Source organism: Prevotella sp. LMAG:51 (assembly GCF_008680225.1).
GTDB classification, from domain to species: Bacteria; Bacteroidota; Bacteroidia; order Bacteroidales; family Bacteroidaceae; genus Prevotella; species Prevotella pectinovora.
The window spans coordinates 1-115,343 of sequence record NZ_NALQ01000004.1; the positions used below are offsets into that span (position 1 = coordinate 1).

Consider the following 115,343-nt stretch of genomic DNA (forward strand, 5'->3'; position numbering starts at 1 on the left):
GTAGTTGATTTGATAGGCTTTGGTTGCACTATAAGCAGGAGCCATTGGCTCACCTCGTAGCCATCCTATTGATGTGATTGCTACGAGGTGACCAAAACCTTGCTGTTCGAAGATGTGGTAAAGCGTATCAATGACAAACGTCCATCCTTTAACGTTAGTATCAATCGCAGGACATTCCAAAGCATAGTCAAGTGAAGGATTGAGGTCACCCGTACCAGAGCATACGATGGCGAGGTCAATGTGTTTCAGCTTTGCACAAAGTGTGTGGATAGCCTGCTCGATTTCTTCTTGTTTAGTGATGTCAGCCGTAGAAGTGAAAGTGTTGTCGGGGTGTTGCTTGTACTGTTCATCCAGCAAATTTGCACGTCGACCAACAATGCCGATGCAGTTACCATCAACAGCGTACTTTTCAAAAAGTGCCCTTCCTATGCCTGAAGTTGCTCCAATGATAATGATATTCATTGCGTTAAATTCCGATTTGACTTATTTCTCTTTTGTAAAGCGAGCTATTTCCTCGCTTGAATTAGTTTGATACCAAATCATTTCAGAACCAGTCAGTTTGTGAATATCAACTTCAAGGTAGATTTTGGATTCTCCATTGTAAGTTCTTCCTGTGAATATATTCATGTGCCCAGTTTCTCCAACCCTATAATTAAGGTCTATTGTTGTCCAACCTTCATCGGCCCATGCAGAAACTAGCTGCTCGATGCGACCAGAATACCAGTTCTCGGGATAGAAAGTATATATTACCGTCTCTCCGTCCATGAGACCACTTCGTATAGCTTTTCTCCATTTACCTTCAAGTTTGCTTGCATCAAACTTATAGTCATCATCGCTGCTGCAAGAGGCGAGGGAGAAAGCAGCAAGCATCATAAAGGCGATTCTCCAAATCTTCTTTGTTTTCATTTGTTTCGTTACTATATCTTGATTTGCATTTTAATGATAATATTTCTTGGTCGTATCTTGAAGGAATACAAAGATTCTGAGAGGGTGCCGAAGGTGGTGTAGCAATAGTCTGTCTCGTTAAGGAGATTGGTGGCGGCAAGAGAGATGTCAATGCGTTTGGAAAGGAGCCAGCGGACAGAGGCATCGAGGAAAATGATGCTGGCGGTCTGGTCGGTGGAAAAGCGCGTGTAGTAATGCTCTGCGCCGAAAGCAATATGCCATTGGTCAGTAGGCAGGAGTGTAACGGAGAGGTTCTGGCGCAGTGCACTGTGGATGGCCTTTACTGCATCGACCTTGTATTGGTTGTTAGTGTAAGTCAGTCGATAGTCAGAGGAGAGCCAGCGCGTGAATTTGCCAGAGAATTTGGGCGCAAGGGTGATGAAGGTGGAGGTGTAAGGCTGTTCCACATTCTGCCGCATCATCCTGGCGCTGGAGTGCCCAAAAGACGCATCGATGCCTACGGTGATTTTGGCTGACCAAAGACCTTTGCTGATGCCGCCATTGAGTTGGGTAATGGAGAAATTGTTCCCACAAGTGACAAAAGCAGTAAGAACATGATCGCTGGTGAACAGTTGGTTTTGCATCAGGGGCTGATAGTCCTGTTCATATTTGATAGAAAGATTGCCAAAGAGCGAGGTGATGGGGTTTCGATAACGCAGTCTGACGGAAGCCGAACGTTGCTGCATGCTTTCTGCGGATGGTGTCTGAAAGGTTAGGTTTCGGAAGTCAGACATAATGACGGTTTGCGTATAACTGCTTGGCGCGACTGGCTGGAGACTGTAATTGAGATAAGCAGAGAGCTCGGTCTTGGCCGTGAGTTGGTGGCGAACATAGACCATTGGCGAAATGGACATAAAGTGTTTTTCCGTAGAGGTATCGGCCAGTAGGTCTGCCACATGATAATAATAGTAGCTAATGGGCAGTGAGAACGTAAGCCACCAGCGATGGTGCTGATAACGGGCTTCGGGCGAGGCGTAAGTTTTGAGGACGGTGAAGTTTCGATGGCCATCTAAAGGATAGTCGGGCAGCATGAGACCACTGAGTCTGCTCTGGAAATGGTGCAGATTGAGGTCGATGCCGCCACGGGCGTAGAACGACCAACGACGGAGTAGCCAGCCATAACGGGCTTCAGTAACAGAGCGGAAGTCGTCAGTAGTGAGGTCTTGCAGAATGTTATCGGCAGTAAGCGAATGGGGTCGATGGGCATAGCGGTTGTGCGACGAGATGGTCAGTAGGTGGCTGTCGATTCGGCGAACCAGTTGTAAATCGTTGGTGATGTCAAAGGATGGGAGGTCGGACTGTTGCTGTAGTGTTTGCGTACCGCTGACGGCAGACGTAGCATGATTCCACAGGGCATCCACGCTCAGATTGTCTTTCAGATAGTTATTGTGCCGATTCAGTTGCAGTGACCATTCGCCGTTTAGCAGGTGTTCGTGGCTACGCATAGTGTTCTGCTCTAAGAACGAGGGTATATTCTTGTCGAAATAACGAGTAGTGCAGGAATTGGTGAAGTCCAAACGGTCAGCTTGATAGGTAGCATTCAGCTTGACATCAAGACCATCGGCTACATGACGGGAATTGCTCGACTGTGCCAGAAATGAAAGATTGTCACGGGTGCGCAGTTCGTCAAGCGGCGCAGAGGTGGTGCCGATGGCGATATAGTCAGGCCACGGATTGTCATTATAGCCACTGCCCGGGAGTGTGTTGTCAGTATGCCGCTGACTCTGACTGTTGGGATTCCATCCCGTATCGTTCAGTCGCAACGTTTCCATGTTCTGCCATTTCCTGGCAATGCGCATGGCAAACACGGATGCATCGTAGAGCAGAGGTTTAGCACCCATGCCGCCATTCAGGATGCCAATCCAGCGGGCGCGGGCGGCTTCTTTCAGTTTGATGTTCAGTCCGGCTTGCTGTGAGAACTCCAGTCCTTCAAGCACCTTCACGGGCTGGTGGTTCTCCATAATCTCTACGCTGGCTACGTCGTCAGGAGAAATGTTATTGGTGGCCACGCCGTAGCGGTCGTTCACAAAGTCAGAACCGTCGATATAGAACTTGTTGATAGGCTCGCCGTTGTACTTGATAGCTCCGTCCTCTGCCACCTCCACGCCTGGCAAGCGACGTAGCACGTCGGCTATGTTGCGGTCTTGTTTTTGCGCCCACTTGCTCATGGAATAGACCAGTGTGTCGCTTCTTTGGATAATGTCGGGAGCCTTGATGATAACGTCTTTCAGTTGTGTGGCCTCCGGCTTCATCTTGATGTGCATAGGGCTTTCAGAAACATCTACGACGATACTACGATAGCCCATAGACTGCACACGGATTTGTCGTGCCTCACCCTTTAAGGAGAAACGCCCATCATTGGTGGTAAAAGTGTAGCTTTTCCCATCGACGGCCTGCACGATGGCACCAGCCACAGGCTCGCCACTTTCCTCGTCGGTCACAGAGCCAACAAGTGCCTTCACCTGTCCGTAGCAGAGGGGCAGGTGAAGGTACACGTACAACAATAGGATGGCGAGTCGTTTCATAAGATATTACTTCCAGTCGCGTTCGATGTAGTCGTATTGCAAGGTTCGTGGTTGAGTGATGTCAGTGCGAGGCTGGCCGTCGGCACCCTTCACTTGCACGTTGACACCATTTACGTTCATCATATATGCGAAGGGATCGGTGTCAAACCTTAACTTGGTGGCATAGAATTTTGGGCGAGTAGTTTTGTTGAACGGCACTTCGGGTATGGTGATGGCTCGGTCGGCCTTGGAGTTTATGCCCACACAGGTAAACTCATACTGATGCCCCTCGTCATAGACTTGCATGATGAACCCCGGCAGGCCACCAAACTTCCACGGTCCATCGGCAACGGGAACTGAGTCAGTATAAAATGCCGTCCACCGTCGACCACGGAAGTCACACACGGCACTCTTGCATTCATAGCCCAATATCTCACACGTCTCGTCGGTCAGCGTCCATTCCTGCGTGGGAATGTCCTCTTCGTATAAGAACCAGTCCGTGGAAACCTTGTCGATGACGGTGAAGCGCCCCTGCGGATAGTTCTTGAAGATGCTAAACGTCTCGCCGCCTATGTAACTGTCTGGGTTAGCCCGGATTTGTTCAGCTGTTGAGACGCGAATAAGTGAATCAATCTGCATGGCTCGGAAACTCGTGAACTTCGACATACCATAAGTCACTTGCAGTGTCATTCGGTCAGTCTCTGTCTGACTCACATCGGTTGTGTCAGTCAAGTACTTGTAGTCATACATAAACTCCATCACTGCCTTGCCGATTTCTTTCTGCTCAACGGGTGTAGCAGTGTTAATTCCTGAGGCTTTGCCTGCCTTGATTACATACACTTCCTTCCTGTGCTCTACTTCTTGTGCCATCATTGTGCTGACAAGGGCAAAGGCGAGGGCGATAAATAATACTCTTTTCTTCATTTTATTTACGTTTTGATGTGAAATCGGGTGCAAAGATAGGGCTATTATACCCCGTAAAAGAAAATAATTATTACTGAATTATTACTGTTTGGCATTTTTCGGATTCTTTCGGGCGCGGGTTCATAATAAATATGTACTTTTGCAGCATGGAAAGTAGATTTAAGCTCATATATGGCCTGACCATCTGTGCTATCGTAGCCTACAGCATCGTGCAGGGCTACTGGCTTTACAGCCGTTACCAATTGTCGCTTGAAGAATACAAAAGTGAACTGTACAGTATGATTATTGCCTGTGCTGAAGAAGAATTAGCAATCAGGAAATCATTGCCACATTCTCCAAGGTTCTACGCTAACCGTTTTAGGAAAACATACGAAATAAAGGGGGACGATGCTGTTGAGACATGGAGGTATGAAGTCTTTGCACTTGATACGCTACATTATATTCCCAAAGAATCAGATGCCAATGCATATCTATTGGATTATATAGCCAACCTCCATGATAGCGTTCCTACGGAACTGCCCAAAGGCTTGGAATACTTTGTTTTTACTTGTGACAGCAAGGACAACAAAGAAATGGGAACAAGCCAATTGATTGAAGCACTCAACCGATTCACCGTTGACCATCAACATCCATTCCAAAAGGAAAGGCTCGACAGCATCCTGAAGTCACGAGATATAGCTGCTCAAAGCATTATAACCACGAAAGCCGACACGATGATCTGGCAACCGTCCATGCAAACAAAGGGTTCCATTTGGCAACCCGTAATGCAAGTGTCTTATCCTTACGACATCTTCGAGGGACAAGAGGTAGTGGTGACAACAGCCATCAGTATTTCACCCGTCATCCGCAAGATGGCTTATACGTTGCTGATAACCATATTACTCTCGTTCTTCCTTATCTTCTGTCTGGTTTATCAGATACTGACCATCCGCAAGCAACGGCACATCGAGGCCATTAGGCAGGAATTCCTACACACGATGATTCATGAACTGAAACGGCCTATTTCGACACTGAAGATGTGTGTGTCGTTCATGGGCAATGAAAGGATGATGCAGGACGCAGAGAGCAAGCAACGCATACTATCCAGTTCGCATCATGAACTGGATAACCTGACTTCGTATTTCTCGAAACTGAGGGATATCACACTGAGCGACACGACTGAAATACCATTAGTGAAGTCCGACTTCTCTCTGCGTGAGCTGATAGAGGAATGTCGGGACAAGCAGAACATTCCTGCGGGCAAGGATGTGAAGATGGAAATCGTAGGTGATAGTAATTTGAAGATAAGAGCTGACCGTATGCATCTGGCTAATATCGTCTGCAACCTGCTGGAGAATGCCGTCAAATACTCCGTAGAAGCGGTGACCATCAGGATTGACTATAGGATGTGTGAAGACGGAATGTTACAAATCACGGTGGCAGACAATGGCTTCGGTATCGTAAAAGCAGATCAGCGATATGTGTTCGACAAGTTCTACCGCAGCGAAACGGTTAAGGACAAGTCCATTCCTGGCATCGGACTTGGACTGAGTTATGTGAAGTTGCTGGTAGAAGCACATGGAGGTACGATTACGTTTGAGAGCACTGAGGGCCAGGGTACAACATTCACCATTATAATACCACAGACGGATGGAAAAGATTAGGATTCTGCTCGTTGACGATGACCGCCAGAACTCCGAGTTCCTGCGGAAGTTCTTAGAGGTGGAGGGCTACGAAGTAAGTTACGCCGAGAATGGGGGCAAAGGTTGGGAGACGTTTTCTGCCATCCGACCCGATTTGGTGTTACTCGACGTTAATATGCCAGTGATGAATGGCTTTGAGTTGGCACAGCTTATTCGCGAGCAAGACCGCGACGTGCTGATCTTCTTCCTTACCGACCGGACGGAAAAGGCCGACCGCCTAAAAGGGTTCGACCTGAAAGGTAATGACTACATACCCAAGCCGTTCTATCCCGAAGAACTCATCGCAAAGATTAAAGAACGATTCGAACACCGCCAACCCACACTTCCATCACGTATCACCATCGGCCAGACTATCTTTGACAGCAATCTCTCAACGATTGAATATGCCGGAACGGTGCAGCATCTCTCTGCCCGCCAATCGGAGATTTTTACCATCTTAGCCCAGCATATCGGCCAGACCGTAGAGCGTTCATATCTGTTGGAACATGTTTGGGGGAACGACAGTTATGCCAACTCCCTCGCCCTCAACGTTCAGATAACCTATATCCGCAAGATGCTCGACCCTGACACTTCCATCTCCATCGTTTCACTAAAGAAACGTGGGTATAGGTTGGAGGTGATAGAAGTATGAAGTCAAGAGTCAAGGGGCTTTCTTCATATCTGCTGTGATGATTATCATTAGTTTTTTGTGAAAAGTTGATAGATCAAACGGATATCTCGCCATGAAATCATCAAATGACATATTTGATTCTATGGCAACTTCTCTACTGATAGGAGGTAAACTATACAATTTGTAGAATAGCTCAAAATAGTGTTCAAAACCATATTTACAAAATAGGTTCTTGTACTTTATCAAGGTAATGAAGGACATCACAATTAATGGACGGTTCGTATTTGGTGTGTTACTTTCACCTAAATTTACCAATGACTCCTGATACCATTTGTTTGCTATTCTTGTAAAACCTCTATGAACATATTTATAGTCAGAAAGGATCAATACTGGATATATTTTCTTATCACTTTTGGTATTGTGATATTTAAATTTATCTTGTCTGATATCAGATAAATGACCAGTCAGTTGGGTTATACCAATCCTACCGTCTTTATCTTCTGAGAAATAGGTTTTGATACCATCCTCATATCGCCATCTTTTCTTATAAAGTTTATTACTATATATGTCAATGAGCGTATCGAAGTCATGTTTTTCAGTTTCATCACCTCCAATTCTTACATCTTTACACTCGAAAATTATATAGGAGTTCATACTTTCAAGCAGATAATCAGGCGGTCCCAGTTCTCCAGACTTATGTTTGTAATTCTTACGAAGAAACTCTTCTGACATCAATTTGTACATTTGGGGGGATATCGAGTTTTCAAGAAGTCTGTCAAACATTACTTTTTCAGAGAAATTATCTGTAAACAGACTTGGCACTCTTTTTTGCATGTTTTCGCTAATTGGCAACTCTTTGAATTCAAAATATAATGAATTGTAAAGACGATCAACCATGAACTCCCAACTAAATAAATAATAGTCACCATTCGGCATTTTTATCAAAGGACGCTCTCTAAATGCTTTATAATCTGTATTACCACTTCTGTCCATCGGTCCAGCAGAATAGAACTGAATATTGTCAGAGTAACTTCTTGATATTGATTCTAGGATGCCGAAGCTAATTAAAGAATCCGAATCATTTCTCAAATCTGCAGGAATCCAGCCAGCCTTATAATTTAACATAGATATTAATCCAAAAATAGAACGAATATACTCATTCCATGATTTTACACCATGTTTCCTCAAGAAAGCTTCATAGATGAGATGATACTTGGTTACACTTTCGAGATATTGAAAGAACTCAACTGCCATATACAATTGCATGATACTCCGATCTTTCCTGAAATATTCATCTTGCCCATGCATGTTGTTGTTTAATACTGAGAGAAGAAAGAGCATATTTTCAATTATCATATCTTTTTCATTGATATGGTAATCGGTTGCCTTTTCGTTCATTAGAAGAATAAGTTTAAAAAGAAATAGTTCTGCCTCTTCGTTTGATATTTCATCTGCCTTGATTTTATTAAAAGGGAATGCAAACGCATATCTTAACAGTTGAATAGGAGTTTCTGCTGTTGCCCAAAATATTTGTACGCTATGGGGATTTTTTTTGAAATATTTATTCAATAATCCCTTAACAATCTGACGGTTGTTTAAACTGGAAGTCGCAAAGAAACGATTCAACTTTTCTAATTCTGCATTACCATACAAATTATTTATTGTACCAGCAATCTTTATTGCCATTTCTCTTGGAATGTAGGCTAAAAGCTCATTGAACGTTGGTTTGTGTTCTGATCCAAATAGCACATTATATTCTAAAATCTGAACAAGATGGGAATAATGTTTGTGTTTATTTGCTTTACTTTGGGCAGAATAATGTACTTTTCTATGTGAAGAAGACCGACCACGATGTCTTCTTCTCCTTGTTTTATAGACTTTTCTAGTCACATAACGTTGGTGCCTAATTTGCTTATATTTTTTTCTCTTTCTTCTAGACATATAATCTTTCTATTGTTCTTGATTTGCAACTAATAATATATTTTGTAAATTATTGATACGCTCATCTATTCTCTCTCTATCATTACCATCAAAAATAATTCTAAATTTGTTTAATACAGATAATAGATGTTCTCCAAGTTCTAGACTAACTGCAAATCTGTCTGCATTCATCTCTCGAATTTTACCATTGTATTCATTTTTTTCTGTTTCATCATAATAATGTCCAAGTTCATGAGCAATGCAAGAGAATCGCTCTTCATCTGTCAATTTTATCTCATTACATCTTGCTTCATTATAGTATATATAATTACCGTTTATTGATACATATTCGTCTGGATTAAATATGCCAGACATAAAATCATCTGGCAATATAACACGAAAAGAGTCATTTTTATCTCTCAAGATGATAGAATTACTTTCCCTATTAATAAAGTCTTGGAACAATTGAATATTATGTGCATTAGTAAATGAAATCATGACTTAAAGATTTATTATATGTTTGTTATTTGATAATATTATTAGGATTGTCTAAGTGTATTACGGAGGGTTTGACCAATCCTGACAACTCGCTCGCATCTTCCAGCGTCTTGCCACGCTCCATCCCATGCAACTCCCCATGCTCCATGCAGTACTCCCGCAGGAACTCCAAATCGAGTCCCTCCTTATAGGTGTTGAATTGCTTATTTGGTTGGTGGGTCATAATGATATTGTTGTAAATCATCTTCATATTCTTATTGTTGGCCATTTAGTATTTCGGCCTAATCTTTACTTTCCTCTTGCTAAATCATAAAGATATTGGCCGTCATCTTCCATTTCTCCTGATTTTGTTCCATCAGGAAAATACAATGTACCATCTTTATAGTAGGGACGTGATGCTTTTATTTTTTCATTAAAGATTTCATCAATGTCATCATTTGTTGCATAATTCAACTCTACATTCGTTCCACGTTCACGTTCCATATCAAGACTAATGCAAAATCCCCAAATCAGAAGTTTTTCTCCAAGCACAGAAAGAATATACTTGTTTGAACCATTAGCATCAAGTGTATGTAATATCAAAGCTCCTGTTGAATATAGTAACTCCGTATCACCACTCACATCATAAAAAGGCTCCTTGTAATGTGGAAGTTCTTTCAAATCAACATACGGAATTCTTTCAAGCATAGAACAAAGACGGAAGAAATCTTCAATACTAATGAATTCATTTATTTTGGCAATTGTCAATCTCGCTAATATTGTCTCTTTGTTGATATTATCCAGCCTATCAACCATCCCCATAATTACATTTCCAGAGAAATCTTCTGCCTTTTCTTGGATTTCTTGGCAGAACTTATGTCTCTCTTCGGGAGTGGTGTCAATAAGTTCATACAAGTAACAAGTATATTTACGAAAGAACTCGCTCTCTTTATAGTCGGTAATTGCTTGCATCTCTGATTCTGCGGCACCTACAACGTCTCCTGTCACAAGCTTAAGAAGTGCGAAGATTTGGTCCTTTATTGGTATCTTCTTTGCATCTTTTATATCCTGTAGCGATACACTGTTTAGCGACTGCTCTACTATTTTTGATAATGATTCTGTTGTCATATTGTAGTTCCTTTCTCTTACACCATAATGTCATTCATAATTCATTTGATTTTAGAAAGTAATTCCATAAAATTGTTTTTGACTTCATTCTCAGTAATTTGCATGTTAATTTGCGCTTCCTTAATATCCACTTTGTTATTAAATGGTGCGTCTGATTCTGTAAGTATTCTACTTCGTGGGATTTCCTTGATAATTGTACGACCATTTTTTGATATCGTCATAGCCTCGTTAATAGAGAAATAATAACCTTTTGAAATGATAGAAGGTATTAAGTCAATAGGGCCAGAATACCAGTGGAAAATTACATTATTAATATTGTACTCACACAAAAGATCGAACAGCTCCTTCTCAGCCTTCCTTGAATGAACGCTAATTATTTTCTTCCTGCCTTCTAACTTTTCCAGCAACTTCCTCAACGTGGAGATTTGATCTTCTTTAGTTGATAATCCTTCTTTTGAGAAATCTAATCCAATTTCTCCAATATAGGATGTTTGGTCAAGAAGACTATCAAACAAAGGTAACTCATTTTTATTTTCTGATGCCAACAATGGGTGCAATCCCAAAGCTAATCGGATATGTTTATATCTTTTCACGTGTGGAAGCCCCATTTCAAAATGCGATGGCAGGTTGGTCATACCAATCACGATGTCACCTGCCTGTTCCTTCTGCCTAATGTAGGCTTCTGGTTGAGACATCATATCAAAATGACAATGCGTGTCAATAATCATATGCCAGCAAGACGTTTTATTTGGGCATTGCCATATTTACCGACCCATGCCTTTACTTGGTTGTAAGAATTCAATAAGAATGTGGTATATTCTTCTAATTCCTGTTTCTCATACACTCCATTAGCAATGAGTTCACCCTCTATGGTATCCCTGTTATATCGTTTCCTCAAGAAATAGAGCAAGGCTTTAAAGTCTCTGCTTTTTCTAATTTCTGGATTTGAAAGCCCGATTTCATTAACATTAAATACATTTACACCAACTGGTTCCTTCTTTCCCCAGCCCACAGCATCCAGAGCAACACGTCTGTAGATACAAGGCAGGCAGAAACCACAATGAAGAATAGGTTTACCATTCTTATCCCTCCTTCGCTTCCACGATTTTTTATGTGACCTTTTAGCACAAGAACATGAATCTTTATACAGCACCGCCAAAGCAGCCTTCTTTGCAGAGTCTTCACAACAATCCATCATCATATCTGCTTTAGACTTCAACTGATAAGGATTCTCCAACTTGTTGTTAATACCCATAAGAGCAAGTGCCTCTTGTAGTCTCTTCAAAAACACAGGATGTGTTGTTCTCGTACTGCAAGCACTTCGTCGTCCTTGGTCAAGAGGGATATTGAGTGAGATTGTCCCGTTCTCAGGGATAATCAGCGGCATCTGCGGATTAATGGCATGAGCACAATATATTCCAGCCCCAATGAATAAGATGGAGCGTGCCCTAAAAGTTCCTTCGCATACTGCCCTTTGGCTAATCCATCCTTGGTTGTTAATACCAGCATTGACTAATAGTTGCTCATACTTACCCGTATGGATCTGGTGTTTCTTGCAGTCATCCAATATTCTTACTTGGTCTGACCACTCCTTGCCAAGTTCTTTGTGTGACACCAGAAGTATCTTTTTATCTGGTTCTAACAAAGCACAGCCATCCACAAAACCAATCAATGAATCTAGCCCTCCTGAGAATAGTGAGACTCGTCCATATACCGAACGGTCAACTAAAAGCAGTTCTTGATCAATCAAATAGGGTTCAGCCTGCTTGAAGTTCAACTCCCAATCATCTCCTGTCAGGAAATTCAAAGCCGAAGTCAGCGTCTCTTTTGAATTATTCATTTCAGAAAGATGAAGCACCGGCACCGACAATCTCATCCTTCTGCACCATCCTTCTTCCGAATATAGCGCCCTGCTTATAACACGGTCTGCATTATAGACAGATAGTGAGAAAACTAGGAAATCAAACGCAATGGAACTCGTATCCTGTGCTATACTCCTTAGCTCATCAAAACCGAATTTCAGTTTTACAGAGTATTGTGTTCCTTCAAGTCCTGTGAACGAAAGAATATAATGTCCAAACTCTCTTGTCGTTGCGGCAGGCTCGTATTTAATAGTGATGTTTACTGCTTCCATATATCTAATATTTTAGCAGTGAGTGATTCAACATATCGTTTCCCCTCTTCCGAAAAAAGGTTAATGTGTTTCATTTCGTCAGACAATCGTTTGTCAAGTTTACTATGAAGCCACCTTCTTATCTGTCCGGCCACTTTGTCTGGGTCTTGGGCTTTATCAAAGATGTGGCTCTGAAACAAAGAACCTTGAAACTCGATAATGTAATTGACCTCAAAATCAATAATCCAAGCATCAATAGTATCCTTATTTGCTTGTTTTATGATTTCCTCTGCATCTGTCAAGTTTTCACACGACTTAAAAATCTCCGATAGCAGTTTTCGTTGAGCAGCATTGGCAGCTTCAGAATCAAAGTCAGCATCCGTATCAACCGACGACAATCCACACAAGAAATTGATCAGTTCTCTTGGTGATTGCGGAACCTCAACTCCAACCGTGTTGGCAAGTTCTATGGCTTGCGACAGGCCATTGTCTCGAACGTCAGAAAAGAAGCCCAGCATATTCGTTGCTGCAGAAGCTCCAGCTCTTCCAAATGAACGACGTCCTTTTGACCCACCCCCACGGCTATCGCGGGATGAGCTTCCACCTCCGCCACTGCCTCGTGTACTGGTTCCTCCGCTACTGCTGCCTGATGTTGTGGTTCCAATGTATATCCCATCACTACCAAGTGCCTGATAGAACTTCAGCATAAAGTTCTCCAGCTTGGCATCATTCTCCAAGTCATTCAACAACCCCGTCATCGCTCTTTTAGCAGAAGACCACTGCGGAGTTTTTTTCAAAGTCAATCCCTGTGATGTTCCCATTACTTCATTGCATTTTTTAGTGGCTGACTCAAATTAAGACCATCAATATATGCTTTACAAGCAGCGTCATTGCTCTTTCTCTTCAAGAAATCGCTGTACTCTGGTCCTAGTTTTCCAGTATCAACTCCCTCAAAAAGGTCTTTGACATCTAGTACTGTTTGAAATATCTTATTGTCTTTATCTACATCAACAAACCTTCGCACGACTTCACTCTCGGGGTTTGCCATCAATTCTTGGTTTAACAACATCACCAACATACAAAACTCATCTTTGGTAAACCTATTCGTCTCGTTCCAAATCTTCTCGCTCAATGCTTTATCGGTTTGGCTCATTTTGAGCCTGTCATAAACGCCCTGTACCAGAGCTGATACTTTGCTTTCAATTGGTGTTGCCACCTGTAATGCTTCTCGTGAAATCCAGAAATAGTTTCTGAGATTCTTCTGGGCTAATGATGGTTTTGTGGATAGCCATCGCTTTCCTTCCGGCGTGTTCCACAAATCTTTCCATCCGTTTTCTTTCACTTCGCCAGCCTCGGCTTGTTCCTCCACTTTCTTCATACCCTTTATGAATCCTGTGTCCTTCTGTTTGGAATACAGATCATCAATGTATTGCCTTAGTTGGCTATTATACTCCAATACCATGAGCTTGACCAACATTTCAGGGGCTATCTCCCTGAATCCTGCAACACCAGCCATTCTTCGTCTCATATCAAATGTGTTGAGGAATCGTTTAAGTTGGCGTGGATTGCCGTTCAGGAAACTGGCCATAATGGGAATAATAGAGAGATAGCCACTGGTCGTACTAAAATTCACTTCGGGGTTATCTTTTTCAATCTTGTCCAAACCATACTTGCTGTGTTTGTCTTTCTCTCGGAACTTCAGGTACTTCTTGTGTATAGTTGGGAACAAGTTTTCGTTCTCCATCTTACTGCAAAGTAGCAGCGTTACGTAGGTTTCCTGTTCTGAATATGACAGTTTGGGAAGCTTATAGGGTAGTTGAATCAGTTTCTCCAGATAATCAGAATACGGGCTTGATATTGTTGTTTGTTGTAGTGGTGTCTTGTATTGCTCGTGGATAGCATGTTCTATAATTCTTTGGTCTGCACCTATAACAAATGCCGTCTTATCAACATTCACAAACAATTTTACAGCCTCAAGACATTGAATAATACGCTTTGGCGAACATCTGTCCAGGTCGTCAACATACACAACAACTGAACGGTAGTCGCCGTCTGCAATAATTTGGGTAAAATCTTCTCTGAATCGCTTAATGAAGAGCGATGAGTTAGCCTCCTTTACCTCATCCAGTAGCAGGTCTTGGTCTTCCTTGCTTATTTCTTTCCACTCCTCTTTATTTGGCAGCAGCTCTTGTATCTCTTTGGGAATAATCTTCCGAGCTAAATTTTTGAGAACAACTACGCCCAACTTGAGGTATTTGATTTTTGAGAGGCATGCATCTGCTTTTTCAAAAACATCTCTGTGGTCTTCAATATCTTTTATTACGTCACTCAGTATGGTTTCTATCAACGTGAGTTTAGTATCTTCATAATCCTCAAACTGCCAGCTGTTGAACATGATTTGAAGCACTCTGGCATTCTTCTTCGCTGCACCCCCTACCTTGTTTGCCTCCTCAGTTTCAGTTCTCCATTTCTCAATGGATTCCTGCATTAAAAGCATAAGGGAACTCTTTCCAGACCCCCAATCGCCAAACACACCAATAGAAATTGGAAGCATTTTAGGGTCAAGAACTACGTCACGTAGCAAATCTGCATGTACCTGATAACCTAGCAGGTCATCTTTTGTCTCATTGTCTGCCCACATATCTTCTAATCTCCTTTATTTCTTTATTAACAATAATTCCGGGTGCTCCAGTTCTTCCACTAACTTGTCAACCATCGTGCAAGGCTTATGGGTTGCATAGTCGATGCCAGTGTATAATGCACGTAGCTGCTGGGCAAAGCGCTTAGCCAGATCCTCGCGGCCATACTGCTGGAGTAGGCTGTATATATCAGGGTTGCCTTTCCGATACTTAAAGGTTTCGTCACCCATTCTGTTTCTAAAAACTTCTTCGAGTTTCTCAATATAGGCAGAGCGGCTGATGCCTGTATCAAGGTATTCAAAGTGCAGGTAGTACCATAGTTCAAAGGCTTCGTTCGTCCATGCACTGTGGAAGCCCAACTTATGGGCTTTTTTGATGGCTTCGTTGAAGTCTTCGAAGTCATCCTTATCAAAAACGACCCACACGCGGTCAAAAGTCATGGCATTCTTCCGCTCCAGTTCCACTTTGATTTCCTGCGTTCTATCCACCAGAGCAACTGTTGCCCGGCCTTCGCCCTCAATCGTCACCTCGCGAACGGCTGAGATGCAATTATTGATAAGAGCCTCGAAGTAGTGCGGCTCTGTCTTCGTACCTTCACAGACTATGAGAAAACGCACTAGTTTTTCGCGAATGTTCTCCTTGCGTTTCTTGGCAGCCTTGGCTTCTTTGCGTTCCCGCCTCAGCTTTGCGATTTCTTCTTTTCTTGAATATCCCATAGCATCACTTTATTTTCCAATGAAAGGTATGGCACCATAGCGGCCCCGGATATAGTCACGCTTGATATCACGGTCATTACGAACCTTCTTCCCGTCTTCATCCTTGAACTCCACAAGCGAGTAGATGTCGGTAGACTCCACTTTGTCCTTCTCTGCAAACCAAATTTGGTCACGACGAACAATCTCCAAATCGAGTAGATTTGTGTCATGTGTAGCAAAGATAAGCTGTGCTCCATGCCTGTTTTTCTCTGGATCCATAAACAGGAGTACAATGTTTCGCGTCAGTAGTGGGTGCAGTTTTGCATCCAGTTCATCCACAATCAGCGTCTTGCCCTCGTTCAAAGTATCAAAAATAGGCCCAGAAATCTCTATCACTTTCTTTGTTCCCTCTGACTCCATCTGGTTCTTGTGAAAATTACGCTCACCTATCACAAGTCCATTCTCATCATAGACATTATGAGTAGTTATCGGTTCGACGAAACTACCCGTGGCTATGTCTTTTTCCAATTGTGACCTTATCGACTTGGGAGCACTATCCAATGCCTCCTTAGGAATATCTACTTTCTTAACGGAGAAACGAGTAAAGCCCAGTTGCAGAGTCTTGAAGAACTCTTGAGCCTGATCTGCTCCGTTCAAATGTTCCAAAAACATTCTGAGCGTAAAGGCTTCGTAGCCTTCGCTGTCTATTCCAGATAGCACATTGCATTCACCGAACCACCCCATTATCGAGTTGGACTTCTCACCCTTCAGTTGGGCAACAAGTGACAGGAAGAGACGATTCGAGTTGGTTAAATCCTCCTTTCCCTGACCTTCTGGGAATCTTTTCGCTGACACTTCAATGATGTCTCGTGAGCGCATGAATAGTTCGTATTCTTTCTCGCCAAACCGTTTCTCATACAACCACTCAGATATGATGTCAGTTTTGTCGTATTCGTAACCGTAGCGATAAAGCACCCCACCTTTTATAAACTGTATCTCAAACAAAGTAGGTTGTGAGTCAGAGTTTTCATCCAATGCAAAAGGATCGTAAGGTAGCGCATCACCCTCATTCAAACGCACAGAACGTCTGACCATGCTTCGCATAGTAGATATGGCCTGAATGAAATTACTCTTGCCACCAGAATTCGCACCATAAAAAATTGCCAGCGGAAGTAAACTATACTTACCTTCGCTGATTACAGACTCTTTGTGCTCTTTTATTGAACTCGCCTCCATACTAAAGGTACGTTCCCTTTTGAAAGAGCGATAATTCTTAACTGTGAAATTAACTAGCATATCTCAATATTTTTGTGCAAAGATACAATTATTTTTCGATACAGGTTGTAAAATATGAGAAAAAATCTCAAAATTCAAGCGTATTTAACAAAATTACATATTTAAAATGGTCAAAAATGCGAAAAAATACACGTTTTTGTGTTTTGATTGACTATTCCTAAAATTAGTTGACAGAATTGGATGCGATTAACTAATTAGGTTTACTACTTTTATTCAGTTCTCTGTTTTACTTTACAAGTTCTGTTAGTTGAACTGATTTGTTTTACAAGATTTCATCAGTAAACTGATTTGCTTTACTACCTTCTCGCATTCCAATTGCAAAGTTAATGATTATTCCTTTGATTAGTGCAAGAAATAAAAATATTTCGTAATTTTGCTGTCAGAAGCCGAAGAGGAAGCGAGCTCTGCTGAGGAGCAACTCGCCAGCAATAGGTTTCTGCATCACACTGAAATAGTGGTATGGGCGTTGTCTTTCGGGGCAGCGCCCATTATTTTAGGAGATGCTGTATGGCTAAGAAAAACCTATCAGCTGCCTGTGGCAGCAGGTCTGTTCCATGGATTGCACCAACACCTTTTTTGTTCTCCAACTTCTGTATGTACCGTTTCGGGAGTCTTGTATCCAATGCTCATATGCGGACGTTCTGTATTATAGAAACGTATGATACGAGTCAGTTCTTCCTTACAATTCTCTATTGACGGTATGCTCATCTTGTAGAGCCATTCTGTTTTGATGATGCCATTGGCGCGTTCTGCAATGGCATTTTCGAGAGGATCACCGCTTTGGGTCATGCTTATCATTATATTTGTGCCTTTAGCTCCTTAACGTATGCAGCACTACAGTACTGGCTTCCTCTATCAGAATGATGGATGAGACGGGATGCTGTTTCATCGTCAATTGTTGCCAGTGCCATACGCAGTGCCTCCAATGGGTATATGGTTTCCAAGGTCGGTCCTACTGCCCATCCCACAATCTTATGAGAATAGGCATCCGTGATAAGCGACAAGTAACACACACCCTCAGTTGTTTCTATGTACGTTATGTCACTGACCCATATTTCGTTAGGTCGCATGGGAACCACATCCTTTATCAAGTTGTCATACTTGTGGTAATGATGACTGGAGTCAGTTGTCTTGTAGTGACGACGTCTTTTCAACTGCACCATCAATCCATTGGCACGGAGCAATTCTATGAACGCATCTCGTCCAGGCATACGATCAGTGGATTCAAACAAGCGTTTGACGATGAGGTATAGTTTGGCACAACCAAGTCCAGGGTTAGCCTTACGGTATTCTCTGGCCTTCTCCACTATCATGGTTTCTAAGGCATTATCGACAAAGTCATTGTCTGGATCTTCACGGTTGTAGAACGACTGTCTGCTATAACCAAACAGCCTGCAAAGGGTATTCATCGATGCTGGTGAAGACTCTTCGCGGAGCAGACTTACTGTTTGGTGCCAGATTTTTTTCTTATTGGAATATTGAATCGTTCTTCTGCAAGGTTAATCATTGTGTCGTAGGCATGGGCACGTAGTTTCTCTAGTTCTGCCTCTTTTCTTGCTTTCTTGAGCTCTGCTTTCAATTCTCTGATCTGCTCGTCTTTACTTTTGTTTGCCATAGTGTCATCGTTGTTCTCCTGCAAAGATACTAAACGATTTTCAGAAAGATAACGACCTACCCAAGAAAACAGCACCTGAATGTTGGAAATATGATGTTTCTCAACTAATTCCTCAGGCGTATTCTCGCCTTTAAGGAAATCAAGTGCAGCAAGTACTCGATCTTCTTCATCATGAATGTAGCGAGTGGATTCTACCCATACCCATTCATACTGACCTGTCGCTTCATTTAGGACACGATCTCTTTCACGTTTTACTTTTGTTCTCATACACTTTTGTTTTAGGCATCCAAAAGTGTCAAGTTTTTTTAGGGTAAGTCAGGGGACCCATCTTCTGTTCCGAGAAAACCTTATCGAGCACAAGTGTGTGAATGGTATGGCAGAAACTAATCAGTATGTTGCCACGTCACATCTCAAGAATGAGATACTTGCAGATTTCAGTCCTCTCGACCATTCCGATAAACATGTACCGCAGATGGATGGAGTCAAGTCTTATAAAGATATCACCGCCAAGGCTCTCTTTTATAATAAGGAAGAAGGAGAACAGGTTGAACGTCTTCGCGGCATACTTTCACAGGAACAGTTGCCAATCATACAAGAACGCCTTAAGAGCAAAGGCATGAGAACTGGTGTGTGTGTGCTCCTTCACGGTCAGCCTGGCACAGGCAAGACAGCCACCGTTTATGAATTAGCGCGTCAGACCAGACGTGACATCATACAGGTTCAGGTGACTGACTTCAAGGACAAGCATGTTGGTGAGAGTGAGGCTAAGCTGAAGAAGATATTCTCAGATTACCGTCAATGCTGCAAAAACAGCGAAGTAACACCAATCCTTCTGCTTAACGAGGGCGATGCCATACTTGGAAAGCGCATAGAGAATGTGGAACATGGCACAGAACAAATGATGAATGCTCTTCAGAACATTCTGCTTGAAGAGATGGAGACAATACAAGGCATCATGATTGTGACTACGAACCTCATCACTAACCTCGACAAAGCTTTTGAGCGTCGTTTCATCTTCAAGGTGAAGTTTGAGAAACCTGGCACGGAAGTTAAGGCTCATATCTGGCAATCTATGTTGGAAAACCTTGATGTGAAGGAAGCGATGTCGCTGGCACATGAGTTTGATGTAACAGGTGGCGAGATTGAAAACATAGCCCGTAAGGCTACAATGGAATACATCCTTACAGGTAAGGAAAGCGACATTGACACCATACGCAAGTTCACCAAGCAGGAAAAACTTGAGTCAAACCGTAGGCCCATAGTGGGATTCTCAACAAATAATAGCTAATAAACATGGATGAAAGTAAAAGACAGTATATATTATCCAACCCACCACTTAATGAAAACAAGACAATTCACGATATAGTTTATGAGGTACTCAAACAAACAGATTAACAACAACATTCGCAGAGTTCTGGAAGATGGCAAGAACAATGATGACGCTCTTGATCTTTTCCTCATGATGAATATGATGAACGATCTTGGGACAGAGCGCTCCTTTGTTAAGAAAGGACCTTCACCATCAGACATTCACATGAACCTTATCGGTAACAAAGTCATAGACAAGGATGACTTCAAACTCAAGATGGCAAGTGGGACAAAATTCTTAACCCAGAGACTTATTGTCAAGCTATCGCCCAACTGTACACTCTTTGCAGAGAGCAATCGCTCTTCCTTGCAAGTCACCATTAACGAGAAGAACTTGACTACCGTGTATCTCAAGTCATACAATGCAGAAGACATAGCATTGTGGATGATACGCCAGAAACTAAATATAGACAGGTATATGGAAGGTTGGAATGACGTCCTGAACAAAGCATGCAAGAAAGCCAAAGGCAACCGTATGGCACTCCTCGCTATTAGAGCCATATTCACGGATGCAATGGAGGACTATACCGACATCAAGTATGAAATCATTGAGCAGAAACGCAGGGCACGAATAAGGGTGACTCTACCTAAAGGCCGTCTCGGAGTATTTCTTGATGCATGGTGGGGCTCCTACAAGGAGAAACTACCGCCTCAAATAGAAAGTCTGAAGATTCTTATCGAAGCACACAGAAAAAATATCCTTACAAATTTCTGTTCGCCCAAATCCAAACAACTAACAAGAACCTGTTGGCGGAATTAATTTAGTGCATACTTAATTCTGCCAATGGGCTTGTCGTTAATGAAGTTTACGTATTGCAGAATGGTAAGTGCACTAATTTTGCCAATGATTCTGGCAAACAAACCATTCGTTATTTTCGCGTAGTTCCTGATGACCAGGAACTGGTCTGTAAGTTGAGAGAATATTGTCTCAATCCTCTTTCTTGCCTTTGCAAACGGAATGAATGTTGGTTTCCAGTCCTTTTGGTTGAGCCGATACGGACACTCCAGTCTTATGTGTGCGGTTTCGAACAAGTCAAGCTGTACGTCAGCTCCAATATACCCTTTGTCACCATAGATGCTACAGTCGTGATAAGTATGTTTTACATCCTTCATATAATGGAGATCAGCTACACTTGCCTTTGACAGATCATAGGAATGGATAACTCCACTTAACCCACAGAGAGCGTGTAACTTATAACCAAAATAATACGTATTCTGCGAAGCACAGAAGCCGAAGTCGGGAGCTTGCGAGAAATTGCCGGTACGCCCCATCTTGCAACGTTTTCCTCTTGCAACCCTACAAACCTCTATCGGCTTGGAGTCAACAAAGAACTGTTCCTCTCCGCCATCCATTTCCATGGCAATCCTCTTGCGCAGTTCCTCACACAGGCCTGACGTTTTCTTCCTGCGGTCATTGAACTGTCTCCTTGATATGAGATTGGGAATGCTGTCCTTGTACTCTTGCAATTTATAGTCGAACAACCACTTCTCACTATCAATGCTCTCGGTCTCTGCCGTCAGGGATAGCGCCACCACTTCCAAATCCGAAAACTTGGGAACAGGACCACGACGTGGAACATTACCCGATTCATTGACGAGATTTTCAGAGAATTGCTTGCATATCTCAAGTATTTTGACGAATTTTGTATAAAGGTTGTACATACGATGGTTCGAACTTAATGTTTTGGTCACTACTAAGTTACTAAAAATCAGCGATATGTACAACTTTTTACTCATATTTATCAACTTAAATTAATTCCGCCAACGGGTAACAAGAATATAAAACGAATAAAAACAACATATTATGGCAGTAACAATTAGCACAAACGAGCTCAAGGAGACATTGGATCTCACCCCTTCGACGCAGAACATCATGCTCGTAGGCAAGCATGGCATTGGCAAGTCTGAAATCCTCACCAGCTATTTTCAGAGTCAGGGAATGAAGGTGGTTGCACTCTTCCTAGGTCAGATGAGTGACCCGGGCGACATCATCGGCCTTCCCTCCAAGGTAGAAGCGAAAGACGCAAATGGAAATGTGACAGCGCAGACCGACTTCACTCCTCCGTATTGGTTTCCTATTGACGGCAAGCCAATCGTTCTCTTTCTTGATGAGCTGAACCGTGCCCGTCCTGAAATTCTTCAGACGGTGATGGACTTGACGCTGAACCGTAAACTGGCAGGCAAAGTTCTTCCAGAGGGAAGCCGTGTCATTGCCGCAGTCAACGATGGCGATGAGTACCAGCTTACCGACCTTGACCCTGCGCTCGTGAGCCGTTTCAATATCTATGAGTTTCGTCCAACTGTAGAGGAATGGCTAAACTGGGCTGTGGGTGCAGGTCTTGACGATCGTGTCATCAACTTCATTCAGGACAATCCAACGTGGCTCGATGGTGACAGCGGTGACAAGAAACGAGACTATCAGGGACTTGACAAGAGTGCTGACCGTCGGGCGTGGAAGAAGGTATCTGACCTCATGAAGAAGGTAGATACAATCAAAGATATTCACAAGCGCGTTATAGCAGGCATTGTAGGCGCGGGAGCCGCCGCAGCCTTCATCCGTAGTGCTCAGCAACGTAATGTCATTACTGGTAAGGACTTGCTGCTGAAGTACGACAAAACCATGAAGACTGTGGAGAAATATCAGTTACATGAGTTTGCCATCCTCAACGAGTCTGTATTCCGTTTCCTTCAGAATGCTAAACTTGACGAGCGTGAGAAGACGCTTGCAGCCAAGAACCTAGGTCAGTATATCGACTTCCTCCGTGTGAACAAGAAGAAGGAGGCACTTGCCAACTTCACGAGCATCTTTGAGAAAGGCACCTATGAGCAGGCAATAGTCTTTATGGTTGTCAATGCCACCGAGGTTTATGATATGCTCAATGAGTTTGTCGAAAAACTCTGATTCCCTCCTTTTCATTAAACCCATTTCAAACAATCCATCGAATGGTAGAACGAATATCCAAGATAACTGAACGCTGGTTTCTCAGCGAAGAGGCACTTTTCTCTGTTTTCTGCACCCATCGTGTTGCAGAAAACAGTGGAATGGAATGCCATGTGCGTGTGGGTAAAGGTGTCATTGAGGTGAATCCCGACTTGTGTGCAGACATTACAGACAAGGAACTTGAGGAACGTCTGCGCATTGAAGTCATCCGTATTTTGCTTAAACACCCTTATGACCGTCAGCCTGATGGCTGTTGCATCACAGCGAGAGCATTAGGAAGCAATTGTGTCATTGGTGATTCCTACCGCCTTCAGAAGATAGAAATAGATAAACCGTCAGACTTCAAATTGCCCTCAAACGGACACTATGAGTTCTATGCCCGCTGCATACAGAAGATTCTTCAGAAATTAGGCGGGCAAGGACAAAAAGAGGATGACTCCGAAGAAAACTCTCAACCACAAGGCGAATGCAATGATGGAGGGTTTGGTAAAGAATATACTGACATGGCCAAGAACTGGCAACAAGATGAGTTGATGGCAGCACAAGTCAACGAAGTCATCCGCGATGTCAAGTCCTGGGGCTCTTTGCCTGGTGGACTTGTCGAAGAGATTGTTGCAAGCACCAAGGCTCGTGTTGACTATCGCAAGATTCTGGCAGGTTTCCGTGCAAGCATACTTTCGCAAAAGCGCAAGCTTACCCGTATGCGTCCCAACCGCCGTTCTGGTTTCGATGCTATGGGAAGCCGCTATGACTTCACCACAAGCATGATTATCGGTGTTGACTGCAGCGGGAGTATCTCGAAGGCAGACCTTCAGAATTTTTACTCCACCATCAACCGATTCTTCCAATATGGCATACAGCAGATTGATGTGGTGCAGTTTGATACAGAACTTGGCGAGGTGCAGACTCTTGTCAAAGCTTCTGAGAATATCAAGGTGACAGGCCGTGGTGGTACTTGGTTCCAACCGTTTATCGATTTTGTTGCGCAGCATTCAGAGTACGACGGAGCACTTATCTACACCGATGGTTATGCACCGCAGCCCACAATCCCTGCAACCATGCACACCCCTCTATGCTGGGTGCTTCGCTCCGAGCAGGAACTTAAGGAGCATGAGCAATGGATGAAACAAAGTGGAAGAGTTTGTGTAATCGAAAATATAAGCTGACGAAACACACATGAACTCAGTTATCCATAGGGAATACTCCTGTTCTTGATACCGAGTACTGAGTCAATTGTTTCCATCGCTAATCACAAATAAGATTTACTGCTCGTAAAGAAAACATAAAAGCCGTTGAAAACCTACAAATAATCACTATATGATTAAGGAATTTTCTGATAATGTCCAGCGTCTGTTCAATGACATTGTTACCGACAAAACGAAAGAACACTCACATACTGCCAAGGAACTGCTCGCTGTCCTTCGTTGCAAGGTTACGCAACCGATAAAGATCATGGAAGAGGTTTCGTGTGTGTGCCTAATATATTATAACGTGTCGGTAATACTGCCTGATAATCTTTCGGAGATGAACATAGCCTACAACAGTGAATATCAGATGACATTCAACAAAATATCCTCTTGCGACCTTCATCAGTTATCTGAGTTTATTCTTGCTCTGGAGCGTGACATCCCGAAGTGGAAACACATATGGGTGGCTGATGACAAACTCAAGAAGGAACAGGCAAAGATTGGCGAACGTGTGAAGTCCGCTATGCTTCAGTTCCGCTCAGACTGGATGTCGGTATGGGCGAAAGACGATGAGAAGATGATTGAGAAGTTCCGCATCAAGTATTACAACCTCAAGGCTTGCAAGATGGTTCTGGAAAACGACAATCCTTTCTGGGAGAACAAGACGACTGAGGTAGAGATACTTGACGAATGCCGGACGCTGCATATCGACCCTCCAATGGAACTGTGGTACACCGAGTTCAGTGACTTTGTTGACGAATGCAAACAGATACGCGATGAGCGTGACCGCCAAAGAGAGGAAGCAAAGCGCAAAGAGGAAAAGATGCGTCATCTTATCCGTATCAAGCAACTGAAGTTTGAAGCCATCATCAAGTCGGTTGAATTTCATCAGGATTTCGAGGTAGAAGTAGAATCGCATCTTCATCAAAGACATATCAGTTTCTTCATCAACAGACAGGCTGTGCCATCCATGAATGGATACTTTCTGATGCGGTTCAAAATCAGCGGTGCAAGTACCGTTTGTAGAGTGTATTTCAATGATGTAGACAGATGCGCACCCGCAATCATCAACACCATTAACCGTATCAACGATATGATACCGGAACTGCGTAACACACTTGTCGATGATGGACAGCAGTACTTTCTGACGGGTGACAATTATTCCATGGGACAACTCCTCAATGACGATAATTCCGGCGAGCCATTCTCCGTAGTGCAGTATTCATACAAGAAAAAACGTGTAATATGTTGCCCGCTACTTCCATCCAATCGTGTCGTCATGAGAATCAACGCTGCCATCCGTGAACTCTATTGCACCACATTCAATTCCGAAAAGAGAGCAGATGATGTAGATTACCCTGTAAATAAGCTCATAATCTGACAAGAGTCATTGTTATACGTATGTCACAATCGCCTTTCTCCCTATAATTATATTAATTTGCACTTTGAAAATCAATCTTATTCATTTGTTATCAATGGAAGAACAGAAAGACTACATTGCTGAAGCAAAGCGTATTGCGGAAGACATTAAGGCAACAGAAGAACACATTCTGGAGTTAGACCGTGAGGAGAAATTCCAGAAGAAACATGTGGAAGATTTGAAGGTGCAGTACAAAGAGGTCTTCATTAAGGCGAACATTGACCGTCTCACCGCTTTTAAGGAAGAATGCAAGAAACGTGGTGACAAAGCGAGCGAACAACTGCAACTGCTGCAAAACGAGAAACATGTGTTGCGCCTCCAGCTTAAGAATGAAATAGACGGTCGTACCTTCAATGACAAGGTGCAGGAGATTTCAAAAAAGTGTAAGAAAATCCGTGAGTTGTACGATACATACTACAACAATTCCATAGCAGATATGGTAGGTATTACCAGTTATGATAGCAACATTATCCGCGAGTTCATCTTTGGTTCTTGGCAAGACAATGCTGAATCAAAGAAAGAGATGACTATCGAAAACGTGTTTAATCATAGACTTGAGATACTTGCCAACCCAACTGAGTTCGCTCAGAAGATAACACATTTCAGTGCTGGTGGTCTTGGTGCTTGTGTTTATAACAAGGATGTGACCGTAGCAGAACTCGTACGCTGTTGGGAATTCGATGAGTTCAAGTTTGTTTGTCCTGAATCTGGAGAAACAGCCTTCATCTACCAGTTTGCCGGTCATGTTAGTGCTGGTGGGTATTGGGAACTGAGCGCCTACTGTCCTGCGAGTGGCAAGCATCAGCATTATGGAAGTAGGGATGCAAATCCAGTCCATGTCCACTGGTCGACACTAAAAAGTATAGCAGACCCTGTAAGTAGGCAAATAAAGAACATCAAGACAACAATTGAGTCAGGCAAATAACGAAGAACAGAATGGAAAAAGAAATCATCATATCAGCAGAAAGCTACAAGGGTAAAATAAAGTTAGACTATGTGCCTTGTATTGACCGATAAAAAACCGAAAAAATCGTCTTTCGAAGTTACAAAAAATAGAAAAATGAGCCAAATTTTGATAAAGAAGGGGGTGTGTCAAAATTCACACCCTCTTTTAAAATATCACAAAGCCCGAACTTTCACAAGCTCGGGCTTTGCTATTCCATATTTTTTTTGTACCTTTATGGAAAGAAATTTCTAATATGTCAAAGGTACAATTTATTCCCAATCTAAGCAAGGAAATCCTGCTTTTTCCTTCAAGAATCGACGAAGATATCGCCGATGACGCTCCAGTACGCATTATCGACAAGGTGCTTGACAAGATTGATATCAGCAACATATTGAAACTTTATCATGTAAAAGGGCGTAATGCATTCTATCCCCGTATGATGCTCAAGGTGATCATCTACGCCTACATGAACAATATTTATTCTTGTCGCCGCATAGAGGAATTGCTAAAACGCGATATCCACTTTATTTGGCTTGCAGGCTACAACAAGCCTGACTTCATCACCATCAACCGCTTCCGCAACCGTGTGAAAGACGAGATTTCAAACGTGTTCACACAGTTGGTTCTTCTGTTGGCAGAGAAAGGTTTTATCACACTTGATGTGGAGTATGTCGACGGCACGAAGATAGAGTCCAAGGCCAACAAGTACACCTTTGTCTGGCGCAAGAACGTGGAACGCAATATAGACAAGCTCAAGCGTCAGCTTGCCGTGCTCCTGTCTCAGGTAGACGACGCTATAGCCCAGGACAATGCAATCAAGACCGAGTCAATCGAGATAACCCCAGCCATTATCTGCGAGATAACATCACGTCTGAAAGAGGAGTTATCGAAAGAGGCGCCACAGGCAAAAGAGGCGAAGAAAGCACTGCGTGAGAAAAAGAAGCAGATAAAGGAGATAGAGAAAAAGGCGGTCTCTCTTGCAGATTATGAACAGAAGAAGGAAACGCTCGGCAAGAGAAACTCCTTCAGCAAGACGGACCCCGATGCCACCTTCATGCGCATGAAGGAGGATGCGATGAACAATGGACAGACCAAACCTGGATACAATCTGCAGATAGGCACCGAGAATCAGTTCATTCTCAACTACGCCTTGTTCCCCAATCCCACAGACACTCTGACATACATTCCATTCATGTACTCCTTTGCTGCACGCTATGGACATCTGGCAAGTACTGAGGTTGCTGACTCTGGCTACGGTTCTGAGGAAAACTACCGCTTTATGGAGGAGAACGGTATCGAGACCTACGTCAAATACAACATGTTCCACAAGGAGCAGCGTATGCACTATGCTCCAAGTCCATTTCATCAGGACAGCTTCTTCTACAATGCCGAACAAGACTATTATGTATGCCCGATGGGGCAGCACATGGAACGCATTGGCACCAAGCTCGACAAGACAGCAAATGGATACCAGACGGAAAGCGTAAGGTACAGAGCCCAAAACTGCGAAGGATGCCCGCTTAGAGGATCTTGTTTCAAGGCTAAAGGCAACAGAGTCATAGAAGTCAATCACCGCTTGAAGGAATACAAGCGCAAAGCATCAGAAAGGCTGACATCTGAGGATGGAATAAAGCATCGAGGTCGTAGGTGCATCGAACCAGAGGCGGTCTTTGGGCAGATGAAGGCTGACTACGGCTACAAACGATTCAGACATTTTGGAAAAGACAAGGTCGAAATGGACTTTGCCTTCTTTGCCATTGCCTTCAATCTGAAGAAAATGTGTAGAAAGTTGAAAAAGGCGGTATAATGGGCCTGTGTTTGCCATATTTTCTGTTTCGTAGAGTGTCTGGATGGCAATTTTAAGACAATGGGGCACCATATAACAAAAATAAATAAAAAACTTTGGTTTTGCTCTCGCTAAACGATATACAAAAGGAGGGTGAACCATAAATGACCATAGTCAATTATGACACACCCTCCTTAAATGATGGATTGTGAAAAGAAAACAGTAAATTTGCAGAATAAAAATCCCATTTTCCCATCAAACTGATTTATGGCAATATACTATCACGGTTCTTCCGTCCTATTCAAATCCTTCGACCTCAGTCACGCTCTTGAGGGTGATGGTAAGGTGAAGTTCGGCTATGGAGTTTACCTCACTTCCCGCTACGAAAGGGCTGCTCATTATGCCTTTAACAAGAAAAGACCAGAAAATAAAGATTACTACGTCTACACAGTAGAAGGACCCGATAAAACCGAGTACAATTGTCTTTGGCAAAGTCCATCATGTCCAGTGTCCGAGTCTATCGTAAGTCGGGTTAAGGAAAAACTGGGAGAAGACATCCCAGTGGAGGCTATAGCTGAAGGAAAATACTTCAGAAAGTATGTAGCCAATAGACTGGTTGGTGTACAGGAATCGATTAAGAAGATGTTCGGCAGTGCTCCTTATATTGGTGAAATTGCTTTGGCGAACCTCCTTGACAGTATCGGGGTTGATATGATGGCACAGCCTTTTATTTGGAAGCCACCTTTTGAAAATATAGACTTGGCAATAGTCAATGAGAAAAAGGTCAAGATTCTAAAGATTGAGAAAATCGAGCTTGATGCAAAGAAGCATCTTGTTCCTGGGTCGGAAACGCTCGTTAAACTTGAATAAGTGTCGATATACGTATATGCAAATTGCTTTTATCTTGGCAATTACGTACCTTTGCACCCACTAAAACAGTTCGACACATGAGTAAATCTAGTATCTGCCAATTCATTGAGAAGTACTATCCGCAGTACTATTCCATTGAGACGTATCCTGCATCAGAGTGCGTACGAATCCACAAGATTACTGAACCTTGGGGTATCTTTTCCAACTTTTTCCACACGCCAATCACTGTAGAAGGTGTTACCTTCGAAACCTCTGAGCGTCTCTATCAGACCATGAAGTTCATTGATTCCGAGGCAGTGCGTCAAGTATACGGCAAGAAGGGCAACCCTAAGATGACCGCCAAGCGACTCTTTAACGAGGGCTTCCAGCGTGAAGACTGGGGACAGATGCTCGTTGATGCCATGAAGTTCTGCCTTACTCTCAAATACCAGCAGAATGAGGAGTTCCGTAAGGCGCTTGAAGACAGTAAGGGCAAGTACATCGTTGAAGACCAGAGCACCTTTACCAAGAAGAATCCCGACACCTGGGGCGTCAAACTCCAGAATGACATCTACGTCGGCCCTAATCTTCTTGGTCGTCTCCTCATGGAACTCCGCGACAACGGCAAGTTGGAGTACACTCTCCCAGATAACGCATTAAGCTTTACTCAATTTCTAAGTCAAGCCACTTTGGATACTGATGGAATCAACCGTGAAGCTCAGTATAACAACTCAATTACCGTTGAAGACATCACCAAGGAATCCGCTATCGATTCAACGGCTCTGAAGGTACTTACATATTCACATCCCCATGACACCTGCGACGGCATAGAACTCCATCTTGGCAACCAAGCCATGGGATATCCTTTCACCTGTCTTGGCCACAGCTGGAAAGCTGTCGAGTACCTGTATCTCTGTGGAGAGTGGAGTTGGGAAGGTGAAGATGCAAAGGCTATACAAGAAGATGTACTTACTGCAAAGAGCGGATACGCAGCTGCATCATACAAGCGCTCGAAATACAAGAAACGTCGCCGTGCCGATTACGAGACCTTCCGTGACCAGTGGATGCTCTGGTGCGTCTGGCAGAAGTGCCTCGGAAACGAGGCATACCGCAAACATCTGCTCTCCATGCCAGATGACCGCATCATTATTGAAGTAATCAAGAGAGACAAAGTCTGGGCTGCTTGGCCTGATGACAACGGCATCTACCACGGAGCCAACGGTATGGGCAAGATTCTCACTATCTGCCGCCGATGTCTCAAGGAAGGCACGTCCCCTGCCATCGATGCTGACTTGCTTAATAGCAAATGCATCTATATACTTGGAGAAAAGGTTCAATTCTAAAATACAATCCACGATGACAATACATTTCAGCACACACTACGACGGAGAGATTTTCGTCAATAGCCATACGGATCTTATGGGTATAACCTATGTAGGTCCTACGGGACTGTTAAAGCAGTTGGAATTAAGAGCTGGCTTGCATACAGAAGTCAAGTCTGACGTTGAGCGTGAAGCAGAATATCTTAACGCCATGACACCATGCATCAGCGGCACCATGTTTGAAAACGCTTTCAATGTTGATAAGATTGGTGTCGCAGGCAAGCTACTTGGTTGGCGTGATAATCTGATAATGGCAGGTTGGGACGGCGCATGTGACGACCAGAAAGCAAAGAAGTTGACTATTTTGGCAACCATCGAGGAAAGCTTCCATTCAAGTGGCATAGCGGACGCTTGGGTAAAAGTTCGGGATGCTTACAAATCTGCAGATATGCTCAGCGACCGTGTGGATGAATTTGTGGTAGATTGCCCTTGGAGTGAGATACCATTCATTGTCCAAGACACACTTGACTCTATTAGTAAGAATGGAGTCAAGGTAACAAAGAAGGTTCTTGAAAACGAGGAACAAGCAAAACTCGACACTTCAAAGGTGAAGGTCGTGGATTTTCCGGACATCAACGATGCATACGAATGGTTCGCTCAGATAGAGTCTATGCCTGAGGATAGTGTGGTCATCAACCGCGACAATGTGCTCCTCAATCATATCCTCTACACATGGGACAAACCGCTTGTACACTCATCGCTCACACAGACGAATCCGCAGTTGCTGCAATTCTTCAAATTGGGGATGAGCATCTTCTCTCGTCCTCTGAACATACAGAACCTCATCTCCTATCTCCAGTTACCCATGAGCCCTATACCTGGTGCTCTGAGATACAAGCTCTCAAAGATGCTCCTTCAGCATGGAGGCTTCGGTAATAAAACAAAGAGAGAGGATGGAGAAGTACGTGATGAATGGGAGCAGACCATTCATGAGTTCGAATTTGTCAACAAGGAAGGAAAAGCCACTCCGCAAGCCAGAGCGAAAAAGATGGCATTCCTTTCCCCAATCCGTAATGACTATGCTGATGGCATCAGCAAGGATGAACTGATGGGCTATCTTGACTCTCTTAACAAGTGGGCAATCGGACATTATGCCGATGTTGATCTTGCCGAGGAGAAAAAGGCACAGTTGCATGAATTGCAGACCTTCATTTCGTCCTTCAAGACTTCTTTGCAAAGTCTCTCTGGAGAAATAGTTCAGTATAGTGACATTGAGAAACTCGTACTTCAGATTTATCGACCTATGAACTACGCATTAAACCAGACAGAAAACGGAGCGTTTTGCGTAGTGAATGATATAAGACAGGTAGCTACACCTGCAAAGACAATCCTTTGGCTTGACTGTCAGGATGAAGATGGCGAGAATGACTCATACGATTTCCTGACAAAGTACGAGAAGGAGTATCTCTGCGGTCATGGCGTCAAGTTGCCGGGTTTCGCCAATCATCTCTCAACCGCACGCAAGGAGCATCTCCGCATTCTCTCACAAGCAGATACTGTAATCCTTGTGCACTCTGCTTACAATGGAACTACACGACTCGGAGAACACAGCATGATTGCGGAAGTCCGCCATACAGCCGGAAAACTGCCGACTTGTGACAGGAATTCTTTGTTCCCAATGGTAAAAACAACGGAAAAGACTGCAGATGTGGATAGGTTCGCACCGGTTGCAGCACTGGAGTTGGGTGCGATAGACTATAAAGGGCGAAAAGAAAGCAATTCCTCTCTTGATACCCTCATACAATTGCCGTTCAACTATGTTGTGCAGTACGTAGCAAAGCTCAATGAGCCAAATGAGGAACAGTTGAAAAACACTCACATCACGCTCGGTCTTGTCGCTCACAACTTCTTCGAACATATCATTGATGATGGTAAGTCTGACCTTCAGTTGATGCGCCAACTAACTGAAGACGAGTTTGACCAGCGACTGGAGAACTCCATCGATGCTACAGGCCTCATCCTGCGTCTGCTAGAGAATACATCTTCACTCGGTGAGTTCCGCATCCACCTCAAGGATAGCATGCTCAGTCTTATAGACATTATGGAGCACTTGAATCTTACCCCTGTAGGATGTGAGGTGTCTATACCAGACGAATACAGCCAGAAAAAACTGGAATTAAAAACCATCGGGGACTTCGGTGCACGTATTGACTTCCTCCTCAACGACGCTAGTGGTCGTTATGTAATCTTCGACTTCAAGTGGTCGTACAGCCAGTACTATGGCAAAAAACTTGAAGAGAATACCGCAATTCAGCTTGAACTGTATCGTGAAGCGGTAAAACAGATGTATACTGGTAAGGATGTTGCAGCTGTAGGTTACTACATGATGCCACGCAAGCAACTCATTACAAGCGATTATGATGAGATTAGTGGTAGCAAACTCATTAAGCATGTAGATCCTGCCAATATAATAGTACCTCTTATCCAACAGATAAAAAACTCTTATGCATTCCGTATGGATGAGATACGACGTGGTCATATCGAAGAGGCTGAAACAGTGGACATAAAGGACATTGACAATTGCTATCATGCAAAAGAGGAAGAACTGGGACTCTGCCCATTGTCTGTGACGGAGAAGACAACGGGGCGGGGAAAATCCAAACAGCTCATATCTGTTACTAAAGAATCTGAGCATGTATTCAACCCCTCTAAAAAGTTATCTTTCGAAGATGAGAAGAAAGAGCCATGCGAGATAGCAACTTCACACGCAATACTTAAAGGACGACTGAAATGAGAAACGTAACATACATCAATGCTGGCGCAGGCTCCGGCAAGACATACACTCTGACAAAGATATTGGCAGAGAAACTTTCAAAAAAAGAGGTAAAGCCTTCAGAGGTTATTCTTACGACCTTTACGGAATTGGCAGCAGCAGAGTTCAAGGAGAAGGCACGTCAGCAGATTCTGTCTACTGACAATATGGAAGTTGCTTCACAGATGGACTGTGCTGCTATAGGGACAGTTCACTCTGTAGCTCTTGGATTCATCAAGAAGTTCTGGTTCTTATTGGAATATGGTGCTGACATTCAAACAATTTCAGAGCGTGACGAGGATTTTTATATGAGCCAGTCACTAGCTCGTATTGCCAGTATGCCTGAACATAAGTCTGATTTGGACAACTTTCGCAAGTTCCGTGATTTCTTCGACATTCTTGACTCTTCCAATCATCCCGACCATCTCTTTTGGCAGCAGCATCTCAACTCCGTGGTTGAAAAGATGGAGTACTATGGTGTTGACGTTGTTGATATAAGTACACAGAAGAGTATTGAAACACTGAGAGCTGTTTATACGGGAACCCCTGTCGACTATAATTTCATCGCTTCTGCCTTAAAAGAATATGGTAATTTCTGTGCGACAAAGTTTGATGACGGACGCTCAGGAACCAAAGCGCATGAACATTATGACGCAGTTGCCAAACTTCTTCATGAAAAAAGAGACCAAGACTGGCTCACTCGTGTAAAAACATTGATGAAAACTCCTTGCTGCGAAAAAGCTGCAGAACAAGCTTGTACTAACTTTACAAATCTAAAAGACCAGCTATCCGTTGCCGATACATCTGTCGATGCACTCGCCATTCTCGAACCATTCGTAAAATCTGTGTTCCGTCTAGCTAAAGTTTGGCACGACGATTTCATAGCCTACAAACGAAATAACCATATCATTTCTTACAATGACATGGAGCAAATCTTCTTACGTCTCTTGACTGATTATGAAGAAGTACAGGACTATGTGCGTTCTCACTATCGTCTGGTAATGGTTGATGAGTTTCAGGATTCCAACCCAATTCAACTCAAGATTTTCAACAAACTGTCTGAGATTATTGCTGAGACCGACGGACATTCGTACTGGGTAGGCGACCCTAAGCAAGCAATCTATGGATTCCGTGGAGCCGATACCGACCTTGTAAATTCTGTAGCAGACCACTTCACATTCTATGATGATGCAGAAATCCATGAAGAGGAAGGTCCGCGCAATCTTGCAACAGGACGTCTTGTGGAGAGTTGGCGTTCTAGAAAGAGACTTGTCGACCTAGTAAATGCTGTATTCTATGAGCCTTTCAAGAATGATGGTATTAATAAACTGTGCATAAAGCTCGATGCCCACTTCAAGAAAGATGACCTCAGCTCCAATGCTATCGTTCATTGGGAATGTGGTGATAGCATCAAGAACCAGCAAGATGCGGCTGACGCACTAGCCTTCAAAGTAAAGGAATTACTTGATAGCAAAATGCAAGTTCACAGCGGAAAGCGTGACGAACCCGCAACAGCAATCTCACCGCATGACGTTGCCATATTGTGTCGTAAGAATTCAGCATGTAAGGAAGTGGTCAAGGCTCTCCGCAAATATGGCATTCCCGTCTCTGAAGCTGAGGATGCTATCATGCAACGCATTGAGGTTCAGCTTGTCGTTACCCTTCTTCAGTTTATGCAAGACCCGAAGAACAAACATGTCTTTGCAAATCTTATGCGTCTGCTATGGGGCAACACTACAGAAGAAATCCTTCGTAATCGTATAGACTATGTCTTGGAACATATTGATTCTGAAGGAGAATTCGATACTGCCAATGACAACTGGCAAGAGGACTTGGATTCCGTTAAGGACTTGCTAAAGCAAGGAGAGCGTATTCAGCATCTCTCCATACCTGAGATGGTAAAAGCCATAATCTATGAGAGTAACATTCCGTCTCTTACTGCACGATGGGGAGACGAGCTGGTACGCCGTCAGAACCTCTCTACATTGCAACACCTTGCTGATGACTATGACGAGATGTGTCTTCAGATGGGACTAGGAACGTCCATCAGCGGCTTTATCTATTATCTTAACAGCATTGAGCCTGACAAAGAGAAAGACAACAAGTCAGACACCGTTAAGGTATTCACCTATCATGGTTCAAAGGGATTAGAGTGGCCGGTCGTTGTCATGCATGGTCTTGGCGAGAACGTTCTGACAGATGCAGACTTCACAAAGAAATCATTCATGAAAGTACGTGAGGTAGTTATGAATGACAATGCAACAGAGGAAGACCCATTTGCCAAGGAGTATTATCTGCACTTTTTCCCCTTCACTCTTAGTTCATTCAATAATAATCCTACGGCAACCTTACAGGACAACATTAACGAGCTGGAATTCTACAAGAAACTCAAGGAACGAACTAAATCGGAAGAACGCCGACTGCTATATGTTGGAATGACGCGTGCCAAGGATTACCTGTACACCTTCGGATACAAGGGAAATTTCGATTGGCTTACTAATGCCGGTGTCGAATCACCCTCTTCTGACAATGTTTGGGGAAATTCTGACTATGCAGTTACTCCGATAAGCATAAGCAAGCCAGAAGATTCTAAAGAAGATAGCATGGTGCAAACATACACTATCATCGAGAAACCTATTGCTCATAACGAAAGAGAAAGAAAATTCCTTTCTCCAAGCAAGATAAAGGAATTCAGCGGATATTTCAGTCACGAGTCATGGAAAGAAAAAGGTACCGTTATCGAAACAAAAGGCTGGAATAAGGACAACTACGCCACCATCGGAACGTGTATCCATGACATCTTTGCCATCTATCGACAAGGACATGACGAAGACAATCGTAAAAAAGCATTGAGCATCATCGGCGGTTATGGGCTGTCAGATATACTTGCTGGGCATGTGGATGCTATTCTTCGTTCTGCCTACTGGCTATACAACCAGTTGCAGCAGCACTTTCCTCAAACCGAGGGAGACAGTACCTGCAACGAATATCCGTTTGAGATGACTCTTCCTACTGGCCAGCATCTTCGGGGAGAAATGGACCTGCTGTGGTTCTATACAGACGATAAAGGCCATCATTGCGTTCTGATTGACTACAAGACTTTTGGCGGTGTAGCACTCAATGAGCACACGACTACTCATTATGCACAGTTATCAGCATACGCAGAAGCATTACGTCATAAAGGCATTGATGTGGCTCATGCTCTTATATACTATCCTGTTTACAGTACGATACATGAATTGAAATAACGTTCAATGAAAAACTTAAAGTACATACTTTCACTCATATTGCTGACAATGTCCATTCATGGATATTGCCAGCAGATGTATGACCGCTCGGGCTCTCTCATAGGACGCTACGATAGCGGTAAGATATATGACCGCTCTGGTTCCTATGAAGGCAAGGTCGATTCGGGGCGTTTTTATAATCGCTCTGGAAGCTATATCGGCTACGAACGTGACGGAAAGTTCTATGACCGATCGGGCTCTTACATCGGTTATACAAAGGATGAAAAGTTCTATGACCGATCGGGCAGTTACATTGGTTACATCAGTGGCAACAACGTCTATAACCGTTCCGGTTCACTGATAGGCAGAGTCAACAGAGTGCCAGACTTAATAGTTGCCCTCGTCTATTTTTATGGTTATTTTCCCCTACGTTGAATCCAAAATCCAATAAGACATGAAAATCATTTGCACCAGTGACTGGCACTTAGGAAACTTGTTTCATGGCAATGATCGCCTACCCGAGCACAGGCATTTTCTGTCATGGCTTCTTGCAAGGATAAAAGAACAGCACCCAGATGCATTGCTTATAGCTGGCGACATCTTCGACAACGGCAACCCCTCGGCTGCTGCTCAGTCTGCATACTATGAGTTTCTCGCTGACGCGACAGAGACATGTCCCGACATGAATGTGGTTATCATAGCAGGTAATCACGACTCCGCCAGTCGTCTTGAGGCACCTCGTGCCCTGCTGACACGACACAAGGTTGAAATCCGTGGTAACATACATCGTTCGTGGGTCGCAAACGAAGATGGTGGAAACTGGGTGATTAATTACGATGACCTCATGATTCCCATCAATGGTGGTGACGGCTCACAGGCAATAGTTCTCACTGTACCTTATCTTCGAAGTGATGTCGTGCAAAACGCCAACTATTCGGAAGGTGTTAATACTATACTTCGTGAACTGACTGCCAAGGCGAGGGAAAAGTATAGAGACTCACCTCTCATCATGATAGCTCACATGTACGCAAAGGGTGCCGACATTGCCAAAAGTGATGCCAGCGAGAAGATTGTCATCGGAGGACAGGAGGAGGTGAACATGCAAGGATGGGACGAACATCCCGACTATTTCGCTTGTGGACATATCCATAAGCGTCAGCACATCTGGAATACCGATTGGGCCCACTACTCGGGTAGCGTGCTCCCCATGTCATTTGCTGAAAAGGATTACCATCATGGGGTGGACATGGTTACAATAGAGAACGGGACGAAACCGCAGATTGAGTTTCTGGAGTATGAGCCACAACATAAGCTCATGTTTCTACCAGAAGCCGAAGAGGAACTTACATCTAAGAAACTGGAGAAACGTATCAATGCAGAACTCCAGAACAAAACCGAAGACAAGTTGGATGACAACTTTGTCTATCTGGTGTTAAAGGTGACACTCGAAAAGGTAAACAATGATGCAATCAAGGAGCTGGAGGCACTTATTGGCACAAAGAATGCCGTGCTTTGTAAGATACAGAAAATAATACCAGAATTAGACATAACCACTATTTCTGGTTCACAACACCTTCAAAGCATTGACGACATACTGAATCGCGACCCTCTCGACACTCTGAAAGAGACATTTGTCGTAAAAAATGGCAAGGAAATGACAGATCATCAAGAAAAGATGTTGACTGACCTACTGAATTCTTTAACCGCCGAAAACGACAACGCACAATGAAGTTCATAAAGCTTGAAATACTCAACCTCGCCTCTCTCGACCGTGCAGGAGGTGAAGTGATAAACTTTGAAGAAGGTGTACTGGGCGAAAGTACCATCTTCAGCATCGTTGGTCCTACAGGTTCGGGCAAATCCACACTGCTGGACGCTATCTGTCTGGCTCTCTATAACAGAGCACCCCGATATCCTCGAAAGAAGAAAGACAAAGACAAGATGGAGATTCTTGGCACCCCAGATGAAGGCGAGAAGAACAGACTGTCTCCAAAAGATTGCCGCAATATCCTTACTCGGGGAAAGAAAGAAGGTTATAGCAAGTTGACATTTCTGGCAAACAACGGCAATGTATATAGAGCTGAATGGTATGTAAAGTTCAAAACAAAGAACTATGACGACGCCATTCTTTCACTATACAAGCTAACCTCTAAAAAAGGACAAACCGTAGAAGAGGAAGCAGACTGGAACGAGCTTCCCACCATCATTGGTCTCGGCTACGACCAATTCCTTCGCACCGTACTGATAGCTCAGGGCTCGTTTGCAAATTTCCTGACTGCTAGTGAGGATGACCGATATCAACTTCTTGAAAAACTTATTGGCAATGAAGAAATCTACACCAAAATAGCCACTCGTATCAGTAAGGAAAAAGATGAGGCTACACGTGCTTTTGATGAGATCAACGCAAACTTCGCTGCCGTTGATAAGGATATCATCAAGGATCAAAATGAACTTGATGCATTGACCACACGCATAGCCATACTTGACGAAGAGGACAGGAACGTGAAAACAGAACTTGGAAAAATTGCGGAGTCTTTGGGATGGTATGTCATAGAAAAGAACTTTGAAAAGAACATTCCTCTATATGAGGGGAAACTATCTGATGCACGCAACAAGCTCAATGAAATAAAGGCGGATACCGAAAGACTTACTCTGCATGACTTAACCATCGAAGCTGTGAAACTGTACGATAACGCAGAGAAAAAACAGAAGGAGATTGAAGGTAATGAGGCTGAGCTGGTATCTCTTAACAAGAAGGTTACACAGAAAAAAGAAGAGATAGAGAAGGAAAATAGCAACCTCGTAAAGCTCAAGGAGGAGGCCAATAAGGCAAACCAGATTCTTGAACAGCAAAAACCTCACATCAACAAGGCTCGTACCATAAAGGGTGAGTTAGAATCTGCAAACAAGACCGTCGAAGAAAAACAAACAGCCAAAATTAACGCCGAGGGTGCTTTCAGCAAAGCAAAACAAGCTGTTAATGATAATGCCACGGCCATTAGGAAAGGTGAAGCCATGCTGCAAGACGCTAAAGGTGCTTTGGAGAAATTAAAGTTAGATTTACAGAAGAAGGCCGACGAACTCAACGAAGCGGCAGAGAAGTGGAAAAAAGCATTTGAAATCGAACAAAAGAAGATTGAAGGGAAAGATTCCGACACTCTCCAGAAGGAAAAAGACGTTGCTGAGAAGAAGAAGACGGACCTGAACGAGGCAATTCGTATCCGTAAAGTAATTGAAACCGATACTGAGATCATCTGCAATCTTGAAAAGAAGAACAAAGAACTTGAAGAGCGCAATAAGGGAATCGAAGATGACCTTAAAAAGTTCAATACTGAGCCCTTGTCGAAAGAACTTGAAACTCTGCGGAATACATACACGTTGATGATCTGTGAGAACTGGCGTGAACATCGGGCTACTCTGCATGATGGTGAAGCGTGTCCTCTATGCGGATCCAAACAGCATCCGTATGAGTCGGGCGAGGTATTTGAGCCTGTTGCTAATGAATTGAAAGAACTTATCTCATCGAAGGAAAATATACTAAAAAAGCAGAATGATGGGAAACTGTGTTTGTCGAACGAGAAAAGTCAGAACGCCGGCGTACTGAAGGCCAACAAGACGACTATTGCAAACACTAAGGAGGCACTACGCAATTTAGAAGATGAGTGGACAGCCATTTATGCTCAACATACGGATTGGCCGTTAGAGTCTGATAATCTCGAAAAACTGAAACCCTCTATAGAGCAGAACGCCACCAATGCTGGCAACGCCTTGAAGGAATACAATAAGGTTGACATGGAAGTGAACCGTCTGCGCAAAGAGAAAGAAAAGGCTGAAAATGATGTAAGAAAATTCAAGGCTGAAAGCGAGCAGCAGATTAAAGATGCAGAAAAGAAACAGACCAACTGCTCCACCGCTCTACACATAGAGAAGGGAAAGACTACGAACCTCAAGGAACAACAGTCTGAGAAAGAGAAGAATCTGTCAGATGCAACAAACGCGCTGAGCAAAGCTAACGTGGAACTTGAAGCCAAGAAACAAGCTATCAAGAAAGAGATTGGCGACAACGACCCTGATGCCCTTGAACAATCACTTACAACTGCAAAGAATAAAGCTGACCAAGTGGTTACAGACAAGACAAAAGCCATTAGCAATATAAATGCCGATATGAAAGAACTCAACGGCAAGATTGAAAGCATAAACAATACAAAGGCTGATAACATAAGTAAACGTGACACGTCTGTTAATGCACTAACTGAATGGCTGACATCTTACAATGCCGACGAAAGCCATCAGCAGAAACTTTCCGTTGAAGACATCGCTTTACTCGCCAAGGCCAAAGATAATTGGGAATACATTCGCACTTGTCAGAAGAAGTGGGCCGATGCACTGACCACAGCCGAAACAACGCTCCAAAATGAGAAGAAAGCTCACACCGATCATCAGCAGAATAAGCCATTATCAACAAAGGAAGAACTGGTTACTCGCAAGACGGAATTGGAGAGTCGCTCAAATACTGAACTTGTCGAGGCGAAAGCCTGTATGCAACGTCATGAAGAAGCTAAACAACAGATGGGCACCATGTTTGAGAAGAAGCAGGAAGTAGAAACGTTCATGAAAGAATGGAAAGAGATATCCGACTCGATTGGTTCCGATGGCAAGACTCTCCGTAAGGTTGCCCAGTGCTACACACTTCATTTCCTTATAGCTCATGCCAATGTGGAGATACGGAAATTCAATAGTCGCTACGAACTCCTGCAAGTGAAGAAATCTCTGGGTATACGTGTCATCGACCATGACCGTGCCGATGATATCCGCGACACAACGTCCCTCTCTGGAGGTGAGACTTTCATCGTATCTCTCGGGTTAGCTTTGGGACTCTCTGCACTATCTTCTCGCAACATTTCTTTCGAAAACCTTTTCATCGACGAGGGTTTCGGCACACTCGACCCCGACACACTTGCCACTGTCATAGACTCACTTGCAATGCTACAGACATCGCAGGGTAAGAAGGTCGGTGTTATCAGCCACACTGATACAATGTCGGAACGCATCACGACTCAGATTCGTATCATCAAGAATGGCAACTCAGGTAGTAGCCATATCGAGATATATCCATAAAACATTGGATTATGTACAGTTTAGAAGATGTCAACAAATGTCGGGATGTTATAATACGCATCCTCAGAGGTACGCAAAGAGAAGGAATAGAAAACGTTCTTGCCTACATGGACGAGAACGGATTCTATTCCGCTGCTGCTTCATGTAAGTTTCATAACAACTTCTATGGCGGGCTTGCAAAACACTCTCTGGAGGTCTTTTGGGAAGCGGACGAGTTATGGCTCAAGTTAGAAAATAATGACGAGAAAATCATCCAAGAAAGCATAAAGATTACAGTCTTTCTTCATGACATCTGTAAGATAGATGCATATCCGTGTGAATTGGGCCATAATCCGTATTTTAACCATAAAGTCAATATCAAATACCATGGGAAGAAGTCGATTGACATTCTGACATCTCTCGGATTGAAACTTAACGAGTGCGAAAGAGAAGCAATCCGATGGCACATGGGAAGATTCACAGATGCATGCAATCTGAATGAGAATGAAGCCACGTTCCACTATGTCAAAATTGCCATTGACAACCCATTGGCAGGTATAATCATGGCAGCAGACTCAAATGCATCTGCCCAGGCACTGGGAAAAAAGAGAAGGTATGACACTTACGACGACTTTGTTCGCAATATACAAAATGAATAAAACAGATTAAGGATATGAACAACTTTTAAATAGCATTTTTTACTCTAATGTTATTGCTCGTAACTATAGCAGCAAATGCTGAGACGCGATACCGTGCATACTGCGAAATGATATATAGTGCAATTACGCAACAAACCATTATCATTATCGAAGGCGAATCACGCAACATCAAAGATAAGAATGGACTACCATTGAAATTTAAGACAATGGAGATGGCTCTAAACTACCTTAGTAAGAAAGGCTGGCACGTAGAACCTGTGGAATTGCCGTCTGCTGCAGCAAACAAAGCACAAAGCGGCAGCAAGTCAACAACAACAATCTTACTCCTGAGCCGCGATAATTCCAGCGAAGAAGAAATCAAGAACATGTTCAAGTAAAGCCATGACTTCTATGAAGACAGATCTCATAGACAACCGTCAGATACGCATATTCATATCGTCCACATTCCGCGATATGCAAGACGAACGCAACCAATTGATGAGGTTCACGTTTCCTAAGCTGCGCGACCTTGCCGCAAAGCGTGACGTTACCCTGACAGAGGTCGACCTACGTTGGGGCATCACCGATGAAGATTCAAAATCCGGAAAAGTTGTAGATATCTGTTTGCGTGAGATTGAAAACTCAATCCCATTCTTTATTGGTATCATAGGTAATCGCTATGGATGGGTGCCTAAGAAGAAAGACCTTGACGATAATGTGACCGATCATTTCCCTTCAGTCAACGGTTATCTTGCCAATAACCTCGTTACTGAAATGGAAATGCAATTCGGAGTTCTAGAGCGTGAAGAGGACATGCACGCATGCTTCTACATTAAAGACTTCGAAGACAATCAGACTCAAGGATTAGAGAAAGAGCCTCAAGATTCTCTACAGAAGCTCGAACAACTCAAGCAAGCCGTAAAGGAGAGCAGATACCCGTCGGCTACATATAGTTCAATTGAGGACTTATCACGGCAAGTAGAAGAGGCTTTCATCAGATTGCTAGACCAATTATTTCCTAAAGGTAATCTTAGCGAGTTTGAAAAAGAGCAAATTGGTCAGCGTTCCTTCCTAAATCAGTTATGCCAGAACTACATCTGCGATGAAATGAACTTCCAGATACTAGACGAATGGTCTGACGATTGGAATGCCTCGCAAATGGTTGTTTCCGGCGCAAGCGGATTAGGCAAATCCGCACTCATAGCAAACTGGCTTAAGAAGACTTTGGCAAACGAAAAACATGAATACAACATCGTTTACCACTTTGTTGGCAATGGAGGCAGCAAAAGTTCCTGCGAAAACATTGCAAAATATTTATGCGAAGGTATTAGGATCTGTTATAACTGGCATGCAAGTGAAAACAAAAATGATATTCAAGAATTAAAGGCGCTATTCGAAAGGATTGGTGATGATTCAAGTAAACCTCTTCTGATTGTATTAGATGGTATCAACCAAATCATAGATGCCGATAATGCAAAACTTCTAAACTGGCTCCCAACCCCATCAAATAATATCAAGTTACTCTTCTCAACATTAGAAGAAGACTTGACATACACTGTCTTTAAGAACCGTAACTACCAGATTCACACATTACAAGCACTTAGCATTGGCCAAAGGGAGAAACTTGTCGTATCTTACCTTCACGATGTATATGCTAAGTCCCTTACCCCAGAAAGGGTTTCTCGTATTGTAAATGACACGCAATGTGCTAACACGTTAGTCTTACGTACCCTCTTGGACGAACTGGTAACATTCGGCATTCACGAAAAGTTGGACGAGAAAATAGATTTCTACCTGTCTCATGATTCTGTAGAGGATTTCTACCAATCATTCTTAATGTCATATGAAGAAGACTTTGGTAAGGAGTTTGTTACAGATTTACTTAGTATCATAGCCCTTAGCAAAAACGGACTTACTGAGACAGAAATACTTGGTATATTAAACTATGGCGTTAGCAACGAAGAAGTAAAGGTAACGCCATTGCTTTGGTCACGTTTCTATTGTTCGTTCCTTCGGAATTTTGTTTCACGCAATGGAGTCATTTCATATTCACACCAGTATATCAACAACGCTGTTACGTTCAGATATTTAAAAAAAGACAATGAAAGTCGTCTTAGACGGCAAATCGTCGATTATTGTTATAATGCAAAATCTAGCAGAATATATTCTGAAGCAGCCCATCAATTATACAAACTTGAGAAATGGCAGGAATTATACAAGGCAATATGCTATCTGAACGTCTTCTACGAACTGTATAACAGTGACAAGACAGCTCTGACTAACTACTGGGTAGGGTTGCTTATAGCAGACAAGGAAAAGTTCACGCCTATCATATACATAAGCGAGTCCACCAAAGTTGTTCCTAAACGGTTTTTAGCAACACTATTAAACGAACTTCTCATTTTCATTTCAAGGGATCTAAACTCCCCATTGATTGCACTGGAATGTACAACCACAGTTCTAGAAAAAATATCAACTGTCTATGGAACAAAAACAAAGGAGATGGCTGATGTCTACAATTCTCTAGGCGGCATTCTTTACGATTTGAAGCGTTATAAAGAAGCATTAGGGTACCTTGAAAAGTCCTTTGACATTAAAAAAGAATTGGGGCTCACGCAAACAGAATCAGCTGCTCTGTCATATAATAATATGGGCTATGCATATCGTAAGATTGGCGACAAGAAAAAGGCATTTGAGTTATATCGAAAAGCTGCAGAACTTCGTAAAAGTCTCTTTGGCGAGAACTCACTTCCATATGCAGATTCTTGTTTTGCTATAGGATCATTATTCATGGACAGCAGTAAGAATGATTCGGCAGAAAAACTGCTGAGAAAGTCGTTAAAGTTATACATTACACATCGAGGTGAAGTATCAAACAGAACCGCTGATTGCTATGGTAACCTTGGCATATTGTATAGTTCCATACAAGATTACAAGTCAGCCATTGAATTTCACACGAAAGCTCTAACAATCAGGAAGAAAATGTATGGCGAATTGCATCTAGATGTTGCAGGCGGCTATAGGAATATCGGTAACACATACAGTCGCAGTGGAGATTACTCAAAAGCGCTTGAAATGCTTTTTAAAGCAGTAGAAATACAAATCGCCATTCAAGGTGAGAATGCTATAAGCCTAATCAGTACATATAATAATCTAGGAGCCACATATGATTCAATGCAGGATTATCTCAATGCTATAGACTACTACCAGAAAGCGCTTGTCATTTGCGAGGCCAACTTTGGCGAAAATAGCTATACAACAGCAGAATGTTTGAATAATCTTGCTGTTACATACCTATCGATGAATGACAATCAAAAAGCTCTCGACTGTTTGCAAAAGGTTTTATCATGTTGGCAAAAACAATATCATCCCACTCATAAGAGAATAGGGTTATGTTGTATTAATATAGGTTGTGCATTGTATAAGTTGGGGCGAAAAGCCGAATCTCATGATTCATTTCAGAAAGCATACGATATTCTAAAGAGTCTTGGTGAAGATGATGAAAACGTCTTACTATGTAGGAAGTATTTAGGTTATTTTTGATTTAGTATGCTGGGATTTCCTTAAATGACTTTACAAACTCCAGAAGAATGACAGGGTTAATCGCCTTGCCATCCTTTTTCGTTGTCAGATGTAGATGGTAAGACGAATGGGACTTTATACAATAGAAGATATGATTGCAGTTGCCGGTTGAATTCGCGTCCTGTTATAAAATGTTAAAAAGTTAAATCTTCATCTTTTCTAATCTCTTCAGAAGCTTCGCCGTCACTTTTCTACCGTTTAACACGTAAGTGACTGATATAAATGCATTTGCAAATACGTTTGTTGAACTTATACATACCAAATCATACGAGACCATTGCTCATGTCATACCACAAAAGGGTGCGTATGTAGAGGTGGGCAATCGTGTACTTATTGGATTGGTGAAAGAAGACAACAGGCTGTTTCAAGCATTTATGGACGGAACTGCAACCTTGTATTATTCAGGAAAACAGTTTCCAACAACCATCGCCTTGCAAGATCTTCACTTCTTCATGCCATACATCAAAGGAAAAGGAATACGTGATGTGTATGAGATTGTCAAGGTGCGGACTATCACGGGCAAAGAGGCAAAACAAACGGATGAAGATGATGCCGACAGCAAGGCTCTCCGCCTGGCTTTTGAACTTCGGTATGTTCGCAAGCAATATGCAGAATTCCAACCAATAGACACAACAAAGATGATAGTCCACACGTTTGTTGATACGACTTTCGATAAGTTGGAAGAATGTGTGATAATAGATAAATTGTAAAAAACTATATAAGAGAATGAAAAGCATCGGATAAAGCTTGAGTTTCAGGAGCAACCCGAACTTATGCAGGTAAAATTGACTCTCCATATTCAAAACGAGCCTACAAATGAGCCTGTAAATGAACGGCAACAAACTATACTATCTATTAACCTGAGTTCGGGATAAGAAAGTCTTTATAAAAGTTGGTAATCTCAATAATTTTTAGTACCTTTATGGTTGTAAATCAATTAGTTATAAAGTAAAAGGATACTATAGTTATGGAGATTACCAAGGACAAAATTACTGAAATTTTCTGTATTATCGATGATTTTTGCCAAGAATATGATAAAGAGATTGCCCGCATGTCCATTTGTGAGCCTGACGGGCGTAAGCACCGCAATCGGAAATGTACTATGAGCCGGTCGGAAATCATGACAATACTCATCTGCTTTCATTTCAATACTTTCCGCAACTTCAAGCATTATTACCTCTTTTATGTCAAGGTGCACCTGCACGACTTGTTCCCAAAGCAGCTCTCATATAACCGCTTTGTTGAACTCGAGTCCAGAGTCGCGGTTGAGATGATGCTGTTCCTCCAACTGTTTTGCTTTGGTAGATGCACGGGTATAAGTTTCATTGACAGTACATGCATTCCTGTATGCCACAACAAGCGTATAACAAGGAATAAGGTGTTCCGTGGTTATGCAGAAAGAGGCAAAAGCACCATGGGATGGTATTTCGGTTTCAAGTTACACCTGATATGCAATGAGAGAGGTGAACTGCTTAACTTTATGCTTACGAAAGCGAATGTTGACGATAGAAATACAGATGTTTTTAACAGATTGAGTGATAATGTGTTCGGAAAATTATTCGCAGACAAAGGATATATTTCGCATGGCTTGTTTGAGAGATTGTTTAACGACGGTATAGAAATTGTCACTGGCTTGAAATGCAATATGAAAAACAAGCTTATGCCATTGTATGACAAGATTCTGTTGCGTAAAAGATCTGTCATAGAAACCATCAATGACGAACTTAAGAATGTTGCACAACTTGTACATTCAAGACATCGTAGCGTGTTCAATTTCGTAATGAATGTCCTTTCTGTTTTGGCTGCGTATAGCTTCTTTGAAAAGAAGCCATCCATCAACATTGACTATTGCATAGAGAATGTTGACGGACAGCTTGCTGTTATAAAGTAAACTTCATTTGGACTTTACAATCCTTGCATTTTGCCATCCATATTGTTTGGAGGGCAAATGTAATATGCACCTATCGGAAATCTGGCATAGCAAGAAAAACGACTGTCGCTTATCCCGAACTCAGGTTATTATGAAGCAAAGTCCATCAATAATAAGAGAAGATTTGGCAAACAAACTGGGTATTTCGCTTGCAACGTTAAAAAGAGAACTTACTTCGTTAAGAAAGGAAGGTTACATTACACGTAACGGAAGTGATAAAAATGGGCAATGGATTGTTGTTTCAAAATAGTTGTATGTACGTGAAAAAATCTGCCATATCTTCCAGTTTCGACATAACTCGTTGTATATAAGCAAAATAAAGGCTGGCAGATAACTCGATAATCGGGTTATCTACCAGCCTATCCCCCAGCCTTAACAAGCTATCTGCCAGCCTGTCAATGCGATTAACGCAGACTGGAAACAAGATTACCGCGTAGCGAAAATATCATTACCGCGTAGCGGAAATAAGATTACCGCATTGCGGAAACAGAAGTACCACGCTGCGGTAATGTGCTTGGGGCTGAAGAAATCTCCCCTTTCTCTTAAAGAAGTTCTTCCTTTTTCTGAAGAAATATCCCCTTTTTCTTTTTACTAAACACGCATCACTCGGGCAGTGCTGTTACAATCACTACGCGATTAAGATCGTTATCTTCGTATGGCTGCGCATTGCTGCCGATGCCTTGCGCCTCGATGCGCGACGGAGCGATGCCGTAACGCTCTATGAGGATATTACGCACGCTGTCGGTGCGGCGTATGGAAAGCATCAAGTTGGTGCGCGCCTTGCCTGTGGCTTTGTCGGCATAGCCGTCGAGACGGATGCGGGCAGAAGGGTTCTGCTTGAGATATTCGACGATGTTCTCAAACACTATGTCCTGCTTCTTCTCTGGCTTGGCGGAAGCGCAAGCGAAGCTGACCGAGGCGAGACGGAACGCTTCCTGTTTCTTCGCAACCGACTTCTCCACTATGCGGTCCTTAAAGACGGGACGCTCCACTATCCGCTCCTTCACGTACACCGTGTCGACCACGGCTTCACGACGGAGCTTATGGCAGCGCTGCTTCTTGGCGCAAGGCTTTGAGGCGTTGAAGCGATAGGTCAGTCCGAGCGTTGCACCGAGCGTCGGCTCGTACTTGCGACCAGTGATGCGACCGTCGAAATGGTCGGGCATGAGAGCCGAAGCTATCTCAAGGTTTACATCCATGCACTTCAGCACGCTGTACTTGGCGGCTATAGAGAAGTTGGCTGTGAGCGAGTTGGCGTCCGCCGTGCCGCGATAGGCGAAGGTGCGGGCGTAGCCCAATCCTACAGCCGGAAGCACATCGAAGCGGCCCTCGCTGCGGAAGAGCAGACGCGAGAGGCTCACCATGAAGTCGGCATGAGCGTTGACGTAACGCAGATAATGGCGATAGGTGCCGTCGGGGCGGACCGTCACATTGTCGATAACGGGGTCGTGAGGGCCGTATATAGAGCCGTCGGTCTGCGTGTCGCGCAGATAGAGTCCTTCGGATGTGGACATGCCGTTGAGCGCATAGCCGCCAATCTGCAGGCGCAAGGCGTAAGCCGGAGTGATCCACTTGCCGACGCCGACGTGGTATGAAGGAGTGAGACGCTTGCCGAAGTGCAGCTTGCCGGCATCGCTCGAGAAGATAGTCTGCACGCCTCCGCCCGCCTCAACGAACCATCCGTTCTGCGCAGATGCCGGGAGCAGCGACATGCACCCCAGCACCATGCTTATTATAGTTTTCTTATTCATATATACAGATAGGTTTTAAGCTTATTCAACAATGAGGAAAGCAGGTCTGCTGGGCTCGCCAGCTGTGCCGTAGCTTGCGCCGCCGGCAAACGTGAAAGCCGAGACAGCCTGATAGAGACACTTGTTGCGTGCGGCATAATACTTCAGCGTAACGGGTTCCTCCGCTCCCATGCTGCCGTTTATCTCCATGCGGAAGACATACTCGCCGTTCTCCGCCTGTTCTGCCTTTGCCATGCCGCGACATTCTGCGCCCACGAATGCAGCCATCAGGTCGTCTGCCGTTGCCTGGCGCACGATGTTCTGAGGCAATGCCACACAAGCTGTCATCTTGAGCGGATGCTTGCCGGCGAGAACGAGAGGCAGGGTGAGCGGCTGCTCGGGCGAAGCCTCCACCTTGCCGTCGGCGAAGGCGAGGCATGCAGGAGCCGTGAACACGTAGCTGTTGCGATGGCTGTAATAGCGTATGTCTACAGACGCCGCCTGTGAGCTGACGCCGTTGACAACCATCTTGTATACCGGTCTGCCGTCCTGCTCGCCCACAAGTTCGCCCACGCCGGCGCACACATTGCCAATGAACGCCGCCAGCTTGTCGCCGCTCTTGTCGGCATAGCTGCCTGTAACGGCGTCAAGGGTGAGATAAGCGATCATGCTGCCTTGCGGCACGAAGCTGAGAGTCTGCGGCTGTTCCTCAGAACCAACCACCGAACCGCGCTTGCCGATAACGAAGGACTGCTCGGAAACGAACACCTGCTTCTTCTCCGCGCTGTAATAGCGGAATATCACCTGCTCGCCCTCGGCACGTCCGAGGATGTCGTACCAGTAGAGCATATCAGCCTCGCTCTCCACGTGCTTTATGCCGCGACACTCGTCGCCCACAAACGCCTGCAGCTCGTCGCCTGCAGCTACGTTGAAGGGCAGCTTCGCCTTGTCCACCTTCACCCATACCTTGGTAGGTACGGGGAAGGGTCCCGACTGCTCGAAGTCGGGATAGGCGGGCGCGTCGGCTGTGCCGTAAATCTTGTCGACCTCATATCTGACGTCTGACGCTACGGAGACATACGTGCGCTTGGCGGCAGCACTGTAATAGCGGAACTCCACATTGCCGTTCTCGCTCGACGGCGCCTTCACGTGGATGAAGAAGAGGCGCACGCCGTCGTTCATCACCGTCTTAGCCACACCGCGACACTCGCCGCCAATGAAGGCAGCCATCTTGTCGCCGTCGGTGGCAAGCGTTTCGAGCACCGGCGAGAGACGCACTACGGCAGTCATGCTCATCGGATAGACACTCTTGTCGGGGTCGCTCCACAACGGCGCCTGATCGTTGCCGCTGAAGTCGGCTCGCCACATCGGGGCGGAAGCAGGAGTGGCAGACGCCACCTGCCATGTTGGAGTCTCGCTTACGAAGTCCTCCTCAACCACGCTCCACTGGGGAGCGGGTTGTTGCGGATAAGTCTTGTCGCCCTCTTCGGTGCATTGTGCGAAGAGTAAGCCCAATGCGGCGAGAAACGAATACTTTATATATTTCATATAGTCTTTCTTTTTAAAATATTACTTCTTGATAGCCTTCATCGAATAAACGTTGCCGTCTACGGCGATGCTGACGATATACACACCAGCCGGAACCGTGTTGCCGGCGTTCCATGTGATGTCTACATTGCCGCCAGCGTTGCAGTCGTTCCATGCCACGATACGCTTGCCGCTCATGTCGCTGACGTATACATCTGTATAGGCGTCGCGGCCGACAGTGGCACGTATCTTCAGCTGCGAGTAGAACGGCGACGGATAGATGTAGAGTCCGCCCTCGGTGCCGAGGAAGCTGATGCGCATCGGCTCGCTGAGGGTGCCCACATTGCTGTTGGCAGCATAGCTTACAGCGCTCGGTGCCTTGGCTACGACGTCGCCGTCGCGCTCTACAGTGAAGTCAACAGCCTCGGGCTTGTCGCCACCGATGGTGAGCATAAAGACGGTTCTGCCGTCGGGCAGAGCTATAGCCTCGGCATAGCCGCGCGGCTCGCCTGCTACGTAGCTCACAAGGCGGTCGCCCTGCTGCAGCTCTACGCCTTCCACCTCTACCACTGCCGTCATGTTGGCTGAGTAGGGGAAGTAAGCGTTTGTGCCGTCAGCGTTCTTGGCAGCTGCCATCGCAGCCTTAGTCTTGCGTCCTACAGAAGTCTTCGACGGATACTGCAGCTGAGCGTCGTCCTGCGACTGGCGCAGGAGCATGTATCCCTTGCCGTTCTCCATGTACGTCAGACTGCCTATCCATCCCAGATTGCCGCTGTACATAGCCATCTGCGTCTGCGACTTCACGATGTCGCCTTCCTTGGCGTCGTAGCCGGCGAGAGCCTCCTTCAGCGTGAAGTTGTCTGAAGGCAGATACGAGATGTAGTTCCAGCGCGCTGTGCCGTCTGCCTTTGCTCCGCGTATGGTGAGCTTGTGCGAGGTGGGGTCAACCGCCGGTCCTGAGATATGCAGGCTCTGCGGCTGCGAACTGTGTACGAGATACATCTGGTCGTTGTCGATGGCGGTGAGCTGTCCCATCCATCCGTTGCGCTTTGTCCACGATGCGAAGCCGTACTGCTCGTTCTTCACCTGGTCGTCTGATGTCCACTTGCCGTCGGCAAGCAGCTTGTTAAGATCGGAGAGTTTGTCGGATGCGATGTTCGTCGATATCCACGTCCATCCCTCGTTCAGCGTGATGTTCTGCACACGATAGTCCTTCGCCGTGAAGAGCACTGGCTGCGACGGACTGCCCACTACGGCGTTATTCTCGAAGCTTATCGGCTTCTCGCTCTCGGCTATGTAGGTCTGTCCGGTGCTTGCGTCCCAGATGCGGAACTCGAGGTCGTCGCTGCTTACGTCGTTAGAGTAGACCGTGAGCATGGCGTAGTACATGTCGTTCTGCTTGTAGTAGCGGTTGTTGCATACGCCTACGCACTTTACGCCGCTGAACGCAGCAAGCATGTCCTCGTCGTCAGAAGAGTATACCTTATTGATATACAGCTTGCCGAAGACAGACATATTATACTTGAAGTCGGCGGCGTTCACCGTCCAGTCGGGCTTCTCGCCCTCTACCTTCACCGTGAGCTGCAGAGCCTCCACCACGTTGTTGTCGCCACGCAGATAGAGCGTCTCGTCGTATGTGCCGATGTTCAGACTCGGGTCGATAGTCAGCACGATGTCCTCCGACGCTGTCGGGTCGATGGTGCCGCTTGCCGGTTCTGCCTCAAGCCATGAAGGAAGGTTCTCTACGGTGAAGTGTTCGATTGAACCGCCGTTGTTGAGTGCCTTCACCTTGATGGTCTTCTCCTCGTTGAGCTTCTTCACTACGGTGAGAGCCCGGTCGCTCCACTTCAGCTGGTTGCGGTCGATGAATGCGCTCCATGTTATCGGCGAGAGAATCTCGTTGCCGTTCTTGTCGCGCACGCCGTCCACCGTGAACTTCACGATAGTCTTCTCTATGCGCTCGTAAGGCTCCTTCAGATTGATGATGAGCGCGTCGTTGTTCACTACGAAGTCGTAGAGCAGCTTGCTCTCCGGTCCCTTTGCCTTGACGGGTGCAGAGGTCTTGGTCTCGACATCGCCGCCTACCGCAACTGCGTCAGGCACCTGCTGCGTCGGGTCAGCCTGCTGCTTCTGGTCTTTCAGAGAGAACTGCAGTTCCTTCACGCCCTGCCATTCGATGTATGTCTCAAACGGATAGTAAGCCAAGAGTCCCTTCTCAGTGCCGTCAAGACGGTTGCTGTTGCCGTTCTCCACGAGCGTTTCGCTCTTGTAGAGATTCCATACACGCACCTCGTCAATCTCGCCCTTGAAGAAGTTGTCTGCCTTCTCCTGCTGCAGGTTGTCGGCAGGAGTCCACACACGAGCGCCGAGATGTATGTAAGCCGCAGCTATGCCACCAAGGTCGGCTGCCTCGAAGTAAGTGTTCAGCTTGCCGTCCACGTATATCTGTCCGCGTCCGCTTGTACGGTTGACAGCTACAGCTACGTGGTGCCAGTCGTTGTCGGCGTAGCTACCGTCGCACGCCACACGCACACCGTTGTTGTGGAACACCAGACGGCCTTCCTCCAGATTGAGAGCGAAGAGATTGAGCGAACCGCCCATGTCCTCGCCGTCGCCGCGTCCGTTAGAGATGATGGTAGCCGTCTGCTGAGCCTCGTCGGCCTTGAACCATGTCTCGATGGTGTAGTCCATGCTGTTGTCTACGACACATGAACTGCCCGAAGAGAGCTTCAGATACTGGTCCTTACCGTTGAACGCTGCTGCGCGTCCCTCGGGGTTAGCCCATTCGCCGCCTCGCATCTCAAGGTTAGCACCGTGTGCCTTGTCGGCAAGAACGCTGCCCTTAGCTTCTGACATAGGATAGTAAGCAATGAGATTGCTTTCGGCTCCTGAGAGCATTGTCAGCGAGTTGGTCTGCAGACGTGCTGGTGTGACTACCTTGTCCCAAATACGGGCGCCGTGCATCTTGCCTGCGAAGTGTCCGCTTCCGTCTACGCTGGCTCCGAACACGTAAGCGCCCTCGCCATTGTACTCGCCCACCTCAGCTGCGCTGATAAGCTGTTCGTAGTTATAGTAAGCCGACACGTTTCCTTCATTATTATATACAAGAGCCACGTGTGCCCATGTGCCCTGCTCGTAGTCGAACGCCTTGTCGCTGACGATGGTCTTATCAGCCACCTTCACCTTCAAGCGGTTGTCGCTCGTCGTTGCAAGCTCTATCGCACTGTTGGCGTTGCCCTGGCTGAAGAGCACAGCGTCCTGAGGCTTGTCTGCAAGAGTCCACATCTCGATGGTGAGGTTCTTGCCACTCCAGTTGCGCTGGAACTCAGACACGAGTTCGTCGTTCTTTCCGTCAAGACGTACGCTTACGCTATGGTCGGTCTGTGCGCCGTTGCGTATACCTGTCACCGAGAAGTTGTTGTCGGTGAGGAGTCCGTCGGCTATAGGCTCGTTGAATGTGAGCTTCACCTCGTCGTTGACCGTCAGTACACCATTAGCTGGCTGAGCGCTACCGAATAGGCGCGGGTTATACATATCCTTGATGCCGCTGTGTACGGCAGAATAGTTGTATACCTCTTCATTGTTGATCATGCTCGTACCTACAGTGCGCAGGTCGTAACGCTGATCCTGCTGGTCGTCCATAAACCAGCGATACTTGATAGTACCGGCATCAGCAGCCTTGATCATCTCTGCATTCATACCATTCTTCACTGCCTGGTCGAAGAGAGTCTGGTCGTTGTAGTAGCTCATGAGCGTTGTCCAGTCGTTGTCGCTGCCCGACGACGGCTTGAACTGAAGCATGATGCGATGGAAGTTGTCATAGTTCACATCGAATCCGTCAATCACTACGTCCATGTAATGCTTCTGCACGCCGTTCACCTCCGCTGTTGCCAACTTGGTGTTGTATGTCCAGTTGTCGGTAGGCTTCTTCAGGTTCACGTCAGTAGCCGAGGGAGTGAAGTGTACGCTGAACGTCACGTCGTCATATATTTCATCCTGGAAGTCGGTGGGGTCACACTGACACTGCGACTGAAGCATCAGTCGGAGATTGTCGTAGTTCATCACCGAACCCTTGCGCACCTCGAGTGTCTTGGTGAGTGTTCCGCCTGCCGGTACGAGCAATGCTCTGCCGTTGCCGATCGGTGCGCCATCGATGAGCAGCTGTGCTCCGTTAGGATTGCTGGCATCGTCAATAACGAGGTTATACCAGTTGTCGTCCTGCGACTCAGAGTTGTTGCGCAGATAGAGCGTGAAGTAAGCCGACTTGCCAGAAGGAACATTATCGATGAAGTCCTTTTCAACGGTTATCTCCGGAACTTCCATCTGAACGGTAGCCTCATTGATGACGTGCTGTCCCGGTTCGTAATACTTGGTCTTGTATTCGCCCTCGAACGGACAAGACGTAGCACCGCCACGGGTCTTGAAGATGAATGTAGAGAAGGTCTGTTCCTTTTCATCCTTCATGTCCTTGTACTTGATGTACTGGTCGCCGTTCTTGTATCCTGCCTCGCGGCATACGTCTACAGAGATGTAGTCAGAGCCTTCCTCTGCGAGCACGTAGCCCTTGCAGTGGCGTGCAGTTTCCTCAGTTGAGAACTCGCCGCCGTGTTCGGTGGTAAGGCTCTCGTCTACAGTGAGCACCATACCAGTGCCATTGAGTGTCCATCCGAAGTTGTTGGTGAACTGAGCGCCAATCAAGATAGAGAAGCGTTGAGTCTCCGAGCGTCCAACCTCATACTCCTCAGAGTATTCGTAAGAAGCACCGCCCTGGAACGAATGGTTCTGCATGAGTTCTGCCTTCACCTTCTGTTCCTCGTTATTGCGAAGCTGCATCTTCCAGTTGTCAATCGACTGATTGAGGAACATGATAGTATCCTCCTTCAACGGCTGTCCTGCCGGAGTGTAGATCTTGTAACTTGGTCCGTCAATCGGGTCAGTGGCATTGGCACCCTTAAACACCTTGTCGTTGTTGCTCTTGCCGAAGTTAGGATCGTCAGCTGCCAACTTCGAAACGTATACTGGGAGTTTGGTGTTGTCAGCCATTGCCTGGAAGTCGATACCTTCAGCTGGCTGATGCAGCAACTTGTTGCGTACATCCTCAAGTTTAGGCAACAGCACCTGCTCGATGTGCACCTGCGGATAGGTGAACATAGTGCCATACTTCTGCGAAAGTCCCAGACCAGTAGTCTTCACAAGCAGATATTCACTGTTTTCGGGAGTAACATTGCTGAACAGTTCGTATTCTGAAGGATTGGCCTGATACATCTCACGTGTAGTAACGGCGATGTTTTCGGTCTTGCCTACACCGATATTGGTAGAATAGCCAACGAAGAGGTCGCCGTCGCTTCCTACATACTGCGGGTCGCTACTTGTCTCGAAGCGTGTGGTAGTGGTCATCGTCTTAGTGTCAGAGTCTGTACCACCGATTGTCTCACTGTGAGAAGCACCGAATGAGAATTCGTTCTTCACGTCGTTCTCGTTCACCACTCCGGCACCAAGACCGGTGAAGGTGATGACCTTGGCACCAACCTTTGCCTCGTTGTTCAATACTCCCTCGTTAGTGACATTTCCCTCATATGTACTTGTAGAAGTAACTGTCACACCCTTCTCAAGATAAGCATAAGAGTTGCTTCCCGGTGGGTCGCGCAGCACGAAGAGCACCTTGTCGGGTCCGTTCGTAACGAAGTCCGATCCCAGAGTCTTTGCACCAATTACGATAGCCTTAGTATTTCCCTTGCCGTCAAAGCCACCCTTCCAGTTGATTGTTGTAGAAGATGTGCTTTCGCTGTTTTCGCTGTAGGTCATATCCATAGCTGCTGAGCGCAGAGCCGAAGTCATTTCCGGGTTGTTAACCTGGAAAGTCCATTCAGCCTCACCGTTCTCGTCAGTAGTGATGTCTTCTTGCGTTCCGTACGCAATGTCGCCTCTACTGAATGACAGTTTAGCCTCAGGCGTTGGCACGATGTCCTCCTTAACGCCATCCTTACGTCTGCCGTCCTTATCCTTATATTCGTACACCTCCGCTGTGGTGATGTGATAAGTGACGTATTGTCCCTGCTCATACACCGGCACGCCGAGTGTGTAAGGCTGTGCAGCATTATCAGGATTGTAGGTCTTTACCCTTATAGTCTTTGTTTGATCGAGGGTAGCGATGCTGAGTTCTTCCTTTCCGAAGAAGTCCTGAAGCTTACCCTTCACCTTCTCCTTCACGATGATTGACGGAGTGTAGCGCTTGATGAACTGCTGCTTCTTGTTGTAATATACAGTGTCGCTGCAATTGACATACTTGCCCTGCGTAGAGATAGAGTCGAGATAAGCATTCACCTCGCTCTGCTTTGCAAACTCGTTGCTCAAGTTGAGGTCGTCGCCACTGCCCGGGATTTTGTCATGACCAGGCACTACTACATTAATCTTATACTTCTCAGGAATGAGGTCGGCATAGAACTCACCCGTTTCTGCGTCAGGATAGATAGTAATCTTGTTGCCATTGTAAGCTACGCGGTTCTGGTGCTGCTTGCTTACGTATGCGCCCTTGACGTGATTGAGTGTAGTCTCGCGAGCTTCAGTTGTCATCTTGTAATTATCGTTCGGATAGGTGAGTTCGATGCGTACGTCGTCAGCGAGGTTGTTCTTCGAGAGCGAGTGACCCACGGGGAGCGCCTCCTGCTTCGTACCACCAGCTACGCGTCCGATGTAGCGTACGGTTGTAACGTCAAAGATTTCGAAGCCGCCGTCGTCGTCCTGATAACCTGAGTTCGGGATAAGCGACAGTCGTTTTTCTTGCTATGCCAGATTTCCGATAGGTGCATATTACATTTGCCCTCCAAACAATATGGATGGCAAAATGCAAGGATTGTAAAGTCCAAATGAAGTTTACTTTATAACAGCAAGCTGTCCGTCAACATTCTCTATGCAATAGTCAATGTTGATGGATGGCTTCTTTTCAAAGAAGCTATACGCAGCCAAAACAGAAAGGACATTCATTACGAAATTGAACACGCTACGATGTCTTGAATGTACAAGTTGTGCAACATTCTTAAGTTCGTCATTGATGGTTTCTATGACAGATCTTTTACGCAACAGAATCTTGTCATACAATGGCATAAGCTTGTTTTTCATATTGCATTTCAAGCCAGTGACAATTTCTATACCGTCGTTAAACAATCTCTCAAACAAGCCATGCGAAATATATCCTTTGTCTGCGAATAATTTTCCGAACACATTATCACTCAATCTGTTAAAAACATCTGTATTTCTATCGTCAACATTCGCTTTCGTAAGCATAAAGTTAAGCAGTTCACCTCTCTCATTGCATATCAGGTGTAACTTGAAACCGAAATACCATCCCATGGTGCTTTTGCCTCTTTCTGCATAACCACGGAACACCTTATTCCTTGTTATACGCTTGTTGTGGCATACAGGAATGCATGTACTGTCAATGAAACTTATACCCGTGCATCTACCAAAGCAAAACAGTTGGAGGAACAGCATCATCTCAACCGCGACTCTGGACTCGAGTTCAACAAAGCGGTTATATGAGAGCTGCTTTGGGAACAAGTCGTGCAGGTGCACCTTGACATAAAAGAGGTAATAATGCTTGAAGTTGCGGAAAGTATTGAAATGAAAGCAGATGAGTATTGTCATGATTTCCGACCGGCTCATAGTACATTTCCGATTGCGGTGCTTACGCCCGTCAGGCTCACAAATGGACATGCGGGCAATCTCTTTATCATATTCTTGGCAAAAATCATCGATAATACAGAAAATTTCAGTAATTTTGTCCTTGGTAATCTCCATAACTATAGTATCCTTTTACTTTATAACTAATTGATTTACAACCATAAAGGTACTAAAAATTATTGAGATTACCAACTTTTATAAAGACTTTCTTATCCCGAACTCAGGTTGATAGTTGCGGTCGGTGCCGTCGGGGTTGGTCAGCTTGCCGCCGTTCTCGAACGTATGGTTGGCAAGCACAGCCTTCACCTCGTGCTGTCCTACGGGCACGCTGATAGTGAACTGTCCGTGCGAGTCGGTCTTCACAATGTTGCTCTTGCCGTCCATTACGGTGACGCCATCCACGGCGAACGACACGCCCTCAACGGGCACGTTGCCACCCTTATACATCACCTTACCCGAAATGTTGAACGACGACTTATCCGTGAAGTTCACGGTGTGGCTCTGTGACTGCGAGTTGATGAGGCGCAGCTCCTTAGCCGACGCAAACTGATGTATGCCAAGAGTAGGCACAATCATATAAGTGGTTCCGTTGCCGGTGTAGGGCAGCGAACGAATCTGGTATGAACCGTCTACAGCTGTGTAGCTGCTGTAGCCGAGCTGTGCAGAAGTAGGAATGTCTTTCGAACTGATAGTAACATCCGTAGCCACACCATGGTTCATGTTGTACTTGGTGCCCTTGTACGATATGTCGTAGAAGGCGTTGTCTACCGAATAGTCGAAGGTGTAGTAAGCCTGCAGGCCGTCCTCATTACCTACGATATAGCGGTCGTAGTCGTTGGCGAGGGTGTCAGCATTGAGCGCCTTGTTCCAGATACGAACTTCGTCGATGGCTCCGGTGAAGCCTTCACCAATCACCACCTTATTGTCGTTGCCCGTAATCTGAGCCGTACGCTTGGCTTCTGCCACTGCCTTACCGTTTATATATACAATAAGGTGTGTAGCACTTGCCACGGCTGAGAGATGCACGAACTGTGCCGAAGAAGCGTAGTCCTTGAGTTTCTTCGAAGTCTTCAGTGTCTGAGAGCCTACCGTGAACTCAATATACTGGTTGTTGTATGCCAGCTTGTACATGCCCGGCTTCTCGATGATAGTACCTTCCTTGTCTGCTCGTACCCATGCCTGGAGTGTTGCAGCCTCCGTAGCGTCCTTCAAGAGCGACTCGTTGTCGACGGTAAGCTTTGACGCACCGCTGAAAACGTACGACTTGCCGGGAACGCCAGAGCCTTCGGTAGGCTCAGCTGTAACCTTTGCTCCAGCCACTGCCTGTCCGTTTTCGAATGTTACGCGGCCGTAGATGTCGCCCGTAGGTGTGCGGAAACCAACGTCAGTAAGTTCCTCGTCGCTCTCAAGCAGATTGCCAGAGCACATCACCTGTCCCTTGATACGATAGTCGTAGACAATGCCGGGAATGGCGTTCACGTCGTTATAGTAATAGTCGTTCTGAGCCTCGTTGCCCTCAGTAACGGCTATCTGCTTATAGTCTGTATCAGGAGCGCCATGCTCCTTGCGGTTGATTACGAAGCGCTCAAAGTTGCCCTTGCTGCTCCATGCCAGTTCCACGCGATCAGAATAATATCCCTTGCCGGCTGTGAACGCAACAAGATTGCCTATGCTTGTGGGCATGATTGACTCCGGAGCAGCCACCGTAGGCAGAGTGCCGTAAGCCTCGGCAGGCTTCACAGTAAGGCGGTAACGATATTCGTTGCACACCATTATCATGTCGTCAACATACTTGCCGCTGAGGAATTCTTCCTTCGACAGCTCAATGTTGTCAGTAGTATTGGTCGTAACGTTCACACGTGTAAGCACCGCTTTGGTGCCCGAACTCCAGATGTCGCCCTCAGTCTGCCAAGTGATAGTGGCAGTCTGGTCGTCTTCACTAAGCTTAGCATGTACAGAACCTGCCGTAACATTGCTGTGCTTTGCAGAAGCCGAGAGAGAGGTCTGCTTGCTGAAAGCGTTGTTCCATACATCAGAGTTGCCGGTATGCGAACGCTTAATGCTGAATTCATAATTCAGGCTCTCGCCTAAAGGTACGTCAAACTCATAGCTGTATGCTGTCTTACCAGCCATATACTTGATATTCTGTGTGGTTGTCTCCACAGCATTTGTCGTCCTATTCGTACTCTTGATTGTGAGCACCATATTGTCCTCAATGCAGTTCTGCGTCGGAGCCGCACTGAGATTCCAGTTCACCTTCGCCTTGAGCGTCACCTGATCATAGTTGGCGCTGATTTCCTTCACCTGCGGATAGGCAGGACGGGTGTTATTGGCAGAGCTTGATGTCTCGTAAATTACCTTATTGTTATAAGTCGGCTCGTAGTGCTGTATAATCTTGTATTCAGACGGATTGTCAAGATTCAGACTCTCCACTGGGATAAAGAACTCTCCACTGCTATAAAGACTCGCATCGATAGTGGAGATGTTTGGCACGGGGTCACCGTTTGAATAGCAGAGTCTGAAATGTCCCTTTTTGTCAATGGAGTTCTGCTTTGCCGTTCCGTCTTTTTTCCATGCGATGACATAGCCAGGCTTATTCCCATTTACGCCATAATAGGCATTTGTGATTATAGTCGGCGTACAGCCGAAATGGGTGTCTACGGTTGCAGTGAAATCAACGTCCTGATCCGTCGCCGTTTTCAATTCGCGCCACCATACTCCCTTGTATTTTACAAATACGTCTTTTCCGATTCGGTCCTGTATCAGCGGAATGGTGATCTTAATGAAATAAGATCCCTTGTCGCCATCTGTTTTTCTGAAACCAAGCCATTGTACGTATTTCTTGTCGATTCCCGTGACCTGATCTGAGTTAGGGTCATAGCTTGTCCACTGGTCTTTCGGACCTTTGAGATGGATGTCGTATCCAGCCACACTGACATCAAGCCAACCGTCATCACGACAGAATCCGCAATGGCCGGATCCTGCTCCACCCCACGATTGGTAAACGCGGATGTCGAGTACGATAGTGGCATTTTCCGCATCGTACCATTGACTTATCCAGCTGTCCTGCCAATCGTCATACGCCGACGCATTCTGCACTGAGAACGCCATCAGCATCATGACACAAAGGAAGAACTGCATGAACCTTCCCGCGGACGTTCGCATGGAACGCCGCGTAGAAACAGAATTGCTTGCAACCCGCCCGTCCAAATATGGAGGATGTTGCTGTTGTCTTCTTTTTTTCATTTTCAGATGTTTTGATTATTGTATATGATTTGATTTGATCTTATCTTTATGCAATAGAGTTATAGGTACGTTTCTTTCATAGGGCAAATTTAATGTTTTTCATTAAAATTAAGTGTCTGATTCGTGTGCGTAAATGTCCAATTCATATAAAAAAGGTGTCCACTTCCTGCGAAGTAGACACCTTACAGAGGGTTTCTCAGTAGTTTTTTATGAGTTTTTGGCTCTCCATTCAACAGGAGTGCATCCCTCCTTTTCCTTAAAAATCCTATAAAGATATGACCTTGAAGAGAAACCGCATTCGGCAGAAATGATGTCGTTGTTGTAGTCGGGAAACTCCTTCATCATCTTTTTGGCAGCATTGAAACGTATCTCGCTGAGCCATATACGGAACGTCGTGTTCTGGCATTGGCTGAAGAATTGGCTCAGTTCGTTTTTGTTGATGTCCAGCGAATGTGACAATGTAAGCATATTGACCGAACTGTCCTTATAGCCCATGTCTGCACACCACTTGTCGAGCGCCGCCTGGATGAAGGCGCTGCGTTCGGCTGAGAGGCGCTGCGCGGACTGCTCACAGTCAGCCGCCGACTGCGAGGCGCAGTTCTCTGCCGTCGTCTGTTCGTCGTCGTCGGTTTCACCGTTGCCTCTTTCCCTATCCAGCAGCTCCTCGGTAGGTACGTAACAGTTGCCGAACGCCACAAAGTTCACGATGAAGAAAAGCAGTACGAGGAGACCGACCGGACCTATTATGTACAACGACTTGGTGGAGAGGATGGCGAACGGCATGGATATGGCTATGAGGGAAAGCATCGCGATGCTCGCGTGGGCATATCTTATAAAAGGCAGCATATCCGTGGCTGTCATCGTCTCAAGGAGTTTCTTCCGCTTGTTCATCTCTATTATTATCATGTATATGCAGTAGACAATATTGCCAAAAAAGAGAGCAAGCATCACGTAAAGCCATGCGCCAATGTTCAGGGAGCCGCTAAAGCTGTAGCCCACAGCGAAGGCGGCAAGCATGGCGGCGTATACGGCGGCGCAGATAAGGTTCATCTTACGGCGCTTGGTGTGGGTAGCCTCAATGTTGTAGATAGCCATCGAGAAAAGCGTGAAGCAAGGCAGGTAGACCAGCACATTGATGACGGCTCCCACATCTTCGTCCGTGGCGCGGAAGCCGAAGTACATCTGCAGGAAGAAGTGTACCGCCATAAAAAGCAGGGCTGCGAATATCATCCAGCGCGACCACTCATACCGCCGGTTTATCCATCTCACGTGAAGACGCGTGACGGCAATGAAGAATGCGCAGATAAACATGAATATCAGACATGCAAACTGTAACAAATATAACATAACTCTTCTGGTATATATTAATCGTATCTTTCTCTGCGGATGCGCATCCGCTTATGTTAAGATACGCAAAGTTAAGCAAAAAACGGAAAAACATAAAGAATAAAGAAAAGAAGTTGAGCGTTTTTCTTGCGAAAGAACCGCAACAATGCTGTTCCCGTGGCGTGGTAACGTTGTTACCGTTGCGCGGTAACGATGTTACAGCACCGCGGTAATGACGTTACACCACCGCGGTAATGATGTTACACCACCTGCAAATCAGCACTGCTCTTAGCGCTAAGCATAGGAGGAGGGTGTGTGTCTACACACTCTCCTTTTGTTTTTTATATACATAGCAGAATATTTTCAACAAAAGTTACTATCGCTATTGATAAACGATTGATAATCAGACAACTACAAATGATAATCAGACAATATTCAACAGCCAATGGTATCTGTCCCTCCCCTTCGGGGGAGGTTAGGTGGGGCTAAAGTCGGTAAGCAGAGTAACTAGTTCCTTCTCTTGGGGAAGGTTAGGATGGGTTTGAGGCTAGGTGGGGGCTGAAGTCTATGTGCTGAGCCATAATTATTATTCCTTTCCATGGTTCAGAATTATGAATAGAGAACAGTTTCTTTGCGCAGCCAGTTTTATCTTGGTATATCGCTTGTATGCTCTTGCGTGTTCTTGAAATTGCCGAATCACAATCCTTGGAAAGCATATCAAAACATCAAGAAACGGGCAAGCACCGTGCCCAAGTGGGGCAAGCACCGTACCCAAGTGGGGCAAGCACCGTGCCCCAAGTGGGCAAGCACAGTGCCCAAAACTGTGCCCAAAGTTTCTATAGAAGGAAACGTCAGTAAAGGAATATAACTATCAGCAATTGTTTCGATGAATATATACTATTTTCAGCAATAATGGTAATTGCACTTATGGAAATAATGTATAACTTTGCAGCGGACAACTACAAAGATACAACAAAACGGAATCAAACAAATAAAAACAACATACGACATCATGCAAATCATAAAAGACAAACAATTCGGAGGCGAACGCCCACTGTTCGCTTCTCACGACCTGCATATCGACAACGTGCTCATCACTGAGGGCGAGTCGGCAATAAAGGAATGCAGCAACATAAAGGCGACCAACTGCCGTTTCGAGGGTAACTATCCTTTCTGGCATGTCCATGGGTTTGAAATAGAAAACTGCTACTTCGCTGTCGGCGGACGTTCAGCCCTGTGGTATTGCGATCATCTGAAGATGCGCGACACGGTTATCGATGCGCCTAAGATGTTTCGCGAGATGAGCCATCTCGAACTGAAGAACGTAACGATGAACGATGCCGACGAGGTGTTCTGGCGTTGCGACAACATACGCATAGAGAACCTGAAGATGCACGGCGGCACCTATCCATTCATGTTCAGCCATGACGTTTATGTTGATGGATTGGAGAGCGACAGCAAATACGTGTTCCAGTATGCAAGAAACATCGAGGTGCATAATGCGAAGATTACAACGAAGGATGCTTTCTGGGAGGTGGATAACGTTACCGTGTACGACTCCGAGCTGAACGGCGAATACCTGGGATGGCACTCAAGGAACCTGCGGCTCGTGAACTGCCACATCACCGGCGAGCAGCCCCTCTGCTATGCCCACGACCTCATTCTCGAGAACTGCACCTTCGGCGAAGACTGCGACCGCGCATTTGAATACTCCACACTGAATGCCGACATCAAGGGCAGCATCGCGAACATCAAGAACCCTATGTCGGGACGCATCGTTGCCGACAAAATCGGTTCCATTACCATCGACGAGAACATCAAGCAGCCTGCCGACTGCGTGATTGAGGAAAGAAAATGACGAATATGAAATATGATTTCGACAAGGTAACGCCGCGACGCGGCACAAACTCATATAAATGGGACAGCACCGACGACAAGGAGGTGCTGCCGATGTGGGTTGCCGACATGGATTTCCCTACCGCCCCCTGCATCATCAACGCCCTGGAGAAACGTGTGGAGCACGGTATATTCGGCTACACCCGTGTGCCGGAGGAATACTACGATGCGGTAATCTCATGGTTCAGCCGGCGCCACCATTGGAAGCCGAGGCGCGAATGGTTCATATATACGTCGGGAGTAGTTCCGGCATTGTCTGCCGTGATAAAGGCGTTGACCAATGTGGGTGATAAAGTGCTGACCCTAACTCCGGTATACAACTGCTTCTTCTCCTCTATCAGGAATAACGGATGCGAACTGGACAGCTGTGCATTGAGGTATGAGAACAACACTTTCTCCATCGACTATGAAGACCTGGAGCGTCGTGCCGCCGACCCGAAGACCACCCTTATGCTGCTCTGCAATCCGCACAACCCCTCGGGACGAGTGTGGACAAGGGAGGAGCTGCGACGCATAGGCGACATCTGCATCAAGAACAATGTTGTAGTGGTGGCCGACGAAATCCACTGCGAACTGGTACACCCAGGATTCACCTACACACCGTTTGCCTCCGTGTCGGAAGAGTTCCAGAAGCATTCCGTCACCTGCGTTGCGCCGAGCAAGGCGTTCAACATCGCCGGACTGCAGATTGCCAACATCATCGTGGAGAACGACAAGTGGCGACAGCGCATCGACAAGGCGATAAACATCAACGAGGTATGTGACGTGAATCCGTTTGGCGTGATTGCCACCATCGCCGCATACAACGAGGGAGAGGAATGGCTCAATCAGCTGCTCCAGTATATCCACGGCAACTATCTCTTCTTCAAGGACTACTGTGAGGAGCATCTGCCCCAGTTGCCTGTGGCACCGCTCGAAGGCACCTATCTCGCATGGATGGACTGCCGGAGCCTCGGCATCCCGTCGGAAGAACTCGAAGAGGAACTCATAAAGGAAGCTAAACTATGGCTCAATGCCGGCAGCATGTACGGTAAGGAAGGCGAAGGCTTCATGCGTTGGAACCTCGCCTGTCCGCGACAGCTCGTAAAAGAAGGGCTGGAGAGATTCTCTCAGTTTGTTGATAAACGCTGATGTCACAACTTTCCTGCAACCGATAGTAAGATAAAAACCAAAGGGTCCATACAAAATCAACTGTTCTTGACTTCGTATGGACCCTTTTTTGCTGCATAAAGCCTGCCATTTAGAGTATATGGCTTTTGCTTTATTGCTTAGATTTCGAAATGTTCCTTTATGTCGGGCATCGCACCGTTCTGGGTGCACACATAGGCGCTCACTTCAACGGCGAGCTTATGTGCTTCCCTTACAGTCTTTCCGCTGAGGATTGCTGCACAGAACGAACCGGTGAACGAGTCGCCGGCACCTACAGTGTCTGCCACTTCCACCCGGGGCGTTTCCTGATATGACACACAGCCCGGAGTGAACACATAGCTGCCGTTCACGCCACACGTGAGCACCAGCATGTCGAGGTTGTACTTGCCGAGTATGAGCCAGCATTTGTTCTCTATGTCCAGACCCGGATAGCCGAACATCCTGCCTATCTGTATCAGTTCCTCATCGTTAATCTTCAGTATGTTGCAGCGTTTCATAGATTCGCAGATCACATCCTTGGTATAGAAGTTCTGTCGCAGGTTGATGTCAAAAATCTTAAGGCAGTCTTTCGGTGTATTGTCGAGGAACTTGTAGATGGTCTCGCGGCTCACCACATTGCGCTGTGCCAGCGAGCCCCAGCATACGGCAAGCGTGTTTTCAGCCACAGCCTTCACCTCGTCGGTGAAAGGAATGTTGTCCCAAGCCACATTCTCCTTGATGTCGTATGTCGGAATACCTTCATCATCAAGCTCCACCTGTACGGTACCTGTTGGATAAGGCACGCGTGGCATTACATAGTTGAGTCCTTTTCCTTCCAACTGCTCTATAGTCTCTTCTGCAAGTTTGTCCTCGCCGAGGGCACTCACAGCAATGGAGTTGAGGCCAAACTGTCCGGCATGATAAGCGAAGTTTGCCGGTGCGCCACCAAGTTTCTTTCCATCAGGCAAGACGTCCCAAAGAGCCTCGCCAAGTCCTACTACATATTTATCTTTCATAGTCGTATATCTGAGTTTATTTATATCGTGTATCTGAATTCCCTATTATTATAACGGTTTCTCGTACAAGTTATTGTTTCACCTTATTTATATATGTGAACAGATAAACCACTCCGGCTGCCATTACAGCCACAGCACCAACCTGTCCGATGGCGTCGCTGGCGAATCCCATCAGGAGAGGGAACACCGTACCTCCGAAGAGACCCATAACCATCAGTCCGCTCACCTCGTTCTTATGCTCAGGCACCGAGATGAGAGCCTGCGAGAAGACGATGGAGAAGATGTTGGAGTTGCCGTATCCCACAAGAGCTATTGCTGCATAAAGAATGACTTTGCTTGTTCCTACGAACATTCCAGCCATACTCAGCGCCATCATCACCACGCTGATGATGAAGAATGTGCGCGCCTTCATCACACGGAGGAAGAATGAACCCGTCAGACATCCCAGGGTTCTGAAGATGAAATAGAGGGATGTGGCGAAGGCAGCCTCGTTGAGAGACCATCCGAGACGCTCGATGAGAATCTTCGGAGCTGTGGTGTTGGTACCTACGTCGATGCCCACATGACACATGATGCCGATGAAGGAAAGCAGCACGATAGGTCTGCCGAGCAACCGCACACTGTCCATTATGCCGGTAGCCTTACCCTCGTTGTGCTCTTCCGGAATGGATGTGACGCAAAGGGCAGCGGCAGCCACCATACCTATTATCATATATATGGGGAAGAGTATCCTCCATCCGAAGCCGAAGCTCGGTATTGTAGCAATGGCTCCCCACATGGCTATGTATGGAGCAAGGAATGAGGCTATCGCCTTAACGAACTGTCCGAAGGTGAGCGTTGAGGCGAGGTTGCCCTTTATAACGACAGACACCAGTGGGTTGAGCGACGTCTGCATCAGAGTGTTGCCTATGCCGAGCAGGGAGAACGACACGAGCATCAGTGTGAAGTTCTCGCCGAAGAGCGGCAGAAGGAGCGACACTGTGGTCACGGCGAGCGAGAGCAACACGGTGTTCTTCTTGCCGATCTTGCTCATAAGCATGCCCGTGGGCACACTGAACAGGAGGAACCAGAAGAAGACGAGCGACGGGAACATGTTTGCCGTAGTGTCATTCAGGTTGAGGTCTTCTTTCACGTAGTTGGAGGCGATGCCTACCATATCTACGAATCCCATGGCGAAGAAACAGAGCATCACCGGGATGAGGGTAAGTTTAGCAGATTTACTCATTTTATTCTGTTTTATATAAGTTCATTATTTCAGTTTATATACTGCATATTTCTTTGTCTTGCCCTTTATCGTTACCTTGTCGTAAGGTTTTGTTGGGAACACAAGGTTTGTCATAGCCATCTTTCCGTCGTTGTCGAACACCTCAATACTGCTCTTGTCGATGAATATGCGCAGCTTGTTCATCTTGCCATATACAGGGGCTGTAGTTATGGCAGCAAAGTCGCTGCTGAAATCGGTCTTTCCGCTTAGTGTGCGGTCCATCGAGAATGTTTCGTCCTTTGCCTTATATGTCATGACCACCTTCTCGCCCTTGCTGTTGCTCAGCGTAATCGTGGCATCACCCTTCAGATTGACCACCATTTCGCAAGCTTCGCTCAAAGACTTTGATGGTTTTTTACTTCGTGCAGCAGTAATCTCTTCTGATGGAGTAACGCTGCAATAAGTGTTGCCTTTATATTCGAAGAGTCCCAAGTCGCGAGGAATGGAGTTGGCAGAACGATACTGCAACGTAGGCACCTGATTGGCATACTGCCAGTTGCTCATCCATGCCAAAGCCACGTGTCTGCCGTTGGGAGCATTGTCGAAAGTAACGGTGGCATAGTGGTCTTTACCATAGTCCATCCATTTTGTCACTTCCGGTTTCGATTCGCAAGTAAATTTATGTCCGTCGAAGTCACCAACAAAATATTGTGTTGCCGAACCTCCGGAAGGACCTCCAGGATTTATGTTGCACACAAGCATCCATTTCTCTTTGTCTGTGCCACGTACTTTCATCTTCATCAAATCCGGGCATTCCCATACACCGCCATGACTGCCGTATTCGGCTCCGAACGAGCTTTCAAACTTCCAGTCTTTCAGATTGTCAGACGAGTAGATGTTCATCTGCTGACCGGCAGCGAGAATCATGTTCCATTTCTTGATATCCTCGTTCCAGAACATGTGAGGATCGCGGAAGTCGGGCACGTTGCTCGTTATTATCGGATTGCCATCATATTTTGTGAAAGTCTTTCCGTTGTCGGTGCTGTAAGCCATGCTCTGCGTCTGATTCTCACCGGCTGATGTGTAGAGAGCCACGATGGCGTTTTCTCCAAATCCGGCAGTGTTGTTCTTGTCTACCACTGACGAGCCGCTGAATATTGAGCCCCAAGCATCGGGCTGTACCGGGTCGCCTTGGAACGTCCAATGTATGAGGTCGGTTGATGTGGAGTGGCCCCATGTCATGTTCTCCCACTGCGAACCATAAGGGTTATGCTGGAAGTAGAGATGCCATACACCGTCCTTGAAGAACATTCCGTTCGGGTCGTTCATCCACCCGTAAGCTGGGGTGTGATGGTAGAGCGGACGATATTGTTCGCGGTTTTTCGTGTCAAAGCTCTCTGCATTCTTGATATTCTTCCAGCAAGTGAAAGTGGAAATACCACCATCATTGCGGTAGTTGCCGTTCACGTGAATATCAAGAGCTAACGTCTTTTCCTCATTGAATTCATCCAGATAAAGCGGAACATAATAATCCACCTTGTTCATTGCCAGTCGTACATTGAGCGACTTCATCTGTTTGTTGCCGGCGATAACCTTTATGTTGCTCATTTCTGCACTCTCCTGTACTGGCAGCAACAGGCATTTGTCCTTCTGCTGTATACGGTACAGACAATGGTTGCTGCTCAGAAACTGTGTTTCCTGTGCACATGCTGTGCCTATTGATGCCAGAGCAATCAGAACTGATAATATATTTCTTTTCATATCTCTGTATTCTTAAATTTAAATGTTATCCTGAATCAATCCAATCACCTTTTCTGACTAAAGTTTACCTATTAATTTCTTTTGACTAACCTATACTTATATTATAAGAAAACCAATATTCTTATTTTGCATCGTCGTATCCTTTGTTCTGCTTATACAAGCCTGGTATATAATATAACTGGTTGTATGGCACTGGATAGAATTCATTCTTGCCGGCTGTGAAGTGGGCATCCCTCAGATATTCGGCGTAAGTCTGATTTACTGTATTACCATCCTTGTCGGTAAATGTGTAAACATCCTTCTGCTCTGTCTTGAAGTAATTATTCAGCGTAGTTGAAGCTATTCCCCAACGGCGCAAGTCGAAGAATCTTCCGTTTTCCATTGCCAACTCAAGACGACGCTCCCAGCGCAGGCATTTCCGTGCAGTTTCCTTATCCTGGAAATAAGACTCTGGATAGAGAGCAATGTCACACTGGTCTTTGGCATATTCAATGTGTTTGTCTATAGAATTCTTTGCTCTCTGTCTGATATCGTTAATTATGATGCGTGCTTCTCCAAGACGGTCAAGTTCTATAAGAGCTTCGGCTCTCATAAGCATTACATCGGTGTATCTCAATACGTAGTCGTTCATTGCGAAAGCCTGCCATGAGCCGTTATATGTTTCACCTTTAGAGCGTTGTGGCACTTCTTTCATTGAAGTGTAATAACCGTAGACGTTAGGAGTGCGGGCATTGTCTGTCGTCAGAGTGTATTCCTTTTCGTATTTATATGGGAAGGTAGGCATACCGATGGTGTGGAACAAACGCGGATCCCATTTCTGGGCAGTGACCTTGCCGTTTACCGGGTAGTCGATACTATTGTTGTAGTCATCAAACTCTGGCAGTCCGTTGCGTGTCTTGAAGGCATTCACCAAGTCCTGTGATGGTTTGTGAACATCCCATCCGCAAGACCAGATACCCCAACAGCCGTTCAACATGTTCGACCAGTTGGCACGACCATATTTTGTATGGTCTCCGCTATAATCAGAGGTTTGCACGGCGAATACAGACTCTTTACTGTTCTTGTATTCAGGCAAGAAAATGTCGCCGTAGTCTTCCAGATATCCATAATTGGAATTCTTTACCTCATCAGTATAGTCAACAACCTTCTGCATGTATTGCTTGTTGATATGGTCAACGCCATCGGTTGCCTCATATCCGTCGCCCCAAGCCAATGTGAGATAACATTTTGCCAAATATCCGGCAGCAGCAATCTTGTTGGCACGTCCGCCATCAGCCTGCTTAGCTGGTAGAACATCATGGGCAAACTGGAAATCGTCGATAATCTTCTGGAACAGTTCCTCGTATGTGAATTGTGTGTTAGAAGTCTTCTCCGTAGCATTGTCGGCATATACCTTTTCGTCAATCCATGGAATCTGGCGGAACATGGTAATCAGCTTGAAATAGAAATGTGCACGGAGGAATCTAACCTCAGCTTCGCGCTGTTTCGTTGTTTCAGCTCCAAGGGTCTTTTCGCCGTTCTGTTCAAGAGAGACCAACGCACGGTTGCAACGAGATACGGCACAGTAAAGGCGATACCAAAGTTCATCGAGTTCCCCTTTTGTAGAAGTCAGAGTCTTCCATATTTCCACATCGTGGTAACCAGTGTCACCAGTTCCCCAGCCACCTTTCAGACAGTCGTCTGATGCCAGGTCGCCATAAGGCCAGAGATTGAACGGATAGCTGTACCAGCAGTCACCAAGCATGGCGTATGCGCTGTTCACCATCTTTTCCGGCTCATTGAAGGCCTTGTCTTCGTCTATCACAGCTGTCGGATTATAGTCCAGAAAGTCATCACAACTTGCGAATGTTCCTGCAAGTGCTACTGCAAGCACTATTGTATATATCTTTTTCATAATGAAAATTCGTTTAATCGTTATACCTTTTATGTCTTAATGATAATTCTGCAATTTGTATTAGAAACCAACTTGAAGTCCAAACGACAATGATGTTGCCAAAGGATAATTCCAGTCAGGATTCTCAGGGTCGGAGCATGTCAGGCTCTTGCTCTTTATAGTAAGCAGATTCTGTCCGGAAACATAAATGCGTGCACTTGACATCTTGACTTTTGACAAAACACTCTTAGGTATATTGTATCCAATCTGCAGAGTGCGGAGCTTCAGGTAAGAACCATTCTCCACGAAGTATGAAGAAGCCCTGCCCTCATCTGCAGTATTCATTGTGCTCAAGCGAGGAATCGACGAACTTGTATTGTTTGTGTTCCATGCGTTCAGCAGACGTGTTCCCTTGTTTGAGCCAGGGTCGTTAACAGCCCAGAAATCGGTCTGGAACTTCTGGTTGTTGTAGACGTCCTGATCGTAAACACCCTGCCAGAACATGCTGAAATCAAATCCCTTGTAGTTGAGAGCAATGTTCAGTCCGTAAGAGAATGCTGGCACTGGATCGTAAATCCAAGTCTGGTCGTCGGCATTAATGCTGCCACTGTGATCCAAATCCTTGTATTTCAGTCCACCGACACGTGCGTTTGGCTGTCCCGACTTGTCTACTTCCTCTTGAGTCTGGAATATTCCGTCAGCTACATATCCAACGATAGAACCGTATGACTTGCCGCTCTGTACGAGATTTTCTTTTGTAGTATGAGTATAAGCACCCGTTGTAGATGAAGGCAGATAAGTTACTTTGTTGCGGAAGAAATCCAAATTGCCGTTGACGTCGATTCCGAGTCCGTTAGCAAGTGTTGTGCGATAGCCCAAGCTGAACTCCATACCACAGTTGCGGAGCGACGGGCCGTTTTTCCAAGTGTTGCCACCCTCGCCCGTTGCACCGAGGTATGCAGGATTAATCAGCATGTCCTTCACATTCTTGATATAAGCATCGACAGTTCCGTAGAAACTGTTGTTGAACATCGTGAAGTCAACACCGACATTGTATTGTGTTGCCGATTCCCACTTCAAATTAGGGTTTGCAAGTTGTGTGGCGCGGTAACCTGAAGGGAAAGTGCCGGAACCTTGCAAGAACAGGTCGTAGGCTGTAGATGTAACGCGGTCCAATCCGTAGTCAGCGACATAAAGTCCAAACTGTGCGTTGTTGTCAATTGCCTGATTACCTGTCTGTCCCCATGACAGACGCAGCTTTGCATCGTCAAGCCATTCCTTTTTCAACAGATTAGAGAAGCGGAAGCCGAGAGATGCAGCAGGGAATGTACCCCAGCGGTGAGCCTTGCCGAAGCGTGAAGAACCGTCGTAGCGGATAGTAAAAGATGCAAGGAGAAGATCATCCCAGTTGTAGTTCACTTTTCCGAAGAATGATGCCAGACGATAGCCAAACTTAGCACCGCTATTGGTCATAGTTCCAGTTGCAGCATTTGGCCACATATAGTTTTTGTCTTCCAGGGCATATCCTTCAGAGTAGGCAGAGAAATCAATAACAGACTGTTTAGACATTTCGCTACCGACGAGGATGTCAAAATTGTGCTTACCTATTTTATTTACATACTGCGCAGTGTTAGACCAAGTCCAGTTGGTCTCGTTATTGTTGCTCAATGTTGTTTTGGCAATATCATTCCTTACGATGTCAGAATGGAAAGTGTTTGTCATCGCATTGATGAATGATGTCTTGAAGTCCAAACCGAAGTTTGAGCGGAGTGTCAATCCTTTGATAGGCTTCAGTTCTACAAATGCATTGCCGAATATGCGCCAGTAGTCGAGATTATTGTTACGGTTGTCGTATTGCTCGCGGCAAGGGTTCTGGCGGTCGGACATGCTGCCAACAGGACCTGCGAAAACCTTACTGTTCTCCTCGTATACAGGAACGATAGAAGGCATCTTCAACGCATTCTCCATAGGGTGGCAGTCTACTTGCGATGTGTAAGTAAGAGTGAGATTCTCGCCAACAGTAAGCATCTTGTTCAGATTCCATGAAGTATTCAGTCTTGCTGAGATATTCTGGAAATCGGTATATTTCAATACGCCCTCATTATTCTTGTATCCTAAAGAGAACATTGCGCTGTGCTTGTCGTTGGCATGCGATACCGATAAATCGTAATTCTGCATGAATCCGGTACGTGAGATAGCATCCAGCCAGTCGGTGTCAGAGAATCGCATTGTCTTCTTTGAGTTTATATATCCGTCGTACCTTCCGTTTATCGTATAGTTCTGATATTGGTTTGTTGCCGGATTCCAAACTGTGATAGGAGTACCGTTCTGTGCATTCAAATCAATGCCATAGTTTGCTGCATAGACAACAGGGTCGAGACCGTCGTTGAGAGCTGCCTGTGCCATGGCTGTAACATATTCGCCAGAATTGAGGAGTTTCATTTTCGACTGACTTGAATAGAATTGTGCGGTAAGGTTTGCTGAGAAGTCCACAGCCACCTTGTTACCCTTCTTTCCCTTCTTCGTCGTTATGATGATAACACCGTTTGAAGCTCTTGAACCATAGATAGAAGCCGAGGCTGCATCTTTCAACACCTGCATACTCTCGATATCATTAGTGTTGAGAGTGTTCAGTGCCATGTTTGTAGGTACACCATCTATAATATAAAGAGGATCTTGTGAAGAGTTGAAAGAACCAATACCACGGATACGTACCTTACCGCTACCAATAGGAGAACCGTCGGTTGTAACGGTCATACCGGCAACTCGTCCTTGCAAGGCACGCATCGGGTCTGTGTCAGAAGATGATTTCAGATTCTTTGTAGAAACGACAGATACAGAACCCGTCAAGTCGGCTTTCTTTTGGGTTGTATAGCCCGTTACGACAACTTCGTTCAGGTTGTTGGCAAGTTCAGCCAATTTTATTTTCATGTTTGGCTGTACTTTAACTTCCACTGTCTTGTAGCCGACATAAGATATGACAAGAGTTGCTCCCTGGTCAGCATCAAGCATGAAGTTACCGTCAAAGTCTGTTATAGTTCCCGACTTCGTTCCTTTTTCCATTATGGTTGCTCCGATTACTGTTTCACCAGCTTCGTCTGTAACCACACCGCTCACTTTAATTTTCTGTGCGTTGGCAGTAATGCTCATCGTCAGAAGTGAGAAGCTAATCAATACTTTTGATAGATTGCTCATAAGTTTTAATGGTTTTGTTAGTTGTTTGATTTTAGTGCTGCAAAGTTATATAATGTATTGATATCCAACAAGAACGGATGTTGCACAAACAGAAACGAATCGTTCATCGTATCATCTGTTGCATGTTTTGAACGATTTGTTGCAATCCTGCCGAGAAACAGACCACGATAGAGTCTCCTGAGATAAAGATTATGTATAGGGTTAAGTGCTGGGACAGACATTTACATTTAGTGTGGATGAGAACAACAAGATAACTTTCGGCGATTACTATGAATGGTTCACTGTAACAGAATAATTGTATTATACTCAATTTCTATAAGGTGGCGGGACGTTGGTCTTATTATTCAGACCAACGTTCCGCTTATTCTTTATTTATTACATGTTATTTCCATTATTTTGCTTAATTTTGAAGCGAAATAATAAATATGTAAATAGTAAGAGTATTATATGAGGCAGAGAGAGAACAGAAAGTCCTGCTATATAAAGGTATGGATAACGTTGGGGGTGGCAGTCATGTTGGTTCTTGCATTGTATGGAGCCAGCAGCTATATGCTTGACTATTCGCTCGGCTATCCGAAAGGGGAACGCATGACGGCGGAACACTGGAAGAACAGAACACGGAACGAATGTCCGTGGACTACGGCGTGGATGGATTCCATATACCGGAACCATTGCGTGAAGGACACGTTCCTCATTATGCCCTCCGGCTACAAGGCACACGCCATTTATCTTTATGCGCCAAAGGCAACAGACAAGACGGCAGTTGTGGTGCACGGCTATAAGGTGCGTGCCGAGGGAATGCTACACATCGCTTATCTATACAACCACGATTTGGGATATAATGTGCTCTTGCCCGACCTGTATGGACACGGACAGAGCGAGGGTGACCATATACAGATGGGGTGGCAGGACAGATGGGACGTGATAAGATGGGCGGAAGTGGCAAATAATGTGTTCAGAGCGTCAAGGTATTCATCCACAAAGCAAGTCATCCACGGCATCTCTATGGGTGCAGCCACCACGATGGCCGTGGCGGGTGAGAAGACTCCGGATTATGTGGAGTGTTTTGTTGAAGACTGTGGCTATACGAGCGTATGGGATGAGTTTGCAGGACAGCTGAAAGAGGAGTTCGGTCTGCCGTCGTTCCCGCTGATGAATACAACTTCCTGGCTTTGCCAACAGAGATACGGATGGTCGTTTGACGAGGCGCAGCAGATAAAGCAGGTGGAGCGCAGCACCAAACCGATGCTCTTCATCCACGGCGATGCCGACACCTACGTGCCCTACTCCATGCTCCGTCCGCTCTACGAGGCTAAGCGCCACGGCCGCAAAGCCATCTTCATAGCCAAGGATTCTGAACACGCCATGGCATACCGCGACCACCACAAAGAATACACAGAAAAGGTGAAAGAGTTTGTGGGGGAATGAAATAGCGAATGGTTTGCTTGCCAGAACCATTGGCAATATTAGTGCACCTACCATTCTGTGATACGTAAACTATATTAATAAAAAGTCCATTGGCAGAATTAAATATGCACTAAATTAATTCCGCCAACGGGTTATAATAAGGAATATGAGCATAAATAAGGATTTGACAAGAACTTCCCAAGAGCGAGATTTTACAGAAGTGGTGGATATAATAGTTCAGCATAGGAGTAAGGCGTCACGTGCAGTCAACGAACAATCTCTGCTTTGTGCATGGTATGTTGGAGGTTATGTTTCAATGAAACTGAAAAGCGAGGAATGGGGAAGTAAAGTCGTAGCCCAATTGTCTGAATATATTCGTTCCAACCGCCCTGATATCAAAGGCTTCAGCAAGAGAAACATTTACAACATGGTGATGTTTTATGATGAATATTCATCTGAAGTTTTTGCTGTAGCTATAAGAAAATATATGACGGATAAATTTGTGCAGTCGGAAACTGCACAAATAGGATTTAAGCAAGGAGAGGCTATAACTGTGCAGTCACAAATTGGACAAATGCCCGACATCTTGGCACTGACAACTTTGACAAACCATATTGAGATATTGTGTAGGTGTAAAAGTGTAGAAGAACGGTTATTCTACATTCTTTATGCCCATAAAGAGCATTTGTTTGTACGCGAACTGCAACGCTGTATATCGAACCATACATATTCAGCGTTATTGAGTAACAAAACTAATCTGTCGAAAGGTCTGCTTGAAACTTATCCCAAATCTCCGATAATGTTCAAAGATACATACTTCGTGGATTTCCTCAACTTGCCAAAAAAACATAGCGAATCGAAGCTGAAGCATGACTTGATAGAACACATGAAGCAGTTTATTCTTGAATTGGGTAAGGACTTTATCTTTATGGATCAAGAGTATCGCTTAAATGTCGGTGCTTCTTCGTTTAAGGCTGATTTACTGTTCTTCCATCGTGGGCTTCAAGCTCTCGTTGCTGTGGAATTGAAGAAAACAAAGTTCCACCCACGCGACCTTGGTCAGTTGGAGTTTTACCTGGAGGCTCTTGACCGCGATGTGAAGCGTTCAAACGAGAACCCATCTATTGGCATAATATTATGCCCCGATGCAGACAAGGTGGTTGTTGAATATGCCATGAGTCGCAGCATGAGTCCAACAATGATTGCTGAGTATAAGCGTATCTTGATACCACAGGAGCAAATGCAGCAGCAATTAAGAGAGTTCTGCCAGTTTTTTATGAATGAGGATAAAGCAGAAAAGTAAGGAAAACAATGGTTAATGAGATTGTTGTGAGCCGAGAACAGGGAAATCTGAGTAAACTTGATAACATCTTTAAACCCGAATCGGTCATCAGGTCGTCTTGGATTGAAGCATCAGACTACCGACCTGATGAAAATGAATGGACTCAAAACAATATAAAAGGGATTTTTTCGTTTTTAACGTTGAGATGCTGTAACTTTGCACCAGTAAGCAGACGGATGACCCGACGGACAAAGAGCGGCAACCTATTTATCACCAAGGAACTGTCCATAACTGCAAAACAAGGACAGACTCCCCATAAAAGACAAGAATGAGAAAAATCTTTTTATACCTCATACTGAGCATCGTGGCGACCGCCACGGCAACCGCACAGGAGAGCCAGACGGAATACAACTTCCTGAGGCTGCCCGTGAGCGCTCATGCGGCAGCCCTCGGTGGCGACAACGTGAGCATCATAGAAGACGACCCGTCGCTCACGTTCAGCAACCCAGCACTGCTGTCGTCGGTAAGCGACAAGACGCTGAACCTCAACTTCATGACATATATGGAGGGGGCGATAACGGGAAGCGCGGCATTCAACAGGGTGGTAAACGACAAGGCATCGTGGGCGGTTCTGGGACAATACATCAACTACGGCAAGATGAAGGAAACTGACCAGAACAACGTCCAGACGGGAGAATTCTCTGCACAGGAGATTGCACTTGCAGGAACCTTCAGCTATATGCTGGCAAAAAACCTCGCCGGAGGTATAACGGCAAGATGGGTGGCATCGTATATCGGCGGATACAGCTCTATGGCGGCTGGCATAGACCTGGGACTGAACTACTACGACCCGGAGTCGGAGTTCTCAGTGTCGGCAGTGGCTAAGAACCTCGGCGGACAGTTCAAGGCATACGACGAGGACTACGGCAAGATGCCGCTCGACCTGCAGATAGGAGCGAGCAAGAGATTCGCAAACATGCCGTTCAGAATCTCGGCAACGCTCGTTGACCTCAACCACTGGGACTACAGCTTCATAAACCACCTCGTGTGTGGAGTGGAACTGATACTCTCCGACCAGTTTTATGTGGCCGGAGGATACAACTTCCGTCGTGCACACGACATGAAGATAGCCGAGGGCACTGGCGAGGACGCCTCAAAGAGCAGCCACGGAGCCGGACTGTCGTTCGGAGCCGGAATGCAGTTGGAGAGGTTCAAGCTGCAGGTGGGATATGCCAAATACCACGTGTCGGCCAACTCGCTGCTCGTCAACGTGTCGTATTCTCTGTAATGACAAAACTCAAAACACCATAAAGAAAGAAATGGAAGCAAAGAACAATCGCATCGTTATCGCCATCGACGGATTCTCATCCTGCGGAAAGAGCACGATGGCAAAAGACCTCGCCAAGGATTTGGGATATATATATGTGGACACAGGAGCTATGTATCGCTCGGTGACGCTCTATGCCATGCGCCACGGCATGTTTGCCGCCGACAACACGATAGACACCGAAGCCCTGCAGAAGGCGATGCCGGAGATAAACATATCATTCAGACTGAACACCGGAACCGGCCGCCCCGACACTTATCTCAACGGAGAATGCGTGGAGAAGGAGATACGCTCGATGGAGGTGTCGAGCCATGTGAGCCCGGTTGCCGCCCTGCCTTTCGTACGCCAGGCTCTCGTGAGACAGCAGCAGGAGATGGGCAAGGAGAAGGGCATCGTGATGGATGGCAGAGATATCGGCACTGTGGTATTCCCCGACGCCGAACTGAAAATCTTCGTCACGGCATCTGCCGAGGTACGCGCCCAGCGCCGCTACGACGAACTGAAGCAGAAGGGTATGGCTGCCGACTTCAACGAGATATTGAAGAACGTGGAGGAGCGTGACTATATCGACACACATCGCGAGACTTCGCCTCTGAAACAGGCCGACGATGCCTTGGTGCTCGACAACAGCAACATGACAATCCCCGAACAGAAGGAATGGCTGAAACAGAAGTTTGAGGAAACGATGGAAAAGCTGGGATAAAGATATCCTAAGAAGAAGACAAAAGGTATGGGACTAAGCAAAAGTCTCATACCTTTTATTATATATACTAATATGACACAAGATTGATTCATTGGGCAAGAGTCTTCTATTATTCTTTATTCCAAATCAGTAATCAGACAGATCGGGGGTTATCCTTGTTCGCCATTCAATATCTTCTGCATACACTCCTCCATGAGCCACTTGGGGGTGCTCGTGGCTCCGCAGATTCCTATCGTGGCGGCACCATGGAGCCACTCGTCGCATATCTCTCCCGGTCCCTCAATGAGGTGTGTATTGGGATTGATGCGCAGACATTCGTTGAAGAGCACCCTGCCGTTGCTGCTCTTTCTGCCACACACAAAGAGCACAAGATCATGGCGCGAGGCGAAGCTGCTGACATTAGGCATACGGTTTGCCACCTGTCGGCAGATGGTGTCGAAGCTGCGGAACGTGGCGTCGGGCGAGATGTGGCATTGTATGTAGTCGATGATGCGGTGGAACTCGTCGAGCGACTTGGTGGTCTGCGAATACAGATATATGTCGCGGGAGAAGTCGAGCGTCTTCACATCGTCGAAATGGGCTATCACGCGGGCGCTGCCCTGGGTCTGTCCCACAAGACCGAGCACTTCGGCATGTCCGGGTTTGCCGAATATCACTATCTGCGCTTCGCCATGGGCGTCATACTGACTCTTTATGCGACGCTGCAGCTGTAGCACCACAGGACATGTGGCGTCGATTATCTCTATGCCGTTGCGCTCCGCCATGGCATAGGTCTCCGGCGGTTCGCCGTGGGCTCTGAGCAGCACCTTGACATTGCGCAGGCGCTCCATCTCATCATGGTTGATAGTGACTAGTCCGAGTTTCTTCAGCCGCTCACACTCCATACTGTTGTGCACGATGTCACCCAGACAATAGAGCGTGCCACCGTTGGCAAGTTCCTCTTCCGCCTTGCGAATGGCAGTGGTGACACCGAAGCAGAAACCACTCCCGCTGTCTATCTCTACCGCAGGCGACGCATTGCCACAGGAATGGGTATGCTGTGTCACCTCTTTTCCGTTGTTTCTATCCATCACAGTTTCTTGAAATAAATGTCGAGAAGGTCGCGGGCAGCTGCGAAGCTGGTCTTCTGTCCGAGCAGCACACTGTTCTCGTATGCCTGCAGTCTCTGCTGAATATCAGGATTGTTGTAGAAGCTGTTGCGCAGTTGCTCGTTTATCGTCTCATACATCCAGTATTTGTTCTGCTCGTTGCGACGATAGTCAAAGTATCCGTTACCTTTCACGAAGTCGAAATACTCATATATCATATCCCACACCTCCTTGACGCCTGTTCCATAGAAACCACTGTAGCAAAGCACCTTCGGCACCCATCCGCTGTCTGATGGCGGGAAGAAATGCAGGGCGTTGCGGAAGTTGGTGGCTGCGATGTGACACTTGTCCACGTTGCTGCCGTCGCATTTGTTTATCACTATTCCGTCGGAAATCTCCATTATGCCTCGCTTGATGCCCTGCAGTTCGTCGCCGGTTCCTGCAAGTTGGATGAGGAGGAAGAAGTCTACCATGGAATGACAGGCTGTCTCGCTCTGCCCCACTCCCACGGTCTCCACGAAAATCTTGTCGTAGCCGGCTGCCTCGCATAGGATTATCGACTCACGGGTCTTGCGTGCCACACCGCCGAGGGATCCTGCCGTAGGACTGGGACGGATGAACGACTCCTTCCTTACCGACAGTTTCTCCATACGGGTCTTGTCGCCGAGGATACTTCCCTTGGAGCGCTCCGAACTGGGGTCGATGGCGAGCACGGCGAGCTTGCCGCCGGTGCGGTCGAGGACATGCACTCCAAACTCGTCTATCGACGTGCTTTTTCCTGCTCCCGGCACACCGCTGATACCGATGCGGATGGATTTGCCGCTATATGGCAGACATTTGTCTATCACCTCCTGCGCCTTCTGCTGATGGTCCGGATTGACACTCTCTACGAGGGTCACTGCCTGTGAGAGCACGGTGACGTCGCCCTTCACGATTCCTTCCACCATTTCGGCAACGGAGAGTTCGCGGCGCTGGAAGCGGCTGCGCTTCAGATATGGGTTTATGATGGAGGGCTGCGCCACACCTTGGTTCACCTGCAGCCCCACGTATTCTTTACTGTTCTCTGGATGGTCCATACTGTGTATTTAGATTAAGATTATCGTGTTTTCAGTTTCATTTTCACTACCACCTTCGGCTGTTTCGGGTCGTTGGTGATGATCAGCACACGCGGTTTGCTTCTGGCGTTGCGCAGCTGCTTCTTGTTCAGCGTCACCTTCAGTTTTGCCTGTTCGCCCGGCTTTATCTTCGTCTTGTTGAGCTTCACGCTCATGCCGGTGGTGAACATCTGCATCGAACGGATGTCGAGCACCGAACGTCCGGTGTTCTCTATTATCACCGTTTCGGTCTTGCTTGGCTTTTCGCCGAAGTCACCGAAATCGAGTTCCGTGGCAGAGAGCTTTATGCTCGGTGCGTTGGCGAGCTGCGTCTCCGACATATTGTCGAAATCTGGCAGCAAGACGGCAGAGACAGATATTTCCTTGTCGATACTCACCTTCTCGCCCGGTTTCTTGGCGAGGAACACGGAGGTCTGTGTCAGTCCGAAGTCGCGCAGCTTCTTGGAGTTGAGTTTCAGCGTGGCAACGCCGGTCTTGCCCGGAGCGATGTTGGTCGGCGACACACTTGCCGTGAGATAAGCCGGAAGATGCATCACCACAGGACTGATAGTCTCGCCCGTGTTGTTCTTGATATGGATGAGCTGCACGGGATAGTCGCCACGGTTCACGTCGTCGAACTCCACATCGTTCTTGTCCACCATCATACCATCGATCTTGTGTTCGAAGGTACCAGTGAAATCAGATATTTCATCCACCACCACTCCTTTCATCTTGAGATAGAAAGGATGCTTGGAGGAATTGCAGAAGAGCGCCACTTCCTTCTCGAAGTGTCCGAGTTGGCGTGCATCGTAGGTTGCCGTAACAGTGAAGCTGTCGCCCTTGAGGATTGCCGTACGCGGATAGTCCACCGTGGTGCATCCGCAGCTCACCCTCACCTGGTCGATGTTCAGTTCGCTACCCTTGTTGGTGAGTTCAAACTTCACCGTAACAGGGGTTTCATACATCACGCTGCCACAGTCTACTATCTCATTCTTTGCCGTTATGCGCTGCGCCATGGCATCAACCGACGCCATAGCCAGCAAGGATAATATCATCGTTTTGTTATTCATCTATTAAATATCTGTTTTTATATGTCTGTTATTCTATATGGTGTCGTATCTGACATTCTATCTGACAATACCGGCTGACATTCTATCGTGCCGATACTATCATTTCACAATCTTCAGCTCCATGCCGCCGGCCCTGCCGGAGAATTCAGGAGAGTAGGCACACTGCACGGTACATGTTCCGGCGGTGTAGTTTCCTGCACGGTCGATATAGTACTCCGTCTCCACCACGTGCTCGCCTTTCGAGAGACGGTCGAAGTAGTAATGGGTGGCGTTGTCCTTCGGTGTGCAGTAGTATCCCCATCCGTATCCGCTGGTCTGCGCCACTGGCTCCATACATGCCGCACGCTTGTCTACTACCTGCACGAAGTCGTAGTCGCGGTCGGCGGTGATGGTGATGCGCACAGCGATGCGGTCGCCCACATTGAGAGCGCCACCCTTGGCAGCCTTGCCGTTTTCCGGAACCATCACCTGGCGAACCACCTTGATGCCCGACTTGCTGTCGGCGATGTCGGCAGCCGCCTGCGTGAACTGTGCATAGGCAGCTCCCCATGATGTTCCCTCACCGGTCTTGGTCAGCGTGAGAGAGATCTGCTTGTCGATGTCGTATACCACCTTGGTATATCCCAGTCCGGCAGAAGCCTTAGGCAGCGACTTGTTCTTGCCGTCTACGGCAAGCGTCATGGATTCCTCCTTGTCAGAAGACAGCTTTTTATAGTTGCCGTCGAGGAAGGCATACACGGCGTTTACAGTATTTATCGGTGTGTCCCAAGCCTGTGTGCGCTTGCTCTGCAGGAGCCATAGGCGCATCTGGTTTATGGTCTCCGTGTCGGCAGGGTCTACAGCCTTCAGAGCCTCTATCGCAGCAGTCTGGGTAGGAATGCGATAGTCGAACCACGAGTATCCGGCATGCCATGTGTCGAAATATGTTCCCATGCCCGGCTTCGTCACCGTATACTGGCGTATGCTCTCCACATACTCCTTTGCCTTCTTAGCCTTGCCGTCTCCATTGAGCACCACAGCCATGAGCGCCTTTGAATAGATGTCGCGGTGGCGATCAGCCTCAAGATATTTGAGGAGATAGTTCTTCAGCTCCACATAATCGGAGTCATAGAAAGGATTCTTGCCGAGCAGTGTGTTTATATATAGATACTGTATGGCATGGTAGTCGCAGATCATCGGTTTCTGTCCCTTCTTTTCCATACGTTTCATTTCCTCAAACTCCTTCATCACGACTGTTCTGAGATAGTCCATTCCATTCTCTATCATCTTGGCCGTGGCTTTCTGATAGCCTGCCATCACATTGAGACGGGCGAGGGTCTGCAACACCTGTGCCGTTATGCTTGCCGAACCTCTCATTCCTCGCCACCAGCTCCATGAGCCGTCGCTATTCTGGAGGTCTTTCAGGTCTTTGAGCTGCGAAGCCAGCCGGTAGTCCATCGCCGACTCGTCGAAGAATGTGGTGAGCATCCTCTTCTGGTCAGCCTCGTTGTCGGCATCCATCACCCATGGCGTCTCGTCGAGCACGAGGGTCTTCAGTTCCTGGTTGCGCTGCAGAGCACTCATCAGGCTGTTGTCGCTGCCTGCCGGCTCCTGTTTCCAGATGTTTACCACCTGCTTTATCACCGGCGACTGGTTCATGATATATCGTCCGAGGGCGTTGGCATAATAAGCCGTTGAAAGGGATATGGCGTTCTTGTAGTCCACTGTCGAGATATACGGCAGCGTCTGTATCATGAGCCATGACGGGTTGGCGGTATATTCCACGGTGAGTTTCTTGTCCTCTACCCCCTTCGGGAAGAGGTCAGTCATGGCCACTGTCTTCTCGCCGCTGCCGGTGAAGGTGAACGGCACGGTATTCATCACTCTCTCTCTGCTCGGCAACACCGGCAGATAATGCTGCTCACCGTCGCTGAAGCCTTTTCCCTCTGCCGTGATGCGGCATACGAGGAGCGGAGTGTCGCCCTGAGCTTCGAAACTGAAGTCCACGTTTGCAGTGGCATTGGCGTTGATGGTCACGTTCTGCTTCTTCTCGCATACCACTCTTTCCGTCTCCGGGTCGAGGAGCTGCATTCTTACGAGGGCTGCAACCGGCTTGTCGGTGGCATTTGCCACACGGGCTGCCATCGTAGCCTTGTCGCCCTCTCTCACGAAGCGCGGCACATTAGGCATCACCATCACCTTCTTGCTCGCCACTGCCTCGCTCTCTATCATTCCGAAGTTCATCTCCTTGTCGTGGGCAAAGCCGCGGAAGTTCCATGTGGTGACGCTCTCCGGCAACGTGAACACTATATCCACATTGCCGTCCTTGTCGGCATAGAGGGCAGGATAGAAGAAGGCTGTCTCGTTGAGGTTCTCGCGAATCTGCGGCACGGCAGCAGAGGCTCTCTCTTCACCGTCGGCATTCTCCACGCCAGCCGAGCCTCTGTCGGAGGCATCGTTACCAAGCGGAGCAAAGTCAAAGGTTTTCGCCTTTTCTTCTTTTGACTTCAATACAGTAGCAGTTTCTTCTACTGCTTCGCCTCGGATAGAAACGGAATTCTTTGCACTTCCCATGACTCTGCGTGGAAGTGAAACCCTGTCATCACTTCTGTCATTAAGCATCAGCATCCAGCTCAGTATGGAAACAGAATTGTCCAATGTATTGAGATCAAACGATTTTCCATTCATCACAGGCATCGTCTGCCATGAAGACAATCCGTTTTCTGTTATCTCCGGCAACATTCTCCATCTGGTGTAGGGACTGTTCTGCGACAGGTTGAGACTAAAGTTGAAGCTGGTCTTCACTATCTGTTCGAGCGACTTGTCATACATCAGAGCCAGAAGCTGACCGTTGTTCTGACCGTCAGTGCTGGCGTTGCGCTTGTTTATCACGTCGTTCACTTTCGGACGCGAGATGTTGAGCGTCCATTTCTCTTTCTGTCCCGGTGTGAGTCTGTCGCGGAAGGTCACCCATTTCAGGTCGAGCCTCTTGTCCTCCAGCGGTCTTGTGATGGTGAACTTATGGCTGTATGCCTTGCCATCCTTCACCCACAGATAGTTGAGGAGCACCGCCTCGCCATATTCTTCCTTATAGGTAAGCGAGATGGTCTTGACGGCATTGCTCAGACTGAAGGTTCCGCTCTCCAGTTCTTTGTCGTTGGAGATGATGGAATAGCGCACGAGGGTGTTGTCGCACGACGTGCCCACCTGCACATAAACCGGTTTGCCATCTCTCGGGAACTCCTTGCTTGATATGTATGCCCAGTCTGGCGTATCGGCTGCCGGACGCTTGTCGTCTATGCCGAAGAGCACGAACTCACGCATCACGGTGTCGTTGCCGCATGTTGCCCACAGCTGGTGTCTGCCGGAGAGTATGCCACTGGTTTTCCGCCAGTCTATCTTAATGTTTTCATTGGCTTTCGCCGTATATTTCTTTGTCTGTGAGTCGAACCAGTATGTCACCTTTCCGTCAATCTGTTTTGCAGAAGCATTGTAGCGGTTGAAGACAACTGTCGCCACACTGTCTTTAATCACCTTCTCCGGCAAATCCAATTTCAGTTCGGTGGCTCTCGATCCCAACACGATGCTCGTCTCGGCTGAATGGCTCTCGCCTCCGTTGTCGGTCACTGTGGCTGTGGCAGTGAAGCGATAGCGTGTCTGCCATACGAATCTGCCAGGCGTCTTCACATCGTAGCCTTCGTTGTCTGCCTGATAGTCGGCTGGCAATACCACCGGGATGCGCACCTCAAACCTACCCTTTGAGTCGGTCATTACGGTGTCGGTCAGCATCTGCTGGGCATCGTTGTTCGCCCCATAGTAATACCTGAACCAGCTGGAGCATCTGCGCTGCACGTCGTATGCCACCTTTGCACCAGGCACCGGCACACCGCTGAATGTCATCGCCGTACCGCCCACCACAAGGGTGTCGCCATCGTGGTATTCGTCGGTCACCTCGTCGAACTTCACATCAAAGGTTGGCCGCTTGTATTCTTCCACCCGGAATGCCGCATATCCCGTGCCGTTGCCCATGCATCTAACCGAGAACCTGCCGCTCAAGACATTGCCGCCGGGCAGATTGAAGTCTACTGATGCCGTGCCATAGTCGTCGGTTGTCGCCTTCTTCTCTGCCAGCACCTTGTTGTTGGCATCACTGAGGGTGAATTTGAGTTCTGCTCCGGTCGTCACCTTTGATGAATGCAGTCCTTCCTGCTTGTATGCCACGGCAGACACATGCACTGTCTGTCCCGGACGATAGATGGAACGGTCGGTGAAGAGTGACACCACGCTGCGATGGATCTTGTCGCCATAATAGTTGAACCTGTTCCACTCGCGTTCGCCCATCATATAGTTGTCGGTATCGGTATAGGCTCTTACGCAATCATAGTATGGCTCCTGGCTGTTCGTCACCACTTCGCCTTTCTCATCAGCGGTCAGCGTTGAAATCACCTTGTTGTCGCGCCACAACTGCAGTTTTGCGCCGGCAAGCGGCTGTCCGGTAGTGGCGCTCATGATGGCGTATCTCACCTTGTCGCCCGGCAATGGCAGACTACCAACAAATACATCGGAGACAGTGAAAACGGCATTTATCGGTTTCAGCTTCTTGTTGTCTGCCTCAACCACCACATAATACATTCCCGGCTGCATCTTCGGCAGCTTCGCATAGAGTTTGTTGATGTCGTATTCGTTTTCGTAAACCACCGGCAGGTCAATCACCACCTTCGACTTCTCGATGATGAGTTTCTTTGCCTTGTCTATGTTGAAATTGTTTGTCCTGTCGTCGAGATACGACTTGGTATCCAGTCGGTAAATGCTGACTGTTAGATGTTTCAGATTGCGTGCCTCGATGCTCAGGGTGTCTTCACGGTTCGGCAGATAGGTGTTTCCTACATTCATTTCGAATCCCGGCCGCACCATCTCCGCATAGTATCGCTCAAACCGGTTTATACCTTTCCAAGCTGCCCATTTCTGCTTGGCAAACATGATATAATCCACTTCCTGTTTCGGTGTTACATCCTGACAGTCTGCCATGTAATCGTATTTTGCGATAGCCACCTCGCCACATTCCTTCAGGTCGCCATAGAGAGCCACCAGGGAGTCGAGGCTTGCCAGATAGGTATTACCCTTGATGACCTTTTTCACGGGATTGGCCTTGACTCTCTTTTCGAGCATCCAAAGAGCTGTGACGAGCGAAGCCCTGCGGTTGCCCGCCTTGTTATAATAGTCATTGAGAAGGGCGTAACGCTCTGAGTAATAACCTACCAGACTGAGCAGGTCGTTTCCGAATATCTCGCTGTCGACGCCTTCACTCACAAACGGTGCATAATCGAGCGCCTTCTTTGATGCAAGCATTTCGGGATCGGCAAGTGCCTTGTCGAAATACTCGCGACTGAGTTTCTTGCTGTCAGATTTGTAGTGACTTTTAGCAACAAGAGAATAGCTGCAGCCAAGGGCACAGTTGTATACCGCAGCCAAGGCGGGGTCTACTGCTGAGGCTTCGCCCGCAGCCTTCTTCAAGGCGGACAGTTCTGACTGGAACAATTCATCTGAAATGCCCGATGCAGTCGCTACTTTATCAAACTCCGCTTTCAGCAGGTTGCCATAGCTCTTGCCGGCTTTTGCCTGGGCGATTATCTTGTTCAGAATCTTGATCTGCGTCTTTGGCAAATCCTTGGTCTCGGCCTCATTGTATTGTTTCCACAATGAGGTGTAGCCGTCGGCGAAAAGTACCAACGGGAACATCAAAGACAAAACGAATGAAACAATGGCCTTCTTCATATCATTCAATTTTTAGTTTGAGGTTGTAAAGTTACGATTTGTTTTTGACAAGAGCAAATTTTTCAGGAGTTTTAGGTAATGGTAAAAAAATAGCTTGACCAATTTTGAGGAAATAAGGATTTCTATTCTTATGCTCTGTCTTTTTGCCGTTTTTGAAATTTGTCATCGGTCACATAGCCCGCTATGCTCCCTCTTCCAAACTCCAAAACCGACAAAAATACAGGTCAAAATTTGACCAAGTTATTCTTTCACCATTACTAGAGCGTCACGCCAAAACTAATCTCTGGCCATGATTACCAACGGACTCATCTGCCTGTCTGATAATAAAATCTACCGTCCCAAAGAATATTGCATGGATGAAGGCCAAACCTTATGACAAACGCCACGAAAAACGGTTATTCCACTGACGCATCACCACTTGAGATAGCCGTATTTCTCCTTACACCAGAGTTGCCATGAATTCACGAGATTCTGCCACAACACATAGGCTCCGGGCGCTACGGCAGCCACGGGATTCAGGAAGGTCACGGTGAGCCAGATGCCAACGATGGTGTTCTTCTGACCCAAAGCCTGTCCGGCGCTTACTCTGTCGCCGAAGAAGCCGCCCACCCACTTGCCGATGGCAAACTGCACGAGACATACAAACAGAGGCAGGATGAGAAGGAGCAACAGGGTGATGCCTCCCACTTCGGCGTCGACGATATTGTGTACGGTCATACCTGTGACGATGCTCAGATTGAACGCCCACATATAGAAAGCCAAATTCTTGCGCCGCTTTATGGCTCCTGCCACTTTAGGCAGATAGCGCCTCGTGAGCAGGGCAAGACAGAGGGGCAGGAGCAACACCGTTACCACCCTGCGCATTATCATGCCAAAGGCGAAGAGGAAGGTGATGTCGGCACTCTTCTCCACCATCGGGAAAAACAGGGGGATGATGATGCTGGTGACGATATTGGCTATCAGCGTATATACCGTGAGCGAGGCTATGCTGCCGCCTAATTTCTCTGTCACTACGGCTGCTGAGGCTGCCGTAGGACAGATGAAGCAGATGAAACATCCTTCAAGAACGAGTTTCACATCGCCTTCTGCGAAATACATCATAAGGAGGACAAAGAAGGCGGAAATGGTTGTGCGAATAAACTGCAACCAGAAATGCCATGCGCGTGGTCGCAGGTTGGATATGTCTATTTTGCAGAATGTGACATACAATAGGGCAAAAATGACGTATGGCACCATTTCCACCAACGCCGGCCCCATGACATCGCCCATCGGCTGCAGCAGCGGAACATCGCTGAACAACAGATACAACACGCTGCCAACCAGCATGGCACACAGGAGGGTCCACTTCTTCACAAATGACAAGACCTTGTTCATTTCAATCCTTGATTTTCTAAACGTAATGATCAAATAACCGAGTGCAAAAGTACTAAATAAAAACCAAGTGGATGAATAAGTGACGGTAAAATAATAATCAGGTTCGATTTGAATGAGTTTTCACCGTCACCAAGTGGCAAGAAATATATATTCAATCTGGAAATCAGACGGGATTTGGACATATCACATCCTCCGGAATTTGTAAGAAAAATATAGCAGGAATCGTGCCCAAGTGGGGCAAGCAGCTTGCCCCTGTTGAGAAAGCACCTTGCCCATGTTGGGCAAGCAGCGTGCCCCAAAATGGTATTTTTTGTACGGAAAACGAGGACGACAGTCAGGAGGATGTATACTAAGAATAATAGCGTAAGTATCTCACGAAACACGGTGTGAGAATGAAGCGAAACGACGAAGGACAGGACAAACAAAAATCGGAGGTGTCTCACGACAACCCCGACTGTTGAATCTAATCTACAATATAAAAAAATTAATCTACAAAAAAATGCTCTTTTTCTTACTTAATGGTACAAATACTAAACATCAAATTCATATAATCAACAATCAAAATTTCTATCTTCAATAGTTCCTGTCCAATATTTGTGAACAGTTCTCTCTATAATCTTTTTTAATTGTCCCGTCTCCATGCATCAGTCCGACTTTTCTTTATCCATAGTCAGACTATGATCGAACGAACGGCTTTTCCGCCACTTATCCAAAGATAAGACAGCCATGAGAATATGCAGTGGTATGGAGCCTTGCCGCCGGATACGTCAAAAGAAGACCACCAGCACTAAGCAGATAATCAGCAATGCGGCGTATGGCCACACATAACGAACTATGTTACCGGAATTGGCATAACCGTTGATTGCCATTGAAGTCTTGTCAGAAGTTTTCATAACTGATTTCTTTTTTAATTTACGACACATTTATACTTCTTTAGTGGCTTCAGCCATTTTCCAGCTGCTTTTCATCTTTAAGCTTACATATTGCCTATTGGCATACTTTTGGGGGAGCCAGACTCTCAGCGAGTGACCCTATGGATTCATTTTGCGAATCGCCTGCCAACTTACATATTCTTAAATCTAATTAGCGATGGCGCCTTTCAGCACCGCAGGTGATGGCTTTAGTCGATGGGGATAAACGACATTTAGTCGCACTTTTCATTTTACTGCTGCAAAATTAAGTATTTATTTCCAATCCCAAAAGCTTTTATTATTAAATATGTAACAAAAAAGGTAAAAAACAAGCGGATTTATGTAACATATTTGTAATTTTACTAATTATCACATGGCATTCAATGGGAATGTGACAACGGATGTTACAAAGAAAAACGAAATAAAAAAAGGAGAAATGCGCCTCTTGACACACTTCCCCAGTTACTTTCTTATTTATGATTGCCTATGTCCTCATCCTTTTCACGAAATGAAAAAGGATTATAGATTATTGCCTTTACCCGCATTGTCGCCTTGTCCTGACGGATGACTGCCAGCACACGATTTACCTTTTCGCTTGAGAAAGGTAGTACGCAACAATGATGTTTTATTTTACCTCTTCAGCTTGAATGAGTTCTCAATGCTCGTAATCTCGTCCATGAAGAGTTTGTCGGTGGTCATGCGCTGGTTAACCTTGGTGCAGCTGTGAATCACCGTAGAGTGGTCTCTGCCGCCGAGAAGCTTACCGATTCTCGATGCCGGCATCTTGGTGTATTTCTGTGCGAGATACATCGACACCTGACGCGCTTCCACATATTCACGCTTGCGGCTTCTGCCGTTGACGGCTGCCACGGTGACGGAGAAGTGGTTGCACACGGAGTCAAGGATATCGTCGATGGTCAACGGGTTGTCGTCGATCTTGACAGCACGCTTTATCACCCGCTCTGCCAACCGCATGTCGATATTGCAGTTGTACACTACGGAGTATGCCATCAGCGAGTTTATCACTCCCTCAAGGTCTCTGACGCTGCCGTTTGCCGTTTCTGCAATGAAGCGCACCACGGTCTCCGGGATGTGCAGTCCGTCGCGCTTTATCTTGTTCTGCAGGATATCCATACATAGTTCCACGTTCGGCTTCTCCAGCTCGGCGATGAGTCCGCAGCTGAATCGGGTGAGCAGTCGGTCGCTCATTCCCTGCAGGTCTACCGGCGGACGGTCGCTCGCCAGTATGATGCGTTTGCCGTTCATGAAGAGATGGTTGAAGATATGGAAGAATGTCTCCTGTGTCTTCTGTGCCGATACCCACTCCTGTATGTCGTCCACTATCAGCATGTCGATGGTCTGATAGAAGTTGATGAAGTCGTTCACGGTATTGTTTCTCACGGCATTGGTGTACTGCACCTGGAAGAGTCTCGCACTGATATACAGTACTCTCTTCTGCGGATAGAGCTGCTTGGTGCGCACTCCGATGGCGTTGATGAGGTGTGTCTTGCCGCATCCCGACGGTCCGTAGATGAACATCGGGTTGAACTGTGTGGTATTAGGATGCTCGGCAATAGACTGTCCCACGGATCTCGGCAGCTTGTTGCTCGCTCCTTCGATATAGTTGCTGAAGGTGAGGTGGGTGTTGAGCTGCGATGCTATCTGCTGTGGCTTGGCAGCGTCGAGCGGTGTCGGCGACTGGTTGTTGCGTGTCTGCTTCGGCTTCTGGTCGTTTATTCCGGCTGGAGGGTCGGAAGTGAGTATCTGTGCAAGATTGTTCGTCTTGTCGGTAACGACGCGATACGAAAGCTTGACATCTTTGCCGAAAGTGCGTGTAAGCACCTTTCCCAACAGATCAATGAAGTTCTCTTCCAAGTATTCGTAAACGAATGGACTCGGAACCTGCACCAACAGAGTGTTCGTCTCCTTCTTGTAAGCCTCGAACACTATTGGCTTGAACCATGTATTGAACTGCTGCGGTGAGACATTCTCTTTAATGAGCAAGAGACTCTTGTCCCATAGAGCATTGGGAGTATCGGCCATATATATACTTTCTGATAAAAAAGAATTGTCGCTAGACTTGTCTTTAATTACTTGTTTTTCAGCTTTTCGCCATATCTCCATAGGGTAATATCCCGAAAAGCGTGTGCAAATTTCGCAAAAAAAATCGGATTACACAAATGGGTGTAGACTTTATTTTGCAACAAATTTGTAACGTGCTTTTATAGTGGAATTTAGAAAACGGAGAGGAAACGCGCCGCGACCTGCTGGAACAGGAAGGAGGCTGGCTTCCTCATGATTTCATCTCATAGCGACAATGAATCATGGATCGGAAACCAGCCTCCTCTCGTTATCCCCCGCGGGGGAGATTATGGTTATCCTTTCTGTCTACTTTTCCGCTATTTATCATTTATCCTTCTTTCCGAAGATGGAGAAGTGTACGTAGCGTTTCGGATGCGCCTTGAGGTCGATGAGCAGGGAATCTGCCGACTTCACTGTGGCGTTCAGGTCGTAGTAGAGGTTAGGATCTCGCATTAGGAGTCCGAGGGAGCCCTGGTTGTTGTTGAGCTGATGGGTGAACTCCTGCACGTTCTGCAGCGTGGTGTTCACCTTCTGCATCGTGCCGTCTACGTCTACCTTGGCGAGCTTGCCTGTTATCACCTCCGTGTTGTCCATCACGTTGTCTGCCTTGGCGAGAAGTCCCGGCACTCGTCTGTTGAGCGTTCCGAGAAGCGTGTTGAGCTGCCTTGTAGATGTGGTGAGGTTGCCGGTGACGGTCTCCACATTATGAAGCGAGTTGGCGATGGCAGGATCCTGCAGCAGCGTGTTCACGCTGCAGAGTATGGAGTCGAGCTTCGGCAGCATCTTCTGCACGATAGGTATGAGGTCTTTCATCTGTCCCATCGCACCGTCGTTGATGCCTCCCACGATGGTCTCTCCCGGGTTGATGCGCTCACGCATATTGTTGGCAAGGAGCAGGTTCACCTTCACGTTGCCCATGAGGTCGCTAACTATTTCTGCGCTGCTGCCTTTAGGTATGCGCATGTCTTTGTTGATGCTTGCCTCAACGATGATATCCTTTGTCTGGCCATAGTCGTATTGGATGTTTCTCACCACACCCACCTGATAGCCGTCGGCATAGATGGGGCATGAGGAACTCAGTCCGCTGATGTCCTTGAAGGATATGTAGTATTTGCTTTCGGACGAGAAGAGGTCGAGTCCCTTCAGGAAGTTCATTCCGAGAAAGAGCACTACGAGACCTACGATTGCCACAATGGCGATTTTCACTTCTTTGGTAAAATACTTCATATAGGGTCTTTTCTGTTTGTTATATATTATATATATGTATGATATCACTTGCACCACTCCTGCTCCCATCGGCAAAACCGCCTTCCGCTGGCAGCGTTATCATGTCAGCGCCGCTGCTTGAAGATGCGTATCGCCTCGGTGATGTTCATCTTGCTGCCGTTTCTGAATGCCACGATGAAGCATCCCGGGAATTCTGTGGCGAGCGAAGCTCTCAGACGGTTGATGGCATTGTAGTTGGTAGAGGCGCCGATGGTGTATTTGTACATTCCGCCTTCCTCATACATGTCTATTCCGTCGTATCCCTTGAAGCGCGGACTGTTCTTTGCCTCCTTCGTGGCGTTTGCCATTATCTGCACTTTGAAAACGGGAGCGTCGTCATCGTCTGCCTTTGACGTTCCGGCAGGGGCATTGACGGTTTTCGCTGCCGCCCTTCTCGGTTGGCTGGGGGCTGACTGAGGTTTGCTTGCCGTTGTTTCAGAATTTCTTGCGGCATTGCGGTTCTTCTGTTTGTCCGTATCGTCCTGCGGAATGAGCGTCGGCAGGCTCACCTTGTCTGACTCGTTTGGCGCCACCAATGGCACGTTGACGCCGGAATAGTTGTCATTCTTGTATTTCGCAAAGGCACTGTATATGCCTCTGGCGATATTGTCGATGCTGGCATCATCGTTGAGCAGCCGCTCCTCGTCGGGAGTGGTGATGAAGCCCAGCTCTATCAGACATGCCGGCATGGATGTCTCTCTCAAAACGAGGAACACGTCCTGCTTCACTCCTTTGTCGGGACGGTTTGCCGTGGAGCACACGCTTTTCTGCACGTGTTTGGCGAGTTCCACGCTTTTCGCCATATTCTTGTCGTGGATGAACTCAAACATGATGGCGCTCTCAGGAGAGTTGGGGTCGTAGCCCTCATACCGTTCCTTGTAGTCGCTCTCATAGGTGATGACAGCGTTCTCGCGCTGCGCCGCACTGAGTTTCTCGTTAGACCGCCGCATTCCCATCGTGTAGGTCTCCATTCCGCGGGCTATCCTGCCTCCGGGCAGTGCGTTGGTATGGATGGAGATGAACACGTCGGCGCGGTTCTTGTTGGCGATGTCGGCTCGCTTGTGGAGCGGCACGAAGACGTCGGTCTTTCTGGTGTATATCACTGTCACGTCGGGACAGTTATTCTCCACATAGCGCCCGAAGGCGAGCGCCATCTTCAGGTTGATGTTCTTCTCGTATGAGAAACTGCCCTTTGCCCCGGCATCATGTCCTCCATGTCCGGCGTCGATGACGAGCGTGAACTGTCTTGCGGCGACGTCTGCCACCACAAGAATCATGAACGCCGCCACCAGCAGCGCACGTATCAATGTATAACAGCTGTATTTCTTCACTTCTGCAAATTTAGTCATAAGTTTTGTCTTTGATAACAAAAATGCGGAATATTGAACATTTAGTTGTCTTTTTCGTCATTTCTCCAGTGCAACTGAACACCTGCACCCCTGCTGTCAGCCCCCATCGGAGGGTTTTCTTTGGTCACGCTGACTGTCAGTTCTTCTATCTGGGGCATCTCGCTGAGTATGCGTCTGCCTATCCTTCCTGCCACGTGTTCGATGAGTTTCGAGGGCACTGCCATCTCTTCTTTCACCATTCTGTGGATGTCGGCATAGTTCAGCGTGTCTGCCACGTCGTCGGTCTCTGTGGCACGCTGCAGCCCGCAGACCGCCTCGACGGAGACGAGAAAGTCTCCGCCGGTGAGCGTCTCTTGCGGCAACACGCCATGACGGGCGTAGAAACGCATGTCTTTGATGAATATCTTTCCTTGTGTGAGTCTCATCATGGGGCTTTTATGGATTATCCGCAACGTGATGATCCGCAGTTCTTGCAGATGAGGCATCCCTCCTGGTATACGAGTGTCTCCTGACCGCAGACCGGACATTTCTGTCCCTTTGCCTCCGTTCCGTCTACTATATATTTCTTGAGGGCTCTCTCCACTCCTATCTTCCATGTGTTGATGCTCTGGCTGTCCATCTGGAGCTGGCCCACAAGCTTTATCACGTTGGCAATAGGCATGCGGTAGCGCAACACGCCGGAGATGAGCTTGGCGTAGTTCCAGTATTCGGGGTTGAACTTCTCTGACAGTCCTTCAACGGTGGTCTTGTAGCCGCGCTTGTTCTCAAACTGGAAGTCGTAGCGTTTCTTTCCGTTTTCGTCTATCTTCTTGATGATCTTTCCCTTGTTCACGCTCTTTGGCAGCGAGATTCCCTCCTCGTCGTCCTGAAGACCGGTGAATATCTCGTATGGGTATCCGTCGAGCAGACCTACGAATGCCACCCACTTCTCCTTGTTGTTCTGGAATCGCACCACGTCGCATTCCAGTTCCTTGGGGCGCACCTCTGTCACGGTAGGCGGTTCGCAGATATGCTTCTCCTCCGCTTTCTTCTTGTCTTTCTTCTCCACGGCAATCATCACTCCCGAACGTGATCCGTCGCGATACACCGTGCATCCCTTGCAGCCCGAACGCCATGCTTCCACATAGAGACGGTTTACGAGCTGCTCGTCCACGTTGTTCGGCAGATTGATGGTCACGCTGATGCTGTGGTCCACCCATTTCTGTATCGCTCCCTGCATACGCACCTTCATGAGCCAGTCCACATCGTTTGCCGTGGCCTTATAATATGGCGATTTCTCCACGAGCTGGTCGAGTTCCTCCTGGGTATATCGTTTCTCGGTGTCGTAGCCGTTAATCTTCATCCATGTCAGGAACTTATGGTGGAAGACGATGAATTCCTCGAACGAGTCGCCTGACTCGTCAACGAAGTCCACGTGTACGTCGGTGTCCGTAGGGTTCACCTTGCGGCGGCGCTTGTATACGGGCATGAACACCGGTTCGATGCCGCTTGTGGTCTGGGTCATCAGACTGGTTGTTCCTGTCGGGGCGATGGTGAGGCATGCGATGTTGCGGCGGCCATATTTCAGCATGTCGGCATAGAGTTCCGGATCTGCCTCACGGATGCGGTTGATGAACGGATTGTTCTTCTCCCTCTCTGAGTCGTACACCTCGAAGGCTCCGCGCTCCTTTGCCATCACCACCGACGAACGGTAGGCGGCGAGGGCAAGCGTCTTGTGTACCTCCACTGAGAAGTCTGTCGCCTCCTGAGTGCCGTAGCGCAGGTTCATGGCAGCCAGCATGTCGCCCTCGGCAGTGATTCCCACTCCCGTGCGGCGTCCCATGGCGCTCTTGCGCTTTATCTTCTGCCAGAGATGCAGCTCTGTCTCCTTCACCACATCTGCCTGAGGGTCGCTCTTCACCTTTTCTATTATCTTGTCTATCTTCTCCATCTCCATGTCCACGATGTCGTCCATGATGCGCTGTGCCAGCGCCACGTGTTTTTTGAAGAGGTCGAAGTCGAAGTATGCCTCCGGTGTGAATGGGTTCACCACGTATGAATAGAGATTCACCGAGAGCAGTCGGCATGAGTCATACGGACAGAGCGGTATCTCTCCGCATGGGTTTGTAGACACCGTGCGGAATCCGAGGTCGGCATAGCAGTCGGGGATGCTCTCACGGAGTATGGTGTCCCAGAAGAGCACTCCCGGTTCGGCACTCTTCCATGCGTTGTGTACTATTTTCTCCCACAGTTTCTTGGCGTCTGCCTTCTTAGTCACTATCGGCGCATCGCTGTCGATAGGGAATTTCTGTGTGTATTCCTTGCCATCTATAGCGCACTGCATGAACTCGTCGTCGAGTTTCACCGACACGTTGGCACCTGTAATCTTACCTTCCTGCATCTTGGCGTCGATAAACGCCTCGCTGTCGGGATGCTTCACGCTGATAGAGAGCATCAGGGCTCCGCGGCGGCCGTCTTGTGCCACCTCGCGTGTGGAATTGCTAAAGCGCTCCATGAATGGCACGACACCTGTTGAGGTGAGTGCAGAGTTGTTCACCGGAGTGCCCTTCGGACGGAGCTGCGAAAGGTCGTGGCCCACTCCGCCGCGGCGTTTCATCAGCTGCACCTGCTCCTCGTCCATGAGCATCACGGCGCCATAGGAGTCGGCGTCGCCGTCGAGACCTATCACGAAGCAGTTTGAGAGCGATGCCACCTGGTGGTCGTTGCCGATGCCGGTCATCGGACTGCCTGCCGGCACGATATAGCGGAAGTGGTCGAGCAGTTCGAACACCTGCTGCTCTGTGAGCGGATTGGGATAGTGGTTTTCTATCCTCGCCACTTCACGGGCGATACGCCAGTGCATGTCTGTCGGCGTCTGTTCGAAGATATTGCCGTAACTGTCTTTCAGCGCATACTTGTTGGCCCACACTCTTGCGGCAAGTTCGTCTCCGCCAAAATATTCCATAGAGGCACGAAAGGCCTCGTCAAAGGTATAAGTCTTATTTTTTTCCATTTTTGCAATTAGGTAGAATAGTCTGTTATCAAAACTCTGATGCTCCGCTCCGAACTCCAGAAGGTTGTTCCGGCAGTATGGAGAAAACGGCGCAACGGATGCAAAGTTAATGACTTTTGCGGATATACGGAAAGAAAGATTGAGAAAGTTAATGCCACATCATTGCCATGAGGATTGTCCGCCGGAGGGCTTTCATGCCGTGTTTCCCAACGGCATTGAGATGCAGCGGAGATGGATGACGGAAATATAAAAAACGTTAATGAAAACACGTCACCTATTTATATCGGAATTATTCATTACTTTTGCAACAGTGTAAATATGTTTCCATACACGGAAGCGCAATGCAAGCATGGAGGGACGGATGGTTCCACAAGCTGCACGAACTATTATAACTACTATTATTTCCCTCAATGTGACCTTGTCGCTGACAATGGACGGTCAAAAAAAATATTAAGTCAATGAACATAAATACTAAAGCTACCATCGGACATCACTATCACGAACACGTCCACCATCACCACCATAGGCATCATAAGGACGATACTGAATCTTTCAAGCAGCAATCTTTAAGAGTGAGAAAGAGGCGCAAGATGATTTCCCGTGTTCTCTTCGTCACACTTTCTATTCTTGCTGCAATCATCATCATTGCATGCGTGGCAAGCAACTGGCTTTTCTGAGGTTGGTTGCGGTAGCGGCCTTTGCTCCTCCCTTGACACGAAGGTGTTGAGTCTGTCCTGGTGTTGTATGCAAGAGATTTCCCGGAAAAACAACACCGCACATCTCCTTTCCGAAAAAGAACAAGAACATTCGGCATAAAAAAAACAGTTGTAAGTCCAGAGTCGCTTTACTCGAAGAACTTACAGCTGTTTTTTATCCCAAATCGGTCGTTAGGGCTTGCATGGATTTTGTTTTTTTGAAGGATAGATTTTGTTTGGCTTTTAATGAGTAATAGCAGGCTATTGCGAATTAAAAACAGACAAAAGACGCCTTATAAAAAGCAAAAGACAGCAAGCAGTATTAAAATACTAAATTGAACGGCCTAATGACCGTTTTGGGTTTATCTGTATGCCAGACACGTGTTGTCTGACTGCGGATTATCCCCAAACGGCCATCAGGCAGTTCATTGTAATATTCCAGAACTGCTTGCGGTCAGGAGGTTCCGCTATTTATCATCAGTCCACTACGATTGGCTTGTATTTCGGCACGAGGATCTTCATGATAACCCATCCGATGAGGTATGCCACGGCACAGATGCAGAACACGATCATGTAGCCGCCCTTCTTGCCCTCGAAGCCCATGAAGTTGAACTGTGCAGCGTTCTCGGCATAGGTGAAGAGCATACCTGAACCCTTGTTGATGAGGAACGAGCCGATACCTCCTGCCATGGCACCGATACCGGTGATTGTGGCGATTGTAGACTTAGGGAACATGTCGCCGATGGTGGAATAGAGGTTGGCTGACCATGCCTGATGGCCTGCGCCGAGAAATCCGATGATGATTGCCACCCACCATGCGCTGATTTCTCCCATTGGCTGGGCGATAAGACCGAGCAACGGGAAGCATGCGAATATCAACATGGCACGCATACGGCCAATGTATGGATTCATTCCCTTCTTGTCAACGAAATATGTGGGGAGGTAACCGCCGCCGATGCTCAACACCGTAACGATGGCGTAGAGTGTGAAGATGAGGGCAATAGCCATCGGACTGTCTGAGGTGTAGCCGTAAACATCCGAGAAGTATGCCGGAGCCCAGAAGAGGAAGAACCACCATACGCCGTCGGTCATGAACTTGCCCACGATAAACGACCATGTCTGTGGAAAGGTGAAGCACTTGAGGAATCCGATTGTCTTCTCCTCAGTGTGTTCCTCTTCTGACTCGGCGGCAGCTTTCTCCTCTTCATCGTCCTGCTCGATGTATGAAAGCTCGGCAGTGTTGGTGAACTTGCTCTTGCGTGGTTTGTCATAGAGCCATATCCAGAGGCCCATCCATATATAACCGAGCACACCGATCACCACGAATGCCATCTCCCAGCCCCAGGCGTTGGCGAGCAACGGAATGGTGGCAGGTGCGGCGAGGGCTCCTACTGAAGCTCCGCTGTTGAAGATTGAAGTGGCGAAAGCGCGGTCTTTCTTTGGGAAGTATTCTGCCGTAACCTTCACGGCAGCAGGGAAGTTGCCTGCCTCACCGGCTGCCAGCACGAGGCGGCATGAGAGGAAGAGCCATACGCTGACGGTGGCGATTGCCACGGCAGCATCGGAACCTGCCTGCACAAGACGCAGGGCTTCTATAGAGTCGTATCCCTCGATGAGCATAGCTGCCTCACCGCAGAGGGCGTGGAGAACGGCACCTGTAGACCATACGAAGATGGCGATGAGGTAGCCCTTCTTTGTTCCCATCCAGTCTACGAACTTACCTGCGAAGAGGTTGCATACAGCGTAGAAGATTGAGAACCAACCGGTTATCGTTCCGTAATCATCGTCGGTCCAGTGGAATTCTGGAGCGATAAAGTCTTTCCATGTCAGCGACAGAACCTGACGGTCCATGTAGTTGACAGTAGTTGCCAAAAACAGCAAAGCACAAATCACCCAACGGAAGTTGGACATCTTAGTAGTTTGTATTGAAGCCATTTGTTTTAATATAAGATTAATATTGTTTGTTCTAGTCTGCAAAGATAGCGTTTTTTTTCTTCTTTCCGCAAAAAAATCAATAAAAAAGAAAACAAACAGTATTAATCCGTAATCATCGCATCAATCTGTTTCTCCTTTCCCTGTTCCAAAAAGAAATGAGAATCGCCTGACACTGATAAAAAGAAAATCCGCCAGCATTCGCATTGTGAATCGGAATGCTGACGGAAGCAACAAAGTTTTGTCTTTATGTTATCTGTTCATGTATTTCTTGCCATCCTTTATGGCAACCGTATTGCCTGACTGTGAGAATACAGGCGAAATGACCGTTGGGGTTAAGATATCAATCCTGGTAGTACACCCTCTTCACGCGGTCTGACACACTGGTGAGCACCTCGTATGGGATGGTGTCGAGTACATCGGAGAGAACTGTCACTGGCAGATGGTCGCCGAAGATTTCCACTGTGTCACCCTCCTTGCACGGTATGCCAGTGACGTCGATCATCGCCACGTCCATGCAGATGTTGCCAACATAAGGAGCCTTCTGTCCGTTCACCAGACAGTAGCAGTTGCCACGGCCCAGGTGGCGGTTCAGTCCGTCGGCATATCCTATCGGAATGGCTGCGATGCGGCTGTCGCGCGTCAGGTGCCCCTTGCGGCTATAGCCCACTGTCTCCTCCTTCGGCACATCACGCAATTGCAGGATGGTGGTTTTCAGAGTGCTCACATTGTTCAGTATATGGTTGTCGCGACTGTCGATGCCATATAGTCCGAGACCGAGACGACACATATCAAGCTGGCGTTCTGGGAAGTGTTCGATGCCGGCAGAGTTGCAGATATGGCGCAGGATCTTGTGGGGAAACGCTGCCTGAAGCTTGCTGCTCGCCTCATCGAAGAGGTCGAACTGCATCTTTGAGAAATTGTCGAAGTCGTCACTGTCGGAACCCACGAAATGCGAGAACACAGAACGGGGGATGATGGCGTTCTGCGACTGCAGACGATGTATCAGTTCGTCAATGTCGGTCTTGGGGTTGAAGCCGAGACGGTGCATTCCGGTGTCGAGCTTTATGTGTACGGGGTAGCCCGTGATTCCCTCGCGCCGGGCAGCCTTGACAAGGGCGTCGAGCAGACGGAAACTGTAGACCTCAGGTTCGAGGTCATAGTCGAACATCGTCTTGAATGCCGTCATCTCCGGATTCATTATCATGATATTGCTCGTGATTCCGTTTTTGCGGAGCGTCACTCCCTCGTCGGCAACGGCAACGGCGAGATAGTCCACACGGTGGTCCTGCAATGTCTTTGCCACCTCCACCGCTCCACTGCCATAGGCATTTGCCTTAACCATGCATACGAGCTTGGTCTCGGGCTTCATATAAGAGCGGTAGTAGTTGAGATTGTCTACCACTGCCTGGAGGTTCACCTCAAGGATGGTTTCATGCACCTTCTGCTCCAGAAGTTCGCTGATGCCGTCGAAACCGAAGGCGCGCGCTCCCTTTATGAGTATCACCTCATCGCGGAGTGTGCTGAAGACGGGACTCTTGATGAAGGTCTGACTGTCGGGGAAGAAGTATTTCTCCCCCACCCCGATTCTGTCTGCCTCTGCCATGAGGTCGGGACCCACACCGATGAATTTCTCCACTCCCCTCTTGACGCATAGTTCTGACACCTCTGCATAAAGCTGGTCGCGCGTCATTCCGCTCTGCAGGATGTCGCTGAGAATCAGTGTGCGGCGACGGCCCTTATGGTCGGGACGGCGACTGATGAAGTCGAGGGCTATGTCGAGAGAGTTGATGTCGGAATTGTAGGAATCGTTGATGAGCGTGCAGCCATGCTGGCCCTGCTTCACCTCCAGTCGCATGGCGACAGCCTCCAGCTTCGGCATTCTCCCGGCGATGTCGGCGGCAGAAATACCGAGCGATAGGCATACGGCGCAGCAGGTGATGGAATTCTCGATGGATGCCTCGTCGATGAAAGGCAGGGTGTACTGACATTCCCTGCCAACCTTATTATATATATAGGTAACGGTGGTGGAGGTCTCTCCCTTCTCCACATTCTTTATATATAGCGGAGCATTGGCGTCGGCAACCGACCACCACAGGTGGTCGCCCTTGAACGACCTTTCGCCCACTCGGCTGGCTATCTCCTTGCTGTCGCCGGGATATACTATCACGCTGGCGTCGCGGAAGAGGTCGAGCTTCTCGTCCACCTTGGCTTCCATAGAAGGAAAATTCTCCTGATGGGCACTGCCGATATTGGTTATCACGCCGATGGTGGGCTGTATGATGTTGCGCAGTGCCTGCATCTCGCCGGGCTGGCTGATGCCTGCCTCGAATACTCCCACCTGCGACTGCTCGCCGAGCAGCCAGACGGAGAGCGGAACGCCAATCTGGGAATTGTAGCTACGAGGACTGCGCGTGACGCTGAGCGACGGAGAGAGCAACTGATAGAGCCACTCCTTGACAATGGTCTTGCCGTTGCTGCCCGTTACGCCCACGACGGGGATGTTGAACTCGTCGCGATGGCGCTCGGCAAGGCGCTGCAGCGCTTCGAGCGGACTGATTACCTTGAGGAAATTGGAACCTGGATAAGTGGTGGCATAGTCTTGTGGCAATGCGTCCACAACAAAGTTTCTCACTCCTCGACGATAAAGGTCGGGTATGAACTCATGGCCATTGCGACGGCCGGACTTGAGGGCAAAGAACAACGTTTCCTCAGGGAAACAGAGGGAACGGCTGTCGGTGAGCAGAAAGCCGATGTTGGCGGCTTGGTCTCCATATCTACGCGCCCCTATCAATGTCGTTACTTTTTCAATTGAATAAGTCATTGCTGTTGATTCTTGATTAAAACGACAACGGGCCAGAATGGCATGACCACTGGCCCATGCTTGTTATATTTGCAATTTGTATTTGCAAATATACGGATATTTTTCAGAACACGCATGATTTGTGGAATTTATCTCGCCGGGAGACAAAAAAAACTGATTTTTGCTATGGGATGACGACATTTCAATGATTTTTGTTATCTTCGCAGGTGATTATAAATCCCAAGCCAGTCATGACGACATGACTTGACAGCAAACAGAGAAACACGATGGAAATTCTTCTTCATTATATTTGGCGCCACAGGATGTATCCGCTACACCGGATGACCACGAACAAGGGAGAGACGGTGGAGGTGATTGACCCGGGACTCCACAACCGCAACGCCGGACCTGACTTCTTCAATGCGAAAATAAAGGTGGACGGGATGCTGTGGGTTGGCAATGTGGAGATTCACGACAAGGCGTCTGACTGGTTTCTGCATGGCCACGACAAGGACGAGGCATACGACAACGTGATTCTTCACGTGGTGGGCGAAGACGACATGCCGGTGAGAAGCAGCCGGGGCGAAACGATGCGACAGATGCAGATGGACGTGCCGGAATATGTGACGGCAAACTACTCCAGACTGCTGAGAGAGGACCGCTTCCCGCCTTGCCACGAAGTGATAGGACAGTTGCAGAAACTGACTGTACACAGCTGGATGAGCGCTCTGCAGACGGAACGCCTGGAGCAGAAGACGGAGGCGATAAGCAGGAGAGTGAAGGAGAGAAACGGATCGTGGGAAGACGCATACTTCATGACGCTCGCACGCAACTTCGGCTTCGGAGTGAACGGCGAGGCTTTTGAGAAATGGGCTGCCACGCTGTCGCTGCAGAGTGTGGCCCACCACCGCGACGACATATTCCAGATAGAGGCGATATTCCTGGGACAGGCTGGACTGCTCGACGAACAGGCTATTCCGCAGCGACACCGCAAAGAGGCGGCAAACGACATTTATCTGACCAAGCTGAGACGGGAATACTCATATCTGAACCACAAATTCCACCTGGAACAGATGTCGGCGACGGAATGGAAATTCCTGAGACTCCGTCCGCAGAACTTCCCTAACATCAGGATTTCACAGCTCGCAAACCTCTATTACAACCGGCGCTCAAATCTGAGTCAACTGATAGAATGTCGCAGCGTCGACGAGATGTCAGACCTGTTTGCCACCCACGTCACTCCATATTGGGAGACCCACTACTCCTTCGGGGCGGAAGGCAAGAAGTCGGCAAAGCAGCTGTCAAAGCAGTCTGTCAGAGTGCTCATCCTCAACACCGCCATCCCTATCCTCTTTGCCTACGGCAGACACAAGGGCGACGAGACGCTCACCGACCGAGCCTTCCGGCTGCTCGAAGAACTGAAGGCTGAGGACAACAGCATCATAAGGATGTGGAAGGAATGCGGACTGGAGATAGAGACCGCCGCCGACAGCCAGGCCATCGTGCAACTGAAAAAGGAATACTGCGACCGCCGCGACTGTCTGCGCTGCCGTTTCGGCTACGAATACATAAAACGCAACGGATGGTTCGTGAAAGAAGAAAAAGGATAGGAGCGGCTGCAATCAGTAAACATTTTGTCAAGCGACATCCTACTGACTACAATAAAAAGTCACTGGCAGGAGTAATATATAATGAGGTAATCAGACAAGCGGATTGTTCACTTGTTCCGTAATAGTCTTTAAAAATTCCTAATGCATGGCATTTTTATAGATAAAACGTTGGTATTTAGAACACAAATGTTTTTCTTTGCATCAGTAAATAACACTTTGCAATTCGTCAAAGAGACAAATTGAGGTTCGCAAAAGGAGCGGAATATGGTTCGTTAAAGTAATTCGATGCTGTTAGTAAAACGGACAAAGCAAGACAACAGGAGGTCAAGTAAATACGAATTAAAGAGCTAAATCGACACGAGCTGAAGAGCTAAGTCAATACGGGCTGAAGTGTAAAATCAAGGAACAAAGACAACAACAATATTTATAACCAAAAAGGAAAGAAAACATGAGAAAGATTTTTATGACTTTGGTAGCACTTGTCATGACAGTGGCTGCCAACGCACAGGTTTTTGTAGGTGGTGAAGTTGGTTTCTGGCGTAACTACGAAGACAACCATACATCATTCACAGTTGCTCCTCAGGTGGGCTACAACATCACAAACAAGTGGGCAATCGGCTTGGAGTTCGACTACGACTACAACTATTATGACGGACTGAAGGTAAATGGTGTTGGCGCTGCTCCATTCGCACGCTACACAGCAGCCAAGGCAGGTCCTGTTTCATTCCTTCTGGATGCAGGTTTCGCTATCAACACTTACAAGGCTAAGTATGACGGCGAGGAAAGCGACAGCTACAATGCATGGCAGATTGGTGTGACACCAGGTGTGAAGGTCAGCCTCACAAAGAGCGTTGACTTCATCGCTGCTCTCGGTTTCCTGGGCTACCGCGACAACGATGACCCTGACTTAAAGGGTGTGGGCGGTCATCCTTACGGAGAGAAAGGTTTCGGTTTCCACTTCAACACTAACGATCTGAAGTTCGGCGTTATCTACAACTTCTAATCCTCGTCTCTGACGATGGTGGCATTCCGAATGTATTCCAACCGACATCTGTTGTTATCCCATCATAGTCTTTGGATATCAGAAACGGAAATCGCCATAGAGCAAATATAGCAATGGCTGTATCATCAAGGCTTGATGATACAGCCATTGTTGCGTTTGTGATAATTGTCACTACATCTTCTCTATCGTTTCCAGTCCTTTCTTCACGATGTCGCTCGTCTCGTTGACAATCTGGAAATATTCGTCCATATCCCAGATGTCGCGCGCCACAAGAGCCTTCACCTGAGTGGCAAGGCGGGGCAAGGTGAGTTTCAGTTCCTCGTTGTCTTTCGGCTTCACATCCTTCTTCTCTCCTCTCTCCCTGATGTCGGCAATAAGCGACTCCGGAACCTGGTATTCTGCCTCAAACTTACTGAAATCCGTGTATTTGCGCTTTAGCGACTTCCTGTTGTTGTCGATGAAGCGGAGCACGGCGTCGGTCACCATTCCCTTTGCCACGAGCTGACGGTGATACTTGGTGTATGTCATCGTGTCGAGAGGCACAAAATAGTCTGGCATGATTCCTCCACCGCCATATACCACACGGTGTTTGCGCAGGGTGTAGAACTTCAGCGAGTCGGCGAAGTGTATGCTGTCGGCATTCATCAGCTCGCCATGCTTCAGTCGCTTGTCCAGTTCCATGGCATAGTCTTTCTGGTCGCCCTTCTTGTATGGCTTCTGTATGCAGCGGCCTGTAGGAGTGTAGTAATGGGCGATGGTGAGGCGTATCATCGAACCGTCGGGCATGTCGAAGGGTCTCTGCACGAGTCCCTTACCGAAGGTGCGTCTGCCCACCACCATACCTCGGTCGTTGTCCTGCATGGCTCCCGACACGATCTCGGATGCCGATGCCGTGAACTCATTCACGAGCACCACCACCTTGCCGTCGAGCAGCTTGCCTGACCCGTTGGCACGATAGTCCATTCTCGAGGATTTCAGTCCGTTGGCATATACTATGATGTCGTCTTTGGGCAGGAATTCGTTGGCTATCTTCACCGCCGCCTGCAGATATCCGCCGCCATTGTCCTGCAAGTCGAGAATGAGGTCTTTCATTCCCGCAGCCTTCAGTTTGTTTACGGCAGTCATGAACTCATCGTATGTAGTGGCTCCGAAACTGCCGATGCGTATGTATCCCACTCCCGGACGGATGATATACGATGCGTCGAGGCTCTTCACCGGAATCTTGTCACGCTTCACGTTGAAGGTCAGCGTGTCTGCCACTTCGCGCCTCACCACAGAGAGTTTCACCATAGTGCCCTTCGGTCCGCGCAGCCTCATCATAATCTGGTCGCGCGGCATCTTCACTCCTGATATCGCCGTGTCGTTTACCGCCACGATGCGGTCGCCGGCCACGATGCCTGCCTTCTGCGACGGTCCTTTGGCAATGGTCTGGATTACGAGCAGAGTATCTTCCACCATGTTGAACTGCACTCCGATGCCGTCGAAGTTTCCCTGCAGCGACTCGTTCATCTGCTTCGTCTCCTTCGGTGTGGTGTATGAGGAGTGCGGATCGAGCTTGTCGAGCATTCCTCTGATGGCGTCCTCCACGAGTTTGTTCTCGTCTACGGAGTCTACATAGAAATTGGTGACGAGCATCTCGGCGAGCTGCAATTTACGCATCGGACTGTCTTTGTCCATCCTCACCTGCAACTGTGCCGAAGCCCCGATGGCAAACATTGCCATGGCGAGGCATATCAAGCAATAAATGTTTCTTTTCATTGTATTTCGCTTTAGTCTGTCATGTTTCTCTACCATACCGTTATTCTTCTTCCTCCGGTCTGTCTTCTTCTATCACGAGGTTGTCTATGATGAAGTTCTGACGCTCCGGTGTGTTCTTTCCCATATAATATTGCAGGAGCTTATGCACCTGGTCCGTCTTGTGCAGCGTGACCTGTTCGAGGCGCATCTCGGGTCCGATGAAGTTCTTGAACTCGTCGGGACTGATCTCTCCGAGTCCTTTGAATCGTGTTATCTCCGGATCTGGTCCCAGTTCCTGTATTGCGTCGAGGCGCTCCTCTTCGGTGTAGCAGTAGCGGGTCACGAAATCTCCCTTTCCCGTTGCCGTAGCCTTCACAGCCTTCGACTTTATCTTCGTCTTCTTGTTTCTCACACGGAACAGAGGTGTCTGCAACACGAACACGTGTCCCTTCTTTATCAGATCGGGGAAGAACTGCAGGAAGAACGTGATGATGAGCAGTCGGATGTGCATTCCGTCCACATCGGCATCCGTCGCCACAATCACCTTGTTGTATCTCAGCGTGTCGAGTCCGTCCTCTATGTCGAGGGCAGCCTGCAGCAGGTTGAACTCCTCGTTTTCATACACCACCTTCTTCGTCAGTCCGAAGGAGTTCAGAGGTTTTCCTCTGAGCGAGAACACCGCCTGTGTGTTCACGTCGCGGCTCTTCGTGATGCTTCCGCTTGCCGAGTCTCCCTCGGTGATGAATATGGCGCTCTCCTCCTTGCGGTCGTCTTTCACGTCGCTGAAGTGTATGCGGCAGTCGCGGAGTTTCCTGTTATGCAGGTTGGCTTTCTTCGCCCTCTCCCTTGCCAGCTTTGTCACTCCGGCCATCGCCTTGCGTTCCTTTTCGCTCGACTGTATCTTCTGGAGCATCACCTCTGCCACGTCGGCATTGCGGTGGAGGAAGTTGTCCACTTCTGTCTTTATGAAGTCGCCCACATATTTGTTCACGGTCACTCCGTCGGGGCTCATGGTCTGCGAACCGAGCTTTATCTTGGTCTGGCTCTCAAACATCGGCTCCTCCACATTGATGGCGATGGCTCCTACGAGTCCGTTGCGGATGTCGGTATATTCAAAGTTCTTGTTGAAGAACTCCTTTATCGTCTTTGCCAGATGCTCCTTGAATGCGCTCTGGTGTGTACCGCCCTGTGTGGTATGCTGTCCGTTTACGAATGAGTGGTATTCCTCTCCATACTGTCCGGTGTGTGTGAAGGCGATTTCGATGTCTTCGCCCTTGAGATGCACGATGGGATACAATCCGTCTGTGGTCATCGTGTCGTTGAGCAGGTCTTTGAGTCCGTTGCGGCTCAGTATCCGTCTGCCGTTATACATTATGGCGAGTCCCGTGTTCAGGTAGGTGTAGTTACGGAGCATCGTCTCTATGATGTCGTCGTGGAAGGAGTAGTTCTTGAAGAGCTTGGCGTCTGGCTCGAAGTAGATGTATGTTCCGTTCTCGTCGGTAGTATCCTCTGCGACGTCGGTCTTCAGCTCTCCCCTCTCGAATGTCAGGGCTCTCACCTTGCCGTCGCGATACGATTTCACCTCGAAGTTCAGGCTCAGGGCGTTTACAGCCTTTATACCCACTCCGTTGAGTCCCACGCTTTTCTTGAACGCCTTTGAGTCGTATTTTCCTCCCGTGTTTAGCATGCTCACCGCCTCTACGAGTTTCCCCTGCGGAATGCCTCGTCCGTAGTCGCGCACGCTTACGCGGAGGTGTTCGTCGATGTCCACCTCTATGCGTTTGCCTTGGTTCATGCGGAACTCGTCGATGGAGTTGTCCACCACCTCTTTGAGCAGCACGTAGATGCCGTCTTCTGGCAGTGAACCGTCACCGAGTCTTCCGATATACATTCCGGGACGTGTGCGTATGTGCTCCATGTCGGAAAGGTGTCGGATGCTTTCATCGGTGTATTGCACCTGTGGTTCTTGTGGTTCTTGTTGTTCTTGGTTTTCTATATTGATTTCGCTCATGGTTGATGTTTTACGGGTTGACGGGTTGGTTTCCCAATCCCTGACCTTACCTCTGGAGGAAGGAACAGGGCTACAGGCATTACTTTATCTCCTTGATATAGCAGCGGCGCCTCTTGTGGTTTTCACAGTCGAGATACTGCCACTGGCTCTGCACTTTGTCGTTTGCCTCCATCTCCACATGTGTCTCTCCCCATTCATATCCGCGCTCCACGTATCTCGGGATGAGATCGGCAAAGAGGAGCGAGTTGGCTCCCTTGGCACGGTATTCGGGCAGTATGCCCACGAGCAGCAGGTCCACTATCTTGGTGTGTCCGAACTTGAGGGCTCTGAGGATGTGCCACCATCCGAACGGTGTGAGTCTGCCTCTGCGGCATTTCTGCAGTGCCTTGGCAAGCGACGGCAGCGTGATGCCCACTCCCACGATTTTCTTGTCGGCGTTCCAGTCCTCTATCAGCGTGATGAGGTCGAGGTCTGCCATCGGGAAATACATACCTATGTATTGTTCTATCTGCTTGTCGGTCAGTTCCGAATACCCATATAGTCCGGCGAAGGTCTCGTTTATGATCTCGAATATTCGTCTGCCGTAGCCCTCTTCGAAGATTTCCCGTTTGGTGAGTTTCTTCACGTGCAGGTTATAGCGTTTCTCTATGAGAGAAGCCACCTTGGCGTATTTCTCCGGCACGGTCTTAGGCACGAAGAGCTTGAACTCCACGTAGTCGTTGTCTTTCTCGAATCCGCCGAGCCTCTCCATGTGTTTGGGGTAATAGTCGTAGTTGTATATCGTCGCCATGGTGCCGAGCTGGTCGAATCCCATGGTGAGCATTCCCTCGGGGTCCATATCGGTGAATCCGAGCGGTCCCACCACGTGTGTCATACCCTTCTCCCTGCCGTATTGCTCCACGGCAGAGAGGAGCGCCCCCGACACGTTGATGTCGTCGACGAAGTCTATCCATCCGAAGCGCACGTCGTTTCTTTCCCACTTCTTGTTTGCCTTGTGGTTTATGATGGCAGCCACGCGGCCCACCATCTTTCCCGTCGCCTTGTCGAACGCCATATAATATTCTGCCTCGCAGAACTCAAAGGCTGCATTCTTGTCTTTGCTCAGCGTGTTCATTTCGTCGCTGAACAGGTTGGGGGCGTCGTACGGACTGCCCTCATACATGTCGTAATGGAAGTCGATGAACGCCTTCAGGTCTGCTTTCGTGCTGACTTTTCTTATTTCTATTGATGACATATTCAATAATACTCAAGTTAACTCTCCACATGTGTTTGCGCTGAAGACAAAACCACATCGTTGGCATCCCTCAAGTGAGTGGTGCCATGTGGTAGCCTTCTTGTCATGTGTATAATATAATCTTGTTTTAAAACGAAGGCAAAATTACGGTTTTTTGTGGAAAGTAACAAATTTTGCCCTGCTTTTCGCACTAAAGGCCTGTCTGCCGTCCCATCAGCTGCCGCCGGCATCATCCCAGCCTGCCGCCGGCAGGGGAAACGGCATAGCAGAAATCCGAGCAAGCCCTAATGCCCGATATGGGTTGAAATCCGGACGCCGTACCAAGTATTTGCACAAATAATATTGGAATGCAGAGAAAAGAGAGTACCTTTGCAGCCTAAATCCAAACTTATGACAACCGGACAAAGAAAAATCAACATTCAACAGAAGAACAAATATTCTTACCACTACCGTATGTTGCTGTCGCTCGGAATACCTATCGTCGTGGGACAGGTGGGCACCATAATCCTCGGATTTGCCGACACGCTGATGGTGGGACACCATAGTGTGATGGAACTGGCGGCTGCGAGTTTCGTAAACACGATAATGGCGATTATCCTCGTGCTGGCACTGGGATTCAGCTACGGACTGACGCCAATGGTGGGTCAGCTCTTCGGAAGGGGCGAGAGGGAGAAGATTGGTTCGGTGATGAAAAACGGACTGGCTGCCGGCACTCTCACTTCCATCATTCTGCTCGGTGTGCTCACGGCGGTGTATCTGAACGTTGACAAGCTGGGGCAGCCTGTGGAACTGCTGCCGCTCGTCAGACCGTATCTGATGGTGAACATGATTTCGGTGCCTTTCGTCTGCTGGTTCAATTCGTTCAAACAGTTCTACGACGCCATCGGCAACACCAAGATGTCGATGTATATCCTGCTGGCGGGCAACGTTGCCAACATCGTGGGCAACTACCTGCTCATCTACGGTCCCGGTCCGCTGCCTGAACTGGGACTGCTCGGAGCCGGACTCAGCACTATGCTCAGCAGAGTGATGATGTTCGTGGTGGCATTCGCGATATTCATGATTTCAAAGAGATATAAGGTATATAGCCGTTCGTTCAGAGAGGCGCGTCTCAGCGGCGAAGCGTTCCGTCAGGTGAGCAAGCAGAGCTGGCCCGTGTCGCTGCAAATGGGAATGGAGTCGGCAGCGTTCTCGCTGACGGGAGTGTTGGTGGGATGGCTCGGCACCACGGCACTGGCTGCCCATCAGGTGATGATCACGGTATCACAGGTGTTCTTCATGATATACTACGGCATTGCCGCTGCTGTGTCGGTGAGAGTGAGCTTCTACGTGGGACAGAACGACATCACGGAACTGCGACGCGTCACGGCTGCCGGATTCCACATCATCTGCATGATAGGATGCGTGGTGAGCATACCGGTGTTCTTGTTGCGCCACGAAACGGGATTCATCTTTGCCAACGACGCCACGATAGCCGAAATCTGCGCCCATGTCACGCTGATAATGATAGTGTATCAGTTTGGCGACGGCATGCAATGCTGCTATGCCAATGCGCTGAGAGGCACGGGCCACGTGCAGCCGATGGTCTACATCGCCTTCGTTGCCTTCGTGTTAGTGTCGCTGCCTTGCAGCTGGCTCTTGGGCATACACATGGGATACGGAATAATGGGAATATGGGGAGCCTTCCCCGTGGGACTCACCGTGGCTGGAGTGCTCTACTATATTTTCTTCCGGCGCCAGGTGGCACGGCTGGAGCATGGAGGACAAGGGATTCTGGCTGCATAGCGAGTGGACAGCAAACGGTCATCAGAAAGTAGTCCCAAACGGCTATTAGGACGTTTATCCACAAATCAGCATCAGTAAGTTTAATTCCAAATAGTCATCAGTAAGTTTACCCCCAAACGTCAATCATGGCGTTTGGGGGTTCTGTTATATCCTGCTGCCCGCCCAAACGGCAACCAATCCAAGTCCTACGCTGAGCGAGGCATAGAGAGCAAGGGACAGCAGATTGTCGGCACGCATGAGCGAGAGGCTCTCGTTCATGAATGTGCTGAAGGTGGTGAAACCGCCGCAGAAGCCTACGGTGAGCAGCAGCCGCATGTCGCCGCTGATGCCCCAACGGTCAGATGCGCCATAGATGAGTCCGATAAGGAGGCAGCCTACCACGTTGACGACCAGCGTGCCAACGGGAAATGCCACAGACGATGCTTCTTGAAGCCATTTAGAAACGAGATAGCGCAACACGGAACCCACGGCTCCGCCAAATGCCACGAGAAGGATATTTTTTATCATTGTTTTTTCAATTGACCATATAGGCTTGCAAAGTTATTCACTTTTACGCTATCCTGCAAAAATAATGCAAGGCGAGTGCAAAATCATCAAGCTCGCTTGAATGTTTTGCCTAGCCGAAGCTTATTTTATGTAAAAAACTTGTAAGATAACGCCCCGACAACACCTGCCTTAACAATCTAACACACTGATTTTAACTACATTTACAGGCTTTGTGTTAATAATAATTTAAATATGTATTTATTTTTTTGCAAGTCAAAGAATTTAACCTATCTTTGCTCAATGCAAAAGAGCATGGAGCATTTATCTCCGTCAGTCTTTCATGTCCTGTTTGAAGGACACAGAAGGTCGGGCTCTGGTATCGTTTCTTTATTTGTAGCAATAATTATTTAAATCATTACTTCTGAAAAATGAAATTACACAATACCCTTGCATTGGCGGTACTGTTGTTCTGCTCAGCGCAGAACGGATTCGCCGTGAAAGCTTACCCTGGGGTGATTAAGGCAAAGCAGGCCGACGGTACGGAGATTTCTATCCGTCTGCACGGCAGCGAGCATGGACACTACACTACGACAGTGGACGGATACCCCTTGATCTACAATGAAGCAACCAATAACTATGAGTATGCCACCATCGTCAGCGGAAAGCTGAAGAGCAGCGGCATCGTGGCAACGAACTCTGAGCGACGTTCGCCACAGGCCACGGAACTACTCAAATCCATAAACAAGGAGACAGCGCAGCAGCTGGCAATGAAAATGAGCCTGCAGAAGCGTGTAGGTCAGCAGACTGCAGTAAAGAAGGTGGTGCAGAGACCAAAAAAGGCGCTCATGAACAACTTCCCCCATTTCGGAGAGCAGCACTCTATAGTCATCCTGATGGAGTTCAACGACAAGTCGTTCTCCACAATGAAGAACCCAAAGGAATACTACGACGGAGCGATGAACAAAGAGGGATTCACCGCCATCAACGGTGCTACCGGCAGTGCCAGAGACTTCTTCATAGCAAGCTCTCACGGACAGTTCAAGCCAACATTCGATGTATACGGTCCGGTGAAGATAAACTACGGACAGCATGACGCCGGCGACGGAACATACA

Annotated in this window: 78 protein-coding genes (1 of these 78 running past the window's edge); 33 read left to right on the forward strand and 45 right to left on the reverse strand. The window is 47.1% G+C overall.

All coding sequences use genetic code 11. From position 1 onward, the window contains the following. The 4 genes from CCC32_RS01255 to CCC32_RS01270 form a co-directional block, all read right to left on the reverse strand. A partial coding sequence (locus tag CCC32_RS01255) for an SDR family NAD(P)-dependent oxidoreductase (RefSeq protein ID WP_287071683.1) occupies positions 1 to 462 on the reverse strand: 462 nt, incomplete at its 3' end. A 21-nt stretch (positions 463 to 483) separates the two neighbouring features. After that, complete coding sequence (locus tag CCC32_RS01260; protein WP_287071685.1) at positions 484 to 906, reverse strand: hypothetical protein; 423 nt, start codon at positions 904 to 906, stop codon at positions 484 to 486. An 11-nt stretch (positions 907 to 917) separates the two neighbouring features. Then, entirely contained in the window at positions 918 to 3,470 is a 2,553-nt protein-coding gene (locus CCC32_RS01265) for a carboxypeptidase-like regulatory domain-containing protein (RefSeq protein WP_287071686.1), read from the reverse strand. Positions 3,471 to 3,476: 6 nt separating this feature from the next. Next, a complete protein-coding gene (locus CCC32_RS01270; protein ID WP_287071688.1) occupies positions 3,477 to 4,373 on the reverse strand; it encodes a GLPGLI family protein in 897 nt (298 codons plus the stop codon). A 146-nt stretch (positions 4,374 to 4,519) separates the two neighbouring features. Here CCC32_RS01270 and CCC32_RS01275 point away from each other — a divergent pair, with 146 nt between their 5' ends. Both CCC32_RS01275 and CCC32_RS01280 read left to right on the forward strand, forming a co-directional pair. Next, positions 4,520 to 6,016 carry a sensor histidine kinase gene (locus CCC32_RS01275; protein ID WP_287071690.1) on the forward strand — a complete coding sequence of 499 codons (1,497 nt, stop codon included), beginning with the start codon at positions 4,520 to 4,522 and terminating at the stop codon, positions 6,014 to 6,016. Beyond that, on the forward strand, positions 6,003 to 6,686 hold the full coding sequence (locus CCC32_RS01280; RefSeq protein WP_287071692.1) for a response regulator transcription factor: 684 nt from the start codon (positions 6,003 to 6,005) through the stop codon (positions 6,684 to 6,686). Before CCC32_RS01275 ends, CCC32_RS01280 begins: the two co-directional genes overlap by 14 nt. 9 nt (positions 6,687 to 6,695) lie before the next feature. Here the strand turns inward: CCC32_RS01280 and CCC32_RS01285 are convergent, their stop codons facing one another. The 13 genes from CCC32_RS01285 to CCC32_RS01345 all read right to left on the reverse strand — a co-directional run bounded on the left by CCC32_RS01285 (position 6,696) and on the right by CCC32_RS01345 (position 18,815). After that, a complete protein-coding gene (locus CCC32_RS01285) occupies positions 6,696 to 8,606 on the reverse strand; it encodes a hypothetical protein (protein ID WP_287071694.1) in 1,911 nt (636 codons plus the stop codon). A 9-nt stretch (positions 8,607 to 8,615) separates the two neighbouring features. Next, the gene (locus CCC32_RS01290) at positions 8,616 to 9,083 is read right to left on the reverse strand and encodes a hypothetical protein (RefSeq protein ID WP_287071698.1); all 468 of its coding nucleotides are present in this window, start codon (positions 9,081 to 9,083) and stop codon (positions 8,616 to 8,618) included. A 25-nt stretch (positions 9,084 to 9,108) separates the two neighbouring features. Then, positions 9,109 to 9,333 carry a hypothetical protein gene (locus CCC32_RS01295; RefSeq protein ID WP_287071700.1) on the reverse strand — a complete coding sequence of 75 codons (225 nt, stop codon included), beginning with the start codon at positions 9,331 to 9,333 and terminating at the stop codon, positions 9,109 to 9,111. Positions 9,334 to 9,371: 38 nt separating this feature from the next. Further along, positions 9,372 to 10,190: a hypothetical protein gene (locus CCC32_RS01300; RefSeq protein ID WP_287071701.1), complete on the reverse strand. Its 819-nt coding sequence runs from the start codon at positions 10,188 to 10,190 to the stop codon at positions 9,372 to 9,374. A gap of 41 nt (positions 10,191 to 10,231) precedes the next feature. Beyond that, on the reverse strand, positions 10,232 to 10,918 hold the full coding sequence (locus tag CCC32_RS01305) for a TatD family hydrolase (RefSeq protein WP_287071702.1): 687 nt from the start codon (positions 10,916 to 10,918) through the stop codon (positions 10,232 to 10,234). Next, positions 10,915 to 12,324, reverse strand: a complete 1,410-nt coding sequence (qatC, locus tag CCC32_RS01310; RefSeq protein ID WP_287071703.1) for a Qat anti-phage system QueC-like protein QatC — start codon at positions 12,322 to 12,324, stop codon at positions 10,915 to 10,917. The genes CCC32_RS01305 and qatC overlap by 4 nt, the downstream gene beginning before the upstream one ends. Continuing rightward, complete coding sequence (locus CCC32_RS01315; RefSeq protein ID WP_287071704.1) at positions 12,312 to 13,124, reverse strand: hypothetical protein; 813 nt, start codon at positions 13,122 to 13,124, stop codon at positions 12,312 to 12,314. Before CCC32_RS01315 ends, qatC begins: the two co-directional genes overlap by 13 nt. Then, complete coding sequence (locus tag CCC32_RS01320) at positions 13,124 to 14,944, reverse strand: KAP family P-loop NTPase fold protein (RefSeq protein WP_287071706.1); 1,821 nt, start codon at positions 14,942 to 14,944, stop codon at positions 13,124 to 13,126. Before CCC32_RS01320 ends, CCC32_RS01315 begins: the two co-directional genes overlap by 1 nt. 15 nt (positions 14,945 to 14,959) lie before the next feature. After that, positions 14,960 to 15,658: an RloB family protein gene (locus CCC32_RS01325; RefSeq protein WP_287071709.1), complete on the reverse strand. Its 699-nt coding sequence runs from the start codon at positions 15,656 to 15,658 to the stop codon at positions 14,960 to 14,962. A gap of 9 nt (positions 15,659 to 15,667) precedes the next feature. After that, positions 15,668 to 16,933: an AAA family ATPase gene (locus CCC32_RS01330; protein ID WP_287071711.1), complete on the reverse strand. Its 1,266-nt coding sequence runs from the start codon at positions 16,931 to 16,933 to the stop codon at positions 15,668 to 15,670. Positions 16,934 to 17,458: 525 nt separating this feature from the next. Next, positions 17,459 to 17,731 carry an integrase core domain-containing protein gene (locus CCC32_RS01335; RefSeq protein WP_052484684.1) on the reverse strand — a complete coding sequence of 91 codons (273 nt, stop codon included), beginning with the start codon at positions 17,729 to 17,731 and terminating at the stop codon, positions 17,459 to 17,461. Next, positions 17,731 to 18,342: a DDE-type integrase/transposase/recombinase gene (locus CCC32_RS01340; RefSeq protein WP_287071714.1), complete on the reverse strand. Its 612-nt coding sequence runs from the start codon at positions 18,340 to 18,342 to the stop codon at positions 17,731 to 17,733. The genes CCC32_RS01335 and CCC32_RS01340 overlap by 1 nt, the downstream gene beginning before the upstream one ends. Before the next feature lie 32 nt (positions 18,343 to 18,374). Next, positions 18,375 to 18,815, reverse strand: coding sequence for a hypothetical protein (locus tag CCC32_RS01345; protein WP_052484576.1), 441 nt, complete (start codon positions 18,813 to 18,815; stop codon positions 18,375 to 18,377). Positions 18,816 to 18,921: 106 nt separating this feature from the next. Between CCC32_RS01345 and CCC32_RS01350 the strand changes: the two genes are divergently transcribed. Next, positions 18,922 to 19,836 carry an ATP-binding protein gene (locus CCC32_RS01350; protein WP_287071718.1) on the forward strand — a complete coding sequence of 305 codons (915 nt, stop codon included), beginning with the start codon at positions 18,922 to 18,924 and terminating at the stop codon, positions 19,834 to 19,836. Between the two features lie 81 nt (positions 19,837 to 19,917). Beyond that, positions 19,918 to 20,676 (forward strand): hypothetical protein, encoded by a 759-nt coding sequence (locus tag CCC32_RS01355; RefSeq protein WP_287071720.1) that lies wholly within the window; start codon positions 19,918 to 19,920, stop codon positions 20,674 to 20,676. On the opposite strand, the gene CCC32_RS01360 is transcribed toward CCC32_RS01355, so the two are convergent. Further along, positions 20,673 to 21,653, reverse strand: coding sequence for an IS982-like element IS1187 family transposase (locus CCC32_RS01360; RefSeq protein ID WP_287071389.1), 981 nt, complete (start codon positions 21,651 to 21,653; stop codon positions 20,673 to 20,675). The two genes, CCC32_RS01355 and CCC32_RS01360, sit on opposite strands and share 4 nt — an antisense overlap. A gap of 67 nt (positions 21,654 to 21,720) precedes the next feature. On the opposite strand from CCC32_RS01360, the gene CCC32_RS01365 reads away from it, so the two are divergent. The 18 genes from CCC32_RS01365 (at position 21,721) to CCC32_RS01450 (ending at position 47,903) form a co-directional block, all read left to right on the forward strand. Then, positions 21,721 to 22,818, forward strand: coding sequence for an AAA family ATPase (locus tag CCC32_RS01365; RefSeq protein ID WP_287071723.1), 1,098 nt, complete (start codon positions 21,721 to 21,723; stop codon positions 22,816 to 22,818). Between the two features lie 41 nt (positions 22,819 to 22,859). Next, positions 22,860 to 24,023: a VWA-like domain-containing protein gene (locus CCC32_RS01370; protein WP_287071725.1), complete on the forward strand. Its 1,164-nt coding sequence runs from the start codon at positions 22,860 to 22,862 to the stop codon at positions 24,021 to 24,023. A gap of 151 nt (positions 24,024 to 24,174) precedes the next feature. Further along, complete coding sequence (locus CCC32_RS01375; RefSeq protein WP_287071727.1) at positions 24,175 to 25,425, forward strand: hypothetical protein; 1,251 nt, start codon at positions 24,175 to 24,177, stop codon at positions 25,423 to 25,425. 94 nt (positions 25,426 to 25,519) lie between these two features. Next, positions 25,520 to 26,389: a hypothetical protein gene (locus CCC32_RS01380; protein WP_287071729.1), complete on the forward strand. Its 870-nt coding sequence runs from the start codon at positions 25,520 to 25,522 to the stop codon at positions 26,387 to 26,389. Between the two features lie 274 nt (positions 26,390 to 26,663). Then, positions 26,664 to 28,217 carry an IS1182 family transposase gene (locus CCC32_RS01385; RefSeq protein WP_287071731.1) on the forward strand — a complete coding sequence of 518 codons (1,554 nt, stop codon included), beginning with the start codon at positions 26,664 to 26,666 and terminating at the stop codon, positions 28,215 to 28,217. A gap of 246 nt (positions 28,218 to 28,463) precedes the next feature. Further along, the gene (locus CCC32_RS01390) at positions 28,464 to 29,066 is read left to right on the forward strand and encodes a hypothetical protein (protein WP_042518486.1); all 603 of its coding nucleotides are present in this window, start codon (positions 28,464 to 28,466) and stop codon (positions 29,064 to 29,066) included. A 77-nt stretch (positions 29,067 to 29,143) separates the two neighbouring features. Further along, positions 29,144 to 30,388, forward strand: coding sequence for an NADAR family protein (locus tag CCC32_RS01395; protein ID WP_052485454.1), 1,245 nt, complete (start codon positions 29,144 to 29,146; stop codon positions 30,386 to 30,388). Positions 30,389 to 30,401: 13 nt separating this feature from the next. Then, positions 30,402 to 33,161 carry a PD-(D/E)XK nuclease family protein gene (locus CCC32_RS01400; RefSeq protein WP_287071735.1) on the forward strand — a complete coding sequence of 920 codons (2,760 nt, stop codon included), beginning with the start codon at positions 30,402 to 30,404 and terminating at the stop codon, positions 33,159 to 33,161. Then, complete coding sequence (locus CCC32_RS01405; RefSeq protein ID WP_287071738.1) at positions 33,158 to 36,427, forward strand: UvrD-helicase domain-containing protein; 3,270 nt, start codon at positions 33,158 to 33,160, stop codon at positions 36,425 to 36,427. The genes CCC32_RS01400 and CCC32_RS01405 overlap by 4 nt, the downstream gene beginning before the upstream one ends. A gap of 6 nt (positions 36,428 to 36,433) precedes the next feature. Next, on the forward strand, positions 36,434 to 36,841 hold the full coding sequence (locus CCC32_RS01410; protein ID WP_287071741.1) for a 5-fold beta-flower protein: 408 nt from the start codon (positions 36,434 to 36,436) through the stop codon (positions 36,839 to 36,841). Between the two features lie 19 nt (positions 36,842 to 36,860). After that, positions 36,861 to 38,135, forward strand: coding sequence for a metallophosphoesterase family protein (locus tag CCC32_RS01415; protein WP_287071743.1), 1,275 nt, complete (start codon positions 36,861 to 36,863; stop codon positions 38,133 to 38,135). Beyond that, positions 38,132 to 41,524 (forward strand): AAA family ATPase, encoded by a 3,393-nt coding sequence (locus CCC32_RS01420; RefSeq protein ID WP_287071746.1) that lies wholly within the window; start codon positions 38,132 to 38,134, stop codon positions 41,522 to 41,524. The genes CCC32_RS01415 and CCC32_RS01420 overlap by 4 nt, the downstream gene beginning before the upstream one ends. Positions 41,525 to 41,535: 11 nt before the next feature. After that, complete coding sequence (locus CCC32_RS01425) at positions 41,536 to 42,162, forward strand: HD domain-containing protein (RefSeq protein WP_287071748.1); 627 nt, start codon at positions 41,536 to 41,538, stop codon at positions 42,160 to 42,162. A 107-nt stretch (positions 42,163 to 42,269) separates the two neighbouring features. Next, positions 42,270 to 42,539, forward strand: coding sequence for a hypothetical protein (locus CCC32_RS01430; protein WP_287071750.1), 270 nt, complete (start codon positions 42,270 to 42,272; stop codon positions 42,537 to 42,539). 13 nt (positions 42,540 to 42,552) lie between these two features. After that, positions 42,553 to 45,684 carry a tetratricopeptide repeat protein gene (locus CCC32_RS01435; protein ID WP_287071752.1) on the forward strand — a complete coding sequence of 1,044 codons (3,132 nt, stop codon included), beginning with the start codon at positions 42,553 to 42,555 and terminating at the stop codon, positions 45,682 to 45,684. A gap of 248 nt (positions 45,685 to 45,932) precedes the next feature. Beyond that, complete coding sequence (locus CCC32_RS01440) at positions 45,933 to 46,433, forward strand: hypothetical protein (RefSeq protein WP_287071753.1); 501 nt, start codon at positions 45,933 to 45,935, stop codon at positions 46,431 to 46,433. A gap of 257 nt (positions 46,434 to 46,690) precedes the next feature. Then, positions 46,691 to 47,614: an IS982 family transposase gene (locus CCC32_RS01445; RefSeq protein WP_287071600.1), complete on the forward strand. Its 924-nt coding sequence runs from the start codon at positions 46,691 to 46,693 to the stop codon at positions 47,612 to 47,614. A gap of 130 nt (positions 47,615 to 47,744) precedes the next feature. Continuing rightward, positions 47,745 to 47,903 carry a helix-turn-helix domain-containing protein gene (locus tag CCC32_RS01450; RefSeq protein ID WP_287071754.1) on the forward strand — a complete coding sequence of 53 codons (159 nt, stop codon included), beginning with the start codon at positions 47,745 to 47,747 and terminating at the stop codon, positions 47,901 to 47,903. A gap of 352 nt (positions 47,904 to 48,255) precedes the next feature. Here the strand turns inward: CCC32_RS01450 and CCC32_RS01455 are convergent, their stop codons facing one another. The 6 genes from CCC32_RS01455 to CCC32_RS01480 all read right to left on the reverse strand — a co-directional run bounded on the left by CCC32_RS01455 (position 48,256) and on the right by CCC32_RS01480 (position 63,183). After that, positions 48,256 to 49,404: an OmpA family protein gene (locus CCC32_RS01455; RefSeq protein WP_287071756.1), complete on the reverse strand. Its 1,149-nt coding sequence runs from the start codon at positions 49,402 to 49,404 to the stop codon at positions 48,256 to 48,258. A 21-nt stretch (positions 49,405 to 49,425) separates the two neighbouring features. Continuing rightward, positions 49,426 to 50,931 (reverse strand): hypothetical protein, encoded by a 1,506-nt coding sequence (locus CCC32_RS01460; protein WP_287071758.1) that lies wholly within the window; start codon positions 50,929 to 50,931, stop codon positions 49,426 to 49,428. A gap of 21 nt (positions 50,932 to 50,952) precedes the next feature. Continuing rightward, positions 50,953 to 57,561, reverse strand: a complete 6,609-nt coding sequence (locus tag CCC32_RS01465) for a LamG-like jellyroll fold domain-containing protein (RefSeq protein ID WP_287071760.1) — start codon at positions 57,559 to 57,561, stop codon at positions 50,953 to 50,955. A gap of 222 nt (positions 57,562 to 57,783) precedes the next feature. Next, positions 57,784 to 58,707 carry an IS982 family transposase gene (locus tag CCC32_RS01470; RefSeq protein ID WP_287071600.1) on the reverse strand — a complete coding sequence of 308 codons (924 nt, stop codon included), beginning with the start codon at positions 58,705 to 58,707 and terminating at the stop codon, positions 57,784 to 57,786. Positions 58,708 to 58,785: 78 nt separating this feature from the next. After that, positions 58,786 to 61,836 (reverse strand): LamG-like jellyroll fold domain-containing protein, encoded by a 3,051-nt coding sequence (locus CCC32_RS01475; RefSeq protein WP_287071762.1) that lies wholly within the window; start codon positions 61,834 to 61,836, stop codon positions 58,786 to 58,788. Positions 61,837 to 62,043: 207 nt separating this feature from the next. Further along, positions 62,044 to 63,183, reverse strand: a complete 1,140-nt coding sequence (locus tag CCC32_RS01480; RefSeq protein ID WP_042518460.1) for an AraC family transcriptional regulator — start codon at positions 63,181 to 63,183, stop codon at positions 62,044 to 62,046. 991 nt (positions 63,184 to 64,174) lie between these two features. Between CCC32_RS01480 and CCC32_RS01485 the strand changes: the two genes are divergently transcribed. Then, a complete protein-coding gene (locus CCC32_RS01485) occupies positions 64,175 to 65,020 on the forward strand; it encodes a DUF3737 family protein (RefSeq protein WP_042518458.1) in 846 nt (281 codons plus the stop codon). A 5-nt stretch (positions 65,021 to 65,025) separates the two neighbouring features. Beyond that, positions 65,026 to 66,189, forward strand: coding sequence for a MalY/PatB family protein (locus tag CCC32_RS01490; RefSeq protein ID WP_287071901.1), 1,164 nt, complete (start codon positions 65,026 to 65,028; stop codon positions 66,187 to 66,189). A 137-nt stretch (positions 66,190 to 66,326) separates the two neighbouring features. Here the strand turns inward: CCC32_RS01490 and CCC32_RS01495 are convergent, their stop codons facing one another. From CCC32_RS01495 to CCC32_RS01515, 5 genes are all read right to left on the reverse strand, one after another. Then, entirely contained in the window at positions 66,327 to 67,202 is an 876-nt protein-coding gene (locus CCC32_RS01495; protein WP_042518456.1) for a carbohydrate kinase family protein, read from the reverse strand. Positions 67,203 to 67,272: 70 nt separating this feature from the next. Beyond that, a complete protein-coding gene (locus tag CCC32_RS01500) occupies positions 67,273 to 68,427 on the reverse strand; it encodes an MFS transporter (RefSeq protein WP_022317423.1) in 1,155 nt (384 codons plus the stop codon). A gap of 24 nt (positions 68,428 to 68,451) precedes the next feature. Further along, positions 68,452 to 70,167 (reverse strand): glycoside hydrolase family 32 protein, encoded by a 1,716-nt coding sequence (locus CCC32_RS01505; RefSeq protein WP_022317424.1) that lies wholly within the window; start codon positions 70,165 to 70,167, stop codon positions 68,452 to 68,454. 121 nt (positions 70,168 to 70,288) lie between these two features. Then, positions 70,289 to 72,061 carry a RagB/SusD family nutrient uptake outer membrane protein gene (locus tag CCC32_RS01510; RefSeq protein WP_287071767.1) on the reverse strand — a complete coding sequence of 591 codons (1,773 nt, stop codon included), beginning with the start codon at positions 72,059 to 72,061 and terminating at the stop codon, positions 70,289 to 70,291. A 60-nt stretch (positions 72,062 to 72,121) separates the two neighbouring features. Beyond that, positions 72,122 to 75,235, reverse strand: coding sequence for a SusC/RagA family TonB-linked outer membrane protein (locus CCC32_RS01515; protein WP_278840326.1), 3,114 nt, complete (start codon positions 75,233 to 75,235; stop codon positions 72,122 to 72,124). A 447-nt stretch (positions 75,236 to 75,682) separates the two neighbouring features. On the opposite strand from CCC32_RS01515, the gene CCC32_RS01520 reads away from it, so the two are divergent. The 4 genes from CCC32_RS01520 (at position 75,683) to cmk (ending at position 79,954) form a co-directional block, all read left to right on the forward strand. After that, positions 75,683 to 76,663 carry an alpha/beta hydrolase gene (locus CCC32_RS01520; protein ID WP_287071771.1) on the forward strand — a complete coding sequence of 327 codons (981 nt, stop codon included), beginning with the start codon at positions 75,683 to 75,685 and terminating at the stop codon, positions 76,661 to 76,663. 145 nt (positions 76,664 to 76,808) lie between these two features. After that, the gene (locus CCC32_RS01525) at positions 76,809 to 77,945 is read left to right on the forward strand and encodes a PDDEXK nuclease domain-containing protein (RefSeq protein ID WP_022317428.1); all 1,137 of its coding nucleotides are present in this window, start codon (positions 76,809 to 76,811) and stop codon (positions 77,943 to 77,945) included. Between the two features lie 307 nt (positions 77,946 to 78,252). Then, a complete protein-coding gene (porQ, locus tag CCC32_RS01530) occupies positions 78,253 to 79,212 on the forward strand; it encodes a type IX secretion system protein PorQ (protein WP_022317429.1) in 960 nt (319 codons plus the stop codon). 31 nt (positions 79,213 to 79,243) lie between these two features. Then, positions 79,244 to 79,954, forward strand: coding sequence for a (d)CMP kinase (gene cmk / locus CCC32_RS01535; RefSeq protein WP_287071774.1), 711 nt, complete (start codon positions 79,244 to 79,246; stop codon positions 79,952 to 79,954). Between the two features lie 149 nt (positions 79,955 to 80,103). On the opposite strand, the gene CCC32_RS01540 is transcribed toward cmk, so the two are convergent. The 10 genes from CCC32_RS01540 to CCC32_RS01585 form a co-directional block, all read right to left on the reverse strand. Next, a complete protein-coding gene (locus CCC32_RS01540) occupies positions 80,104 to 81,024 on the reverse strand; it encodes a 4-hydroxy-3-methylbut-2-enyl diphosphate reductase (protein ID WP_022317431.1) in 921 nt (306 codons plus the stop codon). Beyond that, entirely contained in the window at positions 81,024 to 82,118 is a 1,095-nt protein-coding gene (meaB, locus tag CCC32_RS01545) for a methylmalonyl Co-A mutase-associated GTPase MeaB (RefSeq protein WP_022317432.1), read from the reverse strand. The genes CCC32_RS01540 and meaB overlap by 1 nt, the downstream gene beginning before the upstream one ends. Positions 82,119 to 82,138: 20 nt before the next feature. After that, entirely contained in the window at positions 82,139 to 83,206 is a 1,068-nt protein-coding gene (locus CCC32_RS01550) for a DUF1573 domain-containing protein (RefSeq protein WP_287071783.1), read from the reverse strand. 99 nt (positions 83,207 to 83,305) lie between these two features. After that, a complete protein-coding gene (locus CCC32_RS01555) occupies positions 83,306 to 88,960 on the reverse strand; it encodes an alpha-2-macroglobulin family protein (RefSeq protein ID WP_287071786.1) in 5,655 nt (1,884 codons plus the stop codon). A 411-nt stretch (positions 88,961 to 89,371) separates the two neighbouring features. Beyond that, a complete protein-coding gene (locus CCC32_RS01560) occupies positions 89,372 to 90,334 on the reverse strand; it encodes a transporter (protein ID WP_287071789.1) in 963 nt (320 codons plus the stop codon). Positions 90,335 to 91,875: 1,541 nt separating this feature from the next. Beyond that, positions 91,876 to 93,288 carry a chromosomal replication initiator protein DnaA gene (gene dnaA / locus CCC32_RS01565; protein WP_042518432.1) on the reverse strand — a complete coding sequence of 471 codons (1,413 nt, stop codon included), beginning with the start codon at positions 93,286 to 93,288 and terminating at the stop codon, positions 91,876 to 91,878. A gap of 363 nt (positions 93,289 to 93,651) precedes the next feature. Next, positions 93,652 to 94,554, reverse strand: a complete 903-nt coding sequence (locus tag CCC32_RS01570; protein WP_044065085.1) for an MlaD family protein — start codon at positions 94,552 to 94,554, stop codon at positions 93,652 to 93,654. A gap of 104 nt (positions 94,555 to 94,658) precedes the next feature. After that, the gene (locus CCC32_RS01575; protein ID WP_287071795.1) at positions 94,659 to 95,942 is read right to left on the reverse strand and encodes an N-acetylmuramoyl-L-alanine amidase family protein; all 1,284 of its coding nucleotides are present in this window, start codon (positions 95,940 to 95,942) and stop codon (positions 94,659 to 94,661) included. Between the two features lie 41 nt (positions 95,943 to 95,983). Continuing rightward, positions 95,984 to 96,370 (reverse strand): dihydroneopterin aldolase, encoded by a 387-nt coding sequence (gene folB / locus CCC32_RS01580; protein ID WP_278840345.1) that lies wholly within the window; start codon positions 96,368 to 96,370, stop codon positions 95,984 to 95,986. A gap of 14 nt (positions 96,371 to 96,384) precedes the next feature. After that, a complete protein-coding gene (locus CCC32_RS01585) occupies positions 96,385 to 98,934 on the reverse strand; it encodes an adenosylcobalamin-dependent ribonucleoside-diphosphate reductase (protein ID WP_287071798.1) in 2,550 nt (849 codons plus the stop codon). A 458-nt stretch (positions 98,935 to 99,392) separates the two neighbouring features. Here CCC32_RS01585 and CCC32_RS01590 point away from each other — a divergent pair, with 458 nt between their 5' ends. Then, positions 99,393 to 99,611 carry a hypothetical protein gene (locus CCC32_RS01590; protein ID WP_287071800.1) on the forward strand — a complete coding sequence of 73 codons (219 nt, stop codon included), beginning with the start codon at positions 99,393 to 99,395 and terminating at the stop codon, positions 99,609 to 99,611. A 495-nt stretch (positions 99,612 to 100,106) separates the two neighbouring features. Here the strand turns inward: CCC32_RS01590 and CCC32_RS01595 are convergent, their stop codons facing one another. Together CCC32_RS01595 and CCC32_RS01600 are read right to left on the reverse strand one after the other, a co-directional pair. Then, positions 100,107 to 101,564 carry an MFS transporter gene (locus tag CCC32_RS01595; protein WP_287071802.1) on the reverse strand — a complete coding sequence of 486 codons (1,458 nt, stop codon included), beginning with the start codon at positions 101,562 to 101,564 and terminating at the stop codon, positions 100,107 to 100,109. Positions 101,565 to 101,904: 340 nt separating this feature from the next. Beyond that, on the reverse strand, positions 101,905 to 104,385 hold the full coding sequence (locus tag CCC32_RS01600; RefSeq protein ID WP_287071803.1) for a bifunctional UDP-N-acetylmuramoyl-tripeptide:D-alanyl-D-alanine ligase/alanine racemase: 2,481 nt from the start codon (positions 104,383 to 104,385) through the stop codon (positions 101,905 to 101,907). 266 nt (positions 104,386 to 104,651) lie between these two features. On the opposite strand from CCC32_RS01600, the gene CCC32_RS01605 reads away from it, so the two are divergent. After that, complete coding sequence (locus CCC32_RS01605) at positions 104,652 to 105,974, forward strand: DUF2851 family protein (RefSeq protein ID WP_044065083.1); 1,323 nt, start codon at positions 104,652 to 104,654, stop codon at positions 105,972 to 105,974. Positions 105,975 to 106,422: 448 nt separating this feature from the next. Further along, on the forward strand, positions 106,423 to 106,977 hold the full coding sequence (locus tag CCC32_RS01610) for an outer membrane protein (protein WP_042518421.1): 555 nt from the start codon (positions 106,423 to 106,425) through the stop codon (positions 106,975 to 106,977). A 171-nt stretch (positions 106,978 to 107,148) separates the two neighbouring features. Here the strand turns inward: CCC32_RS01610 and CCC32_RS01615 are convergent, their stop codons facing one another. The 3 genes from CCC32_RS01615 to CCC32_RS01625 all read right to left on the reverse strand — a co-directional run bounded on the left by CCC32_RS01615 (position 107,149) and on the right by CCC32_RS01625 (position 111,959). Beyond that, entirely contained in the window at positions 107,149 to 108,735 is a 1,587-nt protein-coding gene (locus tag CCC32_RS01615; protein WP_082027922.1) for a S41 family peptidase, read from the reverse strand. Positions 108,736 to 108,775: 40 nt separating this feature from the next. After that, positions 108,776 to 110,725 (reverse strand): DNA topoisomerase IV subunit B, encoded by a 1,950-nt coding sequence (locus tag CCC32_RS01620; RefSeq protein ID WP_044074483.1) that lies wholly within the window; start codon positions 110,723 to 110,725, stop codon positions 108,776 to 108,778. A 79-nt stretch (positions 110,726 to 110,804) separates the two neighbouring features. Then, a complete protein-coding gene (locus CCC32_RS01625; RefSeq protein ID WP_287071811.1) occupies positions 110,805 to 111,959 on the reverse strand; it encodes an N-acetyltransferase in 1,155 nt (384 codons plus the stop codon). 390 nt (positions 111,960 to 112,349) lie between these two features. Between CCC32_RS01625 and CCC32_RS01630 the strand changes: the two genes are divergently transcribed. Beyond that, complete coding sequence (locus CCC32_RS01630) at positions 112,350 to 113,744, forward strand: MATE family efflux transporter (protein ID WP_022317453.1); 1,395 nt, start codon at positions 112,350 to 112,352, stop codon at positions 113,742 to 113,744. A gap of 144 nt (positions 113,745 to 113,888) precedes the next feature. Here CCC32_RS01630 and crcB read toward each other — a convergent pair whose 3' ends face one another. Further along, on the reverse strand, positions 113,889 to 114,251 hold the full coding sequence (gene crcB / locus CCC32_RS01635; protein ID WP_022317454.1) for a fluoride efflux transporter CrcB: 363 nt from the start codon (positions 114,249 to 114,251) through the stop codon (positions 113,889 to 113,891). A 407-nt stretch (positions 114,252 to 114,658) separates the two neighbouring features. Between crcB and CCC32_RS01640 the strand changes: the two genes are divergently transcribed. After that, positions 114,659 to 115,343, forward strand: partial view of a M6 family metalloprotease domain-containing protein gene (locus CCC32_RS01640; RefSeq protein WP_287071817.1) — the 5' end (the start) only. 2,045 nt of this gene lie beyond the right edge of the window; the window shows 685 of its 2,730 coding nt (coding positions 1-685); the start codon lies at positions 114,659 to 114,661; its stop codon lies beyond the right edge, outside the window.

What these genes read in the sequence shown, in the direction of transcription:
- CCC32_RS01260 (WP_287071685.1), bottom strand. Translation starts at nt 906, where the DNA reads ATGAAAACAAAGAAGATTTGGAGAATCGCCTTTATGATGCTTGCTGCT.
- CCC32_RS01265 (WP_287071686.1), bottom strand. Translation starts at nt 3,470, where the DNA reads ATGAAACGACTCGCCATCCTATTGTTGTACGTGTACCTTCACCTGCCC.
- CCC32_RS01270 (WP_287071688.1), bottom strand. Translation starts at nt 4,373, where the DNA reads ATGAAGAAAAGAGTATTATTTATCGCCCTCGCCTTTGCCCTTGTCAGC.
- CCC32_RS01275 (WP_287071690.1), top strand. Translation starts at nt 4,520, where the DNA reads ATGGAAAGTAGATTTAAGCTCATATATGGCCTGACCATCTGTGCTATC.
- CCC32_RS01280 (WP_287071692.1), top strand. Translation starts at nt 6,003, where the DNA reads ATGGAAAAGATTAGGATTCTGCTCGTTGACGATGACCGCCAGAACTCC.
- CCC32_RS01285 (WP_287071694.1), bottom strand. Translation starts at nt 8,606, where the DNA reads ATGTCTAGAAGAAAGAGAAAAAAATATAAGCAAATTAGGCACCAACGT.
- CCC32_RS01290 (WP_287071698.1), bottom strand. Translation starts at nt 9,083, where the DNA reads ATGATTTCATTTACTAATGCACATAATATTCAATTGTTCCAAGACTTT.
- CCC32_RS01295 (WP_287071700.1), bottom strand. Translation starts at nt 9,333, where the DNA reads ATGAAGATGATTTACAACAATATCATTATGACCCACCAACCAAATAAG.
- CCC32_RS01300 (WP_287071701.1), bottom strand. Translation starts at nt 10,190, where the DNA reads ATGACAACAGAATCATTATCAAAAATAGTAGAGCAGTCGCTAAACAGT.
- CCC32_RS01305 (WP_287071702.1), bottom strand. Translation starts at nt 10,918, where the DNA reads ATGATTATTGACACGCATTGTCATTTTGATATGATGTCTCAACCAGAA.
- qatC (WP_287071703.1), bottom strand. Translation starts at nt 12,324, where the DNA reads ATGGAAGCAGTAAACATCACTATTAAATACGAGCCTGCCGCAACGACA.
- CCC32_RS01315 (WP_287071704.1), bottom strand. Translation starts at nt 13,124, where the DNA reads ATGGGAACATCACAGGGATTGACTTTGAAAAAAACTCCGCAGTGGTCT.
- CCC32_RS01320 (WP_287071706.1), bottom strand. Translation starts at nt 14,944, where the DNA reads ATGTGGGCAGACAATGAGACAAAAGATGACCTGCTAGGTTATCAGGTA.
- CCC32_RS01325 (WP_287071709.1), bottom strand. Translation starts at nt 15,658, where the DNA reads ATGGGATATTCAAGAAAAGAAGAAATCGCAAAGCTGAGGCGGGAACGC.
- CCC32_RS01330 (WP_287071711.1), bottom strand. Translation starts at nt 16,933, where the DNA reads ATGCTAGTTAATTTCACAGTTAAGAATTATCGCTCTTTCAAAAGGGAA.
- CCC32_RS01335 (WP_052484684.1), bottom strand. Translation starts at nt 17,731, where the DNA reads ATGATAAGCATGACCCAAAGCGGTGATCCTCTCGAAAATGCCATTGCA.
- CCC32_RS01340 (WP_287071714.1), bottom strand. Translation starts at nt 18,342, where the DNA reads ATGAATACCCTTTGCAGGCTGTTTGGTTATAGCAGACAGTCGTTCTAC.
- CCC32_RS01345 (WP_052484576.1), bottom strand. Translation starts at nt 18,815, where the DNA reads ATGAGAACAAAAGTAAAACGTGAAAGAGATCGTGTCCTAAATGAAGCG.
- CCC32_RS01350 (WP_287071718.1), top strand. Translation starts at nt 18,922, where the DNA reads ATGGCAGAAACTAATCAGTATGTTGCCACGTCACATCTCAAGAATGAG.
- CCC32_RS01355 (WP_287071720.1), top strand. Translation starts at nt 19,918, where the DNA reads ATGAGGTACTCAAACAAACAGATTAACAACAACATTCGCAGAGTTCTG.
- CCC32_RS01360 (WP_287071389.1), bottom strand. Translation starts at nt 21,653, where the DNA reads ATGAGTAAAAAGTTGTACATATCGCTGATTTTTAGTAACTTAGTAGTG.
- CCC32_RS01365 (WP_287071723.1), top strand. Translation starts at nt 21,721, where the DNA reads ATGGCAGTAACAATTAGCACAAACGAGCTCAAGGAGACATTGGATCTC.
- CCC32_RS01370 (WP_287071725.1), top strand. Translation starts at nt 22,860, where the DNA reads ATGGTAGAACGAATATCCAAGATAACTGAACGCTGGTTTCTCAGCGAA.
- CCC32_RS01375 (WP_287071727.1), top strand. Translation starts at nt 24,175, where the DNA reads ATGATTAAGGAATTTTCTGATAATGTCCAGCGTCTGTTCAATGACATT.
- CCC32_RS01380 (WP_287071729.1), top strand. Translation starts at nt 25,520, where the DNA reads ATGGAAGAACAGAAAGACTACATTGCTGAAGCAAAGCGTATTGCGGAA.
- CCC32_RS01385 (WP_287071731.1), top strand. Translation starts at nt 26,664, where the DNA reads ATGTCAAAGGTACAATTTATTCCCAATCTAAGCAAGGAAATCCTGCTT.
- CCC32_RS01390 (WP_042518486.1), top strand. Translation starts at nt 28,464, where the DNA reads ATGGCAATATACTATCACGGTTCTTCCGTCCTATTCAAATCCTTCGAC.
- CCC32_RS01395 (WP_052485454.1), top strand. Translation starts at nt 29,144, where the DNA reads ATGAGTAAATCTAGTATCTGCCAATTCATTGAGAAGTACTATCCGCAG.
- CCC32_RS01400 (WP_287071735.1), top strand. Translation starts at nt 30,402, where the DNA reads ATGACAATACATTTCAGCACACACTACGACGGAGAGATTTTCGTCAAT.
- CCC32_RS01405 (WP_287071738.1), top strand. Translation starts at nt 33,158, where the DNA reads ATGAGAAACGTAACATACATCAATGCTGGCGCAGGCTCCGGCAAGACA.
- CCC32_RS01410 (WP_287071741.1), top strand. Translation starts at nt 36,434, where the DNA reads ATGAAAAACTTAAAGTACATACTTTCACTCATATTGCTGACAATGTCC.
- CCC32_RS01415 (WP_287071743.1), top strand. Translation starts at nt 36,861, where the DNA reads ATGAAAATCATTTGCACCAGTGACTGGCACTTAGGAAACTTGTTTCAT.
- CCC32_RS01420 (WP_287071746.1), top strand. Translation starts at nt 38,132, where the DNA reads ATGAAGTTCATAAAGCTTGAAATACTCAACCTCGCCTCTCTCGACCGT.
- CCC32_RS01425 (WP_287071748.1), top strand. Translation starts at nt 41,536, where the DNA reads ATGTACAGTTTAGAAGATGTCAACAAATGTCGGGATGTTATAATACGC.
- CCC32_RS01430 (WP_287071750.1), top strand. Translation starts at nt 42,270, where the DNA reads ATGATATATAGTGCAATTACGCAACAAACCATTATCATTATCGAAGGC.
- CCC32_RS01435 (WP_287071752.1), top strand. Translation starts at nt 42,553, where the DNA reads ATGAAGACAGATCTCATAGACAACCGTCAGATACGCATATTCATATCG.
- CCC32_RS01445 (WP_287071600.1), top strand. Translation starts at nt 46,691, where the DNA reads ATGGAGATTACCAAGGACAAAATTACTGAAATTTTCTGTATTATCGAT.
- CCC32_RS01450 (WP_287071754.1), top strand. Translation starts at nt 47,745, where the DNA reads ATGAAGCAAAGTCCATCAATAATAAGAGAAGATTTGGCAAACAAACTG.
- CCC32_RS01455 (WP_287071756.1), bottom strand. Translation starts at nt 49,404, where the DNA reads ATGAATAAGAAAACTATAATAAGCATGGTGCTGGGGTGCATGTCGCTG.
- CCC32_RS01460 (WP_287071758.1), bottom strand. Translation starts at nt 50,931, where the DNA reads ATGAAATATATAAAGTATTCGTTTCTCGCCGCATTGGGCTTACTCTTC.
- CCC32_RS01470 (WP_287071600.1), bottom strand. Translation starts at nt 58,707, where the DNA reads ATGGAGATTACCAAGGACAAAATTACTGAAATTTTCTGTATTATCGAT.
- CCC32_RS01475 (WP_287071762.1), bottom strand. Translation starts at nt 61,836, where the DNA reads ATGAAAAAAAGAAGACAACAGCAACATCCTCCATATTTGGACGGGCGG.
- CCC32_RS01480 (WP_042518460.1), bottom strand. Translation starts at nt 63,183, where the DNA reads ATGTTATATTTGTTACAGTTTGCATGTCTGATATTCATGTTTATCTGC.
- CCC32_RS01485 (WP_042518458.1), top strand. Translation starts at nt 64,175, where the DNA reads ATGCAAATCATAAAAGACAAACAATTCGGAGGCGAACGCCCACTGTTC.
- CCC32_RS01490 (WP_287071901.1), top strand. Translation starts at nt 65,026, where the DNA reads ATGAAATATGATTTCGACAAGGTAACGCCGCGACGCGGCACAAACTCA.
- CCC32_RS01495 (WP_042518456.1), bottom strand. Translation starts at nt 67,202, where the DNA reads ATGAAAGATAAATATGTAGTAGGACTTGGCGAGGCTCTTTGGGACGTC.
- CCC32_RS01500 (WP_022317423.1), bottom strand. Translation starts at nt 68,427, where the DNA reads ATGAGTAAATCTGCTAAACTTACCCTCATCCCGGTGATGCTCTGTTTC.
- CCC32_RS01505 (WP_022317424.1), bottom strand. Translation starts at nt 70,167, where the DNA reads ATGAAAAGAAATATATTATCAGTTCTGATTGCTCTGGCATCAATAGGC.
- CCC32_RS01510 (WP_287071767.1), bottom strand. Translation starts at nt 72,061, where the DNA reads ATGAAAAAGATATATACAATAGTGCTTGCAGTAGCACTTGCAGGAACA.
- CCC32_RS01515 (WP_278840326.1), bottom strand. Translation starts at nt 75,235, where the DNA reads ATGAGCAATCTATCAAAAGTATTGATTAGCTTCTCACTTCTGACGATG.
- CCC32_RS01520 (WP_287071771.1), top strand. Translation starts at nt 75,683, where the DNA reads ATGAGGCAGAGAGAGAACAGAAAGTCCTGCTATATAAAGGTATGGATA.
- CCC32_RS01525 (WP_022317428.1), top strand. Translation starts at nt 76,809, where the DNA reads ATGAGCATAAATAAGGATTTGACAAGAACTTCCCAAGAGCGAGATTTT.
- porQ (WP_022317429.1), top strand. Translation starts at nt 78,253, where the DNA reads ATGAGAAAAATCTTTTTATACCTCATACTGAGCATCGTGGCGACCGCC.
- cmk (WP_287071774.1), top strand. Translation starts at nt 79,244, where the DNA reads ATGGAAGCAAAGAACAATCGCATCGTTATCGCCATCGACGGATTCTCA.
- CCC32_RS01540 (WP_022317431.1), bottom strand. Translation starts at nt 81,024, where the DNA reads ATGGATAGAAACAACGGAAAAGAGGTGACACAGCATACCCATTCCTGT.
- meaB (WP_022317432.1), bottom strand. Translation starts at nt 82,118, where the DNA reads ATGGACCATCCAGAGAACAGTAAAGAATACGTGGGGCTGCAGGTGAAC.
- CCC32_RS01550 (WP_287071783.1), bottom strand. Translation starts at nt 83,206, where the DNA reads ATGAATAACAAAACGATGATATTATCCTTGCTGGCTATGGCGTCGGTT.
- CCC32_RS01555 (WP_287071786.1), bottom strand. Translation starts at nt 88,960, where the DNA reads ATGAAGAAGGCCATTGTTTCATTCGTTTTGTCTTTGATGTTCCCGTTG.
- CCC32_RS01560 (WP_287071789.1), bottom strand. Translation starts at nt 90,334, where the DNA reads ATGAACAAGGTCTTGTCATTTGTGAAGAAGTGGACCCTCCTGTGTGCC.
- dnaA (WP_042518432.1), bottom strand. Translation starts at nt 93,288, where the DNA reads ATGGCCGATACTCCCAATGCTCTATGGGACAAGAGTCTCTTGCTCATT.
- CCC32_RS01570 (WP_044065085.1), bottom strand. Translation starts at nt 94,554, where the DNA reads ATGAAGTATTTTACCAAAGAAGTGAAAATCGCCATTGTGGCAATCGTA.
- CCC32_RS01575 (WP_287071795.1), bottom strand. Translation starts at nt 95,942, where the DNA reads ATGACTAAATTTGCAGAAGTGAAGAAATACAGCTGTTATACATTGATA.
- folB (WP_278840345.1), bottom strand. Translation starts at nt 96,370, where the DNA reads ATGATGAGACTCACACAAGGAAAGATATTCATCAAAGACATGCGTTTC.
- CCC32_RS01585 (WP_287071798.1), bottom strand. Translation starts at nt 98,934, where the DNA reads ATGGAAAAAAATAAGACTTATACCTTTGACGAGGCCTTTCGTGCCTCT.
- CCC32_RS01590 (WP_287071800.1), top strand. Translation starts at nt 99,393, where the DNA reads ATGAACATAAATACTAAAGCTACCATCGGACATCACTATCACGAACAC.
- CCC32_RS01595 (WP_287071802.1), bottom strand. Translation starts at nt 101,564, where the DNA reads ATGGCTTCAATACAAACTACTAAGATGTCCAACTTCCGTTGGGTGATT.
- CCC32_RS01600 (WP_287071803.1), bottom strand. Translation starts at nt 104,385, where the DNA reads ATGACTTATTCAATTGAAAAAGTAACGACATTGATAGGGGCGCGTAGA.
- CCC32_RS01605 (WP_044065083.1), top strand. Translation starts at nt 104,652, where the DNA reads ATGGAAATTCTTCTTCATTATATTTGGCGCCACAGGATGTATCCGCTA.
- CCC32_RS01610 (WP_042518421.1), top strand. Translation starts at nt 106,423, where the DNA reads ATGAGAAAGATTTTTATGACTTTGGTAGCACTTGTCATGACAGTGGCT.
- CCC32_RS01615 (WP_082027922.1), bottom strand. Translation starts at nt 108,735, where the DNA reads ATGAAAAGAAACATTTATTGCTTGATATGCCTCGCCATGGCAATGTTT.
- CCC32_RS01620 (WP_044074483.1), bottom strand. Translation starts at nt 110,725, where the DNA reads ATGAGCGAAATCAATATAGAAAACCAAGAACAACAAGAACCACAAGAA.
- CCC32_RS01625 (WP_287071811.1), bottom strand. Translation starts at nt 111,959, where the DNA reads ATGTCATCAATAGAAATAAGAAAAGTCAGCACGAAAGCAGACCTGAAG.
- CCC32_RS01630 (WP_022317453.1), top strand. Translation starts at nt 112,350, where the DNA reads ATGACAACCGGACAAAGAAAAATCAACATTCAACAGAAGAACAAATAT.
- crcB (WP_022317454.1), bottom strand. Translation starts at nt 114,251, where the DNA reads ATGATAAAAAATATCCTTCTCGTGGCATTTGGCGGAGCCGTGGGTTCC.